The organism is Pandoraea nosoerga (genome assembly GCF_902459585.1).
In the GTDB taxonomy this organism is placed as follows: Bacteria; Pseudomonadota; Gammaproteobacteria; order Burkholderiales; family Burkholderiaceae; genus Pandoraea; species Pandoraea nosoerga.
In genome coordinates this window covers 56518-168308 of the sequence record NZ_CABPSC010000003.1, presented here as the reverse complement: position 1 = coordinate 168308, position 111791 = coordinate 56518, and the positions used below count along the sequence as shown (strand labels likewise).

Genomic DNA, 111791 nt, shown 5'->3' with positions numbered 1-111791 from the left:
GCCGTGGTCGCCCAGCGCGCGGGTGACATCGTGACGCGCCGCAACCAGATCCACGTCTACCAACCACTGCTCGCCAGTTCGCGCGATGGCTACTGGCCGGCCGGCGCCCTGATGGAAACCGATGCCGCCACGGGCAAGTGGCAGGAGCTGACCCCCACGCTGTCCAGCAGTTGCGCGGTATTCCCCCACGGCAATGCCAAGGTGCAGGCCCGGCAAGGCGACTACGCCTGGGCATTGTGGCGTCCCTATAGCTGCTGCCAGCGCCGCGGCCAGGTGTTCCTCGGCAGCGTCGATTTCCTGTGAGGCCCGATGCCATGACGACTCCACCGCCGAGCGCCCGTCGATTTCTTTGCGTCGCATTGGCCGTTGCAGCAATGTGCTGCTCCGGCGCCGGGGCGCAGACCAGCGTCAACGAGTACGGCGTCCAGCATCAGGGCAGCGTGATCGGCGACGACGTGCTCTACAGCATTGGGGGCGGCCGCGCGGTATCCATGAGCGGTGCGGCCAACATGCACTCCATCGGTGTTGGCGTCGGCTGGAACAGCAACCTGATCTGTGGCGACATGAGCATCACCACCACGCTGCAGAACCAGTTGAACGGCATCACCAACGGCTTCCAGGCCATCATGTCCTCGGTGATCCAGAACGCCACCGCTGCCGTGGCGTCGCTGCCCGCGCTGATCATCCAGCGCGCCGATCCAGGGCTGTATAACCTGCTGACCAATGGGGTGCTGCAAGCCAGGCTGGATTTCGATCGCAGCAAGCTGACCTGCCGTGCCATCGCCAACCGCATGGCCGACATGGCGGGTGGGCAGCTCGGCTGGGACCAGCTCGCCGAAGGCATGGCGCTGAAGCAGGCCGTCGCGAGCACCGATGCGGTCTCGGCGATCGACGACGCCGAGGCGAACCGTGGCAACAATGGCGTTCCTTGGGTCGGCGGAGACAACGCCGGCGGCGCGGGCCAACGTCCGGTGCGCGTGGTCGGCGACGTGACCCGCGCCGGCTACAACCTGCTCAACGGCCGTGGCGTCGGCGACACCAGTTCGATCCCGCAAGCGAACTGCGGCGGCAACCTGGCCTGCCAGACCTGGAGTTCGCCCGATGCCGCCGCAGCCTGGGCCGTTCGCGTGCTGGGCGAGCAGGAGCAGCGCACCTGCGATGCATGCACCAAGACCGTCACCACGCCGGGCGTTGGCCTGACCCCGCTGATCCAGGAGGAATACGAGGACAAGCTGCAGGCCCTGCAGGAGTTGGTCGCCGGCAGCCGTCCAACCACGGCGCAGAACCTGCAGGCTGCGGGCAGCGCGTCGCTGCCCATCACCCGTGGCGTGATCGAGGCGCTGCGCGACGAGACGGACCAGGACATCCTGGCTCGGCGCCTGGCCTCGGAGGTTGCGCTGGCCAGCGTGCTGGAGAAGGCGCTGCTGCTGCAACGCACGCTGCTGACCGGGCGCAAGGAGCCCAACGTGGCCGCCAACGAACTGGCCCAGAAGGCCGTCACCCACGAAAGCGACATCCTCGATCGCGAGATTCACAACCTGAAGGCAGAGCTGGAGCTGCGCCGCGAACTGGCCAGCAACTCGCCGATGGCGATCATCCAGCGCCACAGCACCCGCGCCGCCGGTGCGCGTGGCATCTACGAGGGCGACCCGGTACGCAATCGGGTCGATGAATTGCAGCGGCCGCCGTCCGGCGGAAGCCATCCATGAGTGCCGCAGGGCGGTGCCCGCGCTGGCTGCCCCGCCGGCGTGCCATCCGGGTACTGGTGTGGGCGGTGTCGCTGCTGATCGCCGCGACCGCCGTCAATGTGGTCGGCATCCGCATTGCGGGCGGCATCGAGGGCTGGCAGCGCTGGATGGCGGCGCAATCCGGGGCCTTCCTGGTCTGGCGGTTGTTGCTCTACGCCATCACTGCCTGGGGTTGGCTCTGGATGCGCCGTCGCCTGCGCACGCGGGAACCGGAGCGCGCTGCCGGGCAGCGACTGCTGCGCGCGGAGGTTGCGTCCATCGTCGCCGTGATCGCGCTGGAAGCCAGCCTGCTGATGCAGGCACGGTAGCGCGAGGTTCGCCATGACGCTGTTCACCACCGACTACCTGGAGTACTACCTGACACTGGTGTCCTGGGTAGTCCACAACGGCATCTGGTCGGTGCTGGTCGCCAGCGGCATGTTCGCCGTCCCGTTCCTGGCGATCGTCATCCAGGAATGGTTGAAGGCCCGCGCGGAAGGCGCGGACGAAGGCAACAAGGGCGTGCTGTCCTCGGCTCGCATCGAGAACCGCGTCTTCGTCGCCATCGTGGTGATCATGTTCGCGGGCATCCCCTTCATCGACGTCGATTTCAACACCATCAAGTACGACCGTTCGCGTTCGACCCAATGCCAAGTAAATGTGCCAGAGCCGACCGATACCGGCTGGTCGCAATCGTTCAGCACGATCAACAACCAGTCGGCCAAGGTGCCGGTGTGGTGGTTCGCCATGCACGCGATCTCGCGCGCGATCACCGGCGCCTCGGTCGCGGCCATTCCCTGCGGCACCGACCTGCGGCAGATCCGCATGGACATCGACGCGACCCGCATCGACGACCCGGTACTGGCCCAGGAGATCAGCGACTTCACCCGAGACTGCTACGGCCCCGCCCGCGCCAAGCTGTTCATGACCCGGCCCAGCCTGAGCGAGGAGCAGATGCACGACGTCACCTGGATCGGCTCCAGCTACTTCGTCGGCACCGCCGGCTTCTACGACAGCTACCGCTCCAGGACACCGCGCGATGCCTGGCCGTTCGACGCCACGCGCGACGCCGGCCTGGCCCAGGTGCCCGGCGGGGGCGGCTACCCGACCTGCCGGCAGTGGTGGGCCGACGGCAGCCAGGGCCTGCGGGCACGACTGCTGGCCCAGGTCGATCCCAACCTGCTGACGCGATTGGCGGGCTGGGCAGGCTTCCTGAGCCAGGCCGAGGTCAACGACTCGGTGATCCGCGCCGTCGCGAGCCCTCGGCAACAGAAGCTCAACCAGGGGGCGGTCTACACGGACTACGGTGGCCAGATCGACATGACGCTGCCCAACATCGTCACGCGCGCCGCCAGCGACGTGGGGCTGACCGCCGGATCACTGGGCTATTTCCCGGCGATGGACGTGGTGCGGCAGGCGCTGCCGATGGTGCTGTCCCTGCTCAAAATGGCGCTGGTCATCTGCATCCCGCTGGTGCTGCTGATTGGCACCTATGACCTCAAGGCCGTGGTCACGGTGAGCGTGGTGCAGTTCGCGCTGTTCTTCACCGATTTCTGGTTTCAGCTCGCCCGCTGGATCGACTCGACGATCCTCGATGCGCTCTACGGCTGGGGGTGGGGCTGGAACCGGCCGCACACGAACTTCGATCCGCTGGTGGGCCTCAACAACGCCTTCGGAGACATGCTGCTGAACTTCGTGATGGCCACGATGTTCTTGGTATTGCCCACGTTCTGGGTTGCAGCACTGGCCTGGGCTGGTGTCCGTGCAGGCAATGTGCTTCAAGGATTGAGTACAGGGACACGAGATGCCGGACAAGCTGGTGGCAGGGGAGCAGGCTTGATGATCAGTGCGGCCAAGCAGAAATAGCTCCAAGTGCCGGTTCAATCGTCTTCGAATCGTGGATCTGGGTCATCGCTGTAGTTGATGGGGTCGTAGGCAAGGCTTTCGCGATGATCCAGCTCTTCGGCCTTGCGTCCGAGGAAATCATCGTCGCCTTGCGGCGCTTGCTCCGCCATCCTGGCTGCCACGACGAGAGCGACCGGCAACAGCGCCGCCCAGACCGCGATGTACAGCAACACCCCAAGGGTCGCCAGCTTGCCACCCCAGATCAGCACCGCTGCACCGCCCGCCGGCAGTCCTTGCGCCATCAGCCATCGATGCACCCGACGCTCCGCGCGCAGCCAACCGCGCCATACGCCGCCCAGCCAGCGGCCGAGTCGCGCTGCGATGGTCATGCCTGCGGTGTGCTTCATGGTTGGCTACCTCATGGTCGTTCCACGGTCGTTGGGCATGGCGGTGCCGGTCTCCTTCATGCCTGCCGCGCCGCGAATGCTTCGGCGCTCATGATCAAGCCGGGAAAGTCCTCTCGCATGGCGAGAATGTCCGCATCGCCTGTGATCAACGCATCCGCCTTGCCGACATGCGCGAGCACCAGGAACACCTGGTCCTTCTCGTCGCGGCAGGCCGGCAGGTCGGGCCATGGCATCGGCAGTTCCACCACATCGGCGTAGGGCAGGAAGTCCGCCAGCAACTCCTGCTGTTCCAAGGTCGACAGCTTGAACTTGGGATAGGCCAGGACGCGCAGGAGTTCACTGGCCGTCTCCCGGCAGACCAGCGGCTGCAACTGCTGTTGCTGCCAGGCATGGCGTATCCAGGCCAGGCGTCCTGCATTGAAGACCAGCGCCGACAGCACGATGTTGGTGTCGAGCACGACCCTGCGCATCAGCGCCGCGCCCAGGCCACGGCATCCTCGACGTCCTGCTCGGTGATCCCGAGTTGCTCCAGCTTCTCGCGCACGGCCTGGGCCTTCTGGACCCGCACCGGCGTCAGGATGATCCGGCCGCTCTCGACGGTCACGTCGAAGTACTCCGCCGCATCCACGCCGGACACGGCCGCCTTGGGCAGCGTGATCTGATTTTTCGAAGTGAGCTTGGCAAGCATGGGAGGCCTCCGTAAGTTTCAAAGGAAATCTTACTTCCTTACTTCATTCTCGACAAGCATGCCTTCGGGCGCAGGGGTTTCAGGGCCTGCCGTGCTTTCAGCGCCGGTTGAAACTGCCTGATCCGGTGAAAACACAGAGCTTGTTCCGTCCGATCCTGGAGCGCACGGGCTCCGCATTGATTGCGGCACACGAAGCCGACTGCCCCTATACCAAAGGGCTTGTCGAAGGCCAAAGGGCTGGGGAAGGAGCAAGGGAATGGCCTCAAGGGGAAAGGCCCTACCCGAAAAGGCCAAAAGGCTCCTCCGGCCAGCCCATCACCAGGATGCCGCCATGCTTTCGCTGTTCCAGCGCAAACGGGTGCCGCTGGCCAACGCCGCGGCGCCGCCTCCCGTCGAGCCTGCCAAAGGGTTGACCCGGCCGCAGTCGGCCACATCGCTGCTGGCGGAGCCGCGCCGGCAGCGATTGCTGGAACACATCTGGCAGCGCACCTCGCTGTCGCGTCGGCAGTTCCGCTCGCTGTACCTGGCGCCACTGGAGCGCTACGCCGAGCTGGTCCAGCAGTTCCCGGCCTCGGAGGCGCATCACCATGCCTGGCCGGGCGGCATGCTGGACCACGGCCTGGAGATCGTGGCCTACGCGCTCAAACTGAGGCAGTCCCACTTGCTTCCGGCCGGCGCCTCGCCCGAGGCCCAGGCCGCGCAAGCCGAGGCCTGGACCGCCGGGACCGCCTACGCCGCGTTGCTGCACGACATTGGCAAGATCGCGGTCGACCTGCACGTCGAGCAGGCCGATGGCCTGGTCTGGCACCCCTGGCACGGGCCGCTGCGGCAGCCGTACCGCTTTCGTTACCGGACGGATCGCGAGTACCGGCTGCATGGCGCCGCCACTGGGCTGCTCTACACCCGTGTGCTCGATGCCGGCATCCTCGACTGGCTGAGCGACTACCACGATCTATGGTCGGCGCTGCTCTACGTCCTGGCGGGCCAGTACGAGCATGCCGGCACGCTGGGCGAGCTGGTCGTCAAGGCCGACCAGGCATCGGTGGCCCTGGCGCTCGGCGGTGATCCGGCCAGGGCCATGGCGGCGCCGAAGCATGCGCTGCAGCGCAAGCTGCTCGATGGCCTGCGCTACCTGCTGCGCGAGGAGTTCAAGCTGAACCAGCCCGGCGGCCCGTCGGATGGATGGCTGACCCAGGACGCACTCTGGCTCGTCAGCAAGACGGTCAGCGACAAACTGCGCGCGCATCTCCTGTCGCAGGGCATCGAAGGCATCCCATCGAACAACACCGCCGTCTTCTCGGTGCTCCAGGACCATGGCATCGTGCAGCCCGCCCCGGATGGGAAGGCGATCTGGCGGGCGACCGTCACGAGCGGCACCGGCTGGTCGCACAGCTTTACCTTCCTGCGCCTGTCGCCGGCCTTGATCTGGGAGTCGGGCGAGCGTCCCGCACCGTTCGCCGGCACGGTCACGACGGAAGAGCCCCTCCCTGGCGATGAGGCAGCGCCGGGCTCCGACGGCATCCCGGCCACCTCACCGCCCCCTGGGGTGGCGGATTCCCCGGCCGGGCTCGCGGACCCGGTCTCCGATCTGCTGTCGATGCTCGATGCGTCCGACGCAGCCACCGCCGGTGCATCGTCCGCCAGCGCGGAACCGCCGTCACCATCCGCCGGAGCAACTGTGACAGTGACCCATTCGGCGCTGACCGGTCCTGCCACGATGCCGGCTCCCGCGAAGGCCACGCCGTCCGGGGAAGCCTTCATCGCCTGGCTCAGGCAAGGCATCGAGTCGCGCAAGCTCATCATCAACGATGCGAAGGCACTGGTGCATACCGTCGATGGCACGGCGTACCTGGTCAGCCCCGGCGTCTTCCAGCGCTACGTGCAGGAACATCCGGAGATCCAGGCGCTGGCCCGACAGGACGATCTGCACGACTGGCAATGGGTGCAAAAGCGCTTCGAGAAGCTGGGGCTGCACCGCAAACAGGACAGCGGCCTGAACATCTGGACCTGCGATGTCACAGGACCGCGCAAGTCGCGGCGGTTGCACGGCTATCTGTTGGCGGCGCCTTCGGCATTGTTCGCGGAAGTCCCGCCGGACAACCCCTACCTGTCCCTGGCGCGCGGCTAGGAGTCTCCTCGCCACACACGGGCAGCGCACCTGCCGACCCTATGTCTTGCATCGTCGATACCCCCTCATGCTCGATGGGCGACCCAACCCTTGAAGGTGAACGCGCAATAGAAAAGGTCGATGTCCGTGAATCCAGCCTCGCGGAGCAGATCGACATCCTGCACGGGCGAAAGCACGGGCAGCCGTTCCTTGATCGCCGCGATGCTGCCTTCGGCTTGACGCACGGGTACGCCGGAAGTAGCCGCGAACGCCGCATTGCGCGAGAGCCATCTGTCCCGACCGGGATCTTCGCCGGGAAAGCTGTGGTGCGCGACGACAAGGGGCGCACCGGGCTTGAGTCGCAGGTGCATCTGCTGCAGCGTCTTCAGGCGCTCGGCTGGCGGCAGGAAATGCAATGTCAGCAGGCAGGTCGCGCCATCGAAGGGCCCCTTGGGGGCGCTGTCGATATAGCCCTCGTGCAAGCACACGCGAGACACCATCGAGCCCAGGATCTTGCGGGCGAGTTCGAGCATCTCTGCGGAGGGATCGACGCCGTCGAACTGCCAGCCGGGCTGCATTCCGGCGAGGACCTTCAGTTCCAGCCCGCCGCCGGCGCCGAGCACCAGGATGCGCGCGTCGGCCGGCGCGTGTTCGGCCAGCAGCACACCCGCCATCCGGTGCAGGTCGCGAAGGCCCGGCACGATCCTCGCGGTTCTTTCCGCATAACCGGATACAGCCGTCGGGTCGGAGAACGAGGTCATCGAGCGCGGCCTTCCGCTTGCGCTGGCTCGATGGTCTCGGGCCAAAGCAGTGATCGGTGAATCTGGGCACCGGCCATGGCCCCGTTGCCCACGGCCAGCGACACCGAATGAGGAAACCGTGCCGCGTCGCCGCAGGCAAAGACCCCAGGCACCGAGGTCTTGCTCTCGGCATCCGTGCGGATCTGGATGCCCATGGGCGTTTCTTCCAGCGCACAACCGATCGTCTCGGCCAAAGGGCTGGAGGGGGCGGTTCGCGTTACAACAAACAGGCCCGCAAAGCTCAGTCGCCTCCCATCCACCATCGTCACGTCGGCATGTCCCTCGATCCTGTCGATGCGGGCCTCGTCGATGACCACGCCTCGGCGTTCCAAAGTGGACCTGATTTCCTCGTTGAGTTCCAATGCACCGTTGACGAGCAAGGTGACATCCCCCCAATCCGTCAGCAGCTCAGCCTGATGGATCGACATCGGGCTGGCACCGACGATGCCGATGCGTCCCTGTCCAAGTTCATAGCCATGGCAGTACGGGCAGTGAAAAACCGTCTTCCCCCAGCGTTGCGCGAGTCCGTCGATGGCTGGAAGCTGGTCGGTCACCCCCGTCGCCAATAGAATGCGTCGCCCCAGGTGCGACTCGCCATCGGCCGTCGTGACGGTGAATTCGTCCGCCTGCCCGGCGACCGCTTCCACCCGACCTTCAAGCCAGGTCAGCGTTGGATAGGCCTCGAGCTGGCGGCGTGCGTTTGCAGCGATTTCACCTGGCGGCACACCATCCTGGCCGAGAAATCCGTGTGAATGGCTGGCGAAGCGGTTGCGCCGCTGGCCCGCATCGATCACCAGCACTGACCTGCGTGCGCGCACCAGTTGCAGGGTCGCGGCCATGCCTGAGTAGCTTCCGCCGACGACGATCACGTCGTGATTCATGATTTATTCCTTGAGTGTCGTAAGGCCGCATGCCGGCGTGCGAAGTCAGAGGCCAGATCGGCAAGGGTGATTTCCGAAAACCGCGTGAGCAGCAGCGCCTCGGCTTCGGCAAACGTGCCTTCGAGTGCCGCATTGACCGTCTGCTCGACCAGACACTCCGGTGTCTCGTTGCGGTTGCCGATGGCAAACGTCGCCGGCTCTCCCAGGGCTTCGTGCAACTGACGCAGGGTGACGCTGCCAAGGTCGGCGTGGATACGCCATCCTCCTGCGTGGCCTCGTTCGGAGGTGACGATTCCCGCTTGCCGCAGGTATCCCATCGTGCGTCGAACGACGACCGGGTTGGTTCCCAGGCACAGCGCCAAGGTTTCCGAGGTAACGGGTCCATCCTGCTCGGCCATGTGCAGCAGCGCATGCAGGACAGACGAGAGGCGGCTGTCTCTTTTCATGAAACAAATGATGTTACGAAAAAGGCCGCGTGTCAAATGCGAGGTGGCAATGAACACCTGGCAAGTCACAGCCTTGACGTACAAGAACGTTGTTGACACCTCACCGCCACGACGGCATGGCTATTCGGTGCCGCTCTCTTCCTCGGACAGTTGCGCCTCGGTCGCGGCCATCAGCGTCGCGGCCGAGCACCCCAGCCCCTTCGCGATCCGCAGGATCAACACCAGCGTGGGCATGTGCTCGCCGCGCTCGATCTTGCCCATGTGCGACCGGGCGATGCCCGCCTGTTCCGCGAGCACCTCCTGGGCAAGCCCCTGCGCAGTCCGTGCCTCGCGCACGGCAACGCCGAAAGCGCGCGCTGGCTCGCTTTCATAGGTTCTTGTCCCTGCGGGTCTCCCGCGTTGCACCGATCGCTTCTGCATCAACAGAAGCGTCACGCGCAAAGCGAATCTAAACCACGTTAAACTTATCTCATCGACCGGTCGCGCCCGGTTTTTTCCAGTGTCGGCGTTGTGCAGGTGACACGATGATCGCTCCCGATCCCTTGAACATTGCCCTGTCGGACTGCCTGGCCTATCCCCGGTTGTCGGTGCCGATGGCGGAACATCGCCGGCGCCATCCGAACCACCCCATTCGCCTTCATGAAGAACGCCTGGAGGATCTGCATCGAGGACTGCTCACGGGGGCCTTCGAGGCAGGCCTCTGCCAGTCGCCCGCAGCACCTGAAGGCATCGATGTCCGCCCCGTCTGGCGCGACGCGCTGGCATTGGCCGTGTCGGCCCATCACCCCTTGCTGGCCTTTGCGTCAGTGTCCCTGGAGCAGGCGGCCGACCACCCTTGGATCGCCCTGGATGGGCGCGGCTGTGTGGGCTACTGCGGGCAGATCGACTCACTGCTGACGGCGGCCGGCGTCGTTCCCTCGGCCGTCACGACGGCCACATCGTTCGGGTTGATGATGACCTTGGTGGCCGCCGGCTACGGCGTCTGCCTCGCACCCGCCGCCCGCATCGAGGGTCATCGTTCCCTTGGCGTTGTCCAGCGTCCCTTGCAAGAGGGCGCGCTGACGCTCACCACGTACTTCCTGAGCCGTCGTAGTACGGACAGCACCCACCTGGAGCCGTTTTTCCAAGCGCTCCAGGCAAGCGCCTGACCGAACCTCGGCGCGACCCTGGCTTGATCAATCTCCGGCCGTCGCTTCGGCGGCATCGGCAGCGACGGCTTCGCGCACCAGCCGCTGCACGCTTTGCCGGACCGGCTCAGGGAACTCGGTCGTCACGACTGGCTCGCTCGCCTGCGTGCACTGTGCGGCCACCAGCCGCGCGGCAAGGTGCAGGTTCGTTGGGTTGACGGCTTCGATGGCCGGCCGTGTCCCGAGCGCCTCGTACGAGCGCAGGAGTGCGTGGTAGATGTCCCAGGTGTCGATGCCCCGTGGCAGTTGCTTCAGCACGGACTGGACCAGCCTGCGCTTGAGCGGATCGAGCTGCCAGTCTGGCACTCGCTGCCCGCGATGCCCCATGTGGATCGACAGCAGGTTGCCGGCCTGGATCTCGTAGGTGATCCAGCGGCGCGACTTGCCCGCGAGCCTGGCGTAGTCCGCCACTGAGAGGTTGTGCGGCGCCTCGAAGGTCTCCAGCACTTGCTGGCGTTCGCGCTGCACCTCCGACAGGCGCGGCCGTGCGTACTCGGGCATGCGCACGGCCGACAGCCGCTGCACCGATGCCGGCGCTTCGGGTTGGCCGGGCGCCGGCGCGGTCACGATCAGTTGCGGCGCGGAGAGGTCGACCACCGGCGGCTGCGCGGCCGCCTGGCCGGCGATGGTCGGCAGGCCCTGGAGCGTGATGGTCAGATGCCGGCTGGCAACCTCGACCTGGTTCTGCTCGAACAGGTCCAGGCGATCGGCCCAGTCCTGCATCATGACGCGGCGCTGCTCGACGTATTCGGCATGGTTGTAGGTCGCGCTGATCCTGTCCGGGTCGGCATGCGAGAGCTGGGCGTCCACCCATTTCTTCGGGTACCCGAGTTCGTTCAGCGCCGTCGAGATCGTGGCACGGATGCCGTGGCCGGTCAGCTGGTCCTCGTAGCCCATGCGCTTGAGCGCCCCGTTAAACGTGTTCTCGCTGACGGGATGCTTGAGGCACCAGTCGCCCGGGATCAGGTAGACCTGGGCCGGCTTGAAGTTGTCGAGCAGGTGGCGAACGATCTCCTGCGCCTGCACCGACAGCGGCACGATGTAGGGCGGGATGTCGATGAGACGCTTGCGCTTCTTCCTGGTGAGCAGCTTGCGCTGCTTGAGCCTGGCCACCGGGATGATCCACAGGCCCCGGTCGAGGTCGAACTGATCGGGCGTGGCGAAGCGCAACTCGCCAGTGCGCACACCGGTGAGCATCAACAGCCGCAAGCCCAACTGCGTGTTCAGGCGCCCGCGGTACTTGCGCAGTGTCTGCAGCATGACTGGCAGCTCGTGCATGCGCAGGAACGGGTTGTGTTCGACCGGCGGCAATGGCAGCGCGACCACTTCCAGGTCCCTGGACGGGTTATCGCCCATGTTGGGAATCGCCACCGTGGCGTAGGTGAACAACTGGGTGAACCAGGTCCTCAGCTTCTCGGCCACCGACAGCGAGCCGCGCTTTTCCACCTTGCCGATGATGTCCAGCAGGTGTGCGCGGGTGATCTCGTAGATGGTCAGGTGCCGCAGCGAGGGGAACACGTCTTTCTTGAAGACGCGCCCGATCTGTTCAAGGCTGGTCTGCCGTCCTTCCTCCAGCGAGAGCCGGCGATGGGCCAGCCATTGCTCGTAGACGGCCATGAAGGTGTGCTCGCCGGCCAGGACGATCGCGTGCCGCCTGCGCTTGCGTTCGCTGTGCGGATTGACGCCCTTGGCGAGCAGCGAGCGGGCTTCATCGCGAAGCGCACGGGCGTCCTTCAGCGAGAGCGCTGGATACGTGCCGAAGGACATGCGGTCGCGCTTGCCGCCCCACGAGAAGCGGAAGTGCCACGCCTTTGCACCGGTGGCTGAAACAAAGAGGGAAAGGCCGTCTGTGTCGGCCAGGGTGTACGGTTTGCCGGTCGCCTTGGCCTGGCGAACCGTGAGGTCCGAAAGCATGATCCCAACTCCTTGAAAGCGAGTTGAGTGCCATGTTTCCCATCGGGCCCCGGCTCCCCCAGCAACAATGCGGAACTGGGAAGCTCCGCATTGCGATGTACCACCTAATGTACCGGTTTTGACCGGCTGTCAGTGGATTTCGCTGGACGTCACTGGAACGGGTTTTCCGAAAAAACCGAACCGTGACAATGACTTGCAACACTCCATGGACGTCCTTGGAACACCATGGAAAGTCGAAGTGGAGCGGGCGATGGGAATCGAACCCACGGCTCTAGCTTGGGAAGCTAGGGTATTACCATTATACGACGCCCGCGAAGAGCGCCATTTTACGCGGGGTTGGGGGTGTTTGGCAATCCGTGCGTGGCGTTGTCAGGTGCGATTTTGGGATGAGAGTTCGGGGACCGAGTCCCATCGCAGGCGCTTTTTGCGATTCCCTCGGTCTGGTTTCAGGCGGTGTTCAGGCTTTCTTGGTCACGCCTCCCAGTAGCTTGCGATATAAGCGATTTCAGCATTAACCATGCGTTTGTTTGTCGTGGATTTCGCCGTAGAAGTGAAGAGCCGGGATCGGCGGAACGTCTAAGACAGACATCGCCCCGATTCGCATCACGCGAGGCCACAACTCGCTTTCCATCAGGAATGTGATCGGACCGCCGTACTAGGCGCGGGAATCTGGTCAGCCCTTCCATTTCATTTCCGCCGGTTTAACGACTTTCCACAACGGATTTTTGTCAATGTCGTTTCTCGCATCACAGATTTCGAACGAAATCACCTCATAAATGCGCTTTCCTGATATGCGCCTGCGATAAGTGTTTTTGCGTAGAGATGTCGCGTAGCATTGCGGATTTCTTTGGATTTTTAGTCTGATATATCTAACCCCGTTTTGCAAAGGAGATGGTTTATCCAGCAATAGCAATTTAAAAAAGGGGGGACGTAAATGGACGGCATTTTTCTGTACGCGCGCACCTGGATGGCGGTGGGGGCCTTGACGTTCTGTGCGGCAGCCAGCGCGGCCGAGTCGACCGGGGCGTATTGCGAGACACCGGCCCAATGCACAAACCCGATGGCGACAAATGGCATGGTCACTTCGTCAAACTACCTCGCCACGCAAGCCGGTCTTGATGTGCTCCGGCGAGGAGGGAATGCCGTCGATGCAGCGATAGCCGTCGCATCGACCATTGCCGTCGTCTATCCGCAGATGAATACTATCGGCGGCGATAATTTCTGGCTGATTTACAACGCCAGAACGAAAGAACTTCGCGCATTGAACGCAAGCGGCCGGGCGGGCGAAAACGCCACCATCAAGTTCTATCGGGACAAGGGGCTGGGCACGATTCCTTCCCGCGGCTATCTTTCGGTCAATACGGTCCCCGGCGCCGTGTCCGGATGGAGTGAGGCATACCGATACGCGCACGAGACAATGCGCCGGAGCCTGCCGTGGAAGGATCTGCTGCGCGACGCCATCACCTATGCCAGAGACGGTTTCGTCGTCACACCTTCCGTCGCGAAGTGGGAAGCCGTCAACGTCGACGTCTCCGACAAGGTGTATCGCAATCTCCAACAGTTCGAGGGCTTCCGGCGGACGTTTCTCAGACCCGACGGCTCGCCGTATCGAGTCGGTGACATCCTGAAACAGCCCGATCTGGCGCGCTCGCTGACGCTCATCGCCGATAACGGCGCCGACGCGTTCTACAAAGGCGAAATCGCCGAGAAGATCGTCACGGAACTGCAGGCGAACGGGGGCATGCTCACGCGCCGCGACTTCGCGAAGCATCATGCGGACTGGGTTCAACCCATTTCGGTAACGTACCGCGGTTTCCAAGTCTACAATTTCCCGCCCAACACGCAGGGCTTCGCTTCGCTCGAGATTCTCAACATCCTCAATCAATACGATGTGAAGTCGCTGGGCGAAGGGTCCGCCGACTACTACCATCTGCTTGTCGAGGCGACCAAGCAGGCGTTCGCGGACCGGGACAAATATCTCTCCGACCCCGACTTCGTCAGGATACCCCTGGCCGACTTGTTGTCCGTGCGGCACGCGAAGGCGCAGGCCGCGCGCATTGATATGCGCAAGGCCGACAACGACGTAAGGCCGATGGACCCGAAGGGGGACACCGTATGGTTCGGTGTCGTCGACAACGATGGCAACGCCGCCTCGCTGATCCAGAGCATCTACTACGACTTCGGCTCCGGCATCGTGCCTGCAGGCACGGGAGTGTTGTTGCAAAACCGCGGCTCGTTCTTCTCGCTCGATCCGAACCACGTCAACCATCTCGCGCCGAACAAGCGAACCTTCCATACGCTCAATCCGGCAATGTTGCTCAAGGACGGCAAACCTTTCCTCGTCTACGGAACGATGGGCGGCGAGGGCCAGCCGCAGACGCAGGCGGCGATCGTCACGCGCATGGTCGACTTCGGGATGTCGCCGCAAGATGCGATCAACGCCCCGCGGTGGCTGTACGGCCGGACGTGGGGCGTCTCATCGAACGATCTCAAGATCGAGTCGCGCGTCCCAGCAACGGTCGCAGACGAACTCAAGCGCCGCGGTCATCCGGTAAAGGTTGTCGAGAAATTCACCGATACGATGGGACACGCCGGCGTGATTCAGGTCGATGCCTCCACCGGCGTGTTGCGCGGTGCGGCGGACCCGCGCGGGGACGGCCTGGCTGCCGGCTACTGACGGGCGCCTGTCATTGAACGCGCGGTCGTAGTGCGGGGCACGGCAGTGCGACGAAACCGCTCGGCCATGAGCCGGGCGGCCTGTCCGGGCGGGGGCTGCGCGCTACTCGCCCGCCTTGCCTGCCCCTCAATACAACCCGTCCGCCGTATGCTGCGGCAGATTTCGATCGTAGGCGTCCCCATCGAAATGGCCGCCGCTCAGGCGTCGGTGCATTGCGCCTGTGCTTGGCAGCGCGTCGCGGGGAATCTGGGTTTCCTTGTCCCAAAGCCGGGAACGGACGATCGCTTTGGCGCAATGGAAATACACGCTGTCGACCGAGACCACGATAACCGTTCTCGGCAATTTGCCGTTGATTTCGAAGCGGGAGACCAAGGCGGGATCGACGCAGATGCGCGCGCGTCCGTTGACGCGCAGCGTCTCGCCAACACCCGGAATCAGAAAGAGCAGTGAGACGCGCGGGTCGGCAATGATGTTGCGAAGGTTGTCGATGCGGTTATTGCCCGGCCGATCCGGAATCACGAGTGTTCTCTCGTCCAGGATTTGAACGAATCCCGCCGGATCCCCTTTCGGAGAGCAATCGGTACCTCGATCACCGACGGACGCCAATACCACGAAAGGGCTTGCCTTCACGAAGGCCTGATAGTCTTCGTTGAGGTAATTCAGTTCCTTCCACAGCGCGCGTTCGCTCGGTTCGCCGTAAATCGCTTCGAGCTGTTCCACGCTGTCAATTTCGTGATTCATACCACGCTCTCGCAAGTGTCGAAACCGCTCGAAACCCGCGGGCGATTTCGGGACGACGTGCCGTTTGCCTCAATGTGCTCGCGCAAAACGGCGGGTAGACGGCCGATGATTGGCCGATAACCGGCAGACAAACGGCGGCCAACTGCCGAATAAAGGCGGCATAAAGGTCGACTAAAGGCCGACTAAAGGCCGACTAAAGACCGAATAAGGCGGACTAAGGCGGACTAAAGGCGAACAAACCGCGGGCAACCGGCTAGCTGTCGATCTTGTCGATGAATGTCAGGACTTGCGCTTCGGCCCGGACCCATGCGTCGTCTGCCGAATATCCCGAAAGGCCGGTGATTTTGGAAAAGTCGGTGAAGAACACGCCGCCTTCCATATGGCCGACCGATGCTACGGCTCTCCAGCCCGAAACCCCGTTGGGCGCGACTCGAATCGTATACGTTCGCTTCCCGTATTGCTTATACATCTGTGTTGGCATGTGACAAACTCCTACCTCTTTTGCCTCATGCTAGCACGCGCCGGTCAAACACCAGAACAAAACGGCTTGCGCGCGACGGGCAACCGAATTCCCGATGTCGGGAGACAGGGAATTCGGAAGGCGCGACCGTCGCGCGCGCAACGCATGTGCCGCGCGACCCGCCGTCGGCCGCCCGCACCGCTTCGGCAGCGGGCGATGGCCGGCGCTATGGCAGAGGCGGCCGGCCCGTAGCCCGTTCAGGCGGGCGCGATCCCGCACTGGCCTCGCCACTCGTTCATCATGTCGTTGCTGACCGGCGCTTCCTCTCCGATCGCGCTTCGGAACTCCTTGAGCTTCGCGTCGTAGCATGCCTGGCCGGCCACCGCCGTCCCCGAATTCGTGCCCGTGACAGGCGTCGGCGCCGGCACTTTGTCGGTGGTGGCGGGAACACCGGCAAGCACGGTCGGGGCGACGAGGGCCACATACGCCTGACCGCGGTTCCTGACGATCTGCCGCAGGTGTGCCGCGAATTGGGCCGATATGTCGGTACGCTGCTTCCCTAGGTCCGAATCGATATCGAAACCAAAATAGACGGGGAACACGTCGCTGTCCTTCACAACCCACTGGATCACTTCCGTCACCGACTTCACGCCATCGTACTTTCTGTGGAGATTCGCAATGCTGTTGGCGTATTGGTCCTGGTAGCGCTTCAACGAGCCTTTCAACGACGCCGCAGTCTCACCGGCGTTCGCCTTGTCCAGTTCGGCCTGATAGCGCTGCACCTGAGAGGCGGCATAGGCGCGGGCATCGCCGAGCACCTGCTGCGCTCGCAACGCTTGCGGGCCATCCATGCCGGCCGTCTGCGCTTGGATCTTCTCGTCGATTTGCTGGAGCTCCGCCTTCTTTTCGTCCAGAAGCCTGGCGTAACGGGCGGCATCCCCGGCGGCGCCGTCAATGGCGTTGCTCAGGTTTTCGGTAGCGGCCTTCAGATAGCCGTTGATGTCTTCGATTTGCGCGTCGCGGACCTTGTTCAACTCGGAAACCGCGTCATTGAGCTCGCAGCGGTATTCCACCGCGGATCGGTTGCGTTCGTCCTTGAATGTTTTCCAACTGACGCGCTTGCAAGCCCCACGCTCCGACAGTGCCGAGCCGTAGGTCTGCGTCCGGTCCCCAGGAAGATCGGCAGCTTTGACCTTGCCAATTTCCGAGTCTTCGCAGCCGGCCAGGAGGGTGCAAAGCCATGCCGCCGCAATGGCATATCGAATGCTCAGTTTCGTATTTTTCGCTGTCTCTCGGTAACGACACCCCCGCGCGTTCATGGCCGACGACATCCGTCGCGGTGGCGAGGGTTTGACGTAAAAAAGCGCCTTCGGTCTGCAAATTTCGGCCAAACCGCCAGAGGCATAACGGCAACCGCCCGGAATTATTTAATGGATTAACGACGTGGGGCGGGCATTTTGGCGGCGACACCACCGCCTGCGTGTCCGAGCCGTTCGAACGCTTCGCCGTGCTTGCGCGCCATGGATGTACCCGGTTTCGGAATTTCGGTGCTCTGGCACAGGGCGGGTGGATCGCGATGCGGGGCAAACCGCGTTCTCAGCGCGGGAGCACGAGCGTGCGGCGTTCGTAATCGCGCGAACCCATCTCGGCGAGACGGCTGATCGTGCGCGACAGATCGCGCCGATCGCTCAGCGCGTCCAGGGCGGGGATGAGCGGCGCGTCCGAGGCGATCAGCAAGGAGCACTGACGGTCGTAGCAGATGTCCACCAGCCAGAGAAAACGCTGCAGCGTATCAGGACGCCGCAATCGCTCGACACGCAGTTCGTCGACGATGAGCGCCGACCACCGTTGCGCCAGCGCGAGGTAGTCGAGATGCGAGCGGTGTGCCACACACAGCGCGTCGAAGTCGGCCCATAGCACTCGCTCGCCCGCGCTGCGTGCCCACAGGGCGCGGCCGGCGAGCGAGACCTCCGTGGGGGCGCCCGCCGGCATGCCCTCGATCGCGGCATAGTGTTCGGGCAGCGCCTCACGGGCGAGTTCGAGCGGCGCGATCCAGCGCGGTAGCTGCGCGGGCTCGCCGCCGGTCCGATAGTCGGTGGCGCCGTCGAAATGGACGATGGCAAAGCGTTGCAGGATCACGGAGATCGTCGGCTCGAAACGCGCGTGGAATTCGGGGGCGGGCAGCAATTGCTGCGGCGCATAGTTCGATGTGAGCACCAGCCGCACGCCGCGCGAGAGTGCGATGTCGAGAAAGCGGCCGATGAGCAAAGCGTCGGCGATGTCGTGCACATGGAATTCGTCGAAGCAGAGCAGTTCGACACCACTGAGCCAGCGATGGAAGACGGCAGCAAGGCGATCGTCGCACTTCGGCTCGCGCACGAGCTGACGGTGGACGTCGCGCAGGAATTCGTGAAAATGCACGCGACGCTTCTCGCATGCCGCCACGGCAAACGCCGTGTCGACGATGAGGCTCTTGCCGCGTCCGGGCAAGCCGTGGCAATAGACGCCGCCGTAGTTGCCGCCGCGTTCGCCGTCGCGTTTGCCGTCGCATTTGCCGCTGGAAGCGCCCAGGCGGGCCAGGGCAGAGAGCGCAGAAAGGGCAGAAAGGGCAGAGAGGGCGGCCAGGGCGTCGCGTTGACGGGCGTCGGGGCTAATGTGGCGCGCGGCCAGCGCCTGCATTACGCGCTCGGCATCGATCATGAAAGGCGGACTCCATCGGAACGGTAAGCGGCGCATGCAGCGCCGTTCGGCCTGCGCCACTATACCGGTGCGCGGTGGCCGCGGCCAATGCGGAATTCGGCGTGCAGCCATCGCATTTTGGCATCGCGTTGGGGCGTCGCATTGGGGCGTCCGGGCGGTATTGCGCAGTGTCGCGGCGCCGGCTGCGCTTGCTGCTAGAATCGCGGCCAAGGCCGATGCTGCCTGCCGCTCGCACCCGCTTGCCGGGCACGGTGAAAGCATCGCAGGTCGCATGTCCGTCCCGTTTAGCAGGCGACGCGCATCAGCAACGCGAGCACTGATCGTATCCGTCGTCGCCGAACGTAACCAAGGATGGCAAACATGCGAACCTATCTCGACGCCAAAATCATGGCCAAATCCCTGCGCGAACGTCTCGCGCGCGAGGGTATCGGCATCTCTCATGCACAGGCACTCGAGTCCGTAGCCGCGCAGTTCGGCTTTGCGGACTGGAACGTGCTCGCCGCAAAACTCGCCTGCGCGGCGAACGACGGCATCGCGTTCGACACCGTCGCGCCAATTCACCGCATCTTCGACGAAGCCAAGGCGCGCGAATTCTACGTGGACTTTCTCGGCTTCCAGCTCGACTGGGAGCATCGCTTCGCCGATGGTCTACCGCTGTATTGCCAGGTTTCGCGCGCCGGCATGACACTGCATCTGTCCGGCCATTTCGGCGACGCCAGCCCGGGCGCCACGACGTTCGTGTACATGCGCGGCGTGGAGGCTTATCAGCGCGAGCTGAGCGGCAAGCGTTACCCGAACATGAACCCCGGCATCGAAGAACTCGACTGGGGCAAGCAGATGACGGTGACCGATCCGTTCAACAACCACATTCGTTTCTGCGAAGCCGAGGACTGATCGCCACCGCATGCCGCAGGCTGCGCAACGGCGTAACGATGCGGTGAGTGTGCGCGTGTGTGCGCGTGTGTGCGCCTGCCGCCAGTCTTGGGGCCTTGCCCCGGCCGCCTTCGCCCGCCGGGCGCCGTGCCGCAATCCCGCGGGCAGCCGCGGGGCTTTGCCCGCGCATCGCGCTAATGCGCTAACGTATGGGCTCTGCGTATGTCCGCACTCCGTGAAAGGCTGCCCGCCATGTCCCGTCCCTTCGATCCGGAGCGCTATTTTCAGCGCATCGGCTACACCGGCCCGCGTGCCGCGACGCTCGACGTCCTGCGCGCCGTGCACGCACTCCACCCGCGCGCCATCCCGTTCGAGAATCTCGACCCGATCCGGGGCCGCCCGGTCGAGGTCGATCTGCCCTCGGTCGCGGCCAAGCTGGTGGACCGGGAGCGCGGCGGCTACTGCTTCGAGCACAACACGCTGTTTGCGAACGTCCTCGCGCATCTCGGCTTTCGGGTGACGCCGCTCATCGGCCGCGTGGCATGGGGGCGAACCTTCGACGCTGAAGCGCCGCTCACGCACATGCTGCTGCGCGTCGACCTCGACGGCCAGGCGTGGCTGGTCGACGTCGGCTTCGGCTCGGTCACGCTGACGGCGCCGCTGCGATTGCATTCGACACAGCCGCAGTCGACCGTGCTCGAGACGCTGCAGCTCGACACCGTGCGCACCGGGGACGACGCGCCCGTGAGCGAGTACCGTCTGAGCGTGCAGTCGTCCGGAAAGTGGCTGCCGGTCTATCGCTTCACGCCGCGCCCTGCCGAGTGGATCGACTACAAGCTGGGCAACTGGTACACGTCGAGCGCGCCCGAGTCGATTTTCCGGCAGCACCTGATGGCCTGCCGCGTGCTGCCGCAAGGACGCATCGCGCTGCTCGACACGCGGCTGATCGAGCGCTCGTCGCAAGGCGAGGTCGTCGCCGAGACCGACATCGCCTCGGCAGCGCAACTCGCGCAGATCCTGAGCGAGCGCTTTGGCCTCTCGCTCGATGGCATCGACGCCCAAGAACTGTTCGAGCGCGCGCAGGAGGGGGCGGCGAAGTCCGCTCGCTGAGCGCCGCGACACGTCGCAAAAAAATGGCCGCTTCCCGAGGGAAGCGGCCTTCTCGTTGCGTTGCCGAAGCGCGAATCAGTGCATCAGTGCGCGGCGCTCGTACCGGGCCACATCCGCACGGTAAGTGCACCCAGCGCGGCCAGCGTGGCGAGCGACGCGACGCCCGTCCAGCCCCAGTGCGCCAGGGCCTGCGCGCCGAGCAATGCTCCGATCGACATGCCGATGAACACGCCCACGAAGAGCACGGCATTCAGACGGCTGCGAGCGGCCGGCTCGATGCCGTAGACAATGGTCTGGTGCGACACCAGCGCCACCTGCACACCCAGGTCGAAGCCAATGGCGGCCAGCCCGATGAGCCACAACTGCGCATGGGCGCCGAGCATCGGCGCGAGCAGCATCGCGGCAAACGAGACCGCGACCAGGCCGGCGCCGAGACGCGTCACGATCTGCGGACCCTTGCGATCGGCGATACGCCCGGCCAGCGGCGCGCCGAGCGCACCGGCCGCACCCGCCAGGCCAAAGGCCCCGGCAGCGGCCGCGCCAAGGTGGAACGGCGCTTCGTGCAGCATCACCGCCAGCGTGGACCAGAACGCGCTGAAACCCACCGACAGCAGTCCCTGCGCGAATGCCGCACGACGCAAGGCCGGGTGGCGCTTCCACAGGCTCGCGATCGAGCCGATCAACTGGCCGTAGCTCATCTGTGTCGTGGGATGGAACGAAGGCAGGCTGCGCCATGCCACCACGCCGAACGCGGCCACGCTGACTGCCGCGACGACATACATCGCGCGCCAACCGAAGTTCTCCGCGACAAAGCCCGACACCACCCGCGAGAGCAGAATGCCCAGCAGCAGGCCGGTCATCACGGTGCCGACGACACGTCCGCGAATCGACTCCGGTGCGATCGACGCCGCTGCCGGCACGATGTCCTGCGCCATCGTCGCGGTCAGTCCGATCGCCAGGCTCGCGACGAGCAATGTGCCGATCCCCGGAGAGACGGCGGCAACGAGCAGCGCGAGTGTCAGAATCGCGCCCTTGACCAGCACGATGCGACGGCGGTCGATGATGTCGCCCAGCGGCACCAGCAACAGGATGCCCAGCGCGTAGCCGAGCTGAGTGAGCGTCGGCACCCAGCCGACAGTCGTATTGGCCGCATGGATGTCGTCGGTCATGATGCCGAGCATCGGTTGGGCGTAGTACAGCGACGCCACGGTCAGTCCCGTGCCGGTGGCGAGCAGCAGGATCAGACGGGCGGAAAGCGCCGGCTGCGGCCGCGTTGCGGCCTGACCGGCGGTGGAAAGCTGAGCGGAACTCATGCGGGAGGCTCCAATAGGAAAGTACGGGGCGTAGTGTCTCGCTTGGTGCGGTGCAGCGGTAGACCTATAATCCGTACAACCTTTATACGTGAGACGTATGACAGATCCTCATCGCCGCCCTCTGGCCGTATCCGTGGACGTCCCGGACAGCCGGGAAGCCGGCACCGTCCGCGGCACCGGCGCCGATCGCGTCGAGCTGATGCAGACGTTCGTGCGCATCGTGGAGGCGGGCAGCCTCTCGGCGGCCGCGGCGCTGCTGGGCACCACGCAGCCCACCGTCAGCCGGCGTCTGCAGATGCTCGAACGCTCGCTCGGGCTGCGCCTGCTGCAACGTTCCACGCACCACATGAAGCTCACCGAGGACGGCGAACGTTGCTTTGCGCGCGCGAAGGAACTGGTGACGAACTGGGAAGCCTTCGAAGCGGACCTGCGCGGCACGGGCGACGACCCCGAAGGCACGCTGCGCGTGCTCGCCCCGCACGCCTTCGGGCAGGAAATGCTGATCGGGCCGCTCGCGGATTTTCTGGAACGCTATACCGGCATGAAGGTCCACTGGTTCCTTCAGGACCGGGAGCCCGACTTCATTGCCGAAGGCATCGACTGTGCCATCCACGTGGGCGAATTGCGCGATGGCGCCAACGTGGCGATCTCCCTTACCGACGTGCCGCGTATCGTGGCGGCGTCGCCGACGCTGCTGGCTGGCAGGGCGGCGCCGGAGCATCCGTCCGAGCTGGCCTCGCTGCCGTGGCTCTCGCTCACTACCTTCTATCGCAACGAGATCACGCTCACGCACCAGACGACACACGAAACCGTGCGCGTGACATTCGATCCACGCATGAGTACCGACAACCTGTATGCATTGCGCAGTGCCGCATTGCGAGGTCTGGGCGTTGGCGTCTGCTCGTCGTGGGTGATGGCGGAGGACGTTGCGCAGGGCCGGCTGGTCCAGCTTGTCCCGCAATGGCGCACGACGGCGTTGCCGATGTACATCATCTACCCATACGCGAAGTACTATCCCGCGCGCCTGCGACGGTTCATCGAGGCGATGCGCGCGGCGATTCCCACCGTCATTGACAACGAGCAGCGCAAGATTCGCTGATCAGTCCCACTTCAGCTGCCCGGCGCGGCCTTGCAGCAGCGCGTCGTTGCGTTGGGCGGCGTCGCGCAGGTAATCCCACAGCACCGTTATTCGCTTGAGCGTGCGCAGCTCTTCGTGGCAGTAGATCCAGAAGCTGCGCGTGACGACCACCTCGTCGGCGAGCAGCGGCACGAGGCGGGGGTCCTGCGCGGCCATGAAGCACGGCAGGATCGCGAGCGCTTCGCCCTGCAGCGCGGCCTGGTATTGCGCGATAACGCTCGTGCTGCGCAGCACCACGTCGCAGCCGGGTACCACGTCTTCCAGATACCGCAGCTCGTTGCTGAACGAAAGCTCGTCCACATAGCTGATGAAGCGACGCCCGGCGAGATCGGCGAACGCGCGCACGTCTCCGTACTGCGCGAGATAGCCCGGCGTGGCGTAGAGCTGCAGGCGATAGTCGCACAGCTTGCTGCACACGTATGGGCCGCGCTGCGGGCGCTCGATGGTGATGGCCAGATCGGCCTCGCGCTTGGACAGACTCACGAAGCGCGGCACGGGAAGCACGTCGAAGTCGATGGCGGGGTACTCCCGCTGAAAACGCGAGAGCACCGGCGTGACGAAATAAGTGCCGAAGGCCTCCGTCGAGCCGATGCGAACGTGGCCGGAAAGCGTCTGCCCCAGCCCGGCGACCTGTTCGCAGGCGGACTGCAGCGTGCTCTCCATCTGCTCGGCATGGACGAGCAGTTGCTGGCCCTCGGGCGTGAGCGCGTAACCCGCGTTGCGAGACTTGTCGAAGAGCAGTGTGCCGAGCGCCTGCTCCAGCGCGCGCACGCGCCGTGAGACGGTCGTGTGGTCCACGCCGAGCCGCTGCGACGCCGCACTCACGCGCTGCGTGCGCGCCACTTCGAGAAAGTAGCGAAGGTCGTCCCAGTCCGGGCGCGGCTCGGCGCCCGGGCCGTTCGAACTGCCGGCCACGCCCATCGCGCTCGCCGGCCGCGTTGTTGTCTTGCGGGTCATCGCCCGGTCTCCTATGTGCATTTGTGCACAAATTAGATGCACATTTGCGCTATGTAAAGCAAATTCGCACAAATACAATTTATGAGCGCCGCGCATAGACGATGGCGACGAAAGCATAAGAGACCTGAAAGGACCTGAAGGAGACAAAGCGATGAAGATCAAGCCGTGGCTGCTCGCGCTGGGACTCGGCGCGGGCTTGGGGGTGATGTCGGCAAGCGGCATGGCGCAGTTGCCGGATCGTCCGGTGAAGGTGGCGGTGCTCACGGACATGTCGGGGACGTATTCGGCGATGGGCGGTGCGGGCTCGGTCGTCGCGGCGCAGATGGCCATCGACGACTGCCTGGCCGCCGAGTGCAAGGGCATGAAGATCGAGCTGGTCTCGGCCGACAACCAGAACAAGGCCGACGTCGCCGCCAACAAGGCGCGCGAGTGGTTCGATCGCGACAACGTCGACGCAATCGCCGACCTGACCAACTCCGCGGCGGCGCTCGCCGTGCAGAAGCTGGCCATGGACAAGCAGAAGATCGCACTGTTCTCCGGCCCCGCGACCACGCGTCTGACCAACGAAGACTGCTCCCCGACCGGCTTTCACTGGATGTTCGACACGTATTCGCAATCCGCCGCCACGGCGCGCGCCATTGTCGCGAACGGCGGCAAGTCGTGGTACTTCATCACCGTGGACTACGCCTTCGGCCATTCGCTGGAGAAGGACGCCGCTGATAACGTGAAGGCGCTTGGCGGCACGGTGGTCGGGCAGTCGCGCCATCCGCTCAATGCGTCTGACTATGCGTCGTTCCTGCTGCAGGCGCAAAGCTCGAAGGCGCAGGTCGTGGCGCTCGCCAACGGCGGTCAGGACACCGTGAACGTGCTCAAGCAGGCGCGCGAATTCGGCATCGTGCAGCGCGGCCAGAAGCTTGCCGCCTTGCTGGTGTTCCTCTCCGACGTCCATGCGCTCGGGCTGAACACGGCTCAGGGCCTGATGTTCACGGACGGCTTCTATTGGGACTACGACGACGCCTCGCGCGCCTGGTCGGCCCGCTTCCAGAAGAAGTACAAGGACCTGAAGCCGACGATGGTACAGGCCGGCGTGTATTCGAGCGTGCTGCATTACCTGCGCGCCGTGGCGGCGACCAAGAGCGTCGATGCCAAGACCGTCGCACAAAAGATGCGCGAAATGCCGATTCGCGATCCGATCATGCACAACGCCTCGATCCGCCCCGACGGTCGCGTGATTCACGACATGTATCTGTTCCGCGTGAAGTCGCCGGCCGAGTCCAAGGGCCCGTGGGACTACTACACCAAGGTCGGCACGGTGCCCGCGACCGAAGCGTTCCAGCCGCTCTCGAAGTCCACCTGCGCGCTCGTGAAGACGAGTGCGGCGGCGAAGTGAGTGCGGTCGAAGTGAACGCGGCAGCAGGGCTCGCGCCGATTGCCTATCTTTGAAGTGCCGGCGCCGCCGCCTGCCTTTGCTCCCCCCCGGGCGGGCGGCGCCGCCACCCAGCGAAACCGATTACCGACAACCCCGAATCCCCGTATTCGTTCGATCAGGAGAGCGTGTCATGTCCCTACCCACCATTCCGCTGCTCATCGACGGCAAACGCGTCGAGTCGAAGTCGACGCAGTGGCGCGACGTCGTCAATCCGGCCACTCAGGAAGTGGTCGCGCGCGTGCCGTTCGCCACGACCGACGAGCTCGACGCCGCCGTGGCCTCGGCGAAGGCCGCCTACAAGACGTGGCGCAACACGTCGCAGGCGAGCCGCATGCGCGTGATGCTGCGCTTCCAGCAACTGCTGCGCGATCACACGGGCGAACTGGCTGAACTGATCACCCGCGAACACGGCAAGACGCTGCCCGATGCCGAGGGCGAAGTCGGACGCGGCCTCGAAGTCGTGGAGCACGCCTGCTCGATCGCGTCGTTGCAACTGGGCGAGTATGCGCAGAACGCCGCGGGCGGCGTGGACGTGTACACGCTCATCGAGCCGCTCGGCGTGTGCGCGGGCATCACCGCGTTCAACTTCCCGGTGATGCTGCCGTGCTTCATGTTTCCACTGGCGGTCGCCACCGGTAACACGTTCGTGCTCAAGCCGTCGGAGCAGGACCCGAGCGCGTCGCTGCGTCTGGCCGAGCTGGCGCTCGAGGCCGGCCTGCCGCCTGGCGTGCTCAACGTCGTGCACGGCGGCCCCGACATTGCGAATGCCATCTGCGATCACCCCGATATCAAGGCCATCTCGTTCATCGGATCGACGCACGTCGGCACGCACATCTATCGCCGCGCGTCGGATGCCGGCAAGCGCTGTCAGGCCATGATGGGCGCGAAGAACCACTGCGTGATCCTGCCGGACGCGGACCGCGAGCAGGCCATCAACCATCTGCTGGGCGCGGCGTTCGGCGCGGCCGGGCAGCGGTGCATGGCCACGTCCGTCGCGGTGCTCGTGGGCGAGGCGCGCGAGTGGGTGCCGGAGCTCGTGGAGCGCGCCCGCGCGTTGAAGGTCGGCCCGGGTACGGATCGCAAGGCCGATCTGGGGCCGGTGGTGTCGAAGCAGGCGCGCGCGCGCATCGAGAGGCTCATCGGCGCCGGCGTAGAGGAGGGCGCGAAGCTGTTGCTCGACGGTCGCGGCCATGCGGTGAAGGAAGCGCCGGACGGCAATTTCGTCGGTCCGACGATTTTCGACGGCGTGACGGCCGACATGTCGATCTACCGCGAAGAGATCTTCGGACCAGTGTTGTGCATGACGGGCGTCGACACGCTCGAGGAGGCGATTGCGTTCGTCAACGCCAACCCGAACGGCAACGGCGTGGCGCTGTTCACGCAGGACGGCGGCGCCGCGCGTCAGTTCCAGAACGAGATCGACGTCGGCCAGGTCGGCATCAACTTGCCGATTCCGGTGCCGGTGGCATGGTTCAGCTTCACGGGCTCGCGCGCGTCGAAGCTCGGTGACCTCGGCCCGAACGGCAAGCAGGCGATCCTCTTCTGGACGCAGACCAAGACCGTCACCGCGCGTTGGCAAGCGCGCGGCACCGGGCCTGCCGGCGTGAACACGACGATCACGCTGAAGTAACGCGCCTTCTCGGGAGACAGACGATGGCAAGTGAAACACAACAAGGCGCCCTGCGCGTCGCGTTCATTGGCCTGGGCAACATGGGCGGCCCGATGGCGGCCAATCTGGTTCGTGCCGGGCATGCGGTGCGCGGCTTCGACCTGTCCGCCGCCGCGCTCGAGCGGCTCGCCTGTGCCGGCGGCACGGTCTGCGCATCGATCGCCGACGCCGTGCGCGACGCGCAGGTCGTCATCACGATGCTGCCGGCCGGCGAGCACGTGCTGACGGCGTACAGCGGCGAGGCGGGCGTGCTCGCCAACGCGCCGGCCGACGCTGTGCTGATCGACAGCAGCACGGTGCCGCCGGAGATTCCGCGCCAGATCGCCACGCTCGCACGCCCGGGCACGCTGCTGCTCGACGCGCCGGTCTCGGGCGGCACGGCCGGCGCGGCGGCCGGCACGCTCACGTTCATGGTTGGCGGCGACGCCGCGCTCGTCGAGCGCATGCGGCCGCTGCTGGGCAGCATGGGCCGGGCCATTCACCACGGTGGTCCGCTCGGCGCGGGGCAGACGCTCAAGCTTTGCAACAACATGCTGCTGGGCATCCTGATGGCGGGCACGAGCGAAGCCTTGCGCCTGGGCATCGCCAACGGTCTCGATCCGAAGGTGCTCTCGGCGGTCATGCAGCAGAGCTCGGGGCGCAACTGGACGCTCGAGGTCTACAATCCGTGCCCGGGCGTGATGGAGAACGCGGCGTCCTCGCGCGGTTACACCGGCGGCTTCGCCACCGATCTGATGGCCAAGGACCTGCGCCTCGCGCACGGGGCGGCACAGGCGAGCGACGTCGCCACGCCGCTCGGCGATCTGGCACGGCGTATCTTCGAAGTGCATCGCGCCAACGGACACGGCGCGCTCGACTTCTCGAGCATCTTCCAGGACCCGGTCACGCTCGCGCAGGCGCTCGAAGTGAAGTAGGCCGCGCGGGTCTTCGCGAAGGAAGGAAGGGCGCACGCCCGTCGGCCTCGCGGCCCACGGGCGTTTCGTTCAGCCGAGCTCCGCAGGGCGGGGCGGCGGCATTGGGGGGCAGTCGGCGGCATTCGGCAGTGCGCGGTGGCGCACGACATTGGCCGCGGCCATTTCAAACCCGTCGATATGGGCGTATCATCGCGGCGCAACGGCGCGGGTCGCGGCTCCCGCCAACGGCCTGTCTTCGCTTGCTTCGCGAGCCTCTCGTCATCATGATCGTCCGCCCTAATCTGCACTGGCTGCGCATGCTTTTCGTCGTGCGCGGCTCGATCCTGCCCAAGATCGCCCCGCAGCTCGTCTTCACCACGATCATTTCGATTCTCGTGAGTGTCGCGCACGGGCGCATCTTCGAATGGAAGATTCCGCTCACGTTCGTGCCGTTCTCGCTCATCGGCATCACGCTCGCGATCTTTCTCGGCTTTCGCAATACCACGAGCTATGCCCGCTATTGGGAAGCGCGCGTGCTCTGGGGCAGCGTGCTCAACGAGACGCGGGCGCTGGCGCGTCAGTCGATGACGTTGATCGCCGACACGGCCGATTCGCCACGCTTCGTCGCGTACCTGATTGCGTTCGTGCACGGCATGCGTCATCAACTGCGAGGCACCGACGCCCGCGCCGACTTCGAGCGCTTGCTTTCGCCCGAGGACGTGGCGTGCCTCGCGCGCAAGCGGTTCAAGCCGATCGCGCTGCTGCTGCTTGCCGGCGAATGGCTGCGCGAGCGGCGGCTCGAGGGCCAGATCGACGCGCCGCTCGCGCAGGTCATGGAGATGCACCTCGATCGTATGGGCGAGGCCATCGGCGGCTGTGAGCGGATCGCGACCACGCCGATTCCGTTCACGTATGGCGTGATCCTGCATCGAGTGACGTATCTCTACAGCGTGCTGCTGCCGTTCGGACTGGTCGACTCCATCGGCCCGATGACGCCGGTGATCGTCGCCTTCATTTCGTACACGTTCTTCGCGCTCGAAGCGGTGAGCGCCGAGATCGAGGAGCCGTTCGGCATGGAAGCCAACGACCTCGCGCTCGACGCCATGACGGAGACCATCGAGCAGTCGCTGCGCGAAATCCTCCATCGCCAGCACACGGCCCAGGTGCGGCCGCACGACCACCACATCGTCACCTGAGGCTCCTGATACTAAAGTCCTTGCTTTACTTTTTCGAATCTATATACTCAAGTACATGCTTGACCATGACGACGCCCTCGATCTGACCTTCCAGGCACTGGCTGACACGTCGCGCCGCGCGATGCTCGTGCGGCTCGCGCAGGGGCCTGCGTCCGTGAGTGCGCTCGCGCAGCCGCTGTCGATGTCGTTGCAGGCGGTCATGCAGCACCTGTCCGTGCTGGAGAGCGCCGGGCTGGTGCGTACCGAAAAGACCGGCCGTGTGCGCACGTGCCGGATCGAACCCCAGGCGCTGAGCCTCGCAGAGCGATGGATCAACCAGCGCCGTCACGAGTGGGAGGGCCATCTCGACCGATTGGGCGAGTATCTGGCCAGCCTGCCGCCCGAAGGAGAGGTTCATGAGGACGACAAGTGAAGCAAAGGCCGGCGGCTCGCCGCGCCCGTTGAGCATCGGCCGGACATACCCTGCCAGGCGCGAGACCGTATTTCGTGCGTGGACGACGACGGACGCCGTCAAGCGCTGGTTCTGTCCGCTCGGCTATACCGTGCCCGAAGCGACGGTCGAGCCCCGCGAGGGCGGTGTGTTCGAGCTGCGCATGCAGTCGCCCGAAGGCGAGTCGCACTGGATTCGCGGCCGCTTCGTCGAGATCGACGAGCTCAAACGGCTCGTGATCGAGATGAACGTCAGCGACGTGAAAGGACACGCGCTGTTCGGCGCGTTGACGACGGCGACGTTCGCCGACGCCGGCGACGGCACCCGGTTGGAAGTCGAGCAACGCTATACCGTTCACGACCCCGCCTACGCCTGGATGCCCGAAGGCGCCAGCGAAGGCTGGAAGCAGACGCTCGACAAGCTCGGTCGCGAGGTGCTGCGCGAGCTTGACGCGCCCTCGCAGCGAAGCGTGGTGCACGGCAGCTTCCGGATCGAGCGCCAGTATCCGGCTTCGCCGTCGCGGGTGTTCCGCGCGCTGACCGAGCGTGAAGCCAAGGATCGCTGGTTCGCGCGCGGCGACGGCCTCACGCTGATCGAGCGGTCGATGGATGTGCGGCCCGGCGGAACAGAGCGGGCCCGCGCGCGCTGGACGAGCGGCATGGTGTCGACGTTCGACGCGGTGTACTTCGACGTCGTCCCCGACGCGCGGGTTGTCTACGCATACGAAATGCACCTGGACGAGCGCAAGATCTCGGCGTCGCTGGCGACGTTCGAACTCAAGCCGCGCGATGGCGGCACGCACGTCATCATGACCGAGCAGGGAGCCTTCTTCGATGGCTACGACGACGCCGGCTCGCGCGAGCGCGGCTCGAACTTCCTGCTCGACGCTCTGGGCGCATCGCTCGTCGACTGAACGGGCCTGCGCGCCAACGGGCGTTCCGTCCATGCCGCGGCGCGTCGTTGCACCGGCGCGCCGCGGCGTTCTCACGCTCCGGAATGCCGCCGGGGAATGTACCCGGAATGCACGCCTCTGCTGCTTTCATTAGGGACTTCGATTCTCATCGAAAAACGCAATAGTTCGTGGACGAATATCGCGTTTTTCATTGCAACGGCCAGTCCTAAACTTCCTTCCATCGACGGCGCAATTCAAAACATAGTCGTCGCAACTTGACAGGAGTCAGGAAAATGAACCGCAAGAACATCGCAATCGCCCGGGTTGCCCGAGTCGCGCTTATCGCAACCGTGGCTTCGTTAGGTGCCGCCGGCAGCTTCGCCGCGGAAAACGGCAACCGCTATCCCGAGGTTGCCTCGCAGGGTCAGCCGCTCACCCGTGCCGCCGTGCTCTCCGGCCTGGCGCAGGCTCGCGCGCAAGGCCTGATCCCCCACGGCGACGCCGACTATCCCGTGTACGTCGCTTCGGGGCCGGCGAAGAGCCGCGCCGAAGTGAAGACCGAACTGGCGCAGGCGCGCGCGCAAGGCCTGATGGCGCAGAACGACCTCGACTATCCGATCGTCGCCTCGCAAGGCCCGAGCGTGTCGCGCGCGCACGTGAAGCAGGAACTGGCCCGCGCTCGCGCTGCCGGTGAGCTGGACGTGAGCCAAGGCAGCTGATCGGATGATGGACGCCACCGGCGTCCGATCGCCATGAAAAACCGCCCCGAACGTGAGTCCGGGGCGGTTTTTTTGTGCGTGTTCCGTGAGGCGCCGAGACGGCAAGGCGCCAAGGTGGTTCAGCCTCGCATGAAGCGCAGCGCGAGACGCGCGAGTTTCGGCACGAAGGTTGGACGAAGCAGGCGTTTGTCGTAGCCGTCCATGCGGCGCGCATCTTCTTCCAGGCACAGCTTGATCAGTTCGCGCGGCTTGAGCGACTCGCCGATGTCCGCCGTGCCCGTTACGAGGAAGTTGGAGTCTCGCGCCACGCCGTCGGTGTCAATGCCGCGCGCGATCGCCAGGCGCTCCCACACCAGCGTGATCCACACGGCCACGACGCGCGCATAGAACCACGGCCGCTTCCAGCGCGGCAGATTATGGCGATGCCATGCGACCCAGTTGGTAAAGAACAGGATGTGGCGTGCTTCTTCCTGGATGACCGGCTCGAAGGTTTCCACGAGCGCCTCGGGGAAGTAGCCGGAACGCTGCGCCGAGCGGAACAGGCCAAAGGCCACGAAGCTGTCGATGCACTCGCTGAAGCCGGTTTTCATCCACGCCCATTCGGCGTCCTTGGGAGCGGGGTAGGCGGGCTCCGGGGCCAGCTCGATGCCATACGCCTCGACGAGTCGGGACAGGACCACCTTGTGACGGGCCTCTTCGTCCGCGTCCATGGCGATGGCCTTGCGCAACAGCGGGTCCTGCACCGTTGCGGCGTAAGTGGCGACACGAATCGACGCGCGACCTTCCGTTTGCACCGCGATGTCCCAGATGGGCAGGGCTGTCAGGCGCTTGAGCGCGTCGGGAGGCAACACCGGCCAGTCGATGATCGCAGGCTTGTATGGATTATGCGACTCGAGCAGCATGTGGCAAAACATGCGCTTGTGGGACTCCGAACCAATCCGGATCTGGCCATCGACATCGTATTGCCAGTGGCGCATGACATGATCGGCTTCGGTGACGGCAACTGCCAGCGTGTCGGACATCGTTTCGGGATATCGCATCAGTGATGAGTCTTGTCGGTGTCGGCAAAAATCATATCACCAAGCGATACGGGCGCGCCGTGCAGGCGGGCCGCGCGAAACCTCTTCGTGCGGCCCTGGGCGCCGTCAGAACAGGTACATCCCGGCCACGAAGATCACCCCCGAGAAGAGCAGCGCCGTCACGCAATAGCCCATGATGTCGCGCACGCCGAGGCCGGCAATCGCCAGCGCCGGCAGCGCCCAGAACGGCTGCGCCATGTTCGTCCAGGCTTCGCCGTAGGCGATGGCCATGGCGGCCTTGCCCATGTCGGCGCCGAGCGCCTGTGCGGCAGGCATGACGAAGGGGCCCTGCACCACCCAGTGGCCGCCGCCCGAGGGCACGGCGAAGTTGATCACGGCCGAGCTGAGGAAGGCGAGCAGCGGGAACGTATGCACGTTGGCGATTTCGATGAACCAGTTCGTGATGACGCCCGCGAGGCCCGAGTGGTCCATCGTCGCCTGGATGCCGGCATAGAAGGGGAACTGGATCATGATGCCGGATGCACCGCGCGCGGCGTTCGCGACGGCGCGAGCATAGGCCATCGGCGTGCGGTGCAGCAAGATGCCGATACCGAGGAACGCGAGGTTCACGGTGTCGATGTCGAGCGTGAAGCCTTTCGTGAGCGTGCGAATCACGAGGTAGGCGGCGATGAGCGCGAACACCAGCAGCGAGAGCAGGCGGCTTTCCTCGAGCTTCTCGGCGATCGTCGCGTCGGGGCCGAGCACGCGCTCGTGCGTCGGCTCGTCGACGAGCAGCTTCGGGTCGATCGAGACGACCTCGTTCGGGCGCGGCATCATCGCGCGCGCGAGCAGCGGCAGCATCACGATCAGGCCAATCGTAATGAAGGCGTTATAGCCGGTGAACAGCGTCTGCGAGACCGGAATCAGGCCCACTACCTTTTCCATCGGATTGCCGTGCGTGGCGGCGACGAGCGGCACCGAGCCCGAGAGCCCGCCGTGCCACGTGAGAAAGCCCATGTAGGCGCAGGCGACGAGCAGCCGATAGTCGGTGCCCCTGACGCGGCGCGCGACTTCGCGCGCGAACATCGCGCCGAGCACGAGGCCGAAGCCCCAGTTGATGGCGCACGCCACACCGGCGAGCAGCGCCACCATCATCGTGGCCTGCGCGGGGGAGCGCGCCGCGCCGGCCAGCGCGGCCATCGCACGTTTCATCGGTGCGGAGCTGGCCAGCGCGTGACCGGTCACCAGAATCATTGCCATCTGCATCGAGAATGCGAGCAGATTCCAGAAGCCCGAGCCCCAGAGCAGCACGAGTTCGCCCGGCGTCTTGGGCGTGAAGCCCAGCGCGAGCGCGAACGTGATGACGGTGAGGAAGATTGCGAAGATGAGCGGATCGGGCAGAAACCGATGCACGACCTGAGTGAAGAAACGGGAAATACCTTTGATCACGACTGCCTCTTCCTTATAGTTAACATGTTAATCGCGGAATTCTCGCATGCGGGCTGCCTTCGGCACATTGAGTAAAACTGCGTAATGCACGATGAGAATGGCGCGTGGGGCGGGCCGGCGGTCAGGAGCGAGGGGAGCAAGGGGAGCAAGGGGAGTGCCGGAGACAACCGGCGCGAGGCCGAGGAGGCGCGAAATATTTGGTAATTGTTGCGGCGCGCGCAACGCAGGTCTTCACGCCGCGGCGTTTATCGGGCGTTTCCGACTCACTAGACTGTGGAGTCCGCTGTCGCAGTTTTGCAGCCTTCTTGCACTGGACTCATCATGACGCTGACCCTTGAGCAACTCTTTCCGCAGCATCGTCCCGAAGGTGACGCCGTGGCCACGGCGCTCGACAGTCACGCTGTCGCGCAGGCGCTCTCGATGGCCTGCGCCGAGCATCCGCTCGCGCTGCTGCGCATGATGTACCCGGCCACCGATGCGAACACGCACCGCAGCCGCGACGAACTCACCGAAGTGCTGCATCGCCACGGGCTGCATCAGGTCGCGGGCCTGATCGAGCAGGACTCGCCCTATCTGATGTTCACGTCGGCCGAGCACGCGCACCTCACGCTGGTCGAAATCCGCCGCTATTCGGCGGCCATCGCCGTGCATCTGTACTATCGCGGCCTGGCCGGCGCCGAGGCCGAGGCGCGTCTGCGCGCCGACGCGACCGTGCCGGCAGACGGCCATTTCCGTCCATTCGACGGGTTCGCCCGGGCCATGTGAGCCGGCGAGCTCGCACGGGTGTTTGTCGAAGATTTGTTTCGGATGGCAAAACAGTTCGCCCCGCGTGCGAGGACGGCGTCGTCAGGCGCCGGGCTCGTTTCCGGACGCGTCGTGCGAGCCCGGTCGGGTCTGTGAGTCTCGCGAGGTCCCGGCGGCCGACGGGGGTATCGGCGTGGCGTCCGGCGCGCCGTCGTCGTCCCACCCGAACGTGACCTGCCGTTGCGCACGGCGCTGTTCCCGTTCGCGCTTCATTTGCTCTTCGAACTGGCGGCGGCCCTCCTTCGCTGTCGCGATCATCTTGTTGCGGTCCTGGTACGACGGATACATTTCGTCGGTCAGTTGGAGGTTGGCGCGGCGAAACGCCATCGTCGCCTCGCGCGCCTCGGCTGCCGGCCAGCCGAGCGCTTCGAGCACCGAGCGGGCGCTGCGCAACGACGACTCGAAGACTTCGCGCTCGATGTGCTGCACGCCGCGATCGCGCAACTGGAACAGATGGCCGACGTTGCGCGCCCGCGCGACGATAGGCACGTGTGGGAAGTTCTCGCGCATCAGGTCCACGATTTCCAGCGACTGGTCCACGTCGTCCACGGCCACCACCACGGCGCGCGCGCTCGCCACGCCGGCGATGCGCAGCAGATCGAGCCGCGTGGCGTCGCCGTAGAAGACGCGAAAGCCGATCTGGCGCAGGCTCTCGATGGTGTCCGGGTCATGGTCGAGCACCGTGATCGACACGCCTTGGGGCACCAGCGCCCGGCCGACGATCTGCCCGTAGCGGCCAAAGCCGCAGATCACGACACTGGCCGATTGCGGCTCGGAGATCTCCTTCATGCGAGGCGAGCCCTTGAGGCTGTAGCGCGGCAGCAGCCACTTGTCGATGGCCACGAGCAGCAGCGGCGAGACGAGCATCGACAGCGCCACCGCACCGATCAGAAACGATGACACGGCCGGCGGCAGCACCTGCGGGCCGGCCGCCTGAAACACCACGAATGCGAATTCGCCGCCCTGGGCGAGCAGCAGCGTGAAGATCGGCCGCTCCTGATACGGCAGCCGCATCATGCGCGCCAGGCCGTAGATGGCCAGTCCCTTCACCAGCATGAAGCCCACGACCACGGCGATCATGCGCAGCGGCTGCGTGAGCAGTACGCCAAAGTCGATGCTCATGCCCACGGCAATGAAGAACAGGCCGAGCAGCAGCCCCTTGAACGGCTCGATGTCGGTTTCCAGCTCGCGCCGGTATTCGCTTTCGGCGAGCAGCACGCCGGCGAGGAAGGCGCCGAGCGCCATCGACAGGCCGACCCACTGCATGAGTGCGGCAATCGCGACGACCAGCAACAGCGACGCGGCCGTGAAGATCTCCGGTGTGCGGCTGTTCGCGATCCAGCGCAGCAGCGGGCGCAGGGCGAGCCGCCCGCCCAGAATGATGGCCGCGATCACGCCGACGATTTTCAGCGCTTCAAAGGCGCGCTCGGCACCGGTCATCACATGGCTGTCGACCGAGTCGGCGAGCAGCGGCAGCAGCGCGAGGATGGGGATGGCGGCCACGTCCTGAAACAGCAGGATCGAGAAGCCGGCCTGCCCGCTCGGGGTGGCGAGCAGATTGCGCTCGGCCATGACCTGCAACGCAATGGCGGTCGACGACAACGCCAGGCCGAGCGCGGCCACCAGCGCGATGCGCCACGGCGCGCCGAGCACGACGCCGGCTGCAAACAGCAGCACGGCGCAACCGAGCACCTGGGCCGAGCCCCAGCCGAAAATCGGCCGGCGCAGGTTCCAGAGGCGTCGTGGCTCCAGTTCGAGGCCGACGAGAAAGAGCATGAGCACCACGCCGAACTCGGCGAAATGCAGCACGTCTTCCACGCGCGAGACGAGGCCGAGTCCCCACGGGCCGATGGCAATCCCCGCCGCGAGGTAGCCGATGATCGCACCCAGGCCCAACGCCCGGGAAAGCGGCACGACGATCACGGCCGCCGCGAGATAGATGAGGCTCGCCAGCAACCAGGCGGGAACGTGTTCCATCAGGCATGCCTCCCGGCGTCGGTTTCCTGGTCCCCGGACGGCGAGGCGGCCACCGCGTCGGCAACGCCGGTCTGGCAGCGCGGACGGTCCGCCACGGGAATGTCTTCGCACTCGGGGGCCTCGGCCATCGAGATCAGCTCTGGCCATTGCGGATAGGTGGCGAGCCGTCCGGCGAACTCGCTCACATGGGCGTCGAGCGCGGCGTCGTCACTGCGGCGCGCGCCATGGAAGACGTGCGGCGCCAGGAACCGCATGCCGCACAGCCGCGCCGTCTGCTCATATGGCGGCAGGAAGTCCGCGAAGTCGTGCCGGTTGTAGCCCTCGGGGCGGTAGCTCGCCTGCGGCCCGCCCGTGCTTGCCACGAGCCAGAGGTCCTTGTGGGCGAGGGCGTGGCCGCCGTGGCCGTAAGCCCACCCCCAGGACAGCACTTCATCGAGCCAGAGCTTTTGCAGCGGCGGCATGCTGTACCAGTAGATCGGGTGCACGAGCACGATCAGGTCGGCGTGTGCCGCGCGTCGCTGCTCGGCGGCCACGTCGATGCTGAAGTCGGGGTAGGTCGAATAGAGGTCGTTCACGTCGACGCCGGCGATGCTGCGGGCCGCGGCGAGGAGCCGCCGGTTGACGCGCGAGTCGCGCCAGCGCGGGTGCGCGACGATGACGTACACGCCACGCCCGGACGCGCGCCCGGTGTCGGCGGAGTCCGGGAAACGAGTCGGCAAGGGGGCTGGCAACGGAGCGGGGAAGGTCATGCGAGCGAGCATACCGCATTCGTCTGTCGCCCGGCATGGCCCCAAAGGCATGGGTTGATGCCGCGCGCCTTCGCGACACGCCGCTGACCTGCGGCGGGATTGCGGCTGACTGGCTTGCGACCAGTGCGACGCCGGCATGCGGCCGGCATCTCACAAGTTAAAGACTGCGCTGGCGAAAGCCGTTAAGCCTGATTAAGCTTGGGTGCCTTCACAGCGCTTTCGAGGGTCGCGATGCGCCGCCGGCGCATTGCCCATCCAGGGACGAACAACAAGTACCTTCGCGCCGGACCGGCTTCGCCGCAGGCACCGGCGCGCTACGAATATGTCGCCGCAAGCCTTTCGTACCGCCGTCAATCTCATCTATCACGGTCGCAACGTCGCGTTGACGCTGCTGCTCGTCGCGTTGCTCTACAACCAGACGTTCTGGGTGTTCGTGAGCGCCGTGGCGGCCGCGTTGTGCACCGGCGCGCTGCACGAGGCGGGACGCATGCCGCAGGACGACAGCCTGCCGCCGCGTCCGCTCGCCATTCAGGTGCTGCGCATTTCCGTGCCGTTGCTGCTCACGATGTTCGCGCTCGGCTACGGGGCGGTGTGGCTCAACCGAAATTTCGGCTGAGTCGCACGGCGCCAGTCACTTCACGAACTGGATATCGTTCGGGGCTTGCGGCGGCAGCTTGATCGCGAGCACCTTGAATTCGCCGCTCGTGTTCTGCGAGCCGGCATGCACGGTCCCGCGGGGGATCACGATCAGGTCGCCCGGATGCACTTCGCGCTGCTGGTCGCCCAGCCAGAAGGTGCCGCTGCCGGAAATCACGTATTGAATCTCGTCCGCCTCCTGATGCGTGTGCCGCGGCACGTTGCCGCTTTGCACGGCGACAGTGCCGTTGGGGGTGGCGACGAGCGTCTTCGTGCGCAGCGTGCCGACATTGGGCACGAGCTTGCCGATCTGATCGTCAGTCATGGCGCCGACGTCGATGATCTGCGCCGTGAGGGCCGTGGCCTGCGCGTTCGCGCTCGGCAGGAAATGGGAAGCGAGGAAGCCCGCAGCGAAAGCGGCGAGCGCGGCGGGTGCGACGAGCAGGGCATGGCGGCGCATGTTCTTTTTTCCTTTGCAGGGATGTGAAGCCACTCAAACAAGGAAACCGCGGTCAACGACTTGCGGGATGCGGCAACACCCCGCCCGCCATGGAGGCGGGTGGGCATGCGCCGCAACGGGACGCACGGCGTTGCGGCGCGTGCCTGTGCCGGACTATACGCGCTCTCGCGCCGGGGCGCGAGGCCGGCAGGTGGAGTGCGTTACGGCAGGGATTGCCCGGCGGTCGGCGCCTTCCGCGCGTCGTCCCGCTTGTGCAGCAGCGCGTTGCGGCGCGCGTAGGTGAAGTAGACGACCATGCCGATGGCGAGCCACACGATGAACGCAATCCACGTGGCCGCTTGCAGGTGCGCCATCAGGAACAGGCACAGACCGGCGGAGACGAGGGGCACGACGGGCGCGCCCGGCACCCGGAACGCGCGCGGCAGGTCGGGACGCGTGCGGCGCAGCACCAGCACGGCGACCGACACGAGCGCGAACGCCGACAGGGTGCCGATGTTGATGAGCTCGGCGAGCACGCCCAGCGGCACGAAGCCGGCGATGACGGCAAAGACCACGCCGATGATCCATGTGCCGGCGAACGGCGTCTTGTGTGTCGGATGGATGCTCGAGAGCATGGGCGGCAGCAGGCCGTCGCGAGACATGGCGTAGGTGATGCGCGTCTGCCCGTAGGTCATCACGAGGATCACGGTGGTCATACCGAGGATGGCGCCCAGGTCGACGAAGCCCGCCACCCAGTTCTGCCCGGCGTACTGCAGCGCGAGCGAGACGGGATGATCGATGCCCGCAAAGTGGGCAAACGGCACGATGCCGGTCATGATGGCGGCCACGGCGACGTACAACAGCGTGCATACGATGAGCGAGCCGATGATGCCGATGGGCAGGTCCCGCCCCGGATTGCGCACCTCCTCGGCGGCGGACGTGACGGCGTCGAAGCCGATGAACGCAAAGAAGACGAGCGCCGCGGCATTGAACATGCCGCTGGTGCCGAACGGCATGAACGGCGTCCAGTTGGCTGGCTTGACGTGCCATACGCCCACCGCGATGAACAGCAGCACCACGCCGATCTTGACGGCGACCATGAGGTTGTTGATGCGAGCGGACTCGCGCACGCCGTAAGACAGCACCCATGTGATGAGCAGCATGATCACGACGGCGGGCAGGTTGATGAAGGTGGTCTCGCCCGGCACGCTGCCGGGCGCCGCGGTGATGGCACTGGGCAGATGCAGGCCGAAGCCGGCGGCAAGCGACTGAAAATACCCGGACCAGCCCACGGAGACGGCTGACGACGCCAGCCCGTACTCGAGCATCAGGTCCCATCCGATGACCCACGCGACGATCTCGCCGAGCGTGGCGTAGCTGTAGGTGTAGATGGAGCCGGAGACGGGAATCGTCGAAGCGAATTCGGCGTAACACAGGGCGGCGAAGCCGCATGCGGTGGCCGCGATGACGAAGGAAAGGGTGAGGGCGGGGCCGGCGGTGAGGGCGCCGGTGCCGGTGAGCACGAAGATGCCGGTGCCGATGATGGCGCCGATGCCCATCAGGACGAGATCGACGGGGCCCAGCACTTTGCGCAGGCTGCCGGTACGGCTGGCAACCAGCATGCTCTCGATGTTTTTAGTGCGAAAAAGACTCATGACCTGCAAAAGGTTCCTGCAACGTATGCCGCTGGCGCTCACGTCATGCGCGCCACGGGGAAACTCACGGGAGACGTATCCCGCGACCTGGCTGCAAGGGCACCCCGGGCTTGTGGCCGCTCGTTCCCATGCCTGGCGGATCGCCGCAGGAAGGCGAGCTTCGTCCATGCGCCGACGCGGCAGGCGTGCTGGCCGCGCCATGGCGATAGGCAACCACGGCGTGCGGATGACACGCCGGGGCGGGACGAACACGATCGAGACTTACGGAGGATCCTGCCGGACTGTCGTGACCGTCGCGTCTACGCGTCGGCACACCGGAGAAAGGTCTGCTGAATGGTCTTGATTTGATGCTGGATGCCCGGCACGCGAACTCGTGCGCGTCGCCCGGGCCATGGCTCGCTGTCCTGCGGTCCGGCCATCGGCGCCTGGTCGGCGCCTCCGCCTGGCCGGAATTGCACACATTTTAAGCGCTTTTGCGGATGCACGTGCAGCGGGCGCTGAATTTGGGGCCATATGCGCTGTATCGGCCATATCCGCCATATTCGCTGTATTGGCTGTATTGGCTGTATTGGCTGTATTGGCTGTGCCGGTCGTACAGGACGTCGCGGCGGCACCCCCTGAAACCGCTACCCGCGCATCGCTCCGTCGCCCTCGACCACCGCCCGCTTCCGCGGCTTGTCCTTTGCTTGTCCCTTGCTTGTCCCTTGTTGGACGCGGGCGTCTCATCGGTTCGGGCCGCCCGGGCCGTTGCCCGGCCGAGGGCCATGACCACTGCCATGGTCGCCACGGCCCCCGTGTCCACCACTATGTCCGCCAGGCCTCGGGCCGGCGCCATGGCCGGGGGGGCGCCCCGGTCCCGGACCCGCGCCGTGGCCGGGCGGCCGAGGCGCCGGACCTGTGCCGTGACCCGGTGGCCTCGGTCCTGGCCCGTGGCCTGCGCCGGGCGGACGGGGGCCCGGTCCCGGGTAGTGGCCCGGCGGCCTCGGTCCCGGTCCGCCCCAGTGCGGCGGACGCGGCCCCGGCGGGGGACGGCGCCAGTACCGCTGGTCGTGATACCACGGACGATTGCGGTAATAGCTGCCCCAATACGCGCCGATGGAGAAGGTGACGATCGGCAACCCGATCATCGTGCCGTAGTTGAGCACCGGCACCGGACTGCCCTGATACGGGTAGCTCAGCAACCCGGCATAGATCCAGCCGCGCGTGCCCGGCAAGCCGATGTCGCACCATGTGTAGCCAGACAGGCAGCCATATACGGTCACCGGCATGCCGGCTGCGGCTTGCGCCACGACGGGATAGTCGGTCGCCGGGCCCGCGCGCACGTTGGCCGCCGAGTTGATCACCGCTTGGCCCGACTGCGCACACGCCACCTCCGGCGCAGCCGTCATTGCCGCCATCGCCGCCATGGCGACGGCGCCGGCGAGGACGCGTGGCAAGGTCCAATGGTTCATGTCGGTCTCCCTGTGTCGGCGGTGCGGCGCAACGGCGTTACCGTCACGCCGCGGCAACCCGGCCGAAGTCTTGATGTCCGGTTCGACCGACGCCCGCCATGGTGAGTTTTCAGTATCGTGTAACGAAACGCGACAGGAATATTGGCGTTTGTGACTGCACCCGGCCATCCGCGACTTCCGTCACCCGGGCGATTTCAGGCGGCGCGGGCGCCACGCCGCCATGCCTTCATTGCGCCGCGGTCAATACAGCACGACCGAGCGGATGGACTCGCCGCGCTTCATCAGATCGAAGCCTTCGTTGATCTGGTCGAGTCGCAGCGTGTGCGTGATGAGGTCGTCGATGTTGATCTTGCCTTCCATGTACCAGTCGACGATCTTCGGCACGTCGGTACGCCCGCGCGCTCCGCCGAAGGCCGAACCCTTCCACTCGCGACCGGTCACCAGCTGGAACGGACGCGTGCTGATCTCCTGCCCGGCCGCCGCCACGCCGATGATGAACGACTGGCCCCAGCCCTTGTGGCAGCACTCCAGCGCCTGACGCATGGTCGTGACGTTGCCGATGCACTCGAACGAGTAATCGGCGCCGCCGTCGGTCAGCTGCACGATGGTGTCGACGACGTTCTCGACTTCCTTCGGGTTGATGAAGTGCGTCATGCCGAACTTCTTCGCGAGTTCGACGCGGCCCGGATTGATGTCGATGCCGATGATCTTGTCGGCGCCGACCATCCTGGCGCCCTGGATCACGTTCAGACCGATGCCGCCCAGGCCGAACACCACGACGTTAGCGCCCGCTTCGACCTTGGCCGAATAGACGACCGCGCCCACGCCGGTGGTCACGCCGCAACCGATGTAGCAGACCTTGTCGAACGGCGCATCGGAGCGCACCTTCGCCACGGCGATTTCGGGCACGACGATGTAGTTCGAGAAGGTGGACGTGCCCATGTAGTGGAAGATGGGCTTGCCGCCGAGCGAGAAGCGCGAGGTGGCGTCGGGCATCAGGCCGCGGCCTTGCGTACTGCGGATGGCCTGGCACAGGTTGGTCTTGCGCGACAGGCAGAACTTGCACTGGCGGCACTCGGGCGTGTACAGCGGAATGACGTGATCGTCCTTCTGCACCGTGGTGACGCCGGGGCCGACGTCCACCACCACGCCCGCGCCCTCATGGCCGAGGATGGCCGGGAAAATTCCTTCCGGATCCGCGCCGGAAAGCGTGTAGTAGTCCGTATGGCAGATGCCGGTCGCTTTGACCTCGATCAGCACCTCGCCGGCGCGCGGCCCTTCCAGGTCGACTTCTTCGATGGTCAGGGGCTTGCCCGCTTCCCACGCAATGGCGGCTTTGGTTTTCATGGCGATATTCCTCGTTGCAACGTCGTTCGGGGGATTCCCTTCGCGACGTACCATACCGCGTTCTACCGTCGAGCGCGAGTCCTCACGCGCCGTACCGCCGGAAAATGCGGCGCCGGAGGCAGGAATTGCAAGAGGTGAATTGCAAGACGCGAATTGCCGCGCGCATGACTTGGTCGCCGTCTTGCGCCGGGCTCAGGACGGACGCGCGGATGGCTCGTAGATCGTCAGCGGCCCGCAGTTTTCCTCGGTGACGAAAAAGGCCAGCAGGCGCGCGCGACGCGTGGGGTCGGGGTTTTCCGTCAGCGTGTGCAGCGTGCCCGGCGGCTCGAACCAGGTCTGGTTGGCGGTATAGGTGTGGACGGGCTCGGCATTGAGCTGCGATCGAATCGTGCCCTCGATCACCACCGCCGTTACCGCCCCGGGATGGCGGTGCGCAGGCGCGTAGGCAAGCGGCGCAAACTCGACGATCGCCGTGGTCACCGACTTGCCCGGCGCGTTCGCCAACGGTTCGCACGACAGCGGCTTGAGCACCGTTGCCGGACGGGCCGCGGCGCCGTCACCGCCCGAGGTGCTCGCCATCGCGGCGAGCCGAGCGTCGGCAGCTCGCGACGGCGCGGGCGACGCCGAGAGCGGCGACGGCGACGAAGACTTCGCGGACGGCGCCGGCAGCGGCTCGGTAAAGCGTTGTACGAGCGCCTGATTCGCGCTCGTGGCAACGCTGCACAGTGCGTCGAGCCAGCCGGGCAGTGCGCGCTGCGCGGGCGGCGTGAGCGCCAGACCGAGCGCTGCGACGCCGAGCGCCGCGAGAGTGCCGGCAAAGCGATGCGCCGCCAGCGTCGACGATGATGGACTCGAGCGGGGTGACTTGGGCAAGGGCAGCATGGGATTCTCCGCAGGGACATAGGCTCAAGGCGTTCAGCTTATTGAGCCGATGTCCCGTCCGGTAGCGCCAAGAATCGACGTTCGGCCTGGGCCATGTCGCGGCGCGAACATCGTGGTCCCCAAAGGGAAAGGGAAGGGAAAGGGAAAGGGAAGGGGAAGGGGAAAGGGGAGGGAGGGGCCCAGGGCCGGCGCCGGCCTCAGCGGCGGGCCCCGCTGCCGAGCGGCGCCACGATGTGATAGAGCCCGTGCATGTCGACGGGCCGCGCGAACCAGTAACCCTGCGCCTCGTCGCAACCGAGTTCGGCAAGGCGCTGCGCCTGCGCCTGCGTCTCCACGCCCTCTGCCGTCACGCGCAGGCCGAGCGAATGCGCCATGGCGATGACCGCGCTCACGATGGCCTGGCTCGGCGCATGCGTGAGCATGTCGCGCACGAAGCTTTGATCGATCTTCAGGCGGTTGACGGGAAAACGCGTCAGGTAGGCAAGGCTCGCGTAGCCGGTGCCGAAGTCGTCCACGGCGATCTCCACACCGAGGTCGCGCAGCGAGCGCAGGCAGCCGAGGGCGGCGCTCGAATCGCCGAGCAGCACCGTCTCCGTGATCTCTATCTCGAGATGGGAGGGCTCCAGTGCGTGCGTGCGCAAGGCGCGCTCGACCATGGCCGCGACATCCTGCCGCGCGAACTGCTGCGCCGAGACGTTCACCGAGACGCGCGGCAAACGCCCGCAGCGGCGCAGCAGGCGGCTCGCTTCACGGCACGCGGTCTGCATCACCCATTCGCCGAGCGTGAGGATCATGCCGGAAGTCTCGGCAATGGGAATGAACTCGGCCGGGCCGACCGCGCCGATGACCGGATGGCGCCAGCGCAGCAAGGTCTCCACGCTGCGGATTTCACCGTCGGGCAAGCTCACCTGCGGCTGATAGACGAGACGCAACTGCGTGTGCGGCTGTTCGTGCACGGCCACGCGCAACAGGCTCTCGAGTTCGTTGCGGCGTTTCGTCTGCGCGTCCATCTCGCTGCTGAAAAAGCGCAGGCCGCCGCCGTTTGCGATGGCGATGGACAGCGCCACGTTCGCGCGGCGCAGCAGCGTTTGCGGCGTGTTGCCGTGCGCGGGATAGCTTACCGCGCCGATGCTCGCGTCGAGCGTCACGGCGCTATGGTCGACGTCGGCCCATTGGGCGAGCCGCGTCTGCAGCCTGGACGCCAGCATGCGCGCCGCGTCGCCCGTCTCGTTGGTAACGATCACGAACTGGCTGCCGCCCAGGCAGGCCAGGACGTCTTCCGGACCGGCCGCCTCGCGCAGACGCTCCGCGGCAATGCGCAGTGCAAGCTCGGCCGCGGGCGGCCCGAAGGTGCTGCGCAGCCGGCGAAGGTGATCGAGCTCGATGAGCATCACGCTCAGGCCGGCTTGCTGGCGAGCGCACCGGTGAATCGCCAGCTCGAGCCGTTCGTTGAGCAGCGTCTGGTTGGGCAGGCGCGTGACCGGGTCGTGATGGGTGACATACCAAAGCCGTGATGCCACTTCGACGTGCTGCGAGAGATCGAGCACGATGCCGACCCAGCGCCGCTCGCCCGGCACATGCTCGACGCAGGACAAGGCCACGCGCACGGGCAGCCAGCTGCGCGTGCGCGTGAGCAGATGCCATTCGTCGTCGTAAGGCACCGGTTCGCCGGACGACAGGCTGGCCAGCGCGGGCAGGCGGCGGCGCGCCAGTTCGGACGGGTCGAGCAGCGACAGAAAGCTGCGCTTGCCCAGCAGGTCGCCGGGCGGGTGGCCCGTGAGTCTTGTGAACGCCGCGTTCGCGCGCTCGAGCATGCCGTCGTCGTTGCAGACGAACATGGCGTAGGGTGCGCTGTCGAGCGCGGCGCGACTCAATTCGGCTTGAACGTCGGGTGCCCGACGAGGCACGGGCTCGTTCATGCGCGCGCGCCCCGAAAGCCGCCCGCAGCGGGGTTTCGGCACGTCATGCAACACCTCCCTGGCGTCGCCCTGCTTATCTCGAAAATCGAGCGATCTGCGCGCTCGGTTTCTCTTGTTTTTCAAAAGGTTATGCGCACCATTGTGCCACGTCGGAAAGTGCTGTGGACAAGGGAAAACGCGGGGACGGGAGGGCTTTCCCAAACGTCTCGTCTCGCGCATGCTGTGCGTTGTTCCGACACACTGCGCGGCCTGTCGAAAATGATGGGGGAGTCGACCGCGGCGACGAGTCGTGCACGGAGCAATGGCGTCTTGGCGGCGGCTTGCCCATATGGCCGGCGAGCGAGCCCTTCGGTATGATGCGCCCTGACTCGAGCGGGGGCCCCGCGCAGTACCTCGGTCCGGCATGGCGGTGTGCACCCGGCAATATCGGCAATTTCGGCAAAGGAAAACAGCGTTGCATTGCGTCTGGACATCGGCGAGCAGCATGGCGGGACGTGACCGGCGGGAGCGCCGGCTGCGTCCCCGCGTGCGCGTGCGTCTCGCGCTCGCCTGCGTTGCGCTGTACACCGGAGCGCTGATTGCCGTCGGGCCAGCCGTGGCGCAGACGGCGCAGACGGCGCAGGCGGCAGTGTCGGGCGCGCCGGCCGCGCCGGCAGCGAATCTCACGCGCGAGGCCAACGTGCGGCAGGTGGTGCTCGGCATCATCAGCTACACCCGCTGGCCGACCGCTCCCGCCAAGGTTCGCCTTTGCGTGAGCGGCAGCACCGATTACGCACGCGAGCTGCTCGCAGGACCATTGCCCAGCACCGGCTTGCCGGTCGAAGCGCTGCGCATGTCGGTCGCCGACCCCGCGATGGCTTCGTCGTGCGACGCGTTGTATCTCGGCGCCCTGAGCGACACCGAACGCCGGCACGTGCTTGCCAGCATCGCCGGTCACCCCATGCTGACGATCAGCGAGCGCAATGACTCGTGCACACACGGCACGATGTTCTGCCTGAACGTCGATCCCGACCGGGTGACTTTCGACATCAACCTCGACACCGTCGCGCGCAGCGGCGTTCGTGTCCACCCCAACGTGCTGAAGCTGGCGCGAAAACCGGGGACACCATGACGACCCAACGCCCCCCAACCCCCACTCTGCCCCCCGGCCCCGGCGCTTCGATGGCCGGCCTTCTGACGCCGCTCGCCTCCGAGGCGCGGCCCGGCGCACCCGGTGTATCCAATGCGTCCGGCGCACCCGGTTCGGCCGGCGAGACGGCGTCCGCTGCCTCGAGCAGCGCGTCGCGCCAGGCCGCCACGCCGCCGCTCGACAGCCACGCGGCCATGCCGGGGGCGCCATCGCCGCGTCGCCGTCGCCGTCCTTCATTGCAAGGCGTGCTGCGACGCACGCACCTGCGCCTGGCCGTCTCCGCGGTGGTACTGGCCGCCGTCTCGCTCACGCTCGTGGCCTGGATCGCGCTGCGCGCCTACGCCGAGAACAATTTGTTGCTGCTCGGCCGCTCGCTCGCCTACACGGCCGAGGCGGCCGTGGTGTTCGGCGATCGCGTTGCCGCGCAGGAGGGCATTGCCGTCATCGCCAACGACGAAGACGTGGTGCAGGTGCGGGTTCTCGACGCCAACGGCGCGCAATTCGCCCTGTGGCGGCGACCGGACGGCGGCACGCTCGCACGCGTGGAACGAACCGTTGCCGACATTGCCCTGCCCGGACCGGTCACGCTGCCGATCCGCCACGACGGCAAGATCGTCGGCCAGATCGAAGTGCAGGGGCAGGGGCACCAGTTCTTCGTATTCCTATTGAGCGGCGTGGGTGGCGTACTCGCGTGTCTGCTGGTAACGTTCGCGGTGGCGAACGTGCTTGCCAAGCGGATGCACCGCGACATCGTCAAGCCGTTGCGTGCGCTGGCGGAAGTCGCGCATGCCGTGCGCCGCGAGCGTGCGTTCCATCAGCGCGTGGCGCCCACGCCGCTGGCCGAACTCAAGGAACTGGGCGACGACTTCAACGCCCTGCTCGACGAGTTCGAGGGGTGGCAGAACCATCTTCGGGCGCAAAACGCCACGCTCGCGCATCAGGCCAATCACGATCCGTTGACCGGATTGCCGAATCGCGGGTACTTCGAGGCGCGTCTTGCCCAGGCGCTGAGCGACGCCCATGAGCTCGGCACGCACGTCGCGCTGCTGTACCTCGACAGCGACCGGTTCAAGGAGATCAACGATCGGCTGGGCCACAATGCGGGCGATGCGGTGCTCGTGGCGATCGCCGAGCGTCTGCGCCAGCCGCTGCGCGAAGGCGATCTGGTGGCCCGGCTCGGCGGCGACGAGTTCGCCGTGATGCTGCCCGGCGTGCGCCAGACGTCGAACGCCGTGCGGCTCGCCCAAAGCCTGCTCGCGGCAATGGAAAAGCCGATCCCGCTGCCCGACGGCAGCGAGGTCACCACGTCGATGAGTATCGGCGTGGCGTTGTATCCGAATCACGCGACCGATGCGCCGGGACTGTTGCGCACGGCCGATGCCGCCATGTATCAGGCCAAGCGGGCCGGCGTCGGCACCTGGCACGTCGCAAAGCATCTCGCATGAACTGGCATGAACTCGCGTGACCTCGGTTGGCTCGCATGAGGCCTCGCGCGGCAGCCAGATCGAGTATCACCATAACCATAAATGACGACCGGATCACACATTGCAATGGGGACTTACCGTGGACTTCGCTGTTGACACTCACCGCCTGCATCGCACGCCAGCCGCGCGCGCTTTGCACCTTGTTATGAGCTTCGTGGTGCGCTTCCTGGTGCGCCTCGTGGTGCACGGCGTTGTGCCCGTCGTCGGCCGACTCGCCCGCCTGGGAGTCCGGGCACGCCGCTTCGTGGCACTTGCCTGCCTCGTGGGGCTCGGCGCACTGGCCGGTTGCCAGACCACTCCCGTCCACGGCCTGAGCGCCGAACAGATCGCCGCTCTCAAGGCGGAGGGCTTCGTCGAGACTGACGAGGGCTGGGAGTTCGGCATGGCCGACACCGTCCTGTTCGATACCGACAAGTTCGTGGTGCGCGATGCCGCGCGCCAGACCGTCACTCGCATCGGCCGCACGCTGGTGAAAGTCGGACTGAATGACGTGCGCGTGTACGGCTACACGGACTCCGTGGGCAGCGACGTCTACAATGAGCAGCTCTCGGCGCGTCGCGCCGAGGCCGTGGCCGAAGTGCTGGTCGACGCCGGCATGCGTCGCGCCGGAATCCAGACGATCGGTGCAGGCAAACGCAATCCGGTGGCCGATAACAGCACGCCGGCCGGACGCGCGCAGAATCGCCGCGTGGCGATCGTGATCTCGACGCGCTGACGTTCCGCCACCCACGGCCCGGCCCCGCTCGGCCCCGCCCCCTCCGCCCAGCCCGCGCGACACGGGGCAGCAACGGCGCGGCGGGTGCTTGCCGCAAGCTGCGATCAGGCACAATGTCGGCTGTCGCCGGAGGTTTTCGGCGCAACCGCCTCTTCTTGTCGCAATGCTCCCGACGGCCCCGACATTCCCGATGTCCTTGATTTCCCGGCTCTCCCCGCTCTCCTCGCTTTTCCGGCGCTGCCGGTTCTGCGCGGCCCTTGGCCAGCGGCCCTTGCGCCGCGCCCTGTCCCTGACACTGGCCTGGGTCCTGTGCGCGGCCGCGGCGGGCATGACGCCCGCGGCGCTCGCCGAGAATGCGCGCGTGGGCACGTGGGCCACGGCGCCGCAGGCCGTGGCGCAGCATCCGGCCGCCCCGTCGTTCAACCGGGCGCCGGCCGCGGGCGGTCGGACCGTGCGCCAGATCGTCTACCCGACGCTCTCAGGCAACGAGATGCGGGTGCGCCTGAGCAACGCCTACGGCACTCAGCCGCTCGTCATCGAGCGCGCGGGCGTGGCGCTGTCGTTGCGCGGCGCCGCCATCGACGCCGCGACGGCTCGGCCACTCACTTTCAACGGTCAACCGGTGGCCCGGATCGCGCCGGGGGCATCGATGGACAGCGATCCGCTGCCGTTCGCCGTGCGCGCCGGCGCCCCGCTTGCCATCAGCCTCTTCACTCGCGAGGCGCGCTCACCGACGACATGGCACAAGATCGCGCAGCAGAGCGCATTTCTGAGCGTCGCGGGCGACTTCGTCGACGAGGCGAAGGCATCGCGCTTCCCGACACGCTTTACCAACACGCTCTGGCTCGCGGGCGTGAGCGTGGTGCCCGACACGCCTGCGCAGGCCATCGTCGCGATCGGCGACTCGATCACCGACGGCATGCGCAGCACGCTCAACGCGAATCGCCGCTGGCCGGACGTGCTGGCCCGGCGCCTCGAAAGCGCGGGCCGTCGCGACGTCGCCGTGCTCAATCTGGGCATCAGCGGCAATCGCCTGCTGCACGACTCGGCCTGCTACGGCGAGCGCCTGGTCGCGCGCTTTCGGCGCGATGCGCTCGAGCAGCCCGGCGTGCGCACGGTGATCGTGCAGATCGGCATCAACGACATCAACTTCGGGTATGTGCCGCCGCACGCCGGGCTCGATTGCGACGTGCCGCACGTGATCGTCACCGCGCAGGAAATGATCGCGGGCTACCAGTCGCTGATCGCGGCGGCGCGCGCGCGCGGCATCCGGATCCTCGGGACGACCATTGCGCCGGGCAAGCTCCCGCCCGAGCGCGAAGCCGTGCGCGAGGCCGTCAATCAATGGGTGCGTGCCGGCGGCGCGTTCGACGGTGTGATCGACTTCGACGCGGCGCTGCGCGACCCGGCCCAGCCCACACGCATGCTGCCGCGCCTGGACAGCGGCGACGGCACGCATCCGAGCGACGCCGGTTACGCGGCGATGGCCGAGGCGGTGCCGCTGCCGCTCGTGCTCGGCGGGGCGAAATGATTCGCGTGCCCACGGCGTGAGCACGACGTGAGCACGACGCGGGCTCAGCGCTCGCGTCGCACACCGACCGTCACGCGCTCCAGGCGCGCGACCTCGGGCGAGCGCAGCCAGTCAGGATGCGCGAGGCAATGCCGGAACATGTCGGTGGCGTCGTCGCCCCAGTACAGTTGCCCGTCGTGAGCGAAGGTCGGCACACCGAAGACGCCCGACGCGATGGCGCGCTCGGTGTTCTCGCGCAGCGCGGCCTTCACTTCGGGCGCCTCCGCCCGCGCAATGGCATCGTCGCCCGACAGGCCCAGCCGCTCGCTCAACACCTGCCATTCGCCGGCGTCGGTGACGTCGCGCCCCTCGGCCCAGATGAAGCGGAAGATCGCTCGCACGACGTCGCGCGTGGCGCCCAGCGCGACGGCCAGCCGCAGCACGCGAATTGGATGAAATGGATGCACGGGCGGCATGCGATAGGGAATGCCGTCCTGCTCGGCGCGAAACTGCGCCATGCGGTAGGTGAAGAGGCGCTTGTACGGCGTCTCCGCCGGCCCCTGCGTCTGCAGGTGCGCGAGGATCGCGCCGAGTACGATCGGCTTGAGCTCGATGTCGAGGTCGGGCGGCAGCGTGTGGAACCGCTCGAACTGAAGATACGAGAACGGGGAGGCGAAATCGAAATACCACTGGGCGCGCAGTGGGACGTTGTCGGCGTTGTGGGCGGCTTGCGACATGGAACTGTCTCCTGAGGGGAATCCTGACGATTTCTTTTGCGGATCGGACACAGTGTAGCGGGCGATGCGCACCGGGGAGAGAGGACGAATTCAGTGTGTTACGGCAAGCGTCCTCGAGAGGATGCAAATTATCCAATTTCTGGATGTTTTGTATCCGATATAACGATTTTTATTATTGAAGCGGAGTTTTTAGACTTGCAGTCATTCCATCGGAGTGCCTGCCATGACAACCAAAACCCACACCGCCCGCCCTGGCGCGGCCAGTCGGCCCGACACGCTGGTGCCGGATCAGCACAATCCGTGGGCGGGTCTGCTGCTCTCGACCGCCATTGCGTTCGTCGCGTTGTTGCTCGGTCGCCAGATGCCGCTGGTGGGCGGCCCGGTGTTCGGCATCCTCCTCGGCATTCTCGTTCGCAATATCTTCTCGCCCGGTGCGCGCTACGAGGCCGGCATCAAATTCGCCTCGAAGTACGTGCTGCAATGGTCGATCATCGCGCTCGGCTTCGGTCTGAGCCTGTCGCAAGTGGCGCACACCGGGCTCGAGTCGCTGGCCGTGACGGCCGTCACGATCACCGCGGCCGGCCTGTCGGCGTGGGGGCTGGGACGTCTGCTGGGCGTGGGCGACAAACTCAGGCTGCTCATCGGCGTAGGAACGGCCATTTGCGGCGGCTCCGCCATCGCGGCCGTCACGCCGATCGTGAAGCCGGACGATCACGAGACCGCCTTCGCGATCTCGACCATCTTCCTGTTCAACATTGCAGCCGTACTGCTGTTCCCGATGCTCGGCCACATGCTCAATCTGTCGGATCTCGGCTTCGGCATGTGGGCGGGCACGGCCATCAACGACACGTCGTCGGTGGTCGCGGCTGGCTATAGCTACAGCAAGGCGGCCGGCGATTACGCGACCATCGTCAAGCTCACCCGCGCCACGCTGATCATTCCGATCTGCCTGACGCTGGCCGCGATCGTCGCTTACCGCGCCAAGCGCGCCGGCGCGGGCAATTTCAGCCTCGCCCGCATCTTCCCGTGGTTCATCCTGGGCTTTCTCATCGCCTCGGGCGTGCGCACCGCCGGGTTCGTGCCGGCTGCCCTGCAGCCGTGGATTCATGACGCCGCCGAGTTCCTGATCATCGTGGCGCTCACGGCCATCGGCCTGTCGTCGAACCTGCGCCGGATGGCGTCGACAGGCGTGCGGCCGATCCTGCTGGGGCTGGGCGTATGGGCCGCGGTGTCGGTGAGCAGCCTCGGCGTGCAACTCATGATGGGGCAGCTGTGATGCCGACCCGAGGGTAGATCCGGCGGGAAAGCCGGGCAGTCTCGCCTAGAATGCAATCACGGACGGCCGGCGGGCCTCCGTGACGCATTTTCGGGAGGCCAACATGGCAACCTCATTCGGTGAAATCTGGTACACGATCGGCGCGCTCGCGCTCATCGCCCTGCTGGCCGGAATGGTCTGGGAAGTCGGACGGTGGTGGACGCAACATCACGATCATCGTGCTGTGCAGCGTCTCGAGCACGCCTGGGCGAGGATTCGCCATCCACGCCGTTGACGTTCCCTGCGTTCCCTACGTGGCGACATTCCCGACATTCCGGACATTCCGGACATTTCCGCGATGCCGTGAAGCGAGACGGCTGAGGGGCAACTGAGGGGCAACTGAGGGGCGGCCGACCGCTGCCGGTCGGCGAACGGGGGACGCGGCGCGCGTCAGTCCAGTTCTAGGTGGTCGGGCACGTTGGCGTCCCAACGCGCGAGGTCTTCGAGCGGGTAGGGTTTGCTGCCGTGCAGCGCGCGCTTGATGCGGCTTTTGCCGCTCGGCTGGGGGACGTTGGGCAGCGCGTTGCCGGCCGGCGTGCCGGCCAGCTCGAGGTAGTCGCGCTTGAACTCGGCCTGCGTCATGCCCCATTTCATGAGGAATTCGCGGCTGCCGCGGTTTTTCACGACGCGGCCGGTGGAGCGGCAGCCAAAGTGATAGACCACGCTCTTGCCGACGATGCGGAACGTGCGGCAGCCGACCAGCCATAGCTTCATGAGGAAGTCGTCGTCGCTGCTCATGCCCGGGCCGAATTCGATGCTGTACCCCCCCACCAGATGCCACAGACTGCGACTCACGAGCGTGGGCTGCGTTGGTACGCCATTCACATCGCCGCGCCCGAGCGACGCGGCAAAGGCGAGCAGTCCTGCCTCGTCGAACGTTTCGACCGTCGTGCCGAAGTCCCGCGAGACCACCTGCTTGCTGACGCCGGCATTCGGCTCGATCATCACCGACGACAGGTAGTACACGGGCGTGTCGAGCGCGCGTGCGGCGTCTGTCAGCGCGGTGTCCCAGCCGGGGGTGACGAACATGTCGTCGTTCAGGAAGAGCAACTGATCGTGCGACGCGAGCGGTGCGAGCTGATTGAGCGCGAGGCATACCCCGACGTTGCCGCGGCTGTGCGTGTGGCGCAGCCCCTGCTCGCGCACCCAGTCGAGCGTGCCGTCGCTGCCGTCGTTCACATGAACGAGGATCTCGTGCGCCTCGCGCGAATGGCGGCGAACGCTATCGATGCACAGCTTGAGGAACGGCAGGTTGTTCCAGGTGGGGATCAGGATGCTCAGCATGCTCTGGTTCTAGCGTTGACGTGAGGCGGGCGGCGAGGCGTCGTCGGGGACGGCGGGACAGGCGAATGCTGCGAATAATGCCAGCATCGTCGCGTAAAAGGCCACCGTCACCTTTAGATTGAACGTCTCGACGGTCAACCCGAAGATGGCGAAGGCGGCGGCGGTCATCAGCCCCATGAGCGCCGCTCGGTGGGCTCGCGGGCTGTGGGTGAGCCTGGCCGCACGGATGAAGAAGCAGGCCGGGCCGACATAGACGGCAAGGATCGCCAGCAGGCCGGGCAGTCCGTAGTCGACGAAATACGCCAGCACCTGATTGTGGACTTCGCCCATGCCGTAGTCGGCCGCAGTGGGCGTGAGCACGCCTTCCTTGGCCATCGTGGGCATGGCGTCGCGATAGCCATGAGCGCCGAGGCCGAGGATCGGATGGTCCGCAATGAGCTGGCCGGCGGCCTTCCACAATTCGAGTCGAATGCCGGTAGACGTATCCGGATGCCCCGCGGACAGGCTGGTGAGGTCGGTCTGGACGGAGACAAACCGCTCGCGAACAGTCCGCGACGTGAAAGCGCTCGCGAGCAGAACGATGGCGACAGCGGCGATCGTCACCCGGCGCGCCATGCTCATCGGATGCCTGCGCCACAGCAGCCAAACCACGAGCAGGCAGGGCAAGGCGATCCATCCGCCTCGCGATTGACTTGCCACGGAGGCATAGCAACCGGCAGCGCCACCGAGGAGCTTGAACGCCACGGTCCAAGGCCTGTCATGGGAGAGCCAGTGAATCGATACTACCGAGAGGATGCCGAGCAATAGCGCGATGTCGCCGAAGTGAATCGGATTCAGGAACGTGCTTCCGGCGCGCGGTGCGAGAAGGTCGGCCGTCGAATACAACGCCATGGCCGCCGCACTGACGGCACCCACGCCGAACGTGAGATCGACCCACTTGGGTATGGCGTCGACGAGCCGGCGCAGTCCGAAAAATACGATGACGGCAAGCAGGAAACGAACGGGAGAATCAAGGGTATTCGAGACGACTTTTCCGTGGAGTGTCTCGGTCAGCAGGACGCCGAAAAACGGCAAGACCAGCGAAATGACGAGCACGCGAACGCCAAGGTCGGCGCTGACGAGCGTTCGGATCTCACCCCATCGACGGTCCGCCCACAGCACGGCGGCCGCCAGCGCCACGGTCAGAAACATCACCGTGTTTCCTCCGCGCGGCACAACCAGCGCGGCGGCGGGAAATAACAGGATCAGCGTGCCGAAAATACTGGCGATGAGGTGCCGGTTCAGACATCGAACCGGCGCGGGAAACTTGCTCATTGGGCGAGGTGCAAACTTCGTAATTTACTTTGCACGAAGTATGCCAGAAATGCCTCACTCGCCGCGCTTTTGTGAATCTTCGGCAACAACGCCGCTTGCGCCGCGCGCCAGGGCCGGCTAGAGATTCATCGCCCCCAGCACGCCGCACAGATGCAGTGCCACGTGAGTCCACGCCGCCTCGTCATACGAATCGCTTTCTCTTGCCTGTCGTTGCGCTGCGTGAAACGACCGCCAGAGTGCCGCGGCGCTCGACGGTGTACCGCCCGCGAGCCGGTACTGGCGCTGCAGCGCTTCGGCAAGCCAAGGCTGGTCGTGAGCGCACGCTTCGGCATAGGCCTCGACCGCGACACGCGCATAGGGGTCGCTCGTGGGATCGAGCACGACTTCCTGGCGCGTGGCCGCATGCGCCAGGACGGATCGGGCGTGGCGTTCGACGCCGAGGGGGAGGTGGTGAGGTTTCATCGGTCTCGTCTTTTGGGGGCGCACGCTGCGCGCCAGGGCCGCTGGCGCGAGCGACGCCGGTGTGGACTCACTCGTTTTCCATGTCGCGGATGAACAGCATTGCCGCGTGTTTGGCCTGATCGATGCTGGAGAATGTGCGGCCGTCCATCGGCCAAATGTCCACGAGCACCGCGTAGCTGCCGGGCTGGTCGGCCTGCATGATGCGGATGTAGTGCTGCCGGAACACGCAGCGCGCGAGTTCCACTGTCGGATGCGGTCGGCGGAAATGGGCGGTTGCCATGACGGTCTCCAAGGATTCGGCCCTCCGGCCTCGACGGGGCCGTTGGCCAAGTATTTGCAAATCCCGTGCCAGAGCGTTCGGCACGCTCAACCGCTTGATTTCTAAGGAGTTGGCGCATGGCGTCGAAGGAGTGGGCGGGCGAAAACGTTACGGAAACGAAACATCGCGAAACATCGCGGGAGCGTCCGGACGTAACAGCGTGACCGCTCACCCATACGCTGCAAGCGCGGGGTTGCGTTTTTCGTTCCCGCTAGAATGGACGACTCCCGGGCATGCTCCGCTGTTATCCCGCATGAATCTGCGCTTTCTCGAAACCTTCGTCTGGCTCGCCAAGCTTCGCAATTTCCGGCTGACGGCCGAGCGTCTGCACACCACGCAGGCGGGGGTGTCCAGTCGCATCGCGTCGCTCGAGCAGAGTTTCGGGGTGCGCCTGTTCGATCGCAGCGCCCGCGAGGTGACGCTTACCGCGGCGGGGCAAAAAGCGCTGGCGTATGCCGAGCGCATCGTGATGCTCGGCCAGGAGATGAAGCGCGAACTGAGCGACCCGGACATGCCGCCGGGCGTGCTCAAGATCGGCGTGGTCGAGTCGATCGTGCATAGTTGGTTTCCTGATCTGGCCGCTCGCATTCACCGTGAATATCCGCAACTCGAGATCGAAGTCACCAGCGAGACGACCATCAACCTGTGCAAGCAACTCGAAGCCGGCTCGCTCGACCTCGTGTTGCAGACGGACATACAGAACGGCACAGGAATCGAAAACGTGGTGCTCGCGGAATTTCCGATGCGCTGGGTGGCGAGCCCCAAGCTGAATCTCGAAGGCGAGACGCTGGACGTGGCAGACCTGGCGGCTTATCCGCTGGTCAGCTTCTCGCGCCATTCCGGCCCGCACAAGACCCTCGAGCGCATGTTCTCGGTCGCCGCCGAACGGCCCGTGCGCGTCAATTGCATGACCTCGGTCGCGGCGATCATCCGCCTCGTGGCCGATGGCTTCGGCGTCGCCATCCTGCCGCCGGCCATCATCCAGCGCGAACTCGGCGAGCATAGCCTGCACCTGCTGCGCGTGAATGCGAACTTCCCCAATCTGCCGCTCGTCGGCTCGTTTCGCACCGGCGCCTTGCTCGCCGAGAACGTTGCACGCCTTGCGCAACGCACCGCCAGCGAGTTCGCGCTCAATATGGGCCCGGACATTGCGATTCCGCCCGCGGCGGCCATGACCGCGCCCGCGTGGGGTGACGGCGAGTCCTGAGCGGCCCGACGTATTTCCGCGCCACGGCGTCGCGCAATCCCGCCCGCGCCGGGCCCAATACGGTCGTTGAGCCTGTCATGCAAGGGTTTTGCGGCAGTCATAAGAATTTGCTGTCGCGGCGAATTTGATTTCTTGTTGGACGCGTTTTCCCTCGTTTTGCACACTCGCCCGGACGGCCGAGCCTCGCGCCTTGAGCGCCGGCCGGTCTCCCGATTGTTCGAAACCGATGGACTGCTCATGACTGCAACCCTCCCGCGCGCCCAACTCTGTATCTGGACGAATATCGATCCGGCCTTCGAAGCCGATTTCAATCGCTGGTACGACCGCGAACACATGCAGGAACGTGTGGCGATTCCCGGCTTCCGGTTCGCCCGTCGTTTCAAGGCGCTGCACGACACGGCGCGTCCGTACCTCGCGCTCTACTGCACGCAGGACGCCGGCGTCTTCACCAGCGAGCCGTACACGCGCGCCTTCACGCATCAGACGGAATGGTCGCTGCGCAACTTCTCGCGCATGCGGCACACGCAGCGCCGCGTCGGCACGCTCGACGTGGAAGCCGGCGAAGGGCAGGGCGGCATGCTGGCTGCCTTCGTGCTGCCGGAGACGACCGTGCAGCAGGCGCGCCCGCGCCTCGACGCTCAGCTCGCGGAAATCGCGCAGACCGACGCAGTCGTGCGCGCCACCCTGCAAGTGACGGTGCCCGCGCTGTCGGTCTCTCTCACGGCAGCGGATGCTCTCCCGCCCTCTGCCGACGCCGTGGTGCTCATCGAGGGGACGGACCCCGACGCCGTGCGCACGGCTGCCGAAGCGCTTGCCGCGGCGCATGGCGTGCCGGCTGCGGAAGTGACCCGCTTCGCAATGCTGTGGCGTCTTGGCGCCAACGGCGACTGACCCCGGTCCTCGCCCCGTTCCCCCGTTCCCCCGTTCTGCGTTCTTCCCTTCCCCCGGAACTCACGGACTCACTGGAGACATCCATGACGACCTATTCCAATACGCGCGCCACCGCCGCCACCGCCGCCACCGCCGCCACCGCCGCCACCGCCGCCACCGCCGCCACCGCGCACGCGCAGCGCTCGAAGAAAGGGCGCCTAGCCACGGCCAGCATGGTCGGCACCACGCTCGAGTGGTACGACTTCACCGTCTACAACACACTCGCCGCGCTGGTGTTCAACCGCCTGTTCTTCCCGTCGGTCGACCCGCTGGCCGGCACGATCCTGGCGCTCTCGACATACGCCGTCGGCTACGTCTCGCGCCCGCTCGGCGGCTTCGTGTTCGGCAACCTGGGCGACAAGATCGGCAGGCGCGCCGTGCTCGTGCTGACGCTCGTGGTCATGGGCGTGACCACGGGCCTCATGGGGCTGCTGCCGACGTATGCGGCCATCGGCATCTGGAGTCCGGTGCTGCTCGTGGCGCTGCGGTTCGTGCAGGGCGTTGCCCTCGGCGGCGAATGGGCCGGTGCGGTACTGCTCTCGGTCGAGCACGGCGATCAGCGCAAGCGCGGCCTGAATGCGTCGTGGACGCAGGTCGGCCCGTCTTTCGGCACGCTGCTCGCCACGGGCCTCATCGCGCTCATCACGCTGTCGATTTCGCCCGACGACTTCCTGTCGTGGGGCTGGCGCGTGCCGTTCCTGTTGAGCCTCGTGCTCGTGGCGTTCGGTCTGTGGGTGCGACGCGGCGTCGAGGAAACGCCCCTGTTCGAAGAGATGGCGCACTCGGATCGTCAGGCGCAAATGCCGATCGCCGACGTGTTCCGTTCGCACTGGCGCCACCTGCTGATCGCCGGCGGCTCGCGTATCGGCTCGGACGTGCTCTATGCGTTGATGGTGGTATTCACGCTGACTTACGTGACGGGCACGCTGCATCTGTCGCGTCCGCTGGCGCTCACCGCCGTGCTCGTCGGTACTGCGTTCAACGCGCTGACCGTGCCGCTGTTCGGCGCGCTTTCCGACAAGCTTGGTCGCCGGCCGGTGTATGGCTTCGGCGTACTGTGCGCGGCGATCTGGGCCTATGGATTCTTCGTGCTGCTCGACACGTTGAACCCGGCGCTGATCGTGCTGTCGGTGGTCATCGGTCTGGTGATCCACGCGATCATGTACGGGCCGCAGGCCGCTTTCGTCACGGAGCAGTTCCCGACGCGTGTGCGCTATGCCGGATCGTCGCTGGCCTACACGCTCGCCGGCATACTCGGCGGCGGCTTCGCGCCGCTCATCATCGTGAGTCTGTACAAGGAATACGGCACGACGGTGTCCGTGTCGCTGTACGTGACGGCTGCGCTGGCCGTCACGGCGATTGCGCTCGTCGCCGCACGCGAGACGGCGCACGAGCCGCTCAGGGACTGACTATTCCGGCGTCGACCAGACGACGTTCGCGCCCACGGAGCAGAGGTTTTCCACGAAGTGTGGGTGCGCACGTCGGATTGGCTGCGCGTTCTTGATCGTCGACTGGCCTTCGATGCTGGCCGCCACCATCAGCAACGCGATCGCCACGCGAATGATGTACGGGCTCTCCACCACGGCCGGCGTGAGCGGCACGCCGCCGAAGGTGATGAGGCGATGCGGATCCGACTGGAAGACATGCGCGCCGAATTTCGACAGTTCGGTCGACCAGCCCATGGCGCCGTCGTACACCTTGTTCCAGAACATGGCGCTGCCTTCGGCCTTCACGCCCAGCGCAATGAAGATCGGCAGCAGATCGACCGGGAAGTACGGCCATGGCGCCGCTTCGACCTTCGTCAGAATGTTCTGCGTGAACGGCGCCTGCACCTTGAGCTTGCCCTGCGCCGTGGCGGTGGACCAGCCGTCGCGGTGTTCGACCTTCACGCCGAACTTGGCGAACGTGCGGTCGATGAGCGGGAACTGCTCGGGCGCCGTGTTCTTGACCGTGATTTCGCCCCCGGTGATGGCGCCGAGCGCGAGAAACGTCGTGATCTCGTGGAAGTCCTCTGCGAAGCGGAATTCGCCGCCGCCGAAGCGTGTCACGCCCTCGATGGCGAGCTGCGACGTGCCAATGCCTTCGATGGGGACGCCGAGCATCTGCATGAAGCGGCAGAACTCCTGCACGTGCGGCTCGGAGGCGGCGTTGTTGAGTTGCGAGCGGCCGTTGGCGCTCGCCGCGCACAGCACGAAGTTCTCCGTGGTGGTCACCGACGCGTAGTCGAGCCAGTGGTGGATGGCGGGACGCGCGTCGTCGGCATGGATGAGCAGCGAGCCTTCGGTGCGCTCCACGCGTCCGCCGAAATGGCGCAGCACTTCGATGTGCGGGTCGATCTCACGCACGCCGAGCGTGCAGCCCTTGATGTTGTCCTCGATGCGCGCCACGCCGAAACGCGCGAGCAGCGGCGGCACCAGCATGATCGACGAGCGCATCTCTTCCGGCAGATGGTCGGTGCGCGGGTCGAATTTGGTGTTGCGATGGTGGAGCTCGAGCGTGCCGGTGTCGAAATCGACGCTCACGTCGCTGCCGAGCTGGCGAAAGATGTCGAGGATCTTGCGAACGTCGGTGATCTCGGGCACGCCGATGAGGCGCACCGGCTGGTCGGTGAGCAGCGTGGCGCACAGCACCGGGAGAACGGCATTCTTGTTGGCGGAGGGGGTGATGCGGCCGCGTAGCGGCTGGCCGCCGTGGACTACCAGATGGGACATGGGCTTCCTTCGGGCTTCATGCGTCAGGCGAGGGGGATCGGGCGTGGCGCCCGTCGCAAACAGGCGAAATATACCCCGATTGTGCAATGCGTGCGATGCGACCCCTGAGCCGTGGCGGGAATGCCGCGTCGGCTTGACGCGCGACGCATTCACACCACGCATTCACACACAACGGATTCGCGCGCGGCGGGCTCATGCGCGCGGCGCGCCTGTCGCGAACGCTTCGGCGAAGATGGCGCGAAAGTCGGGCGTCTCCGCGGCGGCGGCCCGCTTGAGCACGCGAGCTTCGAGCTCGTCGAGATGCGCGGTGGCAAGCGCTGTGGCGGCCGGTGTACGGCCCTCGCGCAACTGGCCCACGAGCCGGGCGTGCTCGGTCGGCGCGCAATGCATGAATTCGGCCGGATCGTACAGCGCCTTGTAGAGCTCGGTCTTGGCGACGAGCGCACGCGCGAAGGCATCGAGCTCGGCGCTGTCGGCCATGCCGATCAGTTTGAGATGGAACTCGCCCGCGAGCTGGATGGACCGCTCGTGCGTGCCGTCGGCATGCGAGCGCGCTTCCGTGGCGACGTGATCGTCCAGAATGGCGAGCTGGTCTGCGCTCAGGCGGCCGCAAATGCTGGCGATCACGCCAGTCTCGAGCACGCGTCGCGCCCGGTATGTCTGGCGGATGTCGTCGAGCGAGGGTTGCGGCACGAAGGCCCCGCGGTTGGGCTCGAGCACGAGCTTGCCCTCGAAGCCCAGTCTGGCGAGCACCTTGCGCACCGCGCCGCGGGTGCAGTCGAACGCCTGTGCGAGATTGCGCTCGCGCAGCGGCATGCCGGGGCGCAGCTTGCCGGAGAGCAGCGCCCGCGAGATGGCGGCGTAGACGCGCGCCTCGATCTGCTGGCCGGCGCTGCCCGGCGCGACGTCGCCCCGCTCGGGGCGCGCCGGCCCGGGATCTGCGCCGGACGGGGTGCCGGCGGGGAAAGCGTCGTGCGACGACGCCGGTGCTGCGGTGCGGCTCAAGCCTGACCTCCCTGAAAATCGTTCACCCCGCGAAACCCGGGCAGCGGGGCGCTCAAGCGCCGTTCGCTCGCCACCAGTCTGGCCGGCGCCGGACGGCGTCTCGTGCCGTTTCACATGGGCGTGGGGCGCATTGTACCCGTCCGAGGCGGCAGCCTTCGAATCGCGCCTTCGCCTTGTTTTCGTCTCGCTTTTGTCCCGATTGGCTTCAATTCGTCCCGCCAATCTCCCGGCCACGCTTTCATCACTCTCCCCGTTCTTTCTTTTTTTCCCGCTCTTCCTTCCCGCGCTCTCCTTCCCGCGCTCTCCTTCCCGCGCTCTCCTTCCCGTTAACTCTCGGTTAACCCTCGGTTTTCCTCCCTCCCGGCACACCGGCCTTGCATTCCGGCAAATCGTTACCGATAATGGTCAACAAAAATGGTTAACCATTTTGTTGTGTTTGGTTGATGATATGGCAATTCGACGCGACTTGTCAGCCACACCGGGCGCTCGCGAAGTGGACGAAGCCATGGCCGCGCCGCCCCCGCCGTGATACCGGTGGGGGCGGCGCCTTTTGAATTCCTTGGGGCTGGAGACGTCATGAAACCCGTACATTGCCTGGCCGCGCTGCCTGTCGCGGCCTTCTACGGCGGCGGTTGGCTCGCCGAACACGTCGGCACCCGGCTTGCCGGGCTGCCGTTCCTGATGACCTGGAACATCACCTGGTTGCTGCTGACCTCGCTTGTCATGGTGGTGATGTTCCGCTTCGACGGTTCGCGCGACGCGCCGCGCGCCGACCACCGCGACGGGGGCGCATCATGAATGCCGCGCTCGCCGTGATTGCGGCATTTCTGGCATTCGCGCTCTTCGTCGGGCTGCGCGCGCGTCGCGGGCGCACGATGAGTCTCGAGCAATGGGCTGTGGGCGGCCGCGGCTTCGGCACGCTGCTCGTCTTTCTCCTGATGGCCGGGGAGGCCTTTTCGACGTTCACGTTTCTGGGCGCGAGCGGCTGGGCCTACAGCAAGGGGCCGCCCGCGTTCTACATCCTCGCCTACGGTGCGCTCGCCTATCTGCTGGGCTACTGGATGCTCCCGGCGGCATGGCGTCATGCCACGCGCCACGGTTGCGTGTCGTTCTCCGATTTCTTCGCTACGGCGTACCGCTCGCGGGCGATGGGCGTAATCGTCTCGGTGGTGGCCGTGCTGGGCATGAGCGCGTTGCTGATCATCCAGTTGCGCGGGCTGGGCATCATCGTCTCCGAGGCGTCCTACGGCACGATTTCGCCAGCCCTGGCGATCTGGTGCGGGGCGATCGCGATGGTGCTCTACATCACCGTCTCGGGCATCCACGGCTCGGCGAGCATTGCGATCTACAAGGACATCCTGATTCTCGTGATTGCGGCTTTCCTCGGCATCTATTTGCCGCTGCACTACTACGGCGGCTTCGGCGAGATGTTCGATCGCATCGAAGCGGCGCGCCCGGGCTTCCTGCAGATGCCCACGAGCGGGCTGACGCTGTCCTGGTACAACTCGACGATCCTGCTCACGTCGCTCGGCTATTACCTGTACCCGTATGTCTTCACGTCGGTGTACGCGGCCAAGACCGAGAGCGCGGTGCGCAAGAACACGATTCTGATGCCGCTCTATCAGATGGTCATCGCCTTCATGTTCTTCGTGGGCTTCGCGGCGATTCTGCAAGTGCCGGGACTCGCGGGCGCCGACTCGGACCTCGCGCTGCTGCGCATCGTCAAGCAGACGTTCTCGCCGTGGTTCGTGGGCGTGATCGGCGGCGTCGGGGTGTTGACCGCGCTCGTGCCGGGTTCGATGATCCTGCTCAACGCGTCCACGCTGATCGCCAAGAACATCTACCGCGACGGCTTTGCGCCGCAGGCGAGCGATGCGTTCGTCGGCAAGCTGGCCAAGCGCGTGCTGCCGCTGTTCGGGCTGGTCGCCGTGTTCTTCGTGCTGCGCGGCGGGGCGACGTTCGTGGCGCTGGCGCTGTTCGCCTCGAGCCTGCTCACGCAGTTGTTCCCGTCGTTCGTGGCGAGCCTGCTGCCGCGTCCGTTCGGCAACAAGTACGGCGCGTTTGCCGGCATCGGCGCGGGGGCCGTCGTACTGCTGGCGGCAGTCGGCTTCGACGTCAACCTGCGCACGCTCTTGCCGGGCGCGTCGGCCACGCTCGCGTCGATCAACATGGGATTGGTGGCGCTTGCGGTCAATGGCGCGACCTTCGTGCTGGTGAGCCTGCTCACGCGCTCGCGCAACGTCGCCGCGTCGCTGGCGCAGGGCGCCTGAGGCGCCCCGGCCGCTTGACCGGCATGGCAGCTCGCCGCGCGCCCGTGCGGCGTTCTGCCTTTTCCGTTGCATTCATCGCTGCACATTGAAATTGAGGAACGCATGACAACACTGGACATTCGCAATGCACGCGCGCTCGACGGCACGCCGGTGGACGTGCGCGTCGCGCAGGGGCGCATCGTCGCGCTGGGCGCCTCGCTGCCCGCGACGAAGGACGCCGCGGCTAGGCGGATCGACGCGCGCGGCGCGCTGCTACTGCCGGGTCTCGTGGAGTCGCACACCCATCTGGACAAGACGGTGTGGGGCATGCCGTGGTACGTGAACGCGTGCGGCACGCGGCTCGTCGATCGCATCGACAACGAGCGCCAGTGGCGCGCGCAAAGCGGACACGATGCCGGTGCGGCGTCGCTCGCGCTGGCGCGCGCGTTCCTCGCCGCGGGCACCACGCGCTTGCGCACGCACGTCGATATCGACACCGACGCCGGCCTGCGCCATCTCGATGGGGTGCTCGCCACGCGCGACACGCTGGCCGATACGCTCGACATGCAGATCGTGGCGTTCCCGCAATCGGGCGTGCTCGACCGCGCCGGCACCCTCGAGCTGCTCGACGCGGCGCTCTCCCGCGGCGCCGACGTGCTCGGCTGGCTCGATCCGTGCGCGATCGACCGTGACCCGAAGGCGTCGCTCGATGCGATGTTCGCGCTCGCCGACAAGCATGGTTGCCCGGTCGACATCCATCTGCACGAGCCGGGCGAGATGGGCGTGTTCACGTTCGAGCTCATGCTCGAGCGCATTGCGGCGCTGGGCATGCAGGGCAAGGTCGTGGTGTCGCATGCGTTCTGTCTGGGCGAGCTCGATGCGGCGCGCGCGCAGGCCCTGCTCGCGCGTCTTGCGCAGGCGGGCGTGGCGCTCGTTACCACGGCGCCGCCGTCGCGCACGGTGCCGCCGCTGCTGGCATGCCGGCGTGCGGGCGTGGCGCTCGCCGGCGGCAACGACGGCATTCGCGATACGTGGACGCCTTACGGCTCGCCCGACATGCTCGAGCGCGCCATGATGATCGGACTGCGCTACAACCTGCGCCGCGACGACGAACTCGAGCAGATCGCGCTCGATTGCGTGACGCACCAGGGCGCGGCGGTCTGCGGTTTCGAGCACTACGGCCTGCAAGTCGGAGCGCGCGCCGACCTCGTGCTCGTGGACGCCGTCAATGCCGCGCAGGCTGTCGTGACGCGCGCGCCGCGGCGCTGGGTGGTGGCCAATGGTCGCGTCGTGGTGAGCGACGGTGTGCCGGCATGACGCTCTGGCTGGCCATCGTTGCGGTCGGGCTGACGCTCCGGCCCACGCTCACGTCCGTCAGCCCGCTGCTGCCGCAGATCCGCGAGGCGACCGGGATGACATATCCCGTGGCGGCGTTGCTGACGTCGCTGCCCGTGCTGGCCATGGGGGCGGGGGCGTTCGCCGCGAGCGGGCTCACTCGCCGGTTCGGCGAGCGCCGCGGCGTGCTGCTGGGCCTCGCGGCGCTGGCGTTGGCGTGCGGCCTGCGCTTCGTCGCCGACGACACCGCGACGATGATCGGCACCGCGCTGGCTTCCGGTGTCGGCATCGCGATCATCCAGGCGTTGCTGCCGGGTGTGGTGAAAGCGAACTTCAGCGCGGCGCGCATGACATCGATGATGGGGCTGTACTCGGCGGCGCTGATGGGCGGCGGAGGACTCGGCGCCGCGGTGAGTCCCTGGGTCGCCGCGCGGACGGACGACTGGCGCGCCGGGCTGGGCGTGTGGCTCGCGGTGGTAGGCGCGGCCGCGCTGGCGTGGTGGCGTGCGCCGCTCTCGCCGCTCTCGCCGCTCCGGTCGCTCTCGCCGATGGCGGCGCCGCCGCGCGCACCGACGCCTTCCACGGCGGAGGATCTGCGCGCCGCCTGCCGCGATGCGAGCGAGCGCACCGAGGGCGGTGCGCCTTCGATGCTCGCGTTGCTGCGCAAGCACCGGGCATGGACGCTCGCGGTGTATTTCGGGCTCATCAACTGCACGTACACGACGATGGTCGCGTGGCTGCCGCCGTTCTATCAGCAGCGCGGCATGAGCGCAACGCACAGCGGTGCGTTGCTCGCGTGGCTCACGGCATGTCAGGTCGTCGCGGCGCTGCTGCTGCCGTGGCTGGCGCGGCGCAGTGTCGACCGCCGCCGTTGGCTGGCGCTCGCGCTCGCCGCGACACTGGCCGGCGTGGTCGGCCTCGTGGTCGCGCCGCAGGCGGCCGCGTGGTGGTGGATCGGCGGCATCGGCTTCGGACTGGGCGGCACGTTTTCGCTGGGACTGGTGCTGGCGCTCGACCATCATGCGCAACCGCGTCACGCGGCGGCGCTGGCGGCCTTCATGCAGGGCGTGGGCTTTTGCATTGCGGCCGTGGCGCCGTTCGCGGCCGGCGCGGCGCGAGCGGCGACGGGCAGTTTTCTCCCGGCATGGATCGGGCTGATCGTGCTCAACGTGGCGCTGCTCGTGCTGACCTGGCGCTTCGATCCGGCGGGATATGCGTCGGCGCTCGGACTGTCGCGCGACACACGCGGTGCGCGTCCTCGGCGCGCCTGACGTGTGCGCGGCCCGTGGCGCGCGTTGCGCCCGCGAGACAGGTGTCGTCGATGCAAAAATCATGCGAGTTCCTTCGCAATCCGCGCTAAGATGATCCATCGTGTGATGTCGCAGCGGGACTTCGGCGCGAGACCGGTCCCTGGCCATCAGGCCGACTTGGCTGCAGGCCGCCAGATACCAAGGGAGAACGGATGCTCGGACTGTCGCGCAGGGCCGTGGGACGATCGATCGGGACGAAGCTCGTCGCGCTCGGCGCCTGCAGCCCCGGCGCGATCAGGCTCGCCTGCCTCGCGGCACTGATCCTCCTGACGCCGCCCGCCTCGGCTGCCGACACAGCCTTGCCCGGTACGCCCGCGCGGAATCCGGCGGCCGCCGCACCTTCCGCGCCTTCCGGGGCATCGGCTGCACCGGCCATCTCCTCACCCAACGCTTCGCCGCGACCGCCAACCGGCGCCGATCAACGTGTGCTGCGCAGCGACGGCGGCTACGTCAATCTCCATGTTTTTCGGCCGCCGTCGGCCTGCCATGGCGTGGCGGTGCTCAGCCCCGGCGCGGGCGACGACCGCGACGCGCTCGCGTGGCTGGGCCGCGCGCTCTCGCAATACGGTTGGCTGACCGTGACGATGGCGCACAAGGAAAGCGGCCGTGACTCGTTACGCGACCGTGTGCGCAACGGCGGGCTGCGCGATGGTTTGCTGGCACTCACTACGGACCCCGAAGCGTATGACGAGCGGCTGGAAGACACGGGCGCTGCGCTGCGCTGGGCGCGAACGCAGTGCCGTTCGGGACCGGCGGTCTTCGCCGGTCATTCGATGGGGGCGGCGACGGTCATGATCGAGGCGGGCGCGAAGAACAAGCTCGGGCTCGACAGCGACGATCGCTTCGAGGGCTATATCGCGTTCTCGCCCCAGGGTCCGGGCCCGGTCTTTCCGTCCGGGGCGTGGCACGGCATTCAAAAACCCGTGCTGCTCGTGACCGGCACGCGCGACGCGCCGCTCGATGGCAAATGGCAGACGCGCACCGTCCCATACGCCGATCTGCCGGCCGGTTGCCACTGGCTCGCGGTGGTCGATGGCGCGACACACTTCAATTTCGCCGGCTTCGGTTACGGGCATGGCGACGTCGAAGCCAAGGTACTGCCGCTGATCCAGCACTTTGTCGAGAACGTGCGCGGCCATCGATGCAGCGTGCCCACGCCCGCGCCCGGCGTGAAGCTCGACGCGAAGTAGCGGCCATGGCGCAAAGGGATCTCACGCGCGGCCCGATCGGCAGGACCCTGTTCTGGTTCTCGCTGCCCGTGCTCGGCAGCAACGTGCTGCAGTCGCTCAATGCCTCGATCAACGCCATGTGGATCGGCCACTTCCTCGGTGAGTCGGCGCTGACTGCGGCGTCGAACGCCAACATCCTGCTGTTCTTCCTGCTGGGCGTGGTCTTCGGCATCAGCATGGCCAACACCATCCTCATCGGCCAGTCCATCGGCGCGAAGAACCACGTGCTCACGCAGCGCATCGTCGGCACGAGCGCCTCGTTCTTCGTGCTGATGTCGCTGGCGGTGGCCGTATTCGGCTATGTCTTCACGCCGGAGCTGCTCGATGCGCTCGGCACCCCGGGCGATGCGCGCGCGTTCGCCGTCTCGTACCTGCGCATCATCTTCGTGGCCTTGCCGGTGATGTACTTCTACAACTTCGTGATGATGGCGTTGCGCGGGGCGGGCGACGCGCGCACGCCGTTTCGCTTCATGCTGCTCTCGGTGGGCCTCGACATCGCGCTCAACCCGCTCTTCATCTTCGGGTGGGGACCGGTGCCCCCATTCGGCATTGCGGGCTCGGCGGGCGCCACGCTCGTCGCGCAGACGCTGAGCCTCGCCGCGCTGATGTATACCCTTTACCGGCGGCGCGATCCGCTGTGGTTGCAGCGCAAGGACTGGCGCTATCTGCGCATCGACGCCGGGCTGTTGCGGCTCATCGTGGTGAAGGGCCTGCCGATGGGCTTGCAGATGGTGGTGATCTCGTCGTCTGCGATGGTGATGATGGGCTTCGTCAACGGCTACGGGTCGCAGACGACGGCCGCCTACGGGGTGGCGTCGCAGTTGTGGACTTACGTGCAGATGCCGGCGCTGGCCATCGGCGCGGGCGTGTCGTCGATGACGGCACAGAACGTGGGGGCGGGACTGTGGGAGCGCGTCTCACGGATCGGACGCGTGGGCGTGGGGCTGAACTTCGTCATGACCGGTGTGCTGGTCGCGGCGATTCTGCTCTTCAACCGGCAGTTCATGAATGCGTTTCTGCCCGGCGACGGCTTTGCCATCTCGCAGGCGCAACACATCAACACCGTGGTGGCGTGGTCATTTGTGCTGTTCGGCGTGACCATCGTGCTCTTTGGCGTGGTGCGCGCGACGGGCGCGGTCACGGCGCCGCTCGTGATCCTGTTCGTGTCGCAATGGGTGATCCGGCTGCCGTTCGCGTGGCAAATGCAAAAAACGTGGGGCGCCGAGGCGATCTGGTGGAGCTTCCCGCTTGGCTTCGCCGTGTCGCTCGTGATGGCGCTCGCGTACTACCGCTGGGGTAAATGGCGCGGCGTGCGAATGCTCTCGGCGGGCGGCCGACCGCCTGTGGCGCCGGTCGAGGATGCCGCCAGCGCACCTGCCGGCCCGCCGCCCGCGCCATTGCCGCCGGAACCGGGGGCAACGGCGACAACGGCGGCGGCGCCCGCCAAAAACGAAAATCCCGAAGAACGGCGGTAAGGCGTCAGGTATAGGCGGCGCCATCTCTCTTCATTCGCCGCACGTGGCGGGTCATTGTGGGGCGTGCGTCCCGATCCAGGGGCGTGCCGACGCCGCCAGCGAAATCCTCAGCCAGTTCAGCAGCGCCTCGCGGGCCGGATGCCGGTCGAACGGTTCGCGCGCGAGTGCGACGTATGCGGAGCCGTCGCGCACGAAGCCGTGGGGAGCGGTGAGGCGCCCGGCGCTCAGTTCGTCGCCGACCATGTACACCGATCCGATGGCGGCGCCCAGTCCGGCGCCAGCGGCTTGCAGGCTCAGATAGAAGTGCTCGAAGGGGGGCGGCGCTGCGTCCGCGTCGAAGCGGGGCAGTGTGTGAGGCGAAGCGCCGGCGCGTTGCATGGCGCGTTGCCAGTCCTGCCACGCGTGAGGCCGGGTTCGCGTGTGGAGTTGCGCGCGGCCGAATGTCGCGGGCAGCCCGACCGGGCCGATCCATTCGTCCGCGAGGGTTTCGGCGACCAGCGAGTGACCCCAGAAGAAGTCGTTGCGGCGGATGGCGACGTCGACGCCTGCACTCGCCAGATCGAGCGGGCCGCCGGCCGAGTGCAGGTGAAGGGCGATATCGGGATGAGCGTCGGCGAAAGCGGCGAGGCGGGGGATGAGCCAGCGCATGGCAAGGGTGGGCTCGCACGAAACGACGAGCGGCTGGGTCCGCCGGGCGGGTTGGAGGCTGGCGAGCGTCGAGTCGAGCTGTTCGAAGATTTGCCGCGTGGTGGCGTGGAGGCGTTCGCCGGCGGGCGTGAGGAAGACCGCGCGGTTGCGGCGCTCGAAGAGGGGAAGGCCAACGGCAAGTTCGAGCGAGCGGATCTGGCGGCTGACGGCGCCGTGGGTGACGAACAGGCGGTCGGCGGCTCGGGCGAAGCTGAGTTCGCTGGCGGCGACATTGAACACATGGAGCGCATTGAGGGGGAGTGGGCGGTTCATGCGTGAGAAATTATCACGGATTCCCTTGCGAAAAGATCGTTTTGGCCGCGGGGCGCGCCGATGGAAAATACGCAACCGGGCGGTCGGAAAATGAAAAGCGCAAGTGGGATGGCGTGAAAGCGGGAAAGGCCGCCGCGCATTCCCGGACAAGGTGAGAAAAACTCATGCAAGAGCTATTGGCGGTAATGACGATCACGATATTGGCGGTGATCAGCCCGGGACCCGATTTCGCGATGGTGACGCGTTCGAGTTGGCGGCACGGACGTCGTGCGGGTTTGTGGGCGGCCTTGGGTATTGCGGCGGGGGTGCAGGTGCACGTCTTCTACACGTTGGTGGGTGTGTGGCTGCTGATTGCCGAAGTGCCATGGTTGTTCACTGCGATCCAATGGGTGGGGGCGGGATACCTCGTGTACATCGGCTGGCGGACGTGGCACGACCGTTCGTCGGTGCTGGACGTGACCGAGGAGGACGCCGGAGCGCAGGGCGGCGCGGCGAGCGTGGCCGGCGCTGCAGGCGCTGCAGGCGCGGTTTGCCGGGGAGAGGCGAAGGGGGCATTTCGCGCCGGATTCCTTACCAACGCCTTGAACCCGAAGACCACCTTGTTCGTGGTGAGCACGTTCACCCAGGTCGTGCACGCGGGCACGGGTTGGCAACTGGGCGCCGCCTACGGTGCGTTCATGTCGTTCGCGCATTGGGCCTGGTTCAGCCTCGTGGCGCTCGGGTTTTCGGCGGGCTGGTTGCGTGCCGCGATGTTGCGTCGGCAGCGTCTGGTGAGGCGCGCCATCGGCGGGGCGTTGATGGGGCTCGGGGCAATGTTGGCGCTGGCAAATCGGTGAGGCGCGAAGCGCTGCGTCGATCGGCACGGACTCTCGTCCCATGTGGGGCTAGCCGGACGCGAATGTCGTTCGAACAAGGCGAGTGCCTGACGCCGGAATGACGCAACCTGGAAGATAAAGCCGGGGCAAGCCTGCAAAAGCCATCCTTAAAAGCCATCCTTTTTTCGCCGTTTCCGCTCGTTTTTTCCCTCGTTTTTTCCCCCGTTTCTCCCCTCGTTTTGCCCCTTGGTCACAAATCGTCACAAATTTGTGACGCGCCGCAGGCGGCGTCGGGCCGGCGGATTGGGTTAATGTGAGCGCTTGCTTCGAAGGTTTTGCCGATGCATCTTTAGTCAATCAGGGAATGAACGGGTAAAATTGCGCGTTCGGCGCACGCTGGCTACGGTCAGCACGCGCGTTACACGCCATTCCCTTTGCCGATGGAATTCCTGCTCAACGCGGTTTCTCGCATGACTTCCCACCGTGCCCTGCACCTGGCGCTCGCCGGTGTGCTCAGCGCCTGCGCGCTCGTCAGCGGCGCCGCGCATGCTTTCTCGTTCGACGACGTGGCCAAACAGGCGCGCACGCTCGCCAACAATCGCTACAAACCCAAGGATCCGAATCTTCCCAAGGACCTGCAGAATCTCTCCTACGACCGCTACCGCAACATCCGCTTCAAGCCGGAGCGGGCCCTGTGGCGCGCGCAGAAGCTGCCGTTCGAGCTGATGTTCTTCCACGAGGGCTCGTATTACGACCGTCCCGTCAAAATCAACGAACTCGTGGGCAACACCGCGCGTGAAGTGCGCTACAGCCCCGACATGTTCGACTTCGGCGCGCTCAAGGTCGACCAGAAGCAACTGCGCGGGCTCGGCTTCGCCGGCTTTCGCATCCACTTTCCGGTCAACACGCCGAAGTACAAGGACGAAGTGATGGTCTTTCTGGGCGCGAGCTACTTCCGGGCGCTCGGCAAGAACCAGACCTATGGGCTGTCCGCGCGCGGGCTCGCGCTGGACACCGCGCTGAACTCGGGCGAGGAGTTTCCGCGTTTCACCGAGTTCTGGATCCAGCGTCCGGCGCCCGGTGCGAAGGAACTGACCATCTACGCGCTGCTCGATTCGCCGCGCGCGACCGGCGCGTATCGCTTCACGTTGCGACCCGGCGTCGACACCACCGTGGACGTGAAGGCCGAACTGTTCCTGCGCGAGAACGTTACCAAGCTCGGGCTCGCACCGCTCACCAGCATGTTCTTCTTCGGCGAGAACCAGCCGCCCGCGGTGCCCGACTATCGCCCTGAAGTCCACGACTCGGACGGCCTGTCGATCCAGTCGGGGACCGGCGAATGGATCTGGCGTCCGCTCGTCAATCCGAAGCGTTTGCTCGTGTCGTCGTTCGCGTTGTCGAATCCGAGCGGTTTCGGTCTGGTCCAGCGCGATCGCGATTTCACCGATTACCAGGACCTCGACGACCACTACGAACTGCGCCCGAGCGCCTGGGTCGAGCCCAAGGGCAAGTGGGGACAGGGCCGCGTGGAACTGGTGCAGATCCCGACCCCGGACGAAACGAACGACAATATCGTCGCGTACTGGGTGCCGGATTCGCCGCCCAAACCCAAGCAGCCGTACTCGCTCGAGTACAAGCTGTCCTGGCAGAAAGACAACGACAAGCGCCCTCCCACGGCGTGGGTGACGCAAAGCCGTCGAGGACACGGCTACCGGGGGAAACCAGACGACAGTCTGCTGTTTGCGCTCGATTTCGAGGGCCCGGCGCTCAAGAAACTGCCGGACGATGCCAAGGTCGAAGGCAATGTATCCATCGACGGCAACGGCAAGATCCTGGAAGTGCAGACGCAGCGCAATGACGTCACGGGAGGCTATCGCGTCATGCTTCGCATGCGCCGCCTCGATTCCGAGAAACCCGTCGAAATGCGCGCCTACCTGCGCAACGGCAGCAATACCCTATCCGAAACGTGGAGCTACCTGTTACCCCCCGAGTGAGCGAGCGCTCCGATATTCCGGTCGACGAGTTGTATGTCGACCGGTTGCCCCTGCCCGCAGAGACGCGCCATGCGCTGCTCGCGCAAGCGAAGCGCGACGGCGGGGATACGCTGGACGTGCTCACGCGCCTTCAGCGCCTGCTTGCCGCGCGCGTGACGAACGACGGTACGGGCGAGGGCGCGCGCGCGTCCCAGATGCCCCAGACGCCCGAGATGCCCGAGGCGCCCGAGCCCGTCGCCGGCGTGACCGTGTCGGACGCCGCAGCCGCGGCGCCCGTGGCGACCGTGGCATGGCATACGCATGACGCCGCCGAAATCGAATCCGACAGCGACGCCGTGCTCGCCTCGCAGCCTGCGCGCCTCGCCCTGACCGAGGGCGGTTCCCTGGCCGAGGCCGCAGGCCTCACCGAAGTGCGCGGCGTGCAGACCTTGCGCATCGCGCCGCCGGTACGCCGCACGTCGCTCCTTCCCCGGCCCTGGTCGCTCAACCCGCTCGCGCGCCTGTGGCGCAAGCTGACCGGCCGCGCCGATCCCGATCCGCTCGTGCGCGACGCGCCCGACCCCAGGGGCCAGTGGTCGCAGGCGGGGCGCCGCCGTCGCTGGATGCTGCTCGCGCTGATGATCGCGCAGACGGCGCTGGCCACGCACTTCATGGCCTCCGTGCTGCCGTATCACGGCGCCGATCCGCTCGAATTCGCCGTGCTGGTGCTCTTCGTGCTGCTCTTCGGTTGGGTATCCGCGGGTTTCTGGACCGCCATCTTCGGCTTTTTCGTTCTGCTGTTCGGCGGCGAGCGCCACATGATCTCCAAGATGGCGGCCGGCGATGCACCGATCGAGCCCGAGGCGCGCACGGCCATCGTCATGCCGATCTGCAACGAGGACGTCGGCCGCGTCTTCGCCGGGCTGCGCGCGACCTACGAGTCGCTCGCCAAGACCGACTCGCTCGAGCGCTTCGACTTCTTCATCCTGTCCGACTCCAACGAGGCCGATCACTGCACGGCCGAAGTCGACGCCTGGCAGGCGCTGTGCCGTGAGGTCGGCGGCTTCGGGCGCATTTTCTATCGGCGCCGCAAGCGCCGCGTCAAGCGCAAGAGCGGCAACCTCGACGACTTCTGTCGCCGCTGGGGCAGCGAATACCGCTACATGATCGTGCTCGATGCCGACAGCGTGATGAGCGGCGAATGCCTGACCAAGCTCGTGCGCATGATGGAAGCCCATCCGAGCGCCGGTCTCATTCAGACCGCCCCGCTCGCGGCAGGGCGCGAGACGTTCTACGCGCGCCTGCAGCAATTCGCCGGACGCGTGTACGGTCCGCTGTTCACCGCCGGCCTGCACTACTGGCAACTGGGCGAATCGCACTACTGGGGCCACAACGCGATCATCCGCATGAAGCCCTTCATGGCGCATTGCGCGCTCGCACCGCTGCCCGGCAAGGGGGCGCTCTCCGGTGCGATCCTCTCGCACGACTTCGTCGAAGCCGCACTCATGCGGCGTGCGGGCTGGGGCGTGTGGATCGCCTACGACCTGCCCGGCAGCTACGAGGAAATGCCGCCGAACCTGCTCGACGAGCTCAAGCGCGACCGCCGCTGGTGTCAGGGCAACCTGATGAACTTCCGGCTGTTCCTGGCCGAGGGCATGCACCCGGTGCATCGCGCCGTGTTCGTGACCGGGGCGATGGCTTACGTCTCCGCGCCACTGTGGTTCATCTTCCTGATCCTCTCCACGTGCCTGCTCGCCAAGCATACGCTGGTGGTGCCGGAGTACTTCACGGCGCCGCGCCAGTTGTTCCCGGTGTGGCCCGAGTGGCATCCCGAGCGGGCGCTGGCCCTGTTCTCGGCGACCGCCACGTTGCTGTTCCTGCCGAAGATCCTGGCGGTGCTGCTGATCTGGGTGAAGGGCGCGAAGCGTTTCGGCGGCTGGGTGGCCGTGACGGTGAGCATGTTCATCGAAATGGTGTTCTCTGCGCTGCTCGCGCCCGTGCGCATGCTGTTTCACACGCAATTCGTGCTGGCCGCGCTCACGGGCATCGCGATTCAGTGGAAGTCGCCGCCGCGCGAGGATGCGCAGACGCACTGGGGCGAGGCGATTCGTCGCCACGGTCTGCAGACGTTGATCGGGCTCGGGTGGGGCGGCATCGTCTACTGGCTCAACCCCGACTTCATCTGGTGGCTGATGCCGATCGTCGGCTCGATGATGATTTCGATCCCGGTGTCGGTGTTCTCCAGCCGCGTGTCGCTCGGGCGCGCCCTCAAGCGCGCGCGCCTGTTCCTGATTCCCGAGGAATCATGGCCGCCCAAGGAACTGCGCATGACGGAGAAGTACACCGACGAGTCGCCCAGGCGCGTCGATTTCGTCGATGCGGTGATCGATCCTATGGCCAATGCGCTCGTCGCGGCCAGCGTGGCGCCGACGCTCGACGATGCGAAGCGCGATGCCGTGCGCGCGGGCCGCGTGGAGGCGGCCCTGCTCAGGGGGCCGGCGAAGCTGACCAACACGCAGAAATGGGAACTGCTCAACGACCCGCGGGCTCTGGCGGCGCTGCATCTGCTCGTGTGGACCGATCCGCGAGCGCATCGCGACTGGCGCGACGCGCGCTCGAACGGACTGGCGCAAGGGTATCTGGCTTCGGCCTGATCCGGGCCATCGCTGGCGGCACAACGCAAAACGGCAAGGCTTCGCGCCTTGCCGTTTTGCGTCTCGCGCGCGTTTTTCGCGCCGTCGAGATCAGCGCGACGGCAGGAAGTCGCGCGGATTGAACGGCGTGCCCTTCTGTCGCACCTCGAAGTGCAGCTTTACGGTGCCGTGCGAGTCGGTGTCGCCCATCTCGGCGATCTTCTGCCCCTTGCTCACCGTCGCGCCTTCCTTGACCAGCAGGGCGCGATTGTGAGCGTATGCGGTGAGATAGCCGTTCTCGTGTTGCACCATCACCAGATTGCCGTAGCCGCGCAGGCCACTGCCGGCGTAGACGACCTTGCCCGCGGCCGCGGCATACACCGGATCGCCCGATTTGCCGCCGATGTCGATGCCCTTGTTGCTGCTGCCGTTGAAGTTGGCGAGCACAGGGCCGTCGGCCGGCCATACCATCGGGATCTTGTTGGTGGCCACACGCGGTGCCGCTGGCGCGGGAGCGGACTTCTTCGGCGCCGGCCGGGCGCTGGGGCGCGATCGGGAGGCGCCGCCCGACGGGCTCGTGCCGGACGCCGCCGCCGGCGCGCTCGCGGAACCCGGAGGCGGCACTACGCGCAGCACCTGACCGACTTCGATCTTGTCGGGGTCGGTCAGACCGTTCCAGCGCACCAGGTCGGCCGTGGTCGTGTTGTTGGCGCGGGCGATGCCATAGAGCGTGTCGCCGGACTGGACACGGTAGCTGCCGGCCGGCACCGGGCCGTAGGCGGGCGAGCCGGCGCACGCCGCCAGTGTGGCGCAGACGGCAAACGTGAGCGAATACGTCCGCCAGCGCGAGAGCCAGCGGGCGACGGATCGCCGGGCGCCATGCGCGCCGGCGCGTGCATGAGCGTGAAGGTAAGGACAGGCGGGGTGCGACGCGGCAGGTCGCATGAGGCGGTCAGGCTCCATCCGTAGGCAGGTCAGGGAGATCGAAGGCCCAGTGGCGTAGCGGCATAGCGGCACAATGGCATAGCGGCTCGGAGGGGCGTGTCGGTGTCCAGAGGGGATTCCGCGCAAAACCGCTTGGGGAACCCTGAAACACGAGTCGAAGCAAGAGCCAAAACCGTAGCCAAAACAGTAGCCAAAACGCGCAATAACGGCATGGGCGCGGGATAAAACGCCCATTGTACGGGCAGGAATTGCCGGTCGGACACATGAAGAGCGCCCGAATTCCCCGCTATTTGCGAAAATTGTTACGTATTTTGCGGCATTTTCCCTGTTGACAAGCGTCGGTGCTACACGTATAAAACCAATTGCAGATTGTCAAGCCGCGAAGTTGTTGTCCGACGTAGTTTTCCTGCTTCTCGCTGGTTTCTAGTCCTTCATTTTCCCTTGATTGTCAGCGCTGGAGGGGTCATTCCGACCCCAGGCTATTGTTTTATTAGGAAAAAACATGGAAACCGGTATTGTTAAGTGGTTCAACGACGCAAAGGGCTTCGGCTTCATCACCCCGGACGCCGGCGGTGAAGACCTGTTCGCTCACTTCTCGGAAGTGAAGGTTGACGGCTTCAAGTCGCTGCAAGAGAACCAACGCGTGTCGTTCGAGGTCAAGGTTGGCCCGAAGGGCAAGCAAGCCGCGAACATCAAGCCGCTGTAATTAGCGCTTGTCATGCCGCGCCAGCCTCCCGGCTGGCCGGCATCGCACGATGAACGGGCCCGATGGCGAAAGCCATCGGGCCCGTTTGCTTCGGGCCTCCCCCTTTCTCCGGCATTTTTGATTCGCATGAGACGTACACGAGGACGATGCCGCCGTCGCGGTTCGACGCTACAATGCCTGTTCGGATTCGCGTAGGCATTTTCTCGAGGCAATCATGAGCCTGCAAACCTGGTGGCTGTTCGTGGTCACCGTATTCTTCGTGTCGGCGACGCCCGGGCCCAACATGCTGCTCGTCATGACGCACGGCGCGCGACACGGGCTTCGCCCTGCGCTGGGCACGATGGCCGGCTGCATGACGGCGCTCATCGCCATGATGTCGATTTCGGCTGCCGGCCTCGGCGCGGTACTGAAGGCGTGGCCGATGCTGTTCGACACGCTGCGCTACATTGGCGCGGCCTATCTGGTGTACCTGGGCTACAAGAGCTGGCGCTCGCCGGTGGACACGAAGGAGGCCGCCGCGAACCTCGCCGCGCCCGCACTCGCCGCCGATTCCAGCTTCGGCAAGCTGTTCAAGTCCGGGTTTCTGGTCGCCGCCAGCAACCCGAAAGCCATCCTCTTCGCCGCCGCTTTCCTGCCGCAGTTCATCGATCCTTCGGCCGCCAAGCTGCCGCAATTCTCGATCCTGCTCGGCACGTTCGCGGTCATCGAGATGAGCTGGTACATGATCTACGCGACAGGCGGCCTGCGCATTGCGCCGTACCTGCGCGAGGCGCGCGTGCTCAAGGCGTTCAACAGGATCAGCGGCGGCGCGTTCATGGGCTTCGGCGCGTTGATGGCTGCGGTGCATCGCTGATCGGCCCGCGCCTGCGACGTCTGAAACGATAAGTCACAAGGGCGGGGCGAACGCCCGGGTGTGGCGCACGGCACGGGGAGCAGCAGGTCCGTGCGCCGGGCACTCAATATTTCCGGCCGGCGACCGTTAACGTTCATGATCCGGTGTGCAACGGTGATCGAGCGTCGGCGGGCGCGCACTCGCGCCGCGATGTGGCGATGGCAACACCGCGCGTGCATCGCGAAGGCTTTATTGCGTACGGATCGTGCGACCAGGCGCGGCCGTCACGGGGACAAATAGAAGATCAGGTATGGAAACGACAGAACCGCAGGTGACACCGGCACCGTCGGACGAAGAGTCTCAACTGCACGACTCGTATCGCATCAGCAACCCGCTGGAAATCGGCGGGGTGCTGCGTCATCTGGCCACCCGCGGCGACTTCATGACCGTGTACTTCGCGAACGGGCAGCGCCAGCTCGTGACCCGTTTGCTCAAGGTCGACCCGCAGGCGCGCGGTTTCTATTTCGATTGGGGCGGCGTGGAGACGGAAAACCGTGCGCTGCTGGCCAACAAGCGCGCGCTGTTCGTCGGCGTGCCGGAAGGCATCCAGGTGCATTTTCCGATCGGCGACGTGCAAGAGCGTGAGTTCGAAGGCTATCCTGCGTTCTATTCGTCGTATCCGGAAACGCTCGTGCGCTTGCAGCGCCGCGATTATTTCCGGGTGAAGACGCCGATCCTCGACCCGTACCAGTGCACGGTCAAATTCCCGGACGAGACGCCGATGCGCCTGTCGGTGTTCGACTTGTCGCTGGGCGGCGTGGGCTTGCGCACGAAGGCCGCGGCCGCCGCCGAGATCCCGAAGGGCTCCATGCTCATGCACGCCGAGATCGAGCTGCGCGACTACGGCACCGTCCAGGTCGACCTGGAAGTCTGCGCGGTGCGCACCGTGCCGCTCGCGAAGGATGTGGAATACCACGTCGGGTGCCGTTTCATCGCGCTCACGCGCATGGCGGAGTCGCGCCTGCAGAAGCTCATCACCCAGCTCGAACTCAACCGCAAGGCGTTCGCGCGCGCCTGAGCGCCCACGAATCGGCAAGCAAAGGCGACCCTCGGGTCGCCTTTTTTGTTCCGGCGCGCTTCGTGGGCCAGCGGACGGGACGCCGACGCCGGTGGTGCTCAACGTGGCGAGTGCATGCGCAGTGCGGGAATCGCCTGCAGCAGCCGCAGCAGGTCGGCTTGCCGGCGGCAACCGGTCTTGTCGAAGATATGGCGCAACTGCGTGCGCGCCGTGTTGATGGCGACGTTGGCGTCCTGCGCGTATTGCGTGAGCTCGCGTCCTTCGGCCAGCGCCTGGGCGAGTCGCGCTTCGGCGGGGGAGAGCCCGAACAGCACCTTGAGCGTGAACGGTCCGAGCGTCACGCGCCGGTCCAGGTCGCCGAGCGTGAGCATGACCATTGGCCGCTCCCACGGTGCGGCGCACAGGTGCGACTCGCGCAGCGGCAGCGCCGTGATCACCCAGTGCCGCTGGCTGTCGCCGTGCAGACGATGGCTGCCGGCCACCGGCATGCGCGCGGCCGCGTTCGCGATCAGACGCTTCAACGCGTGCTCGTCGCCCGGTAGCACGGCCGTGAATTTTCCGCCGCGAATGCCGACGTTGCGCATGGCCGCGAGCCGTTCGTGCGCCGCGGCGTTCAGGTAGTGCACATGCGCGCTCTCGTCGGTGATGACGACCGCCGTGTCGAGATGGTCGAGCACCGCCAGGCCGGTCGCCGCCTGCGCGCGCAGACGCCGCGTGCCCGCACGCAGCCTGGCGGCCCGCGCGAGATGCTTCGTGAGAACCTCGAGTTCGGGAACGTGCCCGGCTTCCTCGAAAGGCGGCTGATCGGGGCTGCGCAGGATTGCCAGCAACTCGCTCGTGCCGTCTGCCCCATCGAGATGCAGACCATACGTGTAGCGCACGCCGTGAGGAATCAGGAAGTCGTTGTACAGCTCGCTGCGCGCCACGTAGCGCTCGCTCAGATGATGGTGGCAGCGCAGGGCGTGACCCATTGGCAGTCGCAGCATGAGGGCGACGCGCGGGTCGGTTGGTGCGAGCTTTTCGACGAACTCGCGAACGATGGCGGGTGACGCGTCCAGGGAATGGGAGTCGCGCGTGGCGCGGTGGCGGGCGCGGTCCCACGTGACCGAGTGGAACCCCATGCCGCCCGCCCAGCGGTTGAACTCGCGCAGCGCCCGTTCCCAGCACGCCTCGTCGAGCACGCCGTCGTAGCACACGCCAATCAGTGCATCGAGTGACAACTTCCCCGTGTCGCCCACCATCGCCTCCCGTGGCTCTGTTGCGACGGACTGTCGTGCCATGCCCCTCGGCTCGTCAGGCGCCTCGTGCCTGATATGCGCCGCCTCTCACGGGCGTGTCGCGCATAGTGCGTATTTTGGCAAGCGAAACGGCCGGAATCAATCGTCCGCTCGGTCCGCTCGTTGTTGCACCGCCACATGGGCCGCCTTCGACTGCATGTCACGGGTTTCACGCACGCTCTCGGGATAGACGCGCACGAGCACGATCCGTGGGCCCTGCATCTTCTTGACGACGACCGAGAAGCCCTCGAAGTCGACCTTCTGGCCTTCGCGCGGGAGATAGCCGAGGGCGTTCATGATCAGGCCCCCGACGGATTCCGCGTGTTCGCTCGGAATGTCGAGGCCCAGTGCACGCTCGAGCGTGAGGATCGGCAGGCTGCCGCGTCCGATGAGCGTGCCGTCTTCCATGCGGGTCCAGTCGTCCTCGGTCTGCCGGAACTCGTCGCGGATCTTGCCGACCAGCGCCGAGAGCAGGTTGTCCAGCGTGAGAAAGCCGATAGGCTTCTGGTCCGGCCATCCGACGATGGCAAAGTGCGGCGCGCCGCGGCGGAAGCGGCTGAACAGCTCGCGTGCCGGCATGTCGGGCTTCACGCGCTCGACCGGGCGCGCCATGCTGCCGAGGTCTTCGATGGATTGCCCGTGATGCTCGGCCAGGAACAGGTCCTTGAGGTGGACGACGCCGAGCACCGTTTCGCCGTCGTGGTCGAGGAACGGGTAGCGGCTGTAACGGTGGCGATAGGCCGTGTCCATGTTCTGCGCGAACGTGGCGCCGCGGCGAAACGCGGCCACCTCGCTCATCGGGCGCATCAGGTCGGAGACCGTGAGGTCGCTGAAGTCGATGGCGTAGGCCACCACGTTCCAGTCGTCGCGCGAGAGCTTTTCGCTGGTGGCGCCGCGACGCAGGATGAGCTTGATTTCGTCGGCCGAATAGTGGGCGTCGGCGCCGTGCGAAGGATCGAGCCCAGTCCAGCGCAACAGCCGGTTGGCGCTGTGGTTGAGGATCCAGATGGCTGGGTACATCAGCCAGTAAAAGCCGTAGAGCGGCGCGGCGGTCCATACCGAGATGGCCTCCGGCATGCGCAGCGCCATCGACTTGGGCGCGAGCTCGCCCACGACGATGTGCAGGTACGAGATCGTGAAGAACGCGATGAAGAACGCGAGTGCGTGAATCAGCTCGGCGGAACTCACGCCGGCCAGTTCGAAGAGCGGCGTGAGAATGCGCGCGAAGGCCGGTTCGCCGATCCAGCCCAGTCCCAGCGAGGCGAGCGTGATGCCGAGCTGGCAGGCCGACAGGTAGGTGTCGAGCTGGCCGTGGACCTTGGCCAGAATACGACCGCGCCAACCGCGTTGGCGGGCAATGACATGAACGCGCGTCTGGCGCAGTTTGACGAGACCGAATTCCGCCGCCACGAAAAAGCCATTGAGCAACACCAGCGCAATCGCGGCGACGATCAGTAAGAAGTTTTCCAAAATATGTGAAATGGGACAGCAGGCTCGTCAGTATAAGGGACATTCGCCTCACGCCATAAATACGCCGTGAATGCTCCGTGACGTTAGGGTGTGTTGGGCGCCGTTTGCGGCTATTCGCGTGCGGTTCGACGCGCGTTTTGACGCGGATGCGGGCAAGCCAGGCTGCCCGCACGGCGGCGCCAGTGGCGTCAGTGGCGTCAGTGGCGTCGGCGCCGCTCGGGCGTGCGCCATTGCGGGGCGGCGAACGCTTCCACGAGGAAATCGATGAGCGCTCGCACTTTTGCGCTGAGGTATTTGCGGGTGGGATAGACGACGAAGATCCCGGTCTCGCCCTGCGTGTATTGCGGCAGGAATTCGACGAGCCGGCCGTCGCGCAGGGCGTCCTGCACGAGAAACGCCGGCTGCAGGATGACGCCCGCGCCGGCCAGGGCGGCTGCCAGACACGTATCGCCGTTATCGGCGATGAGCCGCGCCCGGGTGCGCACGGAAACAGGTCCGTCGGGGCCATCGAAGCGCCATTCCCGCCGGTGAGAAAAGTAGCTGTAGCCGATGGTGTCGTGGTGTGCGAGCTCGCTCGGATGCCGCGGCGTGCCGTGCCGTGCGAGGTACTCGGGGGACGCGCATAGCACCATGCGCGTGCCCGCGAGCCGGCGATGCACGAGCGAGGAGTCGGGCAGACGCGTGATACGGATCGCGAGGTCGTAGCCTTCGTCGACGATGTCCACGAGGCGGTCGCTCAGCGTGATGTCGAGCGAGACCTGAGGGTGGCGGCCCAGAAACGTGGGCCAGAGCGGCGCCAGATGCAGCACGCCGAACGTATGCGGCGCATTGACGCGCAGCGGGCCGGCCGGCTGCCCGTCCTGCTCGCCGGCCATCGCATCGGCCTCGTCCAGCTCGGCAAGGATCTGACGGCAGCGCTCGACATAACGCTGTCCCGGTTCGGTGAGCGACAGGCGTCGCGTGGTGCGCTGGAGCAGGCGCGTGCCCAGACGCGCCTCGAGATCGGCGACATAGCGAGAGATGGCGGTCTTCGAAATGCCGAGCGAGCTCGCGGCCTTGACGAAGCTGCCCGACTCGACCACGGCGATGAAGCACTCGATCTCGCGAAGTTTGTTCATGCCGGGGCGAGGCTCCTCAGGAATACACGGGGGATGGCCGGCGTGCGCCGGCCGCTGCAGGCGTCATTGTGCCAGCGCCTCGACCTCGACGAGCGACGGGGCGGCGCTGCCGAACGCGAAGGCGTCCATGCGCAGCGCGCCATAAGTCGCGCCCGTGTCGAAGTGCGTCTGCCGGGCGGGGTCGTCCGCGGCGCCCAGCGCCATGTACAGCGGCAGCAGATGCTCGTCGGTGGGATGCGCGCGTTCGGCATGCGGCGCGCGCGCGCGGTAGTCGAACAGGGCCTCGAGATCCATCGCCGCGAGATGCTCGGTGAACCACGCCGCGAACTCCGCCAGATACGGGGCTTCTTCACGATCTTCCGCCGGCGCGCGGAAGACTTCCTGAAGGTTGTGCGTGAAGCTGCCCGACGCGACGATCAGCACGCCCTCCTGCGCGAGCGAGGCGAGCTGCCGGCCGACGCGATAGTGGTATTCCGGCCGCATATGGCGCTGCAGCGACAACTGCGTGACCGGCACGTCCGCATCGGGATACAGGTAGCGCAGCGGCACCCACGCGCCGTGATCGAGTCCCCATTGGTCGTCGACGCTGGCGGCAAGGCCGGCGTCGCGCAGCAATTGCACCGTGCGCCCGGCAAGCGCCGGGGCCCCCGCGGCCGGATATTGCAGCGTATAGAGTTCGCGCGGGAAACCGCCGAAGTCGTGAATGGTGCGCTGCTGCGCCAGATTGCCCACGCGCGGCGTCGGCGTCGACCAGTGCGGGGAGACGACGAGAATCTCCCGCGGCCGCGGCACCGCACGCCCCAGCGCCGTCAGCAGCGGGCCGGTACGGCCAGGTTCCAGGGCGAGCAGCGGCGAGCCGTGAGAGACGAAGAGAGTCGGCAGGGCGGACATGGCAGTTTCTCCGGCGGCTGTCCTCCAGCCGCATCAGGTCGCATGAAGGGGGTAGCGGGCCGTCAGTGAGCACCGGGTACCAGGAATTTGCGCGCCGTATCGGCGAAGATGGGGCGCGTCAGGCCGTGCGCGCTCGGCGAATCGACCAGGCGCCGTCGCCGAGCAGTGCGACGACCAGCAGCGCCACCAGCCAGAACGCCGGGAATTCCCAGCCGCCGCCTTTGTTCGCGAACATCCAGCCATTATGGCCATGCACGCTGACGATGGTGCCGAGCATCAGCACCGCAAGCGGCAGCGCGGCAAAGCGCGCATAGAAACCGGTGATCAGCATCAGGCCGCCGACGAATTCGACGGCCATGGTGACATAGGCGAGGAACGGCGGCATGCCGAGCGAGCTGAAGAACGCCACGAAACCCGGTACGGTGAAGACGAACACCTTCAGCGACAGGTGGGCAAGAAAGAGGATGCCGAGCGACACGCGCAGCAGCAGCGCGGCGTAGGGGGCGGTTTTGGTATCGATCATGACGGGCTCCGGCAAGGGAATCAGGGTGAGGTTCGTCTGCGCCGCGGCGCGGCGTGGTGACTTACCGACGATTCTAGGGAGCGCTATCGTCCAGATAAACGGGCGGACCTGGGATTGATTGTCCCGAGATCCGGGACAATCAATGCAGTGTCGCTCAGTTGGCGGCCGGCGTGGCGATCATCCGGTCGAGCAGCTCGATCCAGTGCTGGACCGGTGCGTGATCGCGCGCATGCTCGCCCTTGGTCGTGGCCTGCAAATGACAGATGCAGCCGACGTTGGCGGAGACCACCAGTTCAGGCTCGAGCGCGTCGAGCGATTTCCATTTGGCGTCGCGCAACTGGTGCGACAGCTCGGGCTGGGTGATCGAATACGTGCCGGCCGAGCCGCAGCAGATGTGGCTGTCCTGAGGCAGCATGACATTCACACCGACCGACGCCAGCACCTTTTCCACGACGCCCTTGAGCTGCTGACCATGCTGCAGCGTGCATGGCGGGTGATACGCGATCTTGCCCGTCTTGCGAGCCGGTACGCGCCGCTGGAGCGCTTCGAGGTTGTCGAGCAGCACTTCGGCGAGGTCGCGCGCCAGCTCCGACACGCGCTGCGCCTTGCCAGCGTATTGCGGATCGTGCCGCAGCAAATGACCGTATTCCTTGATCGTCGCGCCGCAGCCCGATGCATTGATCACGATGGCCTGCGCGCCGGCCTCGATTTCCGGCCACCAGGCGTCAATGTTGCGGCGAGCGTCGTCCAGGCCGTCGTCGTGATAGTTCAGGTGCAGGCGGATGGCGCCGCAGCAGCCCGCGGACGCGGGGCGAACCAGTTCGATGCCCAGCGCATCGAGCACGCGGGCGGTCGCCTTGTTGACGTTGGGCAGCATGGCCGGCTGCACGCAGCCCTCGAGCATGAGCATGCGGCGCGTGTGCCTCGCGTGCGGCCAAGCCCCCGAGCGCTGGCGATGCGGCACCTTCTCGCGCAGCGCGCGCGGCAGGACCGAGCGAAACTGCTGCCCCAGACGCAGCGCCGGCGTGAACAAGGCGCGGTTGGGCAGCACGCGGGCAAGCGTCCAGCGCAGCGCGCGCTCGCCGGCGGGGCGGCCGACCTTGGCGTCGACGTGGCGGCGACCGATCTCCGCGAGGCGTCCGTACTGCACGCCGGACGGGCACGTCGATTCGCAACTGCGGCAAGTCAGGCAGCGATCGAGGTGACGCTGCGTCTCGCGCGTGACGCTCTGGCCTTCCACCATTTGCTTGATGAGATAGATGCGCCCGCGCGGGCCGTCGAGCTCGTCGCCCAGCAACTGGTAGGTGGGGCACGTGGCGGTGCAGAAGCCGCAATGCACGCATTTGCGAAGGATGGCTTCGGCTTCGTCGCCGTCCGGCGTCTGGCGGAGAAATTCTGCGAGGTTCGTTTGCATCGTCGAATTTAGCGGTACAGCCGATGGCGGTTGAAGATGCGGCTCGGGTCGAAAGCCTGCTGCAGGCGTTCGCCGATAGCGTGCAGTGCGGCCGGTTGCGCAGTGAAGACGCCGGCTGTCTTGTCGCCATGACGGAACAGCGTAGCATGCCCGCCGGCCGAAGCGGCAATTGCGCGAACTTCGTCGGCCGCGCGGGGGGTGATCCACCAGCGCTGCGCGCCGCCCCATTCGATCAGGTGCGTGTCGCCGTGAGCGAGCGGGGGCGTGGTCGGCGGCACCGACAGGCGCCACAGCGGCTGCCCTTCGCCGGCGAGCGGTGCGGCGGCGAAGAACGGGTGCGTGTGCTCGCGCAGCGCCTCCCAATAGGCGTGCGCTTCGAGCGTGCCGACGTGCTCGCCGCCCATGGTCTTGCGCGCGGCCTCGACCGCTGCCGCGGCGCCGCCCAGGCGAACGCTGAGCACACCGTCATGCCAGGCCGAGCCCGTGAGGGGCAGGGGCAGGCCGCCCCAGCGGTTGAGCTGATCGATGGCCTGCGCCTGCGGCATGTCGTAGCGCAGCGTCGCTTCGGCCACGGGGCGCGGCAGCACCTTGATCGAGAGTTCGAGCAGCACCCCGAGCGTGCCGAGCGAGCCGGCCAGCACACGCGAGACGTCGTAGCCGGCCACGTTCTTCATCACCTGTCCGCCGAAATGCAGGATCTGGCCGCGCCCGTTCATCATGACGGCGCCCAGTACGAAGTCGCGCGGCGCGCCCACGTGCGGGCGGCGCGGGCCGGCAAGTCCTGCGGCAATGCATCCGCCCAGCGTGGCGCCGGGACCGAAATGCGGCGGCTCGAACGGCAGAATCTGGCCCCGTTCGGCCAGTGCCGCTTCGATTTGCGCGAGCGGGGTGCCGGCGCGTGCCGTGATGACGAGCTCCGCCGGATCGTAAGAGACGATGCCGCGATAGGCGCGCACGTCGAGCGGATCGCCCACGGGCGCCTGCCCGTACCAGCGCTTGGTGCCGCCGCCCTGGATGTCGAGCGGCATGCCGCTGGCCGTGGCCGCGAGCACGCGCTCGCGAATCTGCGCGAGCGCCGCTTGAGCCGCCTCGGCCACCTGGGCCGCCTCGGCCGCCTCGGCCGCCTGGGCGCCAGCGTCTACGTTGGCATTGGCGCCGGACGGCGCACTGTGCATGACTTGCGACATCAGAACCTCGGCAGATCGGGATGAGGCAACAGACCGCCGCGCACGTGCATCTTGCCGTACTCGGCGCAGCGCGCGCGCGTCGGAATCGCCTTGTCGGCGTTGAGCAGGCCGGCAGGATCGAACGCGCGCTTCACGCCGAAGAACGCGTCGCGCTCCTCGGGAGAGAACTGCACGCACATCGAGTTGATCTTCTCGATGCCCACGCCGTGCTCGCCCGTGACGGTGCCGCCAAGCTCGACGCAGGCCTCCAGGATGTCGCTGCCGAACGCTTCGGCGCGGTGCCATTCATCGAGGTCGTTGCCGTTGAAGAGAATGAGCGGATGCATGTTGCCGTCGCCCGCGTGAAAGACGTTGATGCAGCGCAGGCCGTACTGCGCTTCCATGGCTTCGATGCGCTTGAGCAGCGTGCCGATCGTGCGGCGCGGAATGGTGCCGTCCATGCAGTAGTAGTCCGGCGAGATGCGTCCGGCGGCCGGAAACGCGTTCTTGCGACCCGACCAGAAACGCAGCCGTTCGGCTTCGGACGCGGACACCTGAATGCGCGTCGCCCCCGAGGCGCGCAACACCGCCGAGACGCGCGCGATTTCCTCGGCCACCTCTTCCGCGGTGCCGTCAGATTCGCACAACAGGATGGCCGCCGCATCGAGGTCGTAGCCGGCGTGCACGAATTCTTCGACGGCTTGCGTGGCGGGCTTGTCCATCATCTCCAGTCCGGCAGGGATAATGCCGGCGGCGATGATCGCGGCCACGGCGTTGCCGCCGGCTTCCACGTCGTCGAAGCTCGCCATGATGACTTGCTGCACCTGCGGCTTGGGCACGAGCTTCACGGTGATCTCCGTGACGACGCAGAACATCCCCTCGCTGCCGATGAATACGGAGAGCAGGTCGAGGCCGGGCGCGTCGAGGGCGTGCGAGCCGAATTCCACGATGTCGCCGTCCATCGTCACGGCGCGTACGCGCAATACGTTGTGTACGGTGAGACCGTACTTCAGGCAGTGCACGCCGCCGGAGTTCTCCGACACGTTGCCGCCGATGGTGCACGCGATCTGCGAGGATGGGTCCGGTGCGTAATACAGGCCGTAAGGCGCGGCGGCTTCGGACACGGCGAGATTGCGCACGCCGGGCTGCACGGTGGCCGTGCGCGCATACGCGTCGACTTCGAGGATGCGCTTGAACTTCGCGAGCGAGAGCACGATGCCGTCGGTGATCGGCATGGCACCGCCCGACAGGCCGGTGCCCGCGCCTCGCGGGACCACCGGCACGTTATGTTCGCGGCAGGCGCGCAGGATGCGGCAGACCTGATCCTCGTCGGACGGCAGTACCACGGCCAGCGGCAGCTTGCGGTACGCCGCCAGTCCGTCGCACTCGTAGGGCGTGATCTGCTCACGGTCCGTGAGCCACTGCGCGTCCGGCGCGGCCCGCCGCAAGGCAGCGAGGCGGGCGGCGCGCGTGGTCTGGTCGACGCTCTCGAACACCGGCTCGAGGGGCTCGTCGGTGTGGACGGGGCTTCTCGCCGCTCCCGCCGTGACGGTGGTCAGGCCCGCATCCGGCGCGAGGTGCGGGCGCGGCGTGCGAGCGGAGGACGAACCAGGAAGCGGGGCGTTCGATGCCATCGGGCTTGCTCTCGGACGGAGGTTGACGTGTAATGAAGATTAACTGGTCTGCTGGTAGACTGGTCGACCAGTCTACCAGTTATCGAATGACGCCATCGTAAAGGGAATGATCCGATTCCGACTACCGGGTTAACCCTTAATTTCGGGGCGATGCGCCCGCGACAGGGCGAGCGCCGGGCGTGCTCCCTGCGCCCCGGCGCCGGCCGCATCCTGTATCGTGACGTCTATCTTTTTCGTGACGTCCGTCCTTTTTCGTCGAGAACCCAAGCCGACATGCCGTCCAACGAGTCGTCCAAGCCTATGTCACCGCCCATGTCATCGACCCTGCCATCGTCCGCTTCATCCGCTTCGTCCGCTTCATCGGCCCCGGCCTGCGCTGCGTCCGTCCCCACCGGCGACTCCCCCGGCGCCGCCGCCGGCTTCGCGCCGGTTACGCCCCCGCCGCGGCTGCGCCTGTCCGACATGGTCTACGAGCAACTGGAGACGATGGTCGTGGAGGGCCGGCTCGCGCCGGGCTCGGCGCTGCCGTCCGAGCGCGATCTGGCGCAGCAGATGGGCGTGTCGCGACCCTCGTTGCGCGAGGCCCTGTTGCGGCTGGAATCGCGCGGGCTGATCGTCGGCCGCGCCGGCGGCGGGTATCTGGTCGCCAACGCGAGCCAGCCGCTGCTGGCCGAGCCGCTCTCGCAACTGATGTCGCGGCACAGCAAGACGGTCGACGACGTCCTGGAAATGCGCGAGGTCCTCGAAGCGAAGGCGGTGGAACTGGCGGCCGAGCGTGCAACGCCAGAGGACGTGACGCGTCTGGCGCAGGCGCTCGAAGCGCTCGAGACGGCCTACGCGGCCGGTCGCGACGGTCTGGACGGCGAGGGCGCTGCTCGCGGGCAGTCGCTGCTCACGCGCGTGCCGGAACTCGACGCGCACTTTCACCTGGCGCTGGCCGAGGCGACGCACAACCTCGTGCTGGTGCATCTGATGCACGCCATCTTCGAATTGCTGCGCGGCTCGGTGGTGGACAACTATCGCGCCATCGTCGGCCACGGCGCCGATCTGGCCGAGCTCATCGATCAGCATCGCCGCATCTTCAACGCCGTGGCCTCGCACGACACCGCGAGCGCACAGCGCGCGCTGCGCGAGCATCTGGCCTTCATCCGCAACAACTCGGGCGACGTCGGCCCGGCGTAAGGCGCGGGCGGCGTCGCCATCGCCGTCGCCATCGCCGTCGCCCTTTCTCCTCCTCCCTTCCGCCCCGTCCCCCGTCTTTTTCTTCCTCCGCGGGATCCACCTGCTTTCGTCCGCACGGGCGGCGCGTCCTTGCGGCGGCTCACCCCAGAGTCCCGGGGCCCGCACCCCAATCCGAGCCCGCCGCCACGCCTGTCTCGAAGTCCCCGAAACGTCATCGTTTTCCCTGACGCTGCACCGCGCGAGGTCACCTCGCATGCGACATGCCTCGCCAGCCTGTCGACCTCCAACCGTCCGCAACGGCCCGTGGTGCCTAGGTCCGGGGGTTATCGAGCGCTTACCTTCCGGCGATGACAATCCTCGCTGCCGGGCACCGATCGCCATGAGGGGGCAGGGCGCTCTCGGGTTGACAGCCATCCGGCCATCGACTAATTTTGGAACCATAAAAATACTTAATTCGATATATTGAATCTTGTATATCAGATTCAAGGTGGCACGAAGGCATGGCCGGGCGCCTGAGAATTTGGGCGACGGGCATCGTGCCGCACTCATCGGAGACGCAAGTTGGGTAAGTCCATATTTCTTTTCGGGCAGTCTTCGTGCGATGTTTTCCTCGCACCGGCTGTCCAGTCGCATCCGCCGTCGTTGTCACCGGCATTGGCCGGGGCGCTGCGGCGAGCCTCATCTGCCTGCCGCCAGCCGCGGGCAGGCGATCCGGCGATCACGCGTCCGCGAGGCGCGCCCGCCTGAGTGACGGGACAGGGCTCGCGAGGTCGTCGCCGATGGCGCGGCACCGCAGACCGGTCCGCACTCGAATTCGTTTTTCCAGTCACCCTTCGGCAGCCGGCAACTTGCCGGCGCGGGCGTAACGCCTGCGTCGCCGCGCCGAAGCGGGGGCCGGAAGTGTCCTTTGGCGCTTCCGAGAGTCAGCCAGCCGGGGCCCGAGCCCCGCGAGCGCGCCGCCAGGCGACGCTCCGCGATCAAGCGGCCGAGCATGAGCCGCATGCAATGCCAGGAGGCGTGCCGTACTGCGCAGATCCCCATGCCGGGGCGCGCGTCGGGACGCGATGACGGCGAGCACCGCAAACATCAAGCGCGGGCCGTCGCCAATCGTCTGACAGGAATAGGAGGCAAGTCATGCAAGCAGCCGCACAACCGGAGGAGAAAACCTCTTTTCTGGGAGGGCGCTGGTCACAACTGGTGATCGGCATCATCTGTATGGGCCTGGTGGCCAATCTGCAGTATTCGTGGACGTTGTTCGTCGAGCCGATGCAGGCGAAGCACCAATGGGGCATCGCGGCCATCCAGGTGGCGTTCTCGATCTTCATCGTGGTGGAAACGTGGCTCGTGCCGATCGAGGGCTGGCTCGTCGATCGCTTCGGTCCGCGCCCGGTCGTGGCGGGCGGTGCGGTGTGCGTCGCCCTGTCGTGGATCATGTACTCATACGCCGAGACGCTCGCCGTGCTGTACACGGCGGCGATCATCGCCGGTATCGGCGCGGGCTGCGTCTACGGCACGTGCGTGGGCAATGCGCTCAAGTGGTTTCCGGACAAGCGCGGTCTGGCGGCTGGCCTCACGGCAGCGGGCTTCGGCGCCGGCGCGGCCATCACGGTCATTCCGATCGCCAACATGATCCGTTCGTCGGGCTACGAAGCGGCGTTCTTCAACTTCGGCATTGTGCAGGGCGTGGCGATCTTCCTGCTCGCGCTGATGCTGGTCAAGCCGCGTGTTCCCAAGGGCGTGACCGTCTCGCGCCGCAACCTGGCAACGAAGGTCGACTACACCTCGGGCCAGATGATTCGCACGCCGGTGTTCTGGGTCATCTACGCCTGTTTCGTGGCGGTGGCCGCCGGCGGTCTGATGGCCACGGCGCAAATCGGCCCGATCGCGAAGGACTACGGCATTGCATCGATGCCCATGACGCTCTTCGGCGCCACGCTGCCGCTGCTTACGATGACGCTGTCGATCGACAACCTGTGCAACGGCTTTACGCGCCCGCTGTGCGGTTTCGTGTCGGACAAGATCGGCCGTGAGAACGCCATGTTCATCATCTTCCTCGGGGAAGGCGTGGCCATGCTGGGGTTGATGCACTTTGGTCAGAACCCGTACATGTTCGTGTTCTTCGCGGCGATGACGTTCCTGTGCTGGGGCGAGATCTTCTCGATCTTCCCGGCGCTGTGCGCGGACACGTTCGGCAGCAAGAACGCGGCGTCGAACGCCGGCACGCTGTACACCGCCAAGGGCACGGCAGCGCTGCTGGTGCCGCTCGCGTCGGTGCTGGCCGTGGGCGGTCACTGGGATCGCGTGTTCATTGCCGCCGCCGTGATCAGCATTACGGCCGCCGTGGCAGCGAAGTTCCTGCTCGCGCCGATGCGTCGTCGCTGGATCGAGAACCAGAACCGCCCGGAAACGTCGACGAGCGCTTCGTCCGTGGCGATCGGGGCGCCCGCGGGGGAGTAACGCCGGTGTAAGACACCGGAACCGAGGCAGGAAAAGACGCGGGGTGTCGGACACGGCGCCCCGTTTTTTCATGGCGACGGGGCGTCAGTGGCGCGAGTTGGTATCGTGGCTTGGCGCCGTGGCTTGGCACCGTGGATTGGCGCCGGGAGTTGGTGTCGCGGGTCAGGGGCGCGCGCCGGCGTCGTGCGGTAGTGTCGCGACGTTGGCGAGTGAAGCCGCGAGAGTGTGAACGGACGGTCATGCCGCAAAAACAAAAAAGCCTCGCCGATTGGCGAGGCTTCTTGCGTTTTGGCTCCTCGACCTGGGCTCGAACCAGGGACCTACGGATTAACAGTCCGGCGCTCTACCGACTGAGCTATCGAGGATCAAACCTGCGTGCCGTGCGCTGCCGTTGCAACACATCGACTAAAACAAAGGCCCCGCGTGGGCGAGGCCGTCGCTTCGGTATTCTTGGCTCCCCGACCTGGGCTCGAACCAGGGACCTACGGATTAACAGTCCGGCGCTCTACCGACTGAGCTATCGGGGATCAAAAGAGAAAGCGATTATAGAGGCGGCTTTCGCTCACTGTCAACACTCGGCGCGCATTTTTTCTGCACCCCGAGCGCGATTACCGCTCGCGGCTCATCGCTCGAGCAGATGCAGCTTGTCCGTCACGTCCTTCCACTGGTCGGCATCGGGCAGGGCCGGCTTCGTCTTGGTGATGCTCGGCCAATTCGGCGAGAGCTCGGCATTGAGCGCGATGAATTCCTGCTGGTCGCCCGGCACGTCCTCTTCGGCATAAATGGCATTCACCGGGCACTCGGCCACGCACACGGCGCAATCGATGCACTCGTCCGGGTCGATCGCGAGGAAGTTCGGACCCTCGCGGAAGCAGTCCACGGGGCAAACGTCCACACAGTCGGTGAATTTACATTTGATGCAGCTTTCGGTGACAACGTGGGTCATGCCAACAACTCCAGAGTAGGGCGAAACGGCTTCGAGCGGCCGTTAAAACGCGTATTGTAACGCAGCCGGCCGCCGCCGGTGAGGGAGCCGGCGCGTCCCGAACCTGCCGCGGCGCGCCGCTTCGCGTGCGGCGCGCGGGCCTCGCGCCCTCATGTCCCGCGCCGCTTTGCGGTACCATCGGACATCGCTGTAAGCGCCCCGCGCGGGGCTCGCCGTCATGATCATTACGTCGCTGCTCGATACCGATCTCTACAAGTTCACGATGATGCAGGTGGTGCTGCATCATTTTCCCGCCGCTCAGGTCGAGTACCGCTTCAAGTGCCGCACCGAAGGGGTCGATCTCACGCCTTACGTCGACGAGATTCGCGACGAAATCCGCCTGCTGTGCGGATTGCGCTTCACGGAATCGGAGCTGCGCTATCTCGGCGCGATGCGCTTCATCAAGAGCGACTTCATCGACTTTCTCGACCTGTTCCATCTGAACGAGAAGTACATCACCGTGCAGCCGTCGCCCAAGGGCAACGGCGAGATCGACATCACGATCCAGGGGCCGTGGCTGCACACGATCCTGTTCGAGATCCCGGTGCTGGCCATCGTCAACGAGGTCTACTTCCGCAATACGCAGCGAACGCCGGCTTACGAGGAAGGGCGTCAGCGCCTGAAGGACAAGATCTGCATGCTCGCCGAGCCGGCCGACTATCGCGACTGCAAGATCGCCGACTACGGCACGCGGCGCCGCTTCTCGAAGGAGTGGCACGAAGAGGTGATTCTCACGCTGCGCGACGAACTCGGCGAACAGTTCGCCGGCACGAGCAACGTGTACTACGCGGCGAAGCTCGGCCTCACGCCGCTGGGCACGATGGCGCACGAGTATCTGCAAGCCTGTCAGGCGCTCGGCCCGCGGCTGCGCGACTCGCAGATCTTCGGCTTCGAGACGTGGGCGAAGGAGTATCGCGGCGACCTGGGCATCGCGCTGTCGGACGTGTACGGCATGTCCGCGTTCCTTCGCGACTTCGACATGTATTTCTGCAAGCTCTTCGATGGCGCGCGCCACGACTCCGGCGACCCGTTCGCCTGGGGAGAACGGCTGCTCGAGCACTATGCGCAGAACCGCGTCGACGCGCACACCAAGACCATGATCTTCTCGGACGGCCTGGACATTCCGAAGGTACTCCAGTTGTTCGAGCGCTTTCGCGATCGCTGCCGACTGGCTTTCGGCGTGGGGACCAATCTCACCAACGACCTGGGCTACCAGCCGCTGCAGATCGTCATCAAGATGGTGCGGTGCAATGGTCAGCCGGTGGCCAAGCTTTCGGATTCGCCCGGCAAGAACATGTGCGACGACGACGCCTATCTCGCCTATCTGCGCCAGGTCTTCGAGATCGCCCCGCAGCCGGCGGCGGACCACTGACGCGTTGTCCGAGCGCGCCACCGGAGCATTCCGATAGTGTGCGACGGCCGCGCCCCGCGCGAGGGGCTGCCGCTATAATTGCCCATCACCCGCCGGAGCCGCTCCGGCGGCTTCGTGAGACGAACCCGACACAGCGAGACGCCGCCGCCTCAGACCGGCGCGTCGGCTTCACAGGACGCAGCCCATGGACACCTCCGACGCCCGCAACCGCATCTTCGCCCGCATCCGTCACGCGCAGCATCGCCCCGAGGCCGCGCGCGCGAACGAGGTGGCGGCGGCCGAGGACTATCTGGCGCGGCATCCGCAGGGCCCGCGCCCGGCAATGCCGGCGGACCTGATCGCTACGTTCATCGGCAAGGCGCAAGCGCTGTCGAGCACGATCGCGCGCGTGCCGGCGATGAGCGACGTGCCGGCCGCGGCGGTAACGTACCTGCAGGCCAACGGGCTCGACATGCGGGCCGTCGCCTGGCCGACGCTGCGGGAACTCGACTGGGCCGGCGCGGGCTGCCAAGTCGAATTCCGCAAGCCGCATGGCGAGGATCTCGTCGGTATTACGGGCTGCTTCTGCGCGATTGCCGAGACCGGCGCGCTGATGATGATGTCGGGGCCGCAGACTTTTGCCTCGGCCACGCTGCTGCCCGAAACCCACATCGCCGTCGTGCCGGCATCGCGCATCGTCGCAGGCCATGAGGATGGATTCGCGCTCATGCGAAGCGAACGCGGCCAGCTCTCGCGCGCGACCAACTTCATCGCCGGACCGTCGCGCACCGCCGATATCGAGCAGACGCTGGTGCTGGGCGCGCACGGGCCGTATCGCGTCCACGTGATCATCGTCGACGGCGCCTGAGCGCGTCGGGGTGGGGCAACGGTTCCGGCGTTGTGCCATGGGGGCGTCTTTCGCATGATGCCGATGTGACTTGGGAAATATCCCAAGGTCGGCGCGTTGGGGGCACTCTCGCGAGGGCGGTGACTCGTAAGGAGTCGACCATCCATCAACAGGAACAAGACACGATGCACAAGGGGATTTTCGGGGCGCTGGCCGCGGCAGGGCTGCTATCGGTCAGCCCGGCAGCGTTCGCTGCCGGACCGGACGGCGCTCAGCTCGTCGCCTGGTGGGGCGTGCCGTTCGCCGGGTTGCTGCTTTCGATTGCGCTCGGGCCGCTGCTCGCGCCGGCATTCTGGCACCATCATTTCGGCAAGATCGCGGCGTTCTGGGCGGCGGCGTTTCTGCTGCCGTTCGCGCTCGTATTCGGCGCGGGCGCGGCGTGGCACGGGGCGGTGCATGCCGTCGTGGCCGAATACATTCCGTTCGTCGTCCTGCTTACCGCGCTGTTCACCACGGCCGGGGGCATTTGCGTGCACGGCAACCTGCGCGGGGGGGCGTGGCTCAACACGGGGCTGCTCGCGCTGGGCACGGTGCTCGCGAGCATCATGGGGACGACCGGCGCCGCGATGCTACTGATTCGTCCGCTGATCCGCGCGAACGACAACCGCAGGCACAACGTGCATGTCGTCGTGTTCTTCATCTTCCTCGTGGCGAATGCGGGCGGCTCGCTCACGCCGCTGGGCGACCCGCCGCTGTTCCTCGGCTTCCTGCAGGGCGTCGACTTCTTCTGGACGACACTTCACATCTGGCCGGAGACGCTGTTCATCTGCGCCGTGCTGCTGGTGCTGTTCTTCCTCATCGACAGCTACTACTTCCGTCAGAAGACCGAATGCCAGGCCGACGAACTGGACCCGACGCCCGATTCGGCGTCCGGTTCGGCGTCCGATAGGGCGTCCGAGACGGCGCCCGTGCGGCTGGAAGGCAAGCGCAATTTCGTGCTGCTCGCCGCGGCAGTGGGCCTGGTACTGATGAGCGGCGTCTGGAAGCCCGACGCGGCGTTCGACGTCTTCGGAACGCCGGTGGCGCTGCAGAACATCGTGCGCGATGCCGGACTCGTCGTGATCACGCTGATTTCGCTGGCGATCACGCCGCGCACCGCACGCGAGGGCAACGGCTTCAACTGGGAGCCGATGAAGGAAGTCGCCAAGCTGTTCGCCGGCATTTTCCTGACGATCATTCCCGTGGTCGCGATCCTGCGTGCCGGCGAAGCGGGCGCGCTCGGCTGGGTGATTCGCCTCGTCACGGGGCCGGACGGTGCGCCCGACAACGTCATGTACTTCTGGGCCACCGGCCTGCTCTCGTCGTTCCTCGACAACGCGCCGACGTACCTGGTGTTCTTCAATACGGCCGGCGGCGACGCGGCGACGCTGATGACGACCGGTGCGGCCACGCTGGCGGCGATTTCGGCGGGTGCGGTGTTCATGGGCGCCAACACGTACATCGGCAACGCGCCGAACTTCATGGTCAAAGCCATTGCGGAGCAGCGCGGCATTCGCATGCCGAGCTTCTTTGGTTATATGCTGTGGTCGGGCGCGATTCTGCTGCCGCTGTTCGTCCTGACGACCCTGATATTCTTCTGAGCCGCGACTTTGCCACGCGGCCGACCTCTGCGAGACAACTGGTGAAACCGAAGATCCTGGTAGCCCGAGCGATTTTTCCCGACGTGATCGAGCGTCTGGCGCAGTATTTCGACGTCGAGCGCAACGACGCCGATACGGTGTATTCGAGCGATGAGCTGCGCGCCCGTCTGGCCGACAAGGTCGGCGCCATCACCACGGCAAGCGAGCGCATCGACGCATCGGTGCTGGCCGGCGCGCCGCATCTGCGCGTGGTTGCGAACATGGCGGTGGGCTACAACAACTTCGACATCGCGGCGATGACCGCGGCCGGCGTCATGGCGACGAACACGCCCGACGTACTCAACGAGACGACGGCCGACTTCGGCTGGGCGCTGCTGATGGCCACCGCGCGTCGCGTCACCGAGTCGGAGCGCTGGCTGCGCGAGGGGCATTGGGACAAGTGGGCCTACGACATGTTTCTCGGCGCCGACGTGCATGGCAGCACGCTCGGGATCATCGGCATGGGGCGCATCGGGCAGGCCATCGCGCGCCGTGCGCAGGGCTTCAACATGCGGGTGGTGTATCACAACCGCTCGCGTCTTGACGCCGGCACTGAAGCGGCGTGCAACGCGAGCTACGTCGACAAGGAAACGCTGCTGCGCACCGCTGATCACGTGATCCTCGTGCTGCCATATTCGGCCGCGACGCATCACACGATCGGTGCCGCGCAGCTGGCCATGATGAAACCGACGGCCACGCTCGTGAACCTCGCACGCGGCGGCATCGTGGACGACGCCGCGCTGGCCCAGGCGCTCGCCGACAAGCGGATTGCCGCGGCAGGTCTCGACGTGTTCGAGGGCGAGCCCAAGGTTCACCCCGGTCTGCTCGAAGTGAAGAACGTGGTGCTCACGCCGCATATCGCGAGCGCTTCCGCGGCCACGCGTCGCGGCATGGCAAGCCTCGCGGCGGACAACCTCATTGCGGCGCTGGGCTTCGGCGCCGCCGCCGGCAAGCCGCCGTGCCTGCTCAATCCCGAGGTGCGCAAGTCATGACTATGCGCGCCTGCACGGGCGGAAAGCGTGGAAGGCAAGTCAGGGAATCGAAGGGAGTCGCAACGCGATGATGGAGATGGTGCTGGTGGCGCTGGCGGCGCTGAATCTGTTGGTCATGATCGCGATTGCGGTGAGGGTGTGGCAGCGCGGTGAAGACGCTGTTCTCGTCGGCGCGCTCGCCAGCCTGCGCGACGACCTGCTGCGTTCGGTCGAGCGCACGGAGCGTGGCCTGCGTCAGGAGTTCGCGGATACCGCCCGGGCGGGGCGCGGCGAGCAGAGCGCGCAGATGGCGCAGTTTCAGCAGACGCTGGCCGCGCAGATGACGAGCGTGGCCACGGTGCAGAACAACCAGATCGATAGCTTCGCGCAGCAACTTGCCAAGCTCACCGAGACCAACGCCGCACAACTCGACGCCGTGCGTCAGAGTCTGGTGCTCAATGGTCAGCAGATGCGTGAAGAGCAGGCGTCGACGCTGCGCCGTTTCGGTGAAGCGCAGCACCAGCAGCTCACGCAACTGGCGGAGGGCAATGAGCGTCGCCTGGCCGAAGTGCGCGCCACACTGGAGCACAAACTCAAGGACATCGAGGTCAATAACGCGGCGAAGCTCGAGGAGATGCGCCGCACCGTCGACGAGAAGCTGCACGCCACGCTCGAGCAGCGGCTCGGCGAGTCGTTCAAGCTCGTGTCCGACCGGCTCGAGCAGGTGCATCGCGGCCTTGGCGAGATGCAGACGCTGGCGGCCGGCGTCGGCGACCTCAAGCGTGTGCTGACGAATGTGAAGACGCGCGGCATCTGGGGCGAAGTGCAGTTACAGGCGCTGCTCGAACAACTGCTGACGCCGGAGCAGTTCGCGAAGAACGTGGCGACCCGGCCGGGCAGCGCCGAGCGCGTGGAGTTTGCCATCGCGCTGCCGGGGCAGAGCGGCGACAGCGCCACGCCGGTCTGGCTGCCGATCGACGCGAAGTTCCCTCGCGAAGATTACGAGCGCTTGATCGATGCGCAGGAGCGCGCCGATCCGGTGGCGGTGGAAGAGGCGTCGAAGGCGCTGGAGACGCGCATTCGTCTCGAGGCCAAGACCATCGCGGAAAAGTACCTGGCACCACCGCACACCACCGACTTCGCCTTGTTGTTCCTGCCGACGGAAGGTCTCTATGCGGAGGTGTTGCGCCGACCGGGACTCTCCGACCTGCTTCAGCGAGAGTACCGCGTGACGGTGGCCGGACCGACTACGCTGACGGCATTGCTCAACAGTCTGCAGATGGGGTTTCGCACGCTGGCCATCGAACGCCGCTCGAGCGAAGTGTGGCAGGTGCTCGGCGCGGTAAAGACCGAATTCACCAAGTTCGGCGACGTGCTGGCCAAGACCAAGTCACAACTCGAGACGGTGGCGCGCTCGATCGACAAGGCGGAAGTGCGCACGCGCGCGATGGCGCGCCAGCTCAAGGCGGTGGAGGCGTTGCCCGGCGAGCAGGCGATCGAACTGCTCGGCGTCGATCTGGACCCCGACGACGGAGCCTGAGCGGCTGGCACGCCGCCTCGGATCAGCGCGGGGCGCTGCCACTCCCGGCGAATCGCTGGAGCGCATCGCCGGCCATGCGCACGACGCGCCAGTCCGGCAGCACCGTCGCGCCTTGCGACATATAGAAATCGATCGCTGGCTGGTTCCAGTCGAGCACCGTCCATTCGAACCGTCCACAACCGCGCTCCACCGCGATGCCGGCGAGCTTGCGCATGAGCGCCTGCCCCACGCCCTTGCCGCGCATCGACGGCTGCACGTAGACGTCTTCCAGATACAGCCCACGGCGTGCGAGGAAGGTCGAGAAGTTGTGGAAGTACACGGCGTAGCCGACGGCCTGGCCATCCCATTCGGCCAGCAGGCATTCGGCAGCGGGTTTGTCGCCGAACAGCGCCTCGTGCACGCTCGATGGCGTGGCCTCGAAGATATCCAGCAATTTTTCGAAGACGGCCAGCTCTCGCATCAGGCCGTGGATCGCACCGACGTCGTCGGGCGTGGCAACTCGCAGGGTCAGGGACATGGCGGCAAATGGGCTCTCGATCTCGGGCGAATCAGTATTCGTCGTCGGGGACGTCGCTCAGCGCGACTTCGATGCCGCCGAATCGCTCGGCCACCCAGTTATAGGCGTGACAGGCGATCCAGAGAAGTACGAAGCCCACGATGGCGTTGAGCACCAGCGCGGAAATGAACGCGAGGCCAGGCAACTCCCCGTAGCGGATGAACGCGGCCAGAAAGGCGAGCAGCACCAGCGGAATACTGAAGGTGAGGTAGACCAGTACCAGCGCTTTGGCCGTCTGGCCGGGACTGATGTACGTGATCTGTTTTTTCGTTGTCATTGACGTGTGCTTTCGATGTGTGGGGTGCCGAAGTCGTCGAAGCCCCGACGCCGGCGATTTATTGCTGTTTCGTTGCTTCGCTTGATCGGGAACTCAGACAAGACCGTCGAACACGATGACGTCCACGAGCTCGCCGGCCGCCACGTCAGCGCGGGCGGTGTCGAGCGTGACGAAGCAATTCGCTTCGCTCATCGTGCGCAGGATGCCGGCGCTTTGTGCGTCGGCGACGGTGACCTGCCAGCGGCCTTGCCCGTCTGCGGCGAGAATTGCGCGCAGGAACTCGGTACGGCCCGGGCGCTTGGCAATGGCGGTGGTCGTCGGGACCGGCAGACGCGGCACCGCTTGCGGCTCGGCGCCCATGAGCGCGAAGAGCCCGTCGCGCACCAGATGATAGAACGACGCCATCACGGCCGCCGGATTGCCGGGCAGCCCGAAGAGCAGCGCACGGTGGCCGTCGCACTCGAGCTCGCCGAACGCGAACGGGCGCCCCGGGCGCATGGCCATCTTCCAGAACACCACGTTGCCCAGACGCGTCATCATCTCGCGCGTGAAGTCGGCCTCGCCGACCGACACGCCGCCCGAGGTGATGACCGCATCGGCGTCGCGGCACGCCATGCGCAGCGTGTCTTCAATCGCCTGCGGATCGTCGGCCACGACACCGAGATCGAGCACTTCCACGCCGAGCCGTTGCAGCATGCCGTACAGCGTGTAACGGTTGCTGTCGTAGAGATTGCCCGGGGCGAGCGGCTCGCCCACCGAGCGCAGTTCGTCGCCCGTCGAGAAGAACGCCACGCGAATGCGGCGGCGCACCGGCACTTCGGCGATGCCGAGCGAGGCCAACAGTCCGAGTGCGGCCGGGCGCAACCGCTTGCCCGCGTGCAGCGCCGGATGCCCGGCCGCGAGGTCCTCGCCGATGTGGCGCACGTGGCGCCCCGGCGTGACGGCGCTCGCGGGGAACGTCACGAATTCCGGGCCGTCTGCGCGCCGCACCTGCTCCTGCGGGATCACCGTGTCGCACCCGGCCGGCATCAGCGCGCCCGTCATGATGCGAACGCATTCGCCCGCGGCCGCCACGCCATCGAACGGGCGGCCAGCCAGTGAGCGGCCTGCCACGCGCAGCCGCACGTCGCCGCCGGCGGCCAATGCGCTGCCGGCGAAGGCGTAGCCGTCCATGGCGGCGTTTTCGAAGGCGGGAACGTTCAGTGGGGAAATGACGTCGCGGCCCAGCACGCGACCCAGCGCGTCGCGCACGGCCACGCGCTCGATCGCGGACACCGCACGCGCGGTGCGCGCGATGATCGCGCGCGCCAGTTCGACCGTCATGTGGTTAGGGTCGTAGTCCGGCAAGCCGGCCAGGGCGTCGTCTAGTGTTGTCATCGGTGTGGCGTCGTCATCCGGCAGTACCGGGCGTGAATCCCGTAAAAGCGATGGCGACGGATCAGGCCGCGTCGACGCCTGGGACGTCAGTGGGCGCGCGGCGTGTCGGAATGGAGGTCGTCCAGCGTGTTGACATTGTAAAACGGACGCTCGTCACCGAAGTGAACTTGTAGGGCGTTGTGGCGTGCCAGCCACGCCCGGACGCGACGCTCTCCGCCCGTCAGCGTCGCGGCAAGGTCGTCCGCCAGCGACCGGTGCAGCAAGGCGAAGACCGGATGCGGGCCCTGTGCCGTGGCGGCATAGGCGGCCGCTGCGCAGGGCAGGGGCGCCGCGCTGCCGTCGCGCGCCGCCGCACCGAGGGCGGCGGCGAGGCGCTCGCCGAGGTCCTCGGGCAGATAGGGCGAATCGCACGGCACGGTCAGTACGTAATCGGTTCTCGCCGCGCGCAACCCTGCCAGCATGCCTGCCAGCGGCCCGGCGAAGTCCTGTGTCTCGTCCGCGACGACCGGGGCGCCGAAGGCACCATAGGCATCGCCGTTCCGATTTGCGCTGATGAGCAGTGCGCCGACCTGCGGGCGCAGGCGCGCCACGACATGCGCGACCAACGGCTGGCCGGCAAACGTTTGCAAGCCCTTGTCGCGTCCGCCCATGCGCTGCCCGCGTCCGCCGGCAAGGATCAGACCGGTGATGGCTTCGCGGGGGATGAGGGGGGCGGGCATGGGCGCGTGGGCGATGTCGGGTTCTGCGACGGGTGGCACCCGTCTCAGGAACGATTCAGGGCGATGACGCGCCCGGCGGCGTCGAACCAGACGGCGCCGTCGCCGAGCATCACCCCTTGGTCGCGCGCGAACATCAGCCGCGGGACTGCCGCACCGATGGTGCGCACGTAGCCGTCGGTGAAGATTTCGTTGTAACGCGCGAGGAGCGACTTCGGGTTGCGAAGCACGATCGTCTTCCCGCGTAACGAGACGTGCAACGGGTAACGGATCGATTGTGCGACCACGTCGCGCCGGTCGTCGAGCACGCCCTTGCGGAATTGCGTGGCGGCGCGATTGACTGTCTCGTCGTCGTTCACGCCGGCCACGCCGTAGAGGTGGTCGATCTTGCCGCTCTGAACGCTCGCGAGCGATAGCTCGAACGGCACCGTGCGACCGGTGCGCAGGTCCTTCCATTGGCCGGAAATGACCTCGCAACTCGTGGACTCGCCGCGTTGACGATTGACGTCGCCCGCCGATGCGAATTCACCGTCGAACGTGGCGCGCGGCATGCCGCCCGCGTCGAATTCCGTCAGATGCAGGCGCGACTTGTTTTCGAGCTTGCCGGTGAGGTACGTATCGCTCAGCGACGAGGCGTTGGCGTAGCGGCCTTCGAGCTTGCCCCCGGCGCTCGGGCGCAGCACGAGGCGCAACGGATTGCGCTCGCCAAGCTGGCCGCTGTATGTCATGAGATGGTTCGCAATGTCGCGGTTCGACGTGTCGCAATCGGCCCGGGCGTGCGAGGGCGCGGCCACGCTCGTGAGCAACAGGACGAGCGCGCCAAGGCCGGCGGCGGCGAGGCGTCGGGGAGCAGCGATGGAGTCTCGGGCGCGACCGGCGCCCGGGGCAGCAAAAATCATGTGTCGTGAAGAAATTCGAAAGGGCGAAAGCAGGTCGATGTCGGGGCGCAATGGGCGAACGTTCGGGGCGACCATCCGAGTGTCCGTCCGGGGTGTCCGTCCGGGGTGCTCACCCACCGATATAGGACATCTCCACTTTCGGTGGGGCATTCTCGGGCAGACCGGTGGCCGCGGTGCGCAAGGCCGAGTATCGATCGGTACGGCCTCGCCAGATGTCGCCGATGACCGTCGAGATCTGCGCGTCGCTCGCGCCGTTGCGCAACAGCGTGCGCAAGTCGTAGCCGGAGCTGGCAAACAGGCACAGATACAACTTGCCTTCCGTAGACAGGCGCGCCCGCGAACAAGTGCCGCAAAACGCGCGTGTGACCGACGAAATGACGCCGACTTCGCCACCGCCGTCGCGATATCGCCAGCGTTGCGCCGTCTCGCCCGGGTAGTTCGGTTCGAGCGGCTCGACGGGCAGGGCGTCGTTCAGGCGGGCAATGACGTCGGCCGAGGGCAGCACCTCGTCCATGCACCAGCCATTCGATGTGCCGACGTCCATGTATTCGATGAAACGAAGCACCACGCCGCTGCCGTGGAAATGTCGCGCCATCGGCACGATATCGCTGTCGTTCGTGCCGCGTTTGACGACCATGTTGACTTTGACCGGTCCCAGGCCGACACGCTGCGCCTCGGCAATGCCTTCAAGCACCTTGGCCACCGGAAAGTCGACGTCGTTCATCCGGCGGAAGATCGCGTCGTCGAGACTGTCCAGGCTGACGGTCACGCGCGTCAGGCCGGCGTCCCTGAGCGACTGCGCGCGACGCGCCAGCAGCGAGCCATTGGTCGTGAGCGTGATGTCGAGCGGCTTGCCCGACGGCGTGCGCAGCCGTGCGAGCATTTCGATCAGGCGCTCGATGTGCTTGCGAAGGAGCGGCTCGCCGCCGGTCAGACGCAGCTTTTCCACGCCGTGTTCGACGAACAGCCGCGCAGTGCGCTCGATCTCTTCGAAGGACAGCAGCGACGACTGCGGCAGGAAGGCGTAGTCCTTGTCGAAGACGTCCTTCGGCATGCAATAGACGCAGCGGAAGTTGCAACGATCGGTCACCGAGATGCGCAGGTCGTGCAACGGCCGCGCGAGCGCATCTTCGAGATGCCCGGTCGCGGCGCGCACTTGTGCGGGAATCTGCGGGGTTTGCGTCGCATAGCGGACGTCGTTTCGCAGATCGGTGAGTCGGATGATCGTTTCAGTCATGTCGGGGAGCGTGGCTTGCGACTCCATTCTAACGAATTGGCCCGCCGGCCGCCGACGTGGGAATTCGGGGCCGGCCGCGTGGCGGTACGAGCGCTGTCTGCGCGGTCATCGGTCACGGGGAGAAGCCATGTGTTCGTTGCGAAGCGTCAAGCCTGTACTGCACAGCGGTTGCGTCAAGATAAGGGCAGGCGGCTGCGCGCACAAGTCGGGACAACGCGGGTTGCCGGGCGCACAGACGGTTTTTCCGTCTCGAAAACAATGGAAAGGCGCGATGGAAAGGCGCGACGAAACGAAGAGACGATGGAAAAGCGGGGGCGAAAGGGGCAACGAAAGGGGCAACGAAGGGACAACGAAGGGACAACGAAGGGACAACGAAGGGACAACGAAGGGACAACGAAGGGGCAGTGGAATGCCCCTGCGAACGAAAGGCGGACGCAGGCCGGAGAGCGCTGCGCACGCACCGACGTGAGACCGAAAGCCGGCGGCAAGGCAGCAAAAAAGGAGGCCGAAGCCTCCTTTTCCGTTCCTGCGTCGCATCCCGCGGACACCGGCCGTGAAGCCGGCGCCGCAGGGCTGCGGCGGCGTCAGACCACGCGGGCAAACCGCATGGCCAGGCCGCTTGCTCAGACCGCGTGATTCGACGGTGCGCGCGTTTCCACCTGCTCCATCGGGCCGTTGTTGAGCGGCGCGACCGGCCGGCGCTCGCGCGGCACGCGCGGCGCCGGCACGACCTTCGCTGCCGCTTCCCTGGCGGCGCGAAGTTTGTCGGCGTCGGTGTGGACCCACACCAGACCGACGCTCGCGAGCGTCGATTCCAGCGCGCTGCGCTCCAGCGTGGGCTCGACGGCCACGGCCGCTGGCTTTTGCGTAACGACTTCCGTCGCAGCCGCTGCCGCTTCAGGCACTGTGGTGACTGCCTGCGTCGTCGGCGTCGTCGACGTTATCGGCGCTATCGGCGTTTGTGCGATCTGCGCCGTTGCCGCGTCGACCGGCTGAGCTGCCGGGGACGGAGCGTCCGTAGTCTCCGGAGCACCCGTAGCGGCCGGCTGTGCCGTCTCCACCGGAGCCGAAGGCGCTTGCATCGGTGCGTTGTCGACAGCGCTCGACGATGCGGCCGTGGCAGCGATCTCCGTCAACGCTTCGGCGGGAACCGTCGGCTGGGCCGGGACCGGCGCGGCGGCCGGCAGCGGTGCGTTCACCGGCGGCACGACAGGGGCGGCGCTGGTGTCTGCGCCCGCCAGCGGGGCCGGCGTGACCGGCGTGACCGGCGTGACCGCGGCCGCCGATGCCGCCGCAGCGATGGGCTCGGCAACGACCGGCGCCGGCACTTCCGGCGTGGCGGCAGGCGCGGTTTCCACGACCTTGGCGACCGGCGCCGCCTGAGCCGTGGCCTGCGCGGCCTGGGCTGGTGCCGCCGTCGGCTCGACCTTTTGGGCCGGCGACGCGGAGGACGTCGAAGACGATGCAGCCGACGCCGCCGCCACGGCGGCGAGCGGCGCGGCGGCGCGGGCCAGGGCGTCGGCGGCGGCGTTCTCGGCGGCTTCGTCGCTCAGCACCGGGCGTGCGCCTTCGGCGTTACCTTCCGCGGCGATGCCTTCACCTTGCTCGCCGTCCGCATGCAGTTGCTGTTCGTTGGCTTCGCGTTCGCGACGACCGCCGCGACGGCCGCGACGGCGGCTGCGGCGGCGCTCTTCGCCCCCTTGCTCGCTGCCTTGTTCGCCGGTCTCGCCTTCGGGGCCCACCGCCGGTGCGCCTTCGATTTGCGCGGTCAGACGATCCTGTTGCTCGGCATCATCCTGGGCGGCTGCCGGCGGGGCTACAGGTGCGCTCGGCTGCGCCGCGCGCTGCGGGGCTGCCTGTTGCCCCTCGGCGCCTTCCGCCTGACGGCGTTCGCGACGCTCGTTGCGATCGCGGCGGCTGCCGCGCTCACGACCTTCGCGCGGCTCGCGGCCTTCCTCCGTGCGCACGTCTTGTGCGGCCTGGCGTTGGGCGTCGTCGCGCTCGCGCTTGTCGCGGCCTTCCTGACGGGGCTCGTTGCGTTCATTGCGCTCCGCGCGCTCCGGACGAGCGCCACGGCCTTCGCGACCGTCGCGTCCTTCACGGGCGGTCTGGCCGGCGTTGTCCTTGCCGGACTTGTTTTCGTCACGCGCATTGCCGCGGCGGTTGCGGTTCTGTTGATGCGGACGCTCGTGGCGCTCACGCGGCGCGCGCGCTGCCGGCTTGGCCGGCGCTTCGGTCTTGACCGGCGCCGGTGCGGCCGGCTCGAGGCCGAGCAGACGCTTCACGAAACCGAGGAAGCCCCCGCTGCGAGCCGGTGCGGCCACCGGCGCAGCCGGCACGATCGCTTCGGCGCGCGGCTGGGCGGCCGGCGCCGGCTGCTCGGGCGTGATGCCCTTCACAGCAGCTTCCTGGCGCGGGCGGACGTCTTCCTTCTTCTTGCTGTAGCCGGCCGGATCGTCTTCCGAAGCACGCGCGGCTTCCTCGGCGAGCGCGTAGCTGGCCTTCGGCGCGTCGAGGCGCGGGTCGTCGAAGCGCAGGCGTTCGAGCTTGTAATGCGGCGTCTCGAGGTGCTTGTTCGGGATCAGCAGCACGCCAACCTTGAAGCGGGCTTCGATCTTGTTGATTTCCTGGCGCTTTTCGTTGAGCAGGAACGCGGCGACTTCGACCGGCACCTGGCAGTGGATGGCTGCCGTGTGCTCCTTCATCGCTTCTTCCTGGATGATGCGCAGGACTTGCAGCGCCGACGATTCGGCGTCGCGGATGTGGCCGGTGCCATTGCAGCGCGGGCAGGTCACGTGCGTGCCTTCCGAGAGCGACGGACGCAGGCGCTGGCGCGAGAGCTCCATCAGGCCGAAGCGCGAGATCTTGCCCATCTGGACGCGCGCCCGGTCGTGCTTGAGCGCGTCCTTCACACGTTGTTCGACTTCGCGCTGGCTCTTGGCCGACTCCATGTCGATGAAGTCGATCACGATCAGGCCGCCCAGGTCGCGCAGGCGCAACTGGCGTGCCACCTCGTCGGCCGCTTCCAGATTGGTGCGCAGGGCAGTTTCCTCGATGTCGGCGCCCTTGGTGGCGCGCGCCGAGTTCACGTCGATCGACACGAGCGCTTCCGTGTGGTCGATCACGATCGCGCCGCCGGAGGGCAGCGGCACCTGGCGCGAATACGCCGTCTCGATCTGGTGTTCGATCTGGAAACGCGAGAACAGCGGCACGTCGTCGCGATATTGCTTCACGCGGTTGAGGTGATCGGGCATGACCACCTGCATGAAGTTGCGTGCCTGCTCGGCGATTTCCTCCGTATCGATGAGGATTTCACCGATATCCGGCTGGAAATAGTCGCGGATGGCGCGGATGACGAGGCTCGACTCGAGATAGATCAGCGCCGAGTCGCGCGGCAGTTCGATGTTGTGGGCGGCGCCTTCGATGGCGCGCCACAGTTGCAGCAGATAGTTCAGGTCCCACTGCAGTTCTTCGGCCGAGCGGCCGATACCCGCGGTGCGGGCGATGATGCTCATGCCTTCCGGCAGTTCGAGCTGCGCCATGGTCTCGCGCAGTTCCTGACGATCTTCGCCCTCGATGCGGCGCGACACGCCACCGCCGCGCGGGTTGTTCGGCATCAGGACCAGATAGCGGCCGGCCAGCGAAATGAAGGTGGTGAGTGCTGCACCCTTGTTGCCGCGCTCTTCCTTTTCGACCTGAACGATGAGTTCCTGGCCTTCGGAGAGGGCGTCCTGGATGCGCGCATTGCGCACATCGGCGCCGTCGCGGAAGTACGCGCGGGCGACTTCCTTGAATGGCAGAAAGCCGTGGCGGCCTTCGCCGTAGTTGACGAAGCAGGCTTCGAGAGAGGGTTCGATACGGGTGATGACACCCTTGTAGATATTGCCTTTACGCTGCTCGCGTCCGGCCGTCTCGATATCGATGTCGATGAGTTTTTGCCCATCGACGATGGCCACGCGCAGCTCTTCCTGCTGCGTGGCGTTGAACAACATGCGTTTCATGAAAACGACTCCCACCCGCCGCAGCTGCCAATGCGCAGTGCGTCGGGCACGTATCACTCGAGTTATCCAACACGCGAGGTTCGAGCCGGGAGTGGAAGAATTGCCGGGGGGTCCGGGCGATGAGGCCAACGGACGCAAAGGCGCCTGCGAATATGTCTTCGCGCTCACCCCGATTCGCCGACGTGCCGGAAAACTCCGGCGCGGCGCGGATCACTTCGGGCTTGCAGTCCGTACCAGGAGAAACTGGACGAGAAACTTCATCAACATTTTCTCGGGGCGCCTGCCGACACTTATTCTTCTTGTGGCGGCGCCTCAATCTCGACTATTACGCGAACGATATTCACAAAGCGATCAGCTCGAACAATGGAGTTCGGGCTGATCGCCAAAAAATTCTATAACCACCGACTCTATCCGCGTCCCGCGCGTTGCGACCGAAGCGGCCTGTGGGCCAACTTCCTGCCGACGCTGCGTGACGTGCGTGCGCTCGCTGCTCCAGGGTCACCGGACGAGCAGCCTGCCCGGGGTGCAAGTAAAATACCGTTTTGGGGTATGCACCGACAGAGGTGGGGATTTGGCATGATTCCCGCTACCGCCATCTCTGTTGGGCAAATTATATTCATAATGAATGAGTTAGGCAAAAGTCGGCAGAAAATGGTTGTGCCGGCGTCGGCGCCGCAGGTTCGGCTCGTCGAGGTCGACGACGGCTCGGCCGGGCAACGTATCGATAATTTTCTCCTGCGCGAGTGCAAGGGAGTACCAAAAAGCCACGTCTATCGCATTCTGCGTAGCGGCGAAGTCCGCGTGAACAAAGGGCGAGTAGACGCCGCCTATCGACTTGCCCTAGGCGATATCGTCCGCATTCCGCCGGTCCGTGTCGCGGCGTCCGCCGCCGACGACGCCCCGGCCCATGTGCCGGCTGCCACATTCCCCGTGTTGTTCGAGGACGACTACCTGCTGGCGGTCGACAAGCCGGCCGGCGTGGCCGTGCATGGAGGCAGCGGGGTGTCGTTTGGCGTGATCGAGCAACTGCGCCGGGCCATGCCGCAACAGAAGTTCCTGGAACTCGTGCATCGGCTCGACCGGGAAACGTCGGGCATTCTGCTGCTTGCCAAGAAGCGCGCCGCCCTGGTCGGCATGCACGAGCAGATTCGCCACAACCGAATGGACAAGCGCTACCTCGCGTGCGTGAGTGGGGCGTGGCGCGAGCGCCAGCGCTCGGTCAAGGCGCCCCTATATAAATATGTCACCGCGCAAGGGGAGCGGCGTGTGCGTGTGCAGGAAGACGGCCAGGCGTCACATACGGTATTTCGCATGGTGGAAACGTTGCCGCCCTATACCTTGCTGGAAGCGGAACTGAAAACGGGGCGGACCCATCAGATTCGCGTTCATCTGGCGCATTGCGGCACGCCTATCGTGGGCGATGACAAGTATGGCGACTTCACGCTGAACAAGTCGCTCGCCCGCCCTGGGGCGAAGCCCGGCATCAAGCGCATGTTCCTGCATGCGTGGCGACTGCGGTTCACGCACCCCGTGCTGGACACGCCAATTGCGCTGGAAGCGGCGTTGCCGCCAGAATGTGAGCAATTCCTGAATCAACTTAGAGGCGCCTGAGGCGATGCCAAGCACTGAATTCGATCTGGTCGTGTTCGACTGGGATGGGACGTTGATGGATTCGACGCCCACCATTACCCGTTGCATCCAGGCGGCCTGCCGCGATCTCGGCCTGCCCGTGCCGACCGACGAGCTGGCCAGCCACGTGATCGGGCTCGGATTGCGCGACGCCCTCCAGATGGCAGTGCCCTCGCTCGACCCGGCGCACTATCCGCGCCTGTCCGAGCGCTATCGTTTTCACTATCTGATAGGCGACAAGGAGACGGTGCTGTTCGCCGGCATTCGGGAGTTGCTCGAAGAGTTACGCTCGCGCGGCCGTTTTCTGGCCGTCGCGACGGGCAAGTCGCGCGTCGGCCTGAACCGGGCCCTCGAATCGGCGGGCCTCATGCGAATGTTCGACGCGACGCGTTGCGCGGACGAGACGTTCTCCAAGCCGCACCCGGCCATGCTGCAGGAACTGACGCGCGAGCTCGGCCAGGACCTGCGCCGCACGGTCATGATCGGCGACACGACGCACGATCTGCAGATGGCGCGCAGCGCCGGGGCTGCCGGCGTGGCCGTGGCCTACGGCGGCGCGCATCCCCGCGAGCAGCTCGTGGCGCTCGAGCCGGCGTACTGTGCGAACAGCGTGGGAGAGTTGCGCGAATGGTTGCTGGAGCGCGTGTGAGCGACGCCGCCACGCCGCAGCCCATCTGCCCGGGCGCCGCGCTCGAGGACGGCGGCCGCGGCGTGCGCTTCGAGGTGCTCGTGGGCGGGCACCCGACGCCCGCGTTCGTGATTCGTTACGAAGGGCGCGTTTACGGCTACCTCAATCAATGTGCGCACGTGCCCATGGAGCTGGACTGGTCGGAGGGGCAGTTCTTCGAGACGTCGGGCTTATACTTGATGTGCGCCACGCATGGTGCGACCTACGAGCCGGATACCGGTCATTGCGTCGGCGGCCCGTGCCGCGGCGGGGCGCTGCGGCCGGTGCGGGTCGAAGAGCGGCCCGCCGAAGCCGATGACGGGCAGCCCGCGGGGACCATGGTCGTCTGGTGGCCCGACGCCCATATCGAGGCGCCGGACCCGGCGACACCCGCGCGCTGACGGCTCGCTCACCATACTGCGTGTATCGCTCGCTCATCGTCGAAGTATTCATCGAAGTATTTCTGGATAACGTATGGCCGACTCCCTGCCGCCCGACTCGTCTCGCACCGAACCCGGTTTCCCGCCGCCCGGTGGTCGTCCGCCCGCGGGCAATGGTGGTGTCGCCGGTCGCGATCCCCACGCGGTGAAGCCCTGGGAGCGCGAGATGCTCGAGAAGGTATTGATGGCCGGCATCCGCGAGCAGCGGGCCGCGCGCCGCTGGAAGATTTTCTTCCGACTGCTGACGCTGGCGATCTTCGCCCTCATCGTCTGGTCGATTTTCGACTTCGACGGCGCGT

Annotated in this window: 101 protein-coding genes and 3 tRNA genes (2 of these 104 only partly in view); 52 read left to right on the top strand and 52 right to left on the bottom strand. The window is 66.3% G+C overall.

Going from position 1 to position 111791, the window contains the following annotated elements; translation table 11 throughout:
* The 4 genes in view from PNO31109_RS05695 to PNO31109_RS05680 are tightly spaced (at most 13 nt apart) and all read left to right on the top strand, a layout consistent with a single transcriptional unit that may run on beyond the window.
* A protein-coding gene (locus tag PNO31109_RS05695; protein WP_086071293.1) for a TIGR03756 family integrating conjugative element protein crosses the window boundary here: on the top strand, positions 1-303 show its 3' portion. 648 nt of this gene lie to the left of the window's left edge; 303 of the gene's 951 nt are visible here — the last part of the coding sequence; its start codon lies off the left edge, out of view; the stop codon is at positions 301-303.
* A gap of 11 nt (positions 304-314) precedes the next feature.
* Positions 315-1709, top strand: coding sequence for an integrating conjugative element protein (locus tag PNO31109_RS05690; protein ID WP_150554658.1), 1395 nt, complete (start codon positions 315-317; stop codon positions 1707-1709).
* Positions 1706-2056 carry a hypothetical protein gene (locus PNO31109_RS05685; protein WP_150554657.1) on the top strand — a complete coding sequence of 117 codons (351 nt, stop codon included), beginning with the start codon at positions 1706-1708 and terminating at the stop codon, positions 2054-2056. Before PNO31109_RS05690 ends, PNO31109_RS05685 begins: the two co-directional genes overlap by 4 nt.
* Before the next feature lie 13 nt (positions 2057-2069).
* Positions 2070-3593, top strand: a complete 1524-nt coding sequence (locus PNO31109_RS05680) for a conjugal transfer protein TraG N-terminal domain-containing protein (RefSeq protein ID WP_150554656.1) — start codon at positions 2070-2072, stop codon at positions 3591-3593.
* A 14-nt stretch (positions 3594-3607) separates the two neighbouring features.
* On the opposite strand, the gene PNO31109_RS05675 is transcribed toward PNO31109_RS05680, so the two are convergent.
* Genes PNO31109_RS05675 through PNO31109_RS05665 form a run of 3 tightly spaced genes read right to left on the bottom strand, consistent with a single transcriptional unit; the run spans position 3608 to position 4667 of the window.
* Positions 3608-3979 carry a DUF3742 family protein gene (locus PNO31109_RS05675; protein WP_150554655.1) on the bottom strand — a complete coding sequence of 124 codons (372 nt, stop codon included), beginning with the start codon at positions 3977-3979 and terminating at the stop codon, positions 3608-3610.
* Positions 3980-4035: 56 nt separating this feature from the next.
* Positions 4036-4449, bottom strand: a complete 414-nt coding sequence (locus PNO31109_RS05670) for a putative toxin-antitoxin system toxin component, PIN family (protein ID WP_150554654.1) — start codon at positions 4447-4449, stop codon at positions 4036-4038.
* Positions 4449-4667, bottom strand: coding sequence for an AbrB/MazE/SpoVT family DNA-binding domain-containing protein (locus tag PNO31109_RS05665; RefSeq protein WP_150554653.1), 219 nt, complete (start codon positions 4665-4667; stop codon positions 4449-4451). Before PNO31109_RS05665 ends, PNO31109_RS05670 begins: the two co-directional genes overlap by 1 nt.
* Positions 4668-4998: 331 nt before the next feature.
* On the opposite strand from PNO31109_RS05665, the gene mobH reads away from it, so the two are divergent.
* A complete protein-coding gene (mobH, locus tag PNO31109_RS05660) occupies positions 4999-6795 on the top strand; it encodes a MobH family relaxase (RefSeq protein ID WP_032972518.1) in 1797 nt (598 codons plus the stop codon).
* 65 nt (positions 6796-6860) lie between these two features.
* On the opposite strand, the gene PNO31109_RS05655 is transcribed toward mobH, so the two are convergent.
* The 4 genes from PNO31109_RS05655 to PNO31109_RS05640 form a co-directional block, all read right to left on the bottom strand.
* Positions 6861-7535: a class I SAM-dependent methyltransferase gene (locus tag PNO31109_RS05655; protein ID WP_150554652.1), complete on the bottom strand. Its 675-nt coding sequence runs from the start codon at positions 7533-7535 to the stop codon at positions 6861-6863.
* Positions 7532-8455 carry an NAD(P)/FAD-dependent oxidoreductase gene (locus PNO31109_RS05650; RefSeq protein ID WP_150554651.1) on the bottom strand — a complete coding sequence of 308 codons (924 nt, stop codon included), beginning with the start codon at positions 8453-8455 and terminating at the stop codon, positions 7532-7534. Before PNO31109_RS05650 ends, PNO31109_RS05655 begins: the two co-directional genes overlap by 4 nt.
* Complete coding sequence (locus PNO31109_RS05645; protein ID WP_032972743.1) at positions 8452-8901, bottom strand: Rrf2 family transcriptional regulator; 450 nt, start codon at positions 8899-8901, stop codon at positions 8452-8454. Before PNO31109_RS05645 ends, PNO31109_RS05650 begins: the two co-directional genes overlap by 4 nt.
* Positions 8902-9021: 120 nt before the next feature.
* Positions 9022-9321 carry a helix-turn-helix domain-containing protein gene (locus tag PNO31109_RS05640; RefSeq protein WP_046741836.1) on the bottom strand — a complete coding sequence of 100 codons (300 nt, stop codon included), beginning with the start codon at positions 9319-9321 and terminating at the stop codon, positions 9022-9024.
* 104 nt (positions 9322-9425) lie between these two features.
* On the opposite strand from PNO31109_RS05640, the gene PNO31109_RS05635 reads away from it, so the two are divergent.
* Positions 9426-10049: a LysR family substrate-binding domain-containing protein gene (locus tag PNO31109_RS05635; protein WP_150554650.1), complete on the top strand. Its 624-nt coding sequence runs from the start codon at positions 9426-9428 to the stop codon at positions 10047-10049.
* Between the two features lie 27 nt (positions 10050-10076).
* Here the strand turns inward: PNO31109_RS05635 and PNO31109_RS05630 are convergent, their stop codons facing one another.
* A complete protein-coding gene (locus tag PNO31109_RS05630) occupies positions 10077-12002 on the bottom strand; it encodes a tyrosine-type recombinase/integrase (RefSeq protein WP_062737768.1) in 1926 nt (641 codons plus the stop codon).
* A gap of 239 nt (positions 12003-12241) precedes the next feature.
* Positions 12242-12315: transfer RNA gene (locus PNO31109_RS05625), tRNA-Gly, on the bottom strand.
* A 621-nt stretch (positions 12316-12936) separates the two neighbouring features.
* Between PNO31109_RS05625 and ggt the strand changes: the two genes are divergently transcribed.
* Positions 12937-14679 (top strand): gamma-glutamyltransferase, encoded by a 1743-nt coding sequence (gene ggt / locus PNO31109_RS05620; protein WP_370749838.1) that lies wholly within the window; start codon positions 12937-12939, stop codon positions 14677-14679.
* 126 nt (positions 14680-14805) lie between these two features.
* On the opposite strand, the gene PNO31109_RS05615 is transcribed toward ggt, so the two are convergent.
* The 4 genes from PNO31109_RS05615 to zapE form a co-directional block, all read right to left on the bottom strand.
* A complete protein-coding gene (locus PNO31109_RS05615) occupies positions 14806-15420 on the bottom strand; it encodes a pyridoxamine 5'-phosphate oxidase family protein (protein ID WP_150554649.1) in 615 nt (204 codons plus the stop codon).
* A 253-nt stretch (positions 15421-15673) separates the two neighbouring features.
* Positions 15674-15901, bottom strand: coding sequence for a hypothetical protein (locus PNO31109_RS05610; protein ID WP_147284595.1), 228 nt, complete (start codon positions 15899-15901; stop codon positions 15674-15676).
* 236 nt (positions 15902-16137) lie between these two features.
* Positions 16138-17211, bottom strand: coding sequence for a hypothetical protein (locus PNO31109_RS05605; protein WP_150554648.1), 1074 nt, complete (start codon positions 17209-17211; stop codon positions 16138-16140).
* A 265-nt stretch (positions 17212-17476) separates the two neighbouring features.
* Positions 17477-18580: a cell division protein ZapE gene (zapE, locus tag PNO31109_RS05600; RefSeq protein WP_150554647.1), complete on the bottom strand. Its 1104-nt coding sequence runs from the start codon at positions 18578-18580 to the stop codon at positions 17477-17479.
* A gap of 360 nt (positions 18581-18940) precedes the next feature.
* Between zapE and PNO31109_RS05595 the strand changes: the two genes are divergently transcribed.
* On the top strand, positions 18941-19474 hold the full coding sequence (locus tag PNO31109_RS05595) for a glyoxalase superfamily protein (protein ID WP_150554646.1): 534 nt from the start codon (positions 18941-18943) through the stop codon (positions 19472-19474).
* 231 nt (positions 19475-19705) lie between these two features.
* Positions 19706-20563 (top strand): arylamine N-acetyltransferase family protein, encoded by an 858-nt coding sequence (locus PNO31109_RS05590; RefSeq protein ID WP_150554645.1) that lies wholly within the window; start codon positions 19706-19708, stop codon positions 20561-20563.
* An 83-nt stretch (positions 20564-20646) separates the two neighbouring features.
* Here PNO31109_RS05590 and PNO31109_RS05585 read toward each other — a convergent pair whose 3' ends face one another.
* A complete protein-coding gene (locus PNO31109_RS05585) occupies positions 20647-21876 on the bottom strand; it encodes an MFS transporter (protein WP_150554644.1) in 1230 nt (409 codons plus the stop codon).
* 199 nt (positions 21877-22075) lie between these two features.
* On the opposite strand from PNO31109_RS05585, the gene PNO31109_RS05580 reads away from it, so the two are divergent.
* Complete coding sequence (locus tag PNO31109_RS05580) at positions 22076-22975, top strand: LysR family transcriptional regulator (RefSeq protein WP_150554842.1); 900 nt, start codon at positions 22076-22078, stop codon at positions 22973-22975.
* Here the strand turns inward: PNO31109_RS05580 and PNO31109_RS05575 are convergent, their stop codons facing one another.
* Positions 22976-23935 (bottom strand): LysR family transcriptional regulator, encoded by a 960-nt coding sequence (locus tag PNO31109_RS05575; RefSeq protein WP_150554841.1) that lies wholly within the window; start codon positions 23933-23935, stop codon positions 22976-22978.
* A 187-nt stretch (positions 23936-24122) separates the two neighbouring features.
* On the opposite strand from PNO31109_RS05575, the gene PNO31109_RS05570 reads away from it, so the two are divergent.
* From PNO31109_RS05570 to PNO31109_RS05540, 7 genes are all read left to right on the top strand, one after another.
* Complete coding sequence (locus tag PNO31109_RS05570; RefSeq protein WP_174966279.1) at positions 24123-25361, top strand: ABC transporter substrate-binding protein; 1239 nt, start codon at positions 24123-24125, stop codon at positions 25359-25361.
* A gap of 169 nt (positions 25362-25530) precedes the next feature.
* Positions 25531-27030 carry a CoA-acylating methylmalonate-semialdehyde dehydrogenase gene (locus PNO31109_RS05565; protein WP_150554643.1) on the top strand — a complete coding sequence of 500 codons (1500 nt, stop codon included), beginning with the start codon at positions 25531-25533 and terminating at the stop codon, positions 27028-27030.
* 23 nt (positions 27031-27053) lie between these two features.
* Positions 27054-27983 carry a 3-hydroxyisobutyrate dehydrogenase gene (gene mmsB, locus PNO31109_RS05560; protein WP_150554642.1) on the top strand — a complete coding sequence of 310 codons (930 nt, stop codon included), beginning with the start codon at positions 27054-27056 and terminating at the stop codon, positions 27981-27983.
* A 263-nt stretch (positions 27984-28246) separates the two neighbouring features.
* Positions 28247-29158 (top strand): bestrophin family protein, encoded by a 912-nt coding sequence (locus tag PNO31109_RS05555; protein WP_150554641.1) that lies wholly within the window; start codon positions 28247-28249, stop codon positions 29156-29158.
* Between the two features lie 55 nt (positions 29159-29213).
* Positions 29214-29570, top strand: a complete 357-nt coding sequence (locus PNO31109_RS05550) for an ArsR/SmtB family transcription factor (protein ID WP_150554640.1) — start codon at positions 29214-29216, stop codon at positions 29568-29570.
* Positions 29554-30501, top strand: a complete 948-nt coding sequence (locus PNO31109_RS05545) for an SRPBCC family protein (protein ID WP_150554639.1) — start codon at positions 29554-29556, stop codon at positions 30499-30501. The genes PNO31109_RS05550 and PNO31109_RS05545 overlap by 17 nt, the downstream gene beginning before the upstream one ends.
* A 272-nt stretch (positions 30502-30773) precedes the next feature.
* Complete coding sequence (locus PNO31109_RS05540; RefSeq protein WP_150554638.1) at positions 30774-31199, top strand: DUF4148 domain-containing protein; 426 nt, start codon at positions 30774-30776, stop codon at positions 31197-31199.
* Between the two features lie 119 nt (positions 31200-31318).
* On the opposite strand, the gene PNO31109_RS05535 is transcribed toward PNO31109_RS05540, so the two are convergent.
* Together PNO31109_RS05535 and PNO31109_RS05530 are read right to left on the bottom strand one after the other, a co-directional pair.
* Positions 31319-32221 carry a ferritin-like domain-containing protein gene (locus PNO31109_RS05535; RefSeq protein WP_150554839.1) on the bottom strand — a complete coding sequence of 301 codons (903 nt, stop codon included), beginning with the start codon at positions 32219-32221 and terminating at the stop codon, positions 31319-31321.
* A 123-nt stretch (positions 32222-32344) separates the two neighbouring features.
* Positions 32345-33667 (bottom strand): TIGR00366 family protein, encoded by a 1323-nt coding sequence (locus PNO31109_RS05530; RefSeq protein ID WP_150554637.1) that lies wholly within the window; start codon positions 33665-33667, stop codon positions 32345-32347.
* 321 nt (positions 33668-33988) lie between these two features.
* On the opposite strand from PNO31109_RS05530, the gene PNO31109_RS05525 reads away from it, so the two are divergent.
* Positions 33989-34432 carry a hypothetical protein gene (locus tag PNO31109_RS05525; RefSeq protein ID WP_174966278.1) on the top strand — a complete coding sequence of 148 codons (444 nt, stop codon included), beginning with the start codon at positions 33989-33991 and terminating at the stop codon, positions 34430-34432.
* An 81-nt stretch (positions 34433-34513) separates the two neighbouring features.
* Here the strand turns inward: PNO31109_RS05525 and kefC are convergent, their stop codons facing one another.
* The gene (gene kefC, locus PNO31109_RS05520) at positions 34514-36448 is read right to left on the bottom strand and encodes a glutathione-regulated potassium-efflux system protein KefC (protein ID WP_150554636.1); all 1935 of its coding nucleotides are present in this window, start codon (positions 36446-36448) and stop codon (positions 34514-34516) included.
* A complete protein-coding gene (gene kefF, locus PNO31109_RS05515; RefSeq protein ID WP_150554635.1) occupies positions 36448-37209 on the bottom strand; it encodes a glutathione-regulated potassium-efflux system oxidoreductase KefF in 762 nt (253 codons plus the stop codon). Before kefF ends, kefC begins: the two co-directional genes overlap by 1 nt.
* A 310-nt stretch (positions 37210-37519) precedes the next feature.
* Between kefF and PNO31109_RS05510 the strand changes: the two genes are divergently transcribed.
* Entirely contained in the window at positions 37520-37813 is a 294-nt protein-coding gene (locus tag PNO31109_RS05510; protein ID WP_150554634.1) for a hypothetical protein, read from the top strand.
* A 15-nt stretch (positions 37814-37828) separates the two neighbouring features.
* On the opposite strand, the gene PNO31109_RS05505 is transcribed toward PNO31109_RS05510, so the two are convergent.
* The 6 genes from PNO31109_RS05505 to PNO31109_RS05475 all read right to left on the bottom strand — a co-directional run bounded on the left by PNO31109_RS05505 (position 37829) and on the right by PNO31109_RS05475 (position 45481).
* Positions 37829-38293: a cupin domain-containing protein gene (locus PNO31109_RS05505; protein ID WP_150554633.1), complete on the bottom strand. Its 465-nt coding sequence runs from the start codon at positions 38291-38293 to the stop codon at positions 37829-37831.
* A 200-nt stretch (positions 38294-38493) separates the two neighbouring features.
* Complete coding sequence (gene bcaP, locus PNO31109_RS05500) at positions 38494-39927, bottom strand: branched-chain amino acid transporter BcaP (protein WP_150554632.1); 1434 nt, start codon at positions 39925-39927, stop codon at positions 38494-38496.
* Positions 39928-40649: 722 nt separating this feature from the next.
* Positions 40650-41378, bottom strand: a complete 729-nt coding sequence (locus PNO31109_RS05490) for an SH3 domain-containing protein (RefSeq protein ID WP_241013679.1) — start codon at positions 41376-41378, stop codon at positions 40650-40652.
* 240 nt (positions 41379-41618) lie between these two features.
* Positions 41619-42725, bottom strand: a complete 1107-nt coding sequence (locus PNO31109_RS05485; RefSeq protein WP_150554630.1) for an S-(hydroxymethyl)glutathione dehydrogenase/class III alcohol dehydrogenase — start codon at positions 42723-42725, stop codon at positions 41619-41621.
* Positions 42726-42917: 192 nt separating this feature from the next.
* Positions 42918-43607 (bottom strand): cupin domain-containing protein, encoded by a 690-nt coding sequence (locus PNO31109_RS22110; protein WP_241013680.1) that lies wholly within the window; start codon positions 43605-43607, stop codon positions 42918-42920.
* Between the two features lie 197 nt (positions 43608-43804).
* Positions 43805-45481 (bottom strand): putative bifunctional diguanylate cyclase/phosphodiesterase, encoded by a 1677-nt coding sequence (locus PNO31109_RS05475; protein ID WP_306440552.1) that lies wholly within the window; start codon positions 45479-45481, stop codon positions 43805-43807.
* A 529-nt stretch (positions 45482-46010) separates the two neighbouring features.
* Here PNO31109_RS05475 and yfiR point away from each other — a divergent pair.
* From yfiR to PNO31109_RS05455, 4 genes are all read left to right on the top strand, one after another.
* The gene (gene yfiR, locus PNO31109_RS05470; RefSeq protein WP_241013681.1) at positions 46011-46637 is read left to right on the top strand and encodes a regulatory sequestration protein YfiR; all 627 of its coding nucleotides are present in this window, start codon (positions 46011-46013) and stop codon (positions 46635-46637) included.
* 212 nt (positions 46638-46849) lie between these two features.
* On the top strand, positions 46850-48100 hold the full coding sequence (gene dgcN / locus PNO31109_RS05465) for a diguanylate cyclase DgcN/YfiN (RefSeq protein ID WP_150554835.1): 1251 nt from the start codon (positions 46850-46852) through the stop codon (positions 48098-48100).
* A 184-nt stretch (positions 48101-48284) separates the two neighbouring features.
* A complete protein-coding gene (yfiB, locus tag PNO31109_RS05460) occupies positions 48285-48854 on the top strand; it encodes an outer membrane lipoprotein YfiB (RefSeq protein ID WP_174966277.1) in 570 nt (189 codons plus the stop codon).
* A 328-nt stretch (positions 48855-49182) separates the two neighbouring features.
* Positions 49183-50385: an SGNH/GDSL hydrolase family protein gene (locus PNO31109_RS05455; protein ID WP_150554833.1), complete on the top strand. Its 1203-nt coding sequence runs from the start codon at positions 49183-49185 to the stop codon at positions 50383-50385.
* A 44-nt stretch (positions 50386-50429) separates the two neighbouring features.
* Here the strand turns inward: PNO31109_RS05455 and PNO31109_RS05450 are convergent, their stop codons facing one another.
* The gene (locus PNO31109_RS05450; protein WP_150554628.1) at positions 50430-51101 is read right to left on the bottom strand and encodes a 2-hydroxychromene-2-carboxylate isomerase; all 672 of its coding nucleotides are present in this window, start codon (positions 51099-51101) and stop codon (positions 50430-50432) included.
* A gap of 223 nt (positions 51102-51324) precedes the next feature.
* Here PNO31109_RS05450 and PNO31109_RS05445 point away from each other — a divergent pair, with 223 nt between their 5' ends.
* Together PNO31109_RS05445 and PNO31109_RS21845 are read left to right on the top strand one after the other, a co-directional pair.
* Positions 51325-52377 (top strand): YeiH family protein, encoded by a 1053-nt coding sequence (locus PNO31109_RS05445; protein WP_206111653.1) that lies wholly within the window; start codon positions 51325-51327, stop codon positions 52375-52377.
* Between the two features lie 103 nt (positions 52378-52480).
* Positions 52481-52651, top strand: a complete 171-nt coding sequence (locus PNO31109_RS21845) for a hypothetical protein (RefSeq protein ID WP_174966276.1) — start codon at positions 52481-52483, stop codon at positions 52649-52651.
* A gap of 155 nt (positions 52652-52806) precedes the next feature.
* Here PNO31109_RS21845 and PNO31109_RS05440 read toward each other — a convergent pair whose 3' ends face one another.
* The 4 genes from PNO31109_RS05440 to PNO31109_RS05425 form a co-directional block, all read right to left on the bottom strand.
* Positions 52807-53700 (bottom strand): glycosyltransferase family 2 protein, encoded by an 894-nt coding sequence (locus PNO31109_RS05440; protein ID WP_150554627.1) that lies wholly within the window; start codon positions 53698-53700, stop codon positions 52807-52809.
* A gap of 9 nt (positions 53701-53709) precedes the next feature.
* Positions 53710-55014, bottom strand: coding sequence for an O-antigen ligase family protein (locus tag PNO31109_RS05435; RefSeq protein ID WP_150554626.1), 1305 nt, complete (start codon positions 55012-55014; stop codon positions 53710-53712).
* A 117-nt stretch (positions 55015-55131) separates the two neighbouring features.
* A complete protein-coding gene (locus PNO31109_RS05430) occupies positions 55132-55476 on the bottom strand; it encodes a hypothetical protein (protein WP_150554625.1) in 345 nt (114 codons plus the stop codon).
* A gap of 67 nt (positions 55477-55543) precedes the next feature.
* Entirely contained in the window at positions 55544-55756 is a 213-nt protein-coding gene (locus tag PNO31109_RS05425; RefSeq protein ID WP_150554624.1) for a hypothetical protein, read from the bottom strand.
* Positions 55757-56048: 292 nt separating this feature from the next.
* On the opposite strand from PNO31109_RS05425, the gene PNO31109_RS05420 reads away from it, so the two are divergent.
* From PNO31109_RS05420 to PNO31109_RS05410, 3 genes are all read left to right on the top strand, one after another.
* The gene (locus tag PNO31109_RS05420) at positions 56049-57002 is read left to right on the top strand and encodes a LysR family transcriptional regulator (protein WP_150554623.1); all 954 of its coding nucleotides are present in this window, start codon (positions 56049-56051) and stop codon (positions 57000-57002) included.
* A 237-nt stretch (positions 57003-57239) separates the two neighbouring features.
* Complete coding sequence (locus PNO31109_RS05415; RefSeq protein WP_150554622.1) at positions 57240-57893, top strand: DUF4286 family protein; 654 nt, start codon at positions 57240-57242, stop codon at positions 57891-57893.
* Between the two features lie 83 nt (positions 57894-57976).
* On the top strand, positions 57977-59341 hold the full coding sequence (locus PNO31109_RS05410) for an MFS transporter (RefSeq protein WP_150554621.1): 1365 nt from the start codon (positions 57977-57979) through the stop codon (positions 59339-59341).
* Here the strand turns inward: PNO31109_RS05410 and PNO31109_RS05405 are convergent, their stop codons facing one another.
* Positions 59342-60643, bottom strand: coding sequence for a UDP-N-acetylglucosamine 1-carboxyvinyltransferase (locus PNO31109_RS05405; RefSeq protein WP_150554620.1), 1302 nt, complete (start codon positions 60641-60643; stop codon positions 59342-59344).
* A gap of 192 nt (positions 60644-60835) precedes the next feature.
* A complete protein-coding gene (locus PNO31109_RS05400; RefSeq protein ID WP_241013910.1) occupies positions 60836-61648 on the bottom strand; it encodes a GntR family transcriptional regulator in 813 nt (270 codons plus the stop codon).
* A gap of 576 nt (positions 61649-62224) precedes the next feature.
* On the opposite strand from PNO31109_RS05400, the gene PNO31109_RS05395 reads away from it, so the two are divergent.
* The 6 genes from PNO31109_RS05395 to PNO31109_RS05370 all read left to right on the top strand — a co-directional run bounded on the left by PNO31109_RS05395 (position 62225) and on the right by PNO31109_RS05370 (position 69246).
* The gene (locus tag PNO31109_RS05395; protein ID WP_150554619.1) at positions 62225-62446 is read left to right on the top strand and encodes a DUF3311 domain-containing protein; all 222 of its coding nucleotides are present in this window, start codon (positions 62225-62227) and stop codon (positions 62444-62446) included.
* Complete coding sequence (locus PNO31109_RS05390) at positions 62443-63918, top strand: sodium:solute symporter family protein (protein WP_150554618.1); 1476 nt, start codon at positions 62443-62445, stop codon at positions 63916-63918. Before PNO31109_RS05395 ends, PNO31109_RS05390 begins: the two co-directional genes overlap by 4 nt.
* 102 nt (positions 63919-64020) lie before the next feature.
* Positions 64021-65214, top strand: a complete 1194-nt coding sequence (locus PNO31109_RS05385; RefSeq protein WP_150554617.1) for an amidohydrolase family protein — start codon at positions 64021-64023, stop codon at positions 65212-65214.
* Positions 65211-66503 (top strand): MFS transporter, encoded by a 1293-nt coding sequence (locus PNO31109_RS05380; RefSeq protein ID WP_150554616.1) that lies wholly within the window; start codon positions 65211-65213, stop codon positions 66501-66503. The genes PNO31109_RS05385 and PNO31109_RS05380 overlap by 4 nt, the downstream gene beginning before the upstream one ends.
* A gap of 464 nt (positions 66504-66967) precedes the next feature.
* Positions 66968-67732 (top strand): alpha/beta hydrolase family protein, encoded by a 765-nt coding sequence (locus PNO31109_RS05375; protein ID WP_150554615.1) that lies wholly within the window; start codon positions 66968-66970, stop codon positions 67730-67732.
* Positions 67733-67737: 5 nt separating this feature from the next.
* Positions 67738-69246, top strand: coding sequence for an MATE family efflux transporter (locus tag PNO31109_RS05370; RefSeq protein ID WP_241013909.1), 1509 nt, complete (start codon positions 67738-67740; stop codon positions 69244-69246).
* A gap of 51 nt (positions 69247-69297) precedes the next feature.
* On the opposite strand, the gene PNO31109_RS05365 is transcribed toward PNO31109_RS05370, so the two are convergent.
* On the bottom strand, positions 69298-70356 hold the full coding sequence (locus PNO31109_RS05365; protein ID WP_244958130.1) for a LysR family transcriptional regulator: 1059 nt from the start codon (positions 70354-70356) through the stop codon (positions 69298-69300).
* 14 nt (positions 70357-70370) lie between these two features.
* Here PNO31109_RS05365 and PNO31109_RS05360 point away from each other — a divergent pair, with 14 nt between their 5' ends.
* The 3 genes from PNO31109_RS05360 (at position 70371) to mdoH (ending at position 75648) form a co-directional block, all read left to right on the top strand.
* The gene (locus tag PNO31109_RS05360; protein WP_150554613.1) at positions 70371-71042 is read left to right on the top strand and encodes a LysE family translocator; all 672 of its coding nucleotides are present in this window, start codon (positions 70371-70373) and stop codon (positions 71040-71042) included.
* Between the two features lie 449 nt (positions 71043-71491).
* The gene (locus PNO31109_RS05355; RefSeq protein ID WP_150554612.1) at positions 71492-73015 is read left to right on the top strand and encodes a glucan biosynthesis protein G; all 1524 of its coding nucleotides are present in this window, start codon (positions 71492-71494) and stop codon (positions 73013-73015) included.
* Complete coding sequence (gene mdoH, locus PNO31109_RS05350) at positions 72988-75648, top strand: glucans biosynthesis glucosyltransferase MdoH (RefSeq protein WP_442417705.1); 2661 nt, start codon at positions 72988-72990, stop codon at positions 75646-75648. The genes PNO31109_RS05355 and mdoH overlap by 28 nt, the downstream gene beginning before the upstream one ends.
* 90 nt (positions 75649-75738) lie before the next feature.
* On the opposite strand, the gene PNO31109_RS05345 is transcribed toward mdoH, so the two are convergent.
* The gene (locus PNO31109_RS05345) at positions 75739-76572 is read right to left on the bottom strand and encodes a peptidoglycan DD-metalloendopeptidase family protein (protein ID WP_150554611.1); all 834 of its coding nucleotides are present in this window, start codon (positions 76570-76572) and stop codon (positions 75739-75741) included.
* A 502-nt stretch (positions 76573-77074) separates the two neighbouring features.
* On the opposite strand from PNO31109_RS05345, the gene PNO31109_RS05340 reads away from it, so the two are divergent.
* The 3 genes from PNO31109_RS05340 (at position 77075) to PNO31109_RS05330 (ending at position 79188) form a co-directional block, all read left to right on the top strand.
* Positions 77075-77278, top strand: coding sequence for a cold-shock protein (locus PNO31109_RS05340; protein WP_023594378.1), 204 nt, complete (start codon positions 77075-77077; stop codon positions 77276-77278).
* 214 nt (positions 77279-77492) lie between these two features.
* Positions 77493-78131 carry a LysE family translocator gene (locus PNO31109_RS05335; protein WP_150554610.1) on the top strand — a complete coding sequence of 213 codons (639 nt, stop codon included), beginning with the start codon at positions 77493-77495 and terminating at the stop codon, positions 78129-78131.
* Positions 78132-78420: 289 nt separating this feature from the next.
* Positions 78421-79188 carry a flagellar brake protein gene (locus tag PNO31109_RS05330; RefSeq protein ID WP_150554609.1) on the top strand — a complete coding sequence of 256 codons (768 nt, stop codon included), beginning with the start codon at positions 78421-78423 and terminating at the stop codon, positions 79186-79188.
* Between the two features lie 98 nt (positions 79189-79286).
* Here PNO31109_RS05330 and PNO31109_RS05325 read toward each other — a convergent pair whose 3' ends face one another.
* The 8 genes from PNO31109_RS05325 to PNO31109_RS05290 form a co-directional block, all read right to left on the bottom strand.
* Entirely contained in the window at positions 79287-80468 is a 1182-nt protein-coding gene (locus PNO31109_RS05325) for a helix-turn-helix transcriptional regulator (RefSeq protein WP_150554608.1), read from the bottom strand.
* 96 nt (positions 80469-80564) lie between these two features.
* Positions 80565-81935: a hemolysin family protein gene (locus PNO31109_RS05320; protein ID WP_150554607.1), complete on the bottom strand. Its 1371-nt coding sequence runs from the start codon at positions 81933-81935 to the stop codon at positions 80565-80567.
* A gap of 197 nt (positions 81936-82132) precedes the next feature.
* The gene (locus PNO31109_RS05315) at positions 82133-83053 is read right to left on the bottom strand and encodes a LysR family transcriptional regulator (protein ID WP_150554606.1); all 921 of its coding nucleotides are present in this window, start codon (positions 83051-83053) and stop codon (positions 82133-82135) included.
* Between the two features lie 63 nt (positions 83054-83116).
* Positions 83117-83944 (bottom strand): dioxygenase family protein, encoded by an 828-nt coding sequence (locus tag PNO31109_RS05310; protein ID WP_150554605.1) that lies wholly within the window; start codon positions 83942-83944, stop codon positions 83117-83119.
* Positions 83945-84062: 118 nt separating this feature from the next.
* Positions 84063-84467, bottom strand: coding sequence for a DoxX family protein (locus PNO31109_RS05305; protein ID WP_150554604.1), 405 nt, complete (start codon positions 84465-84467; stop codon positions 84063-84065).
* Between the two features lie 154 nt (positions 84468-84621).
* Positions 84622-85881: a glycolate oxidase subunit GlcF gene (glcF, locus tag PNO31109_RS05300; protein WP_150554603.1), complete on the bottom strand. Its 1260-nt coding sequence runs from the start codon at positions 85879-85881 to the stop codon at positions 84622-84624.
* 8 nt (positions 85882-85889) lie between these two features.
* Positions 85890-87068, bottom strand: a complete 1179-nt coding sequence (glcE, locus tag PNO31109_RS05295; protein WP_280525220.1) for a glycolate oxidase subunit GlcE — start codon at positions 87066-87068, stop codon at positions 85890-85892.
* On the bottom strand, positions 87068-88681 hold the full coding sequence (locus tag PNO31109_RS05290; protein ID WP_241013908.1) for an FAD-linked oxidase C-terminal domain-containing protein: 1614 nt from the start codon (positions 88679-88681) through the stop codon (positions 87068-87070). Before PNO31109_RS05290 ends, glcE begins: the two co-directional genes overlap by 1 nt.
* A gap of 312 nt (positions 88682-88993) precedes the next feature.
* Here PNO31109_RS05290 and PNO31109_RS05285 point away from each other — a divergent pair, with 312 nt between their 5' ends.
* Both PNO31109_RS05285 and oxlT read left to right on the top strand, forming a co-directional pair.
* On the top strand, positions 88994-89863 hold the full coding sequence (locus PNO31109_RS05285; protein ID WP_150554602.1) for a FadR/GntR family transcriptional regulator: 870 nt from the start codon (positions 88994-88996) through the stop codon (positions 89861-89863).
* Between the two features lie 1134 nt (positions 89864-90997).
* Complete coding sequence (gene oxlT, locus PNO31109_RS05280) at positions 90998-92320, top strand: oxalate/formate MFS antiporter (RefSeq protein ID WP_150554601.1); 1323 nt, start codon at positions 90998-91000, stop codon at positions 92318-92320.
* Between the two features lie 289 nt (positions 92321-92609).
* Here oxlT and PNO31109_RS05275 read toward each other — a convergent pair.
* The 3 genes from PNO31109_RS05275 to fdxA all read right to left on the bottom strand — a co-directional run bounded on the left by PNO31109_RS05275 (position 92610) and on the right by fdxA (position 93266).
* A tRNA-Asn gene (locus PNO31109_RS05275) sits at positions 92610-92685 on the bottom strand.
* Positions 92686-92771: 86 nt separating this feature from the next.
* Positions 92772-92847, bottom strand: a tRNA-Asn gene (locus PNO31109_RS05270).
* 95 nt (positions 92848-92942) lie between these two features.
* Positions 92943-93266, bottom strand: coding sequence for a ferredoxin FdxA (gene fdxA / locus PNO31109_RS05265; protein ID WP_150554600.1), 324 nt, complete (start codon positions 93264-93266; stop codon positions 92943-92945).
* Positions 93267-93483: 217 nt separating this feature from the next.
* Here fdxA and pncB point away from each other — a divergent pair, with 217 nt between their 5' ends.
* The 5 genes from pncB (at position 93484) to PNO31109_RS05240 (ending at position 99693) form a co-directional block, all read left to right on the top strand.
* On the top strand, positions 93484-94677 hold the full coding sequence (gene pncB / locus PNO31109_RS05260) for a nicotinate phosphoribosyltransferase (protein WP_150554599.1): 1194 nt from the start codon (positions 93484-93486) through the stop codon (positions 94675-94677).
* Between the two features lie 184 nt (positions 94678-94861).
* Complete coding sequence (locus tag PNO31109_RS05255) at positions 94862-95524, top strand: LutC/YkgG family protein (RefSeq protein ID WP_150554598.1); 663 nt, start codon at positions 94862-94864, stop codon at positions 95522-95524.
* A 164-nt stretch (positions 95525-95688) separates the two neighbouring features.
* Complete coding sequence (locus PNO31109_RS05250; protein WP_150554597.1) at positions 95689-97143, top strand: sodium:proton antiporter; 1455 nt, start codon at positions 95689-95691, stop codon at positions 97141-97143.
* A gap of 41 nt (positions 97144-97184) precedes the next feature.
* Positions 97185-98174: a 2-hydroxyacid dehydrogenase gene (locus PNO31109_RS05245; RefSeq protein WP_150554596.1), complete on the top strand. Its 990-nt coding sequence runs from the start codon at positions 97185-97187 to the stop codon at positions 98172-98174.
* 70 nt (positions 98175-98244) lie between these two features.
* Positions 98245-99693 (top strand): DNA recombination protein RmuC, encoded by a 1449-nt coding sequence (locus PNO31109_RS05240; RefSeq protein ID WP_150554827.1) that lies wholly within the window; start codon positions 98245-98247, stop codon positions 99691-99693.
* A 22-nt stretch (positions 99694-99715) separates the two neighbouring features.
* Here the strand turns inward: PNO31109_RS05240 and PNO31109_RS05235 are convergent, their stop codons facing one another.
* From PNO31109_RS05235 to PNO31109_RS05205, 7 genes are all read right to left on the bottom strand, one after another.
* Positions 99716-100210: a GNAT family N-acetyltransferase gene (locus PNO31109_RS05235; protein WP_150554595.1), complete on the bottom strand. Its 495-nt coding sequence runs from the start codon at positions 100208-100210 to the stop codon at positions 99716-99718.
* Between the two features lie 31 nt (positions 100211-100241).
* On the bottom strand, positions 100242-100526 hold the full coding sequence (locus tag PNO31109_RS05230; RefSeq protein ID WP_150554594.1) for a hypothetical protein: 285 nt from the start codon (positions 100524-100526) through the stop codon (positions 100242-100244).
* A gap of 93 nt (positions 100527-100619) precedes the next feature.
* Positions 100620-101903 carry a molybdopterin molybdotransferase MoeA gene (moeA, locus tag PNO31109_RS05225; RefSeq protein ID WP_150554593.1) on the bottom strand — a complete coding sequence of 428 codons (1284 nt, stop codon included), beginning with the start codon at positions 101901-101903 and terminating at the stop codon, positions 100620-100622.
* A gap of 86 nt (positions 101904-101989) precedes the next feature.
* Entirely contained in the window at positions 101990-102622 is a 633-nt protein-coding gene (gene mobA, locus PNO31109_RS05220) for a molybdenum cofactor guanylyltransferase MobA (protein ID WP_150554592.1), read from the bottom strand.
* Between the two features lie 44 nt (positions 102623-102666).
* Positions 102667-103518, bottom strand: a complete 852-nt coding sequence (locus PNO31109_RS05215; RefSeq protein WP_150554591.1) for a hypothetical protein — start codon at positions 103516-103518, stop codon at positions 102667-102669.
* 109 nt (positions 103519-103627) lie between these two features.
* Positions 103628-104755 (bottom strand): GTP 3',8-cyclase MoaA, encoded by a 1128-nt coding sequence (gene moaA / locus PNO31109_RS05210; RefSeq protein WP_150554590.1) that lies wholly within the window; start codon positions 104753-104755, stop codon positions 103628-103630.
* Between the two features lie 623 nt (positions 104756-105378).
* Positions 105379-108756 carry an Rne/Rng family ribonuclease gene (locus PNO31109_RS05205; protein ID WP_150554589.1) on the bottom strand — a complete coding sequence of 1126 codons (3378 nt, stop codon included), beginning with the start codon at positions 108754-108756 and terminating at the stop codon, positions 105379-105381.
* A 91-nt stretch (positions 108757-108847) separates the two neighbouring features.
* Here PNO31109_RS05205 and PNO31109_RS05200 point away from each other — a divergent pair, with 91 nt between their 5' ends.
* The 5 genes from PNO31109_RS05200 to PNO31109_RS05180 form a co-directional block, all read left to right on the top strand.
* Positions 108848-109135 (top strand): hypothetical protein, encoded by a 288-nt coding sequence (locus tag PNO31109_RS05200; protein WP_150554588.1) that lies wholly within the window; start codon positions 108848-108850, stop codon positions 109133-109135.
* Between the two features lie 242 nt (positions 109136-109377).
* Positions 109378-110367, top strand: coding sequence for an RluA family pseudouridine synthase (locus tag PNO31109_RS05195; protein ID WP_150554826.1), 990 nt, complete (start codon positions 109378-109380; stop codon positions 110365-110367).
* Between the two features lie 4 nt (positions 110368-110371).
* Positions 110372-111034: an HAD-IA family hydrolase gene (locus PNO31109_RS05190; RefSeq protein WP_150554587.1), complete on the top strand. Its 663-nt coding sequence runs from the start codon at positions 110372-110374 to the stop codon at positions 111032-111034.
* On the top strand, positions 111031-111453 hold the full coding sequence (locus tag PNO31109_RS05185; RefSeq protein WP_370749817.1) for a Rieske (2Fe-2S) protein: 423 nt from the start codon (positions 111031-111033) through the stop codon (positions 111451-111453). The genes PNO31109_RS05190 and PNO31109_RS05185 overlap by 4 nt, the downstream gene beginning before the upstream one ends.
* 73 nt (positions 111454-111526) lie before the next feature.
* On the top strand, positions 111527-111791 hold the 5' end (the start) of the coding sequence (locus PNO31109_RS05180) for a S49 family peptidase (protein WP_150554585.1). The gene runs 791 nt beyond the window's last position; 265 of the gene's 1056 nt are visible here — the first part of the coding sequence; it begins with the start codon at positions 111527-111529; its stop codon lies beyond the right edge, outside the window.

Bases quoted from the DNA above. Each gene is read 5' to 3' on its own strand.
- PNO31109_RS05315 (WP_150554606.1), bottom strand. From the start codon at position 83,053: ATGAACAAACTTCGCGAGATCGAGTGCTTCATCGCCGTGGTCGAGTCG.
- PNO31109_RS05330 (WP_150554609.1), top strand. From the start codon at position 78,421: ATGGAAACGACAGAACCGCAGGTGACACCGGCACCGTCGGACGAAGAG.
- PNO31109_RS05405 (WP_150554620.1), bottom strand. From the start codon at position 60,643: ATGTCCCATCTGGTAGTCCACGGCGGCCAGCCGCTACGCGGCCGCATC.
- PNO31109_RS05490 (WP_241013679.1), bottom strand. From the start codon at position 41,378: ATGAACCATTGGACCTTGCCACGCGTCCTCGCCGGCGCCGTCGCCATG.
- PNO31109_RS05380 (WP_150554616.1), top strand. From the start codon at position 65,211: ATGACGCTCTGGCTGGCCATCGTTGCGGTCGGGCTGACGCTCCGGCCC.
- PNO31109_RS05670 (WP_150554654.1), bottom strand. From the start codon at position 4,449: ATGCGCAGGGTCGTGCTCGACACCAACATCGTGCTGTCGGCGCTGGTC.
- PNO31109_RS05545 (WP_150554639.1), top strand. From the start codon at position 29,554: ATGAGGACGACAAGTGAAGCAAAGGCCGGCGGCTCGCCGCGCCCGTTG.
- PNO31109_RS05290 (WP_241013908.1), bottom strand. From the start codon at position 88,681: ATGGCATCGAACGCCCCGCTTCCTGGTTCGTCCTCCGCTCGCACGCCG.
- PNO31109_RS05605 (WP_150554648.1), bottom strand. From the start codon at position 17,211: ATGTCGTCGGCCATGAACGCGCGGGGGTGTCGTTACCGAGAGACAGCG.
- mobA (WP_150554592.1), bottom strand. From the start codon at position 102,622: ATGCCCGCCCCCCTCATCCCCCGCGAAGCCATCACCGGTCTGATCCTT.
- PNO31109_RS05235 (WP_150554595.1), bottom strand. From the start codon at position 100,210: ATGTCCCTGACCCTGCGAGTTGCCACGCCCGACGACGTCGGTGCGATC.
- PNO31109_RS05610 (WP_147284595.1), bottom strand. From the start codon at position 15,901: ATGCCAACACAGATGTATAAGCAATACGGGAAGCGAACGTATACGATT.
- moeA (WP_150554593.1), bottom strand. From the start codon at position 101,903: ATGACAACACTAGACGACGCCCTGGCCGGCTTGCCGGACTACGACCCT.
- PNO31109_RS05190 (WP_150554587.1), top strand. From the start codon at position 110,372: ATGCCAAGCACTGAATTCGATCTGGTCGTGTTCGACTGGGATGGGACG.
- PNO31109_RS05635 (WP_150554650.1), top strand. From the start codon at position 9,426: ATGATCGCTCCCGATCCCTTGAACATTGCCCTGTCGGACTGCCTGGCC.
- bcaP (WP_150554632.1), bottom strand. From the start codon at position 39,927: ATGAGTCTTTTTCGCACTAAAAACATCGAGAGCATGCTGGTTGCCAGC.
- PNO31109_RS05585 (WP_150554644.1), bottom strand. From the start codon at position 21,876: ATGAGTTCCGCTCAGCTTTCCACCGCCGGTCAGGCCGCAACGCGGCCG.
- PNO31109_RS05370 (WP_241013909.1), top strand. From the start codon at position 67,738: ATGGCGCAAAGGGATCTCACGCGCGGCCCGATCGGCAGGACCCTGTTC.
- PNO31109_RS05645 (WP_032972743.1), bottom strand. From the start codon at position 8,901: ATGAAAAGAGACAGCCGCCTCTCGTCTGTCCTGCATGCGCTGCTGCAC.
- PNO31109_RS05665 (WP_150554653.1), bottom strand. From the start codon at position 4,667: ATGCTTGCCAAGCTCACTTCGAAAAATCAGATCACGCTGCCCAAGGCG.
- PNO31109_RS05690 (WP_150554658.1), top strand. From the start codon at position 315: ATGACGACTCCACCGCCGAGCGCCCGTCGATTTCTTTGCGTCGCATTG.
- yfiB (WP_174966277.1), top strand. From the start codon at position 48,285: ATGAGCTTCGTGGTGCGCTTCCTGGTGCGCCTCGTGGTGCACGGCGTT.
- moaA (WP_150554590.1), bottom strand. From the start codon at position 104,755: ATGACTGAAACGATCATCCGACTCACCGATCTGCGAAACGACGTCCGC.
- PNO31109_RS05335 (WP_150554610.1), top strand. From the start codon at position 77,493: ATGAGCCTGCAAACCTGGTGGCTGTTCGTGGTCACCGTATTCTTCGTG.
- zapE (WP_150554647.1), bottom strand. From the start codon at position 18,580: ATGATCGATGCCGAGCGCGTAATGCAGGCGCTGGCCGCGCGCCACATT.
- PNO31109_RS05240 (WP_150554827.1), top strand. From the start codon at position 98,245: ATGGAGATGGTGCTGGTGGCGCTGGCGGCGCTGAATCTGTTGGTCATG.
- PNO31109_RS05485 (WP_150554630.1), bottom strand. From the start codon at position 42,725: ATGAAAACCAAAGCCGCCATTGCGTGGGAAGCGGGCAAGCCCCTGACC.
- PNO31109_RS05505 (WP_150554633.1), bottom strand. From the start codon at position 38,293: ATGCGCCGCCATGCCCTGCTCGTCGCACCCGCCGCGCTCGCCGCTTTC.
- PNO31109_RS05550 (WP_150554640.1), top strand. From the start codon at position 29,214: ATGCTTGACCATGACGACGCCCTCGATCTGACCTTCCAGGCACTGGCT.
- pncB (WP_150554599.1), top strand. From the start codon at position 93,484: ATGATCATTACGTCGCTGCTCGATACCGATCTCTACAAGTTCACGATG.
- PNO31109_RS05255 (WP_150554598.1), top strand. From the start codon at position 94,862: ATGGACACCTCCGACGCCCGCAACCGCATCTTCGCCCGCATCCGTCAC.
- glcE (WP_280525220.1), bottom strand. From the start codon at position 87,068: ATGTCGCAAGTCATGCACAGTGCGCCGTCCGGCGCCAATGCCAACGTA.
- PNO31109_RS05230 (WP_150554594.1), bottom strand. From the start codon at position 100,526: ATGACAACGAAAAAACAGATCACGTACATCAGTCCCGGCCAGACGGCC.
- PNO31109_RS05450 (WP_150554628.1), bottom strand. From the start codon at position 51,101: ATGTCGCAAGCCGCCCACAACGCCGACAACGTCCCACTGCGCGCCCAG.
- PNO31109_RS05345 (WP_150554611.1), bottom strand. From the start codon at position 76,572: ATGCGACCTGCCGCGTCGCACCCCGCCTGTCCTTACCTTCACGCTCAT.
- PNO31109_RS05615 (WP_150554649.1), bottom strand. From the start codon at position 15,420: ATGAATCACGAAATTGACAGCGTGGAACAGCTCGAAGCGATTTACGGC.
- PNO31109_RS05445 (WP_206111653.1), top strand. From the start codon at position 51,325: ATGACAACCAAAACCCACACCGCCCGCCCTGGCGCGGCCAGTCGGCCC.
- PNO31109_RS05675 (WP_150554655.1), bottom strand. From the start codon at position 3,979: ATGAAGCACACCGCAGGCATGACCATCGCAGCGCGACTCGGCCGCTGG.
- PNO31109_RS05455 (WP_150554833.1), top strand. From the start codon at position 49,183: ATGACGCCCGCGGCGCTCGCCGAGAATGCGCGCGTGGGCACGTGGGCC.
- PNO31109_RS05440 (WP_150554627.1), bottom strand. From the start codon at position 53,700: ATGCTGAGCATCCTGATCCCCACCTGGAACAACCTGCCGTTCCTCAAG.
- oxlT (WP_150554601.1), top strand. From the start codon at position 90,998: ATGCAAGCAGCCGCACAACCGGAGGAGAAAACCTCTTTTCTGGGAGGG.
- PNO31109_RS05555 (WP_150554641.1), top strand. From the start codon at position 28,247: ATGATCGTCCGCCCTAATCTGCACTGGCTGCGCATGCTTTTCGTCGTG.
- PNO31109_RS05195 (WP_150554826.1), top strand. From the start codon at position 109,378: ATGAATGAGTTAGGCAAAAGTCGGCAGAAAATGGTTGTGCCGGCGTCG.
- PNO31109_RS05355 (WP_150554612.1), top strand. From the start codon at position 71,492: ATGACTTCCCACCGTGCCCTGCACCTGGCGCTCGCCGGTGTGCTCAGC.
- PNO31109_RS05360 (WP_150554613.1), top strand. From the start codon at position 70,371: ATGCAAGAGCTATTGGCGGTAATGACGATCACGATATTGGCGGTGATC.
- mmsB (WP_150554642.1), top strand. From the start codon at position 27,054: ATGGCAAGTGAAACACAACAAGGCGCCCTGCGCGTCGCGTTCATTGGC.
- PNO31109_RS05420 (WP_150554623.1), top strand. From the start codon at position 56,049: ATGAATCTGCGCTTTCTCGAAACCTTCGTCTGGCTCGCCAAGCTTCGC.
- PNO31109_RS05680 (WP_150554656.1), top strand. From the start codon at position 2,070: ATGACGCTGTTCACCACCGACTACCTGGAGTACTACCTGACACTGGTG.
- PNO31109_RS05630 (WP_062737768.1), bottom strand. From the start codon at position 12,002: ATGCTTTCGGACCTCACGGTTCGCCAGGCCAAGGCGACCGGCAAACCG.
- PNO31109_RS05215 (WP_150554591.1), bottom strand. From the start codon at position 103,518: ATGATTTTTGCTGCCCCGGGCGCCGGTCGCGCCCGAGACTCCATCGCT.
- PNO31109_RS05325 (WP_150554608.1), bottom strand. From the start codon at position 80,468: ATGGCACGACAGTCCGTCGCAACAGAGCCACGGGAGGCGATGGTGGGC.
- PNO31109_RS05590 (WP_150554645.1), top strand. From the start codon at position 19,706: ATGTCCCGTCCCTTCGATCCGGAGCGCTATTTTCAGCGCATCGGCTAC.
- PNO31109_RS05250 (WP_150554597.1), top strand. From the start codon at position 95,689: ATGCACAAGGGGATTTTCGGGGCGCTGGCCGCGGCAGGGCTGCTATCG.
- PNO31109_RS05570 (WP_174966279.1), top strand. From the start codon at position 24,123: ATGAAGATCAAGCCGTGGCTGCTCGCGCTGGGACTCGGCGCGGGCTTG.
- dgcN (WP_150554835.1), top strand. From the start codon at position 46,850: ATGCCGGGGGCGCCATCGCCGCGTCGCCGTCGCCGTCCTTCATTGCAA.
- PNO31109_RS05580 (WP_150554842.1), top strand. From the start codon at position 22,076: ATGCAGACGTTCGTGCGCATCGTGGAGGCGGGCAGCCTCTCGGCGGCC.
- PNO31109_RS05650 (WP_150554651.1), bottom strand. From the start codon at position 8,455: ATGAATCACGACGTGATCGTCGTCGGCGGAAGCTACTCAGGCATGGCC.
- PNO31109_RS05430 (WP_150554625.1), bottom strand. From the start codon at position 55,476: ATGAAACCTCACCACCTCCCCCTCGGCGTCGAACGCCACGCCCGATCC.
- PNO31109_RS05385 (WP_150554617.1), top strand. From the start codon at position 64,021: ATGACAACACTGGACATTCGCAATGCACGCGCGCTCGACGGCACGCCG.
- PNO31109_RS05310 (WP_150554605.1), bottom strand. From the start codon at position 83,944: ATGTCCGCCCTGCCGACTCTCTTCGTCTCTCACGGCTCGCCGCTGCTC.
- PNO31109_RS05525 (WP_174966278.1), top strand. From the start codon at position 33,989: ATGACGCTGACCCTTGAGCAACTCTTTCCGCAGCATCGTCCCGAAGGT.
- PNO31109_RS05535 (WP_150554839.1), bottom strand. From the start codon at position 32,221: ATGTCCGACACGCTGGCAGTTGCCGTCACCGAAGCCGATCATGTCATG.
- PNO31109_RS05390 (WP_150554618.1), top strand. From the start codon at position 62,443: ATGAATGCCGCGCTCGCCGTGATTGCGGCATTTCTGGCATTCGCGCTC.
- PNO31109_RS05395 (WP_150554619.1), top strand. From the start codon at position 62,225: ATGAAACCCGTACATTGCCTGGCCGCGCTGCCTGTCGCGGCCTTCTAC.
- PNO31109_RS05540 (WP_150554638.1), top strand. From the start codon at position 30,774: ATGAACCGCAAGAACATCGCAATCGCCCGGGTTGCCCGAGTCGCGCTT.
- PNO31109_RS05435 (WP_150554626.1), bottom strand. From the start codon at position 55,014: ATGAGCAAGTTTCCCGCGCCGGTTCGATGTCTGAACCGGCACCTCATC.
- PNO31109_RS22110 (WP_241013680.1), bottom strand. From the start codon at position 43,607: ATGCTGCCCTTGCCCAAGTCACCCCGCTCGAGTCCATCATCGTCGACG.
- PNO31109_RS05305 (WP_150554604.1), bottom strand. From the start codon at position 84,467: ATGATCGATACCAAAACCGCCCCCTACGCCGCGCTGCTGCTGCGCGTG.
- PNO31109_RS05205 (WP_150554589.1), bottom strand. From the start codon at position 108,756: ATGAAACGCATGTTGTTCAACGCCACGCAGCAGGAAGAGCTGCGCGTG.
- PNO31109_RS05340 (WP_023594378.1), top strand. From the start codon at position 77,075: ATGGAAACCGGTATTGTTAAGTGGTTCAACGACGCAAAGGGCTTCGGC.
- PNO31109_RS05655 (WP_150554652.1), bottom strand. From the start codon at position 7,535: ATGACCTCGTTCTCCGACCCGACGGCTGTATCCGGTTATGCGGAAAGA.
- fdxA (WP_150554600.1), bottom strand. From the start codon at position 93,266: ATGACCCACGTTGTCACCGAAAGCTGCATCAAATGTAAATTCACCGAC.
- PNO31109_RS21845 (WP_174966276.1), top strand. From the start codon at position 52,481: ATGGCAACCTCATTCGGTGAAATCTGGTACACGATCGGCGCGCTCGCG.
- PNO31109_RS05510 (WP_150554634.1), top strand. From the start codon at position 37,520: ATGTCGCCGCAAGCCTTTCGTACCGCCGTCAATCTCATCTATCACGGT.
- ggt (WP_370749838.1), top strand. From the start codon at position 12,937: ATGGACGGCATTTTTCTGTACGCGCGCACCTGGATGGCGGTGGGGGCC.
- mobH (WP_032972518.1), top strand. From the start codon at position 4,999: ATGCTTTCGCTGTTCCAGCGCAAACGGGTGCCGCTGGCCAACGCCGCG.
- PNO31109_RS05640 (WP_046741836.1), bottom strand. From the start codon at position 9,321: ATGCAGAAGCGATCGGTGCAACGCGGGAGACCCGCAGGGACAAGAACC.
- PNO31109_RS05565 (WP_150554643.1), top strand. From the start codon at position 25,531: ATGTCCCTACCCACCATTCCGCTGCTCATCGACGGCAAACGCGTCGAG.
- PNO31109_RS05425 (WP_150554624.1), bottom strand. From the start codon at position 55,756: ATGGCAACCGCCCATTTCCGCCGACCGCATCCGACAGTGGAACTCGCG.
- yfiR (WP_241013681.1), top strand. From the start codon at position 46,011: ATGGCGGGACGTGACCGGCGGGAGCGCCGGCTGCGTCCCCGCGTGCGC.
- PNO31109_RS05685 (WP_150554657.1), top strand. From the start codon at position 1,706: ATGAGTGCCGCAGGGCGGTGCCCGCGCTGGCTGCCCCGCCGGCGTGCC.
- glcF (WP_150554603.1), bottom strand. From the start codon at position 85,881: ATGCAAACGAACCTCGCAGAATTTCTCCGCCAGACGCCGGACGGCGAC.
- PNO31109_RS05595 (WP_150554646.1), top strand. From the start codon at position 18,941: ATGCGAACCTATCTCGACGCCAAAATCATGGCCAAATCCCTGCGCGAA.
- PNO31109_RS05415 (WP_150554622.1), top strand. From the start codon at position 57,240: ATGACTGCAACCCTCCCGCGCGCCCAACTCTGTATCTGGACGAATATC.
- PNO31109_RS05575 (WP_150554841.1), bottom strand. From the start codon at position 23,935: ATGGGCGTGGCCGGCAGTTCGAACGGCCCGGGCGCCGAGCCGCGCCCG.
- PNO31109_RS05410 (WP_150554621.1), top strand. From the start codon at position 57,977: ATGACGACCTATTCCAATACGCGCGCCACCGCCGCCACCGCCGCCACC.
- PNO31109_RS05285 (WP_150554602.1), top strand. From the start codon at position 88,994: ATGTCATCGACCCTGCCATCGTCCGCTTCATCCGCTTCGTCCGCTTCA.
- kefF (WP_150554635.1), bottom strand. From the start codon at position 37,209: ATGCTCGCTCGCATGACCTTCCCCGCTCCGTTGCCAGCCCCCTTGCCG.
- kefC (WP_150554636.1), bottom strand. From the start codon at position 36,448: ATGGAACACGTTCCCGCCTGGTTGCTGGCGAGCCTCATCTATCTCGCG.